This window comes from Citrobacter sp. Cpo069 (assembly GCF_030332785.1).
Taxonomy (GTDB): domain Bacteria; phylum Pseudomonadota; class Gammaproteobacteria; order Enterobacterales; family Enterobacteriaceae; genus Citrobacter; species Citrobacter portucalensis.
Genome location: NZ_JAOWHD010000062.1, coordinates 1 through 86,888 on the forward strand (window position 1 = coordinate 1; position 86,888 = coordinate 86,888).

The 86,888-nt window shown below is 53.1% G+C and carries 79 protein-coding genes and 5 tRNA genes; 21 read left to right on the top strand and 63 right to left on the bottom strand.

Annotated features, from left to right (window positions below):
* Positions 1–112: 112 nt before the first annotated feature.
* The 4 genes from hemG to pepQ are packed head-to-tail and all read right to left on the bottom strand — an operon-like array spanning position 113 to position 4,105.
* Positions 113–658: a menaquinone-dependent protoporphyrinogen IX dehydrogenase gene (hemG, locus tag OGY08_RS21810; RefSeq protein WP_032945724.1), complete on the bottom strand. Its 546-nt coding sequence runs from the start codon at positions 656–658 to the stop codon at positions 113–115.
* Positions 659–669: 11 nt separating this feature from the next.
* Positions 670–2,121, bottom strand: coding sequence for a Trk system potassium transporter TrkH (gene trkH, locus OGY08_RS21815; protein WP_003017848.1), 1,452 nt, complete (start codon positions 2,119–2,121; stop codon positions 670–672).
* Between the two features lie 38 nt (positions 2,122–2,159).
* Entirely contained in the window at positions 2,160–2,774 is a 615-nt protein-coding gene (locus OGY08_RS21820) for an IMPACT family protein (RefSeq protein WP_003017851.1), read from the bottom strand.
* On the bottom strand, positions 2,774–4,105 hold the full coding sequence (pepQ, locus tag OGY08_RS21825; protein ID WP_103285947.1) for a Xaa-Pro dipeptidase: 1,332 nt from the start codon (positions 4,103–4,105) through the stop codon (positions 2,774–2,776). Before pepQ ends, OGY08_RS21820 begins: the two co-directional genes overlap by 1 nt.
* 188 nt (positions 4,106–4,293) lie before the next feature.
* On the opposite strand from pepQ, the gene fadB reads away from it, so the two are divergent.
* On the top strand, positions 4,294–6,483 hold the full coding sequence (fadB, locus tag OGY08_RS21830) for a fatty acid oxidation complex subunit alpha FadB (RefSeq protein ID WP_125363373.1): 2,190 nt from the start codon (positions 4,294–4,296) through the stop codon (positions 6,481–6,483).
* A 9-nt stretch (positions 6,484–6,492) separates the two neighbouring features.
* On the top strand, positions 6,493–7,656 hold the full coding sequence (gene fadA, locus OGY08_RS21835; RefSeq protein ID WP_057067477.1) for an acetyl-CoA C-acyltransferase FadA: 1,164 nt from the start codon (positions 6,493–6,495) through the stop codon (positions 7,654–7,656).
* 154 nt (positions 7,657–7,810) lie between these two features.
* Here the strand turns inward: fadA and OGY08_RS21840 are convergent, their stop codons facing one another.
* The 4 genes from OGY08_RS21840 to ubiD form a co-directional block, all read right to left on the bottom strand.
* The gene (locus tag OGY08_RS21840) at positions 7,811–8,791 is read right to left on the bottom strand and encodes a LacI family DNA-binding transcriptional regulator (protein WP_032945721.1); all 981 of its coding nucleotides are present in this window, start codon (positions 8,789–8,791) and stop codon (positions 7,811–7,813) included.
* Positions 8,788–9,714 carry an ROK family protein gene (locus tag OGY08_RS21845; RefSeq protein ID WP_125363372.1) on the bottom strand — a complete coding sequence of 309 codons (927 nt, stop codon included), beginning with the start codon at positions 9,712–9,714 and terminating at the stop codon, positions 8,788–8,790. Before OGY08_RS21845 ends, OGY08_RS21840 begins: the two co-directional genes overlap by 4 nt.
* 228 nt (positions 9,715–9,942) lie before the next feature.
* On the bottom strand, positions 9,943–10,644 hold the full coding sequence (gene fre / locus OGY08_RS21850; protein ID WP_003828903.1) for an NAD(P)H-flavin reductase: 702 nt from the start codon (positions 10,642–10,644) through the stop codon (positions 9,943–9,945).
* Positions 10,645–10,684: 40 nt separating this feature from the next.
* Entirely contained in the window at positions 10,685–12,178 is a 1,494-nt protein-coding gene (ubiD, locus tag OGY08_RS21855) for a 4-hydroxy-3-polyprenylbenzoate decarboxylase (RefSeq protein WP_125363371.1), read from the bottom strand.
* Between the two features lie 204 nt (positions 12,179–12,382).
* Here ubiD and rfaH point away from each other — a divergent pair, with 204 nt between their 5' ends.
* The gene (gene rfaH / locus OGY08_RS21860) at positions 12,383–12,871 is read left to right on the top strand and encodes a transcription/translation regulatory transformer protein RfaH (protein ID WP_003017881.1); all 489 of its coding nucleotides are present in this window, start codon (positions 12,383–12,385) and stop codon (positions 12,869–12,871) included.
* Between the two features lie 5 nt (positions 12,872–12,876).
* Here rfaH and tatD read toward each other — a convergent pair whose 3' ends face one another.
* From tatD to udp, 9 genes are all read right to left on the bottom strand, one after another.
* The gene (gene tatD / locus OGY08_RS21865) at positions 12,877–13,659 is read right to left on the bottom strand and encodes a 3'-5' ssDNA/RNA exonuclease TatD (protein ID WP_125363370.1); all 783 of its coding nucleotides are present in this window, start codon (positions 13,657–13,659) and stop codon (positions 12,877–12,879) included.
* A 41-nt stretch (positions 13,660–13,700) separates the two neighbouring features.
* A complete protein-coding gene (gene tatC / locus OGY08_RS21870; protein ID WP_003828911.1) occupies positions 13,701–14,492 on the bottom strand; it encodes a Sec-independent protein translocase subunit TatC in 792 nt (263 codons plus the stop codon).
* Positions 14,493–14,494: 2 nt separating this feature from the next.
* Complete coding sequence (tatB, locus tag OGY08_RS21875; RefSeq protein ID WP_048227528.1) at positions 14,495–15,043, bottom strand: Sec-independent protein translocase protein TatB; 549 nt, start codon at positions 15,041–15,043, stop codon at positions 14,495–14,497.
* A gap of 3 nt (positions 15,044–15,046) precedes the next feature.
* Positions 15,047–15,301 carry a Sec-independent protein translocase subunit TatA gene (gene tatA / locus OGY08_RS21880; protein WP_003017888.1) on the bottom strand — a complete coding sequence of 85 codons (255 nt, stop codon included), beginning with the start codon at positions 15,299–15,301 and terminating at the stop codon, positions 15,047–15,049.
* 78 nt (positions 15,302–15,379) lie between these two features.
* Complete coding sequence (ubiB, locus tag OGY08_RS21885) at positions 15,380–17,020, bottom strand: ubiquinone biosynthesis regulatory protein kinase UbiB (RefSeq protein WP_286566591.1); 1,641 nt, start codon at positions 17,018–17,020, stop codon at positions 15,380–15,382.
* Positions 17,017–17,622, bottom strand: coding sequence for a ubiquinone biosynthesis protein UbiJ (gene ubiJ / locus OGY08_RS21890; RefSeq protein WP_003828918.1), 606 nt, complete (start codon positions 17,620–17,622; stop codon positions 17,017–17,019). The genes ubiB and ubiJ overlap by 4 nt, the downstream gene beginning before the upstream one ends.
* A 13-nt stretch (positions 17,623–17,635) precedes the next feature.
* Entirely contained in the window at positions 17,636–18,391 is a 756-nt protein-coding gene (gene ubiE, locus OGY08_RS21895) for a bifunctional demethylmenaquinone methyltransferase/2-methoxy-6-polyprenyl-1,4-benzoquinol methylase UbiE (protein ID WP_003017897.1), read from the bottom strand.
* A 94-nt stretch (positions 18,392–18,485) separates the two neighbouring features.
* Positions 18,486–19,916: a DNA recombination protein RmuC gene (gene rmuC, locus OGY08_RS21900; protein WP_125363369.1), complete on the bottom strand. Its 1,431-nt coding sequence runs from the start codon at positions 19,914–19,916 to the stop codon at positions 18,486–18,488.
* A 140-nt stretch (positions 19,917–20,056) separates the two neighbouring features.
* Positions 20,057–20,818: a uridine phosphorylase gene (gene udp / locus OGY08_RS21905; protein WP_003828923.1), complete on the bottom strand. Its 762-nt coding sequence runs from the start codon at positions 20,816–20,818 to the stop codon at positions 20,057–20,059.
* Between the two features lie 265 nt (positions 20,819–21,083).
* Here udp and OGY08_RS21910 point away from each other — a divergent pair, with 265 nt between their 5' ends.
* Entirely contained in the window at positions 21,084–21,890 is an 807-nt protein-coding gene (locus OGY08_RS21910; protein ID WP_003828924.1) for a dienelactone hydrolase family protein, read from the top strand.
* A 96-nt stretch (positions 21,891–21,986) separates the two neighbouring features.
* Here the strand turns inward: OGY08_RS21910 and metE are convergent, their stop codons facing one another.
* Complete coding sequence (metE, locus tag OGY08_RS21915; RefSeq protein ID WP_125363368.1) at positions 21,987–24,248, bottom strand: 5-methyltetrahydropteroyltriglutamate--homocysteine S-methyltransferase; 2,262 nt, start codon at positions 24,246–24,248, stop codon at positions 21,987–21,989.
* Positions 24,249–24,483: 235 nt separating this feature from the next.
* Between metE and metR the strand changes: the two genes are divergently transcribed.
* On the top strand, positions 24,484–25,437 hold the full coding sequence (metR, locus tag OGY08_RS21920; protein WP_003017908.1) for an HTH-type transcriptional regulator MetR: 954 nt from the start codon (positions 24,484–24,486) through the stop codon (positions 25,435–25,437).
* Here the strand turns inward: metR and OGY08_RS21925 are convergent.
* The 3 genes from OGY08_RS21925 to pldB form a co-directional block, all read right to left on the bottom strand.
* Positions 25,325–26,224, bottom strand: coding sequence for a carboxylate/amino acid/amine transporter (locus OGY08_RS21925; RefSeq protein ID WP_003828930.1), 900 nt, complete (start codon positions 26,222–26,224; stop codon positions 25,325–25,327). The two genes, metR and OGY08_RS21925, sit on opposite strands and share 113 nt — an antisense overlap.
* Positions 26,225–26,303: 79 nt before the next feature.
* Positions 26,304–27,104, bottom strand: a complete 801-nt coding sequence (gene yigL / locus OGY08_RS21930) for a sugar/pyridoxal phosphate phosphatase YigL (RefSeq protein WP_008787091.1) — start codon at positions 27,102–27,104, stop codon at positions 26,304–26,306.
* A 15-nt stretch (positions 27,105–27,119) separates the two neighbouring features.
* Positions 27,120–28,136, bottom strand: a complete 1,017-nt coding sequence (gene pldB / locus OGY08_RS21935) for a lysophospholipase L2 (protein WP_003017911.1) — start codon at positions 28,134–28,136, stop codon at positions 27,120–27,122.
* Between the two features lie 110 nt (positions 28,137–28,246).
* Here pldB and rhtB point away from each other — a divergent pair, with 110 nt between their 5' ends.
* Positions 28,247–28,867 (top strand): homoserine/homoserine lactone efflux protein, encoded by a 621-nt coding sequence (gene rhtB, locus OGY08_RS21940; RefSeq protein WP_003828938.1) that lies wholly within the window; start codon positions 28,247–28,249, stop codon positions 28,865–28,867.
* Between the two features lie 162 nt (positions 28,868–29,029).
* Positions 29,030–29,914 carry an Rpn family recombination-promoting nuclease/putative transposase gene (locus tag OGY08_RS21945; RefSeq protein WP_008787090.1) on the top strand — a complete coding sequence of 295 codons (885 nt, stop codon included), beginning with the start codon at positions 29,030–29,032 and terminating at the stop codon, positions 29,912–29,914.
* Between the two features lie 38 nt (positions 29,915–29,952).
* Here the strand turns inward: OGY08_RS21945 and rhtC are convergent, their stop codons facing one another.
* The 3 genes from rhtC to pldA all read right to left on the bottom strand — a co-directional run bounded on the left by rhtC (position 29,953) and on the right by pldA (position 33,424).
* Entirely contained in the window at positions 29,953–30,573 is a 621-nt protein-coding gene (rhtC, locus tag OGY08_RS21950) for a threonine export protein RhtC (RefSeq protein ID WP_003828942.1), read from the bottom strand.
* Positions 30,574–30,636: 63 nt separating this feature from the next.
* A complete protein-coding gene (recQ, locus tag OGY08_RS21955) occupies positions 30,637–32,466 on the bottom strand; it encodes an ATP-dependent DNA helicase RecQ (protein ID WP_008787089.1) in 1,830 nt (609 codons plus the stop codon).
* An 88-nt stretch (positions 32,467–32,554) separates the two neighbouring features.
* Positions 32,555–33,424: a phospholipase A gene (gene pldA / locus OGY08_RS21960; protein ID WP_003828947.1), complete on the bottom strand. Its 870-nt coding sequence runs from the start codon at positions 33,422–33,424 to the stop codon at positions 32,555–32,557.
* A 165-nt stretch (positions 33,425–33,589) separates the two neighbouring features.
* On the opposite strand from pldA, the gene yigI reads away from it, so the two are divergent.
* Both yigI and rarD read left to right on the top strand, forming a co-directional pair.
* Positions 33,590–34,057: an acyl-CoA thioesterase YigI gene (yigI, locus tag OGY08_RS21965; protein WP_003017917.1), complete on the top strand. Its 468-nt coding sequence runs from the start codon at positions 33,590–33,592 to the stop codon at positions 34,055–34,057.
* Positions 34,058–34,108: 51 nt separating this feature from the next.
* Entirely contained in the window at positions 34,109–35,002 is an 894-nt protein-coding gene (rarD, locus tag OGY08_RS21970; protein ID WP_125363365.1) for an EamA family transporter RarD, read from the top strand.
* A gap of 73 nt (positions 35,003–35,075) precedes the next feature.
* Here the strand turns inward: rarD and corA are convergent, their stop codons facing one another.
* The 8 genes from corA to lptM form a co-directional block, all read right to left on the bottom strand.
* Positions 35,076–36,026 (bottom strand): magnesium/cobalt transporter CorA, encoded by a 951-nt coding sequence (gene corA / locus OGY08_RS21975; protein ID WP_003017920.1) that lies wholly within the window; start codon positions 36,024–36,026, stop codon positions 35,076–35,078.
* Positions 36,027–36,180: 154 nt separating this feature from the next.
* Positions 36,181–36,237 (bottom strand): YsgD/CorL family protein, encoded by a 57-nt coding sequence (gene ysgD, locus OGY08_RS21980; protein ID WP_212723238.1) that lies wholly within the window; start codon positions 36,235–36,237, stop codon positions 36,181–36,183.
* 247 nt (positions 36,238–36,484) lie between these two features.
* Positions 36,485–38,647, bottom strand: coding sequence for a DNA helicase II (gene uvrD / locus OGY08_RS21985; RefSeq protein ID WP_045449113.1), 2,163 nt, complete (start codon positions 38,645–38,647; stop codon positions 36,485–36,487).
* Positions 38,648–38,735: 88 nt separating this feature from the next.
* Complete coding sequence (gene yigB / locus OGY08_RS21990; protein ID WP_125363364.1) at positions 38,736–39,452, bottom strand: 5-amino-6-(5-phospho-D-ribitylamino)uracil phosphatase YigB; 717 nt, start codon at positions 39,450–39,452, stop codon at positions 38,736–38,738.
* The gene (gene xerC, locus OGY08_RS21995) at positions 39,452–40,354 is read right to left on the bottom strand and encodes a tyrosine recombinase XerC (RefSeq protein ID WP_032945700.1); all 903 of its coding nucleotides are present in this window, start codon (positions 40,352–40,354) and stop codon (positions 39,452–39,454) included. The genes yigB and xerC overlap by 1 nt, the downstream gene beginning before the upstream one ends.
* Positions 40,351–41,058, bottom strand: a complete 708-nt coding sequence (locus OGY08_RS22000) for a DUF484 domain-containing protein (RefSeq protein WP_125363363.1) — start codon at positions 41,056–41,058, stop codon at positions 40,351–40,353. Before OGY08_RS22000 ends, xerC begins: the two co-directional genes overlap by 4 nt.
* Positions 41,055–41,879, bottom strand: a complete 825-nt coding sequence (dapF, locus tag OGY08_RS22005) for a diaminopimelate epimerase (RefSeq protein ID WP_003017933.1) — start codon at positions 41,877–41,879, stop codon at positions 41,055–41,057. The genes OGY08_RS22000 and dapF overlap by 4 nt, the downstream gene beginning before the upstream one ends.
* 49 nt (positions 41,880–41,928) lie before the next feature.
* Positions 41,929–42,132, bottom strand: a complete 204-nt coding sequence (gene lptM, locus OGY08_RS22010) for an LPS translocon maturation chaperone LptM (RefSeq protein WP_003017937.1) — start codon at positions 42,130–42,132, stop codon at positions 41,929–41,931.
* A 138-nt stretch (positions 42,133–42,270) separates the two neighbouring features.
* On the opposite strand from lptM, the gene cyaY reads away from it, so the two are divergent.
* On the top strand, positions 42,271–42,591 hold the full coding sequence (gene cyaY / locus OGY08_RS22015) for an iron donor protein CyaY (protein WP_003828967.1): 321 nt from the start codon (positions 42,271–42,273) through the stop codon (positions 42,589–42,591).
* Between the two features lie 75 nt (positions 42,592–42,666).
* Here the strand turns inward: cyaY and cyaA are convergent, their stop codons facing one another.
* On the bottom strand, positions 42,667–45,213 hold the full coding sequence (gene cyaA, locus OGY08_RS22020; protein ID WP_125363375.1) for a class I adenylate cyclase: 2,547 nt from the start codon (positions 45,211–45,213) through the stop codon (positions 42,667–42,669).
* Between the two features lie 394 nt (positions 45,214–45,607).
* Here cyaA and hemC point away from each other — a divergent pair, with 394 nt between their 5' ends.
* Genes hemC through hemY form a run of 4 tightly spaced genes read left to right on the top strand, consistent with a single transcriptional unit; the run spans position 45,608 to position 49,685 of the window.
* Positions 45,608–46,549 carry a hydroxymethylbilane synthase gene (gene hemC / locus OGY08_RS22025; protein ID WP_003841203.1) on the top strand — a complete coding sequence of 314 codons (942 nt, stop codon included), beginning with the start codon at positions 45,608–45,610 and terminating at the stop codon, positions 46,547–46,549.
* The gene (gene hemD / locus OGY08_RS22030) at positions 46,546–47,286 is read left to right on the top strand and encodes a uroporphyrinogen-III synthase (protein WP_125363362.1); all 741 of its coding nucleotides are present in this window, start codon (positions 46,546–46,548) and stop codon (positions 47,284–47,286) included. The genes hemC and hemD overlap by 4 nt, the downstream gene beginning before the upstream one ends.
* A gap of 21 nt (positions 47,287–47,307) precedes the next feature.
* Positions 47,308–48,483: a uroporphyrinogen-III C-methyltransferase gene (gene hemX / locus OGY08_RS22035; protein WP_125363361.1), complete on the top strand. Its 1,176-nt coding sequence runs from the start codon at positions 47,308–47,310 to the stop codon at positions 48,481–48,483.
* A gap of 2 nt (positions 48,484–48,485) precedes the next feature.
* A complete protein-coding gene (gene hemY, locus OGY08_RS22040) occupies positions 48,486–49,685 on the top strand; it encodes a protoheme IX biogenesis protein HemY (protein ID WP_125363374.1) in 1,200 nt (399 codons plus the stop codon).
* Between the two features lie 455 nt (positions 49,686–50,140).
* Here hemY and OGY08_RS22045 read toward each other — a convergent pair.
* The 20 genes from OGY08_RS22045 to trxA all read right to left on the bottom strand — a co-directional run bounded on the left by OGY08_RS22045 (position 50,141) and on the right by trxA (position 67,304).
* Positions 50,141–50,217, bottom strand: a tRNA-Pro gene (locus tag OGY08_RS22045).
* Positions 50,218–50,258: 41 nt separating this feature from the next.
* Positions 50,259–50,344, bottom strand: a tRNA-Leu gene (locus OGY08_RS22050).
* Positions 50,345–50,364: 20 nt separating this feature from the next.
* A tRNA-His gene (locus tag OGY08_RS22055) sits at positions 50,365–50,440 on the bottom strand.
* Positions 50,441–50,496: 56 nt separating this feature from the next.
* Positions 50,497–50,573: transfer RNA gene (locus OGY08_RS22060), tRNA-Arg, on the bottom strand.
* Positions 50,574–50,675: 102 nt separating this feature from the next.
* Positions 50,676–52,061: a bifunctional threonine/serine APC transporter ThrP gene (gene thrP, locus OGY08_RS22065; protein WP_003828980.1), complete on the bottom strand. Its 1,386-nt coding sequence runs from the start codon at positions 52,059–52,061 to the stop codon at positions 50,676–50,678.
* A 278-nt stretch (positions 52,062–52,339) separates the two neighbouring features.
* Entirely contained in the window at positions 52,340–53,080 is a 741-nt protein-coding gene (gene wecG, locus OGY08_RS22070) for a lipopolysaccharide N-acetylmannosaminouronosyltransferase (RefSeq protein WP_003017964.1), read from the bottom strand.
* The gene (wzyE, locus tag OGY08_RS22075; RefSeq protein WP_286566599.1) at positions 53,080–54,435 is read right to left on the bottom strand and encodes an ECA oligosaccharide polymerase; all 1,356 of its coding nucleotides are present in this window, start codon (positions 54,433–54,435) and stop codon (positions 53,080–53,082) included. Before wzyE ends, wecG begins: the two co-directional genes overlap by 1 nt.
* Complete coding sequence (locus tag OGY08_RS22080; protein WP_125363360.1) at positions 54,432–55,511, bottom strand: TDP-N-acetylfucosamine:lipid II N-acetylfucosaminyltransferase; 1,080 nt, start codon at positions 55,509–55,511, stop codon at positions 54,432–54,434. Before OGY08_RS22080 ends, wzyE begins: the two co-directional genes overlap by 4 nt.
* Positions 55,508–56,758 carry a lipid III flippase WzxE gene (gene wzxE, locus OGY08_RS22085; RefSeq protein ID WP_100271711.1) on the bottom strand — a complete coding sequence of 417 codons (1,251 nt, stop codon included), beginning with the start codon at positions 56,756–56,758 and terminating at the stop codon, positions 55,508–55,510. Before wzxE ends, OGY08_RS22080 begins: the two co-directional genes overlap by 4 nt.
* A 1-nt stretch (position 56,759) precedes the next feature.
* Positions 56,760–57,890 (bottom strand): dTDP-4-amino-4,6-dideoxygalactose transaminase, encoded by a 1,131-nt coding sequence (gene rffA, locus OGY08_RS22090; RefSeq protein ID WP_125363359.1) that lies wholly within the window; start codon positions 57,888–57,890, stop codon positions 56,760–56,762.
* Between the two features lie 4 nt (positions 57,891–57,894).
* Entirely contained in the window at positions 57,895–58,572 is a 678-nt protein-coding gene (gene rffC / locus OGY08_RS22095) for a dTDP-4-amino-4,6-dideoxy-D-galactose acyltransferase (protein WP_125363358.1), read from the bottom strand.
* On the bottom strand, positions 58,550–59,431 hold the full coding sequence (gene rfbA, locus OGY08_RS22100) for a glucose-1-phosphate thymidylyltransferase RfbA (RefSeq protein WP_032945685.1): 882 nt from the start codon (positions 59,429–59,431) through the stop codon (positions 58,550–58,552). The genes rffC and rfbA overlap by 23 nt, the downstream gene beginning before the upstream one ends.
* 33 nt (positions 59,432–59,464) lie before the next feature.
* Positions 59,465–60,532 carry a dTDP-glucose 4,6-dehydratase gene (gene rffG, locus OGY08_RS22105; RefSeq protein ID WP_032945684.1) on the bottom strand — a complete coding sequence of 356 codons (1,068 nt, stop codon included), beginning with the start codon at positions 60,530–60,532 and terminating at the stop codon, positions 59,465–59,467.
* Entirely contained in the window at positions 60,532–61,794 is a 1,263-nt protein-coding gene (wecC, locus tag OGY08_RS22110; RefSeq protein WP_125363357.1) for a UDP-N-acetyl-D-mannosamine dehydrogenase, read from the bottom strand. Before wecC ends, rffG begins: the two co-directional genes overlap by 1 nt.
* Positions 61,791–62,921 (bottom strand): non-hydrolyzing UDP-N-acetylglucosamine 2-epimerase, encoded by a 1,131-nt coding sequence (gene wecB / locus OGY08_RS22115; protein WP_048227517.1) that lies wholly within the window; start codon positions 62,919–62,921, stop codon positions 61,791–61,793. The genes wecC and wecB overlap by 4 nt, the downstream gene beginning before the upstream one ends.
* A gap of 55 nt (positions 62,922–62,976) precedes the next feature.
* The gene (gene wzzE, locus OGY08_RS22120) at positions 62,977–64,023 is read right to left on the bottom strand and encodes an ECA polysaccharide chain length modulation protein (protein WP_003829003.1); all 1,047 of its coding nucleotides are present in this window, start codon (positions 64,021–64,023) and stop codon (positions 62,977–62,979) included.
* A gap of 12 nt (positions 64,024–64,035) precedes the next feature.
* Positions 64,036–65,139, bottom strand: coding sequence for a UDP-N-acetylglucosamine--undecaprenyl-phosphate N-acetylglucosaminephosphotransferase (gene wecA, locus OGY08_RS22125; protein ID WP_032945680.1), 1,104 nt, complete (start codon positions 65,137–65,139; stop codon positions 64,036–64,038).
* A gap of 238 nt (positions 65,140–65,377) precedes the next feature.
* Positions 65,378–66,637, bottom strand: a complete 1,260-nt coding sequence (gene rho, locus OGY08_RS22130; RefSeq protein ID WP_002437993.1) for a transcription termination factor Rho — start codon at positions 66,635–66,637, stop codon at positions 65,378–65,380.
* Between the two features lie 87 nt (positions 66,638–66,724).
* Complete coding sequence (locus tag OGY08_RS22135) at positions 66,725–66,844, bottom strand: rho operon leader peptide (protein ID WP_049259789.1); 120 nt, start codon at positions 66,842–66,844, stop codon at positions 66,725–66,727.
* Between the two features lie 130 nt (positions 66,845–66,974).
* Positions 66,975–67,304, bottom strand: a complete 330-nt coding sequence (gene trxA / locus OGY08_RS22140; protein WP_001280776.1) for a thioredoxin TrxA — start codon at positions 67,302–67,304, stop codon at positions 66,975–66,977.
* A 143-nt stretch (positions 67,305–67,447) separates the two neighbouring features.
* On the opposite strand from trxA, the gene rhlB reads away from it, so the two are divergent.
* Positions 67,448–68,716 carry an ATP-dependent RNA helicase RhlB gene (gene rhlB / locus OGY08_RS22145; RefSeq protein WP_125363356.1) on the top strand — a complete coding sequence of 423 codons (1,269 nt, stop codon included), beginning with the start codon at positions 67,448–67,450 and terminating at the stop codon, positions 68,714–68,716.
* A 136-nt stretch (positions 68,717–68,852) separates the two neighbouring features.
* Entirely contained in the window at positions 68,853–70,334 is a 1,482-nt protein-coding gene (gene gppA, locus OGY08_RS22150; protein ID WP_003829016.1) for a guanosine-5'-triphosphate,3'-diphosphate diphosphatase, read from the top strand.
* 51 nt (positions 70,335–70,385) lie between these two features.
* Here gppA and rep read toward each other — a convergent pair whose 3' ends face one another.
* Positions 70,386–72,407: a DNA helicase Rep gene (gene rep, locus OGY08_RS22155; protein ID WP_057067462.1), complete on the bottom strand. Its 2,022-nt coding sequence runs from the start codon at positions 72,405–72,407 to the stop codon at positions 70,386–70,388.
* An 84-nt stretch (positions 72,408–72,491) separates the two neighbouring features.
* On the opposite strand from rep, the gene ppiC reads away from it, so the two are divergent.
* The gene (gene ppiC / locus OGY08_RS22160; RefSeq protein ID WP_003017999.1) at positions 72,492–72,773 is read left to right on the top strand and encodes a peptidylprolyl isomerase PpiC; all 282 of its coding nucleotides are present in this window, start codon (positions 72,492–72,494) and stop codon (positions 72,771–72,773) included.
* 100 nt (positions 72,774–72,873) lie between these two features.
* On the opposite strand, the gene ilvC is transcribed toward ppiC, so the two are convergent.
* Positions 72,874–74,349: a ketol-acid reductoisomerase gene (gene ilvC / locus OGY08_RS22165; RefSeq protein ID WP_003829020.1), complete on the bottom strand. Its 1,476-nt coding sequence runs from the start codon at positions 74,347–74,349 to the stop codon at positions 72,874–72,876.
* Positions 74,350–74,513: 164 nt separating this feature from the next.
* On the opposite strand from ilvC, the gene ilvY reads away from it, so the two are divergent.
* On the top strand, positions 74,514–75,416 hold the full coding sequence (gene ilvY / locus OGY08_RS22170) for an HTH-type transcriptional activator IlvY (protein WP_003829023.1): 903 nt from the start codon (positions 74,514–74,516) through the stop codon (positions 75,414–75,416).
* Positions 75,417–75,588: 172 nt separating this feature from the next.
* On the top strand, positions 75,589–76,782 hold the full coding sequence (fabV, locus tag OGY08_RS22175) for an enoyl-ACP reductase FabV (protein WP_008787067.1): 1,194 nt from the start codon (positions 75,589–75,591) through the stop codon (positions 76,780–76,782).
* Positions 76,783–76,845: 63 nt separating this feature from the next.
* Here fabV and ilvA read toward each other — a convergent pair whose 3' ends face one another.
* The 6 genes from ilvA to ilvL all read right to left on the bottom strand — a co-directional run bounded on the left by ilvA (position 76,846) and on the right by ilvL (position 83,398).
* Positions 76,846–78,390 (bottom strand): threonine ammonia-lyase, biosynthetic, encoded by a 1,545-nt coding sequence (gene ilvA / locus OGY08_RS22180; protein WP_003018007.1) that lies wholly within the window; start codon positions 78,388–78,390, stop codon positions 76,846–76,848.
* Positions 78,391–78,395: 5 nt separating this feature from the next.
* Positions 78,396–80,246 (bottom strand): dihydroxy-acid dehydratase, encoded by a 1,851-nt coding sequence (gene ilvD, locus OGY08_RS22185; protein ID WP_008787065.1) that lies wholly within the window; start codon positions 80,244–80,246, stop codon positions 78,396–78,398.
* A gap of 60 nt (positions 80,247–80,306) precedes the next feature.
* Positions 80,307–81,236 carry a branched-chain amino acid transaminase gene (locus OGY08_RS22190; protein ID WP_125363355.1) on the bottom strand — a complete coding sequence of 310 codons (930 nt, stop codon included), beginning with the start codon at positions 81,234–81,236 and terminating at the stop codon, positions 80,307–80,309.
* Between the two features lie 17 nt (positions 81,237–81,253).
* Positions 81,254–81,517: an acetolactate synthase 2 small subunit gene (gene ilvM, locus OGY08_RS22195; RefSeq protein ID WP_003018017.1), complete on the bottom strand. Its 264-nt coding sequence runs from the start codon at positions 81,515–81,517 to the stop codon at positions 81,254–81,256.
* On the bottom strand, positions 81,514–83,160 hold the full coding sequence (gene ilvG / locus OGY08_RS22200) for an acetolactate synthase 2 catalytic subunit (RefSeq protein WP_125363354.1): 1,647 nt from the start codon (positions 83,158–83,160) through the stop codon (positions 81,514–81,516). Before ilvG ends, ilvM begins: the two co-directional genes overlap by 4 nt.
* 139 nt (positions 83,161–83,299) lie before the next feature.
* Complete coding sequence (gene ilvL, locus OGY08_RS22205; RefSeq protein WP_001311244.1) at positions 83,300–83,398, bottom strand: ilv operon leader peptide; 99 nt, start codon at positions 83,396–83,398, stop codon at positions 83,300–83,302.
* Positions 83,399–83,750: 352 nt separating this feature from the next.
* Here ilvL and OGY08_RS22210 point away from each other — a divergent pair, with 352 nt between their 5' ends.
* Positions 83,751–85,271: a YifB family Mg chelatase-like AAA ATPase gene (locus tag OGY08_RS22210; RefSeq protein WP_286566605.1), complete on the top strand. Its 1,521-nt coding sequence runs from the start codon at positions 83,751–83,753 to the stop codon at positions 85,269–85,271.
* 24 nt (positions 85,272–85,295) lie between these two features.
* Here the strand turns inward: OGY08_RS22210 and maoP are convergent, their stop codons facing one another.
* Positions 85,296–85,634, bottom strand: a complete 339-nt coding sequence (maoP, locus tag OGY08_RS22215; RefSeq protein WP_003018025.1) for a macrodomain Ori organization protein MaoP — start codon at positions 85,632–85,634, stop codon at positions 85,296–85,298.
* A 106-nt stretch (positions 85,635–85,740) separates the two neighbouring features.
* Here maoP and hdfR point away from each other — a divergent pair, with 106 nt between their 5' ends.
* Entirely contained in the window at positions 85,741–86,586 is an 846-nt protein-coding gene (hdfR, locus tag OGY08_RS22220; protein ID WP_008787063.1) for an HTH-type transcriptional regulator HdfR, read from the top strand.
* Positions 86,587–86,687: 101 nt separating this feature from the next.
* Here hdfR and OGY08_RS22225 read toward each other — a convergent pair.
* Positions 86,688–86,763 (bottom strand) — tRNA-Trp (locus tag OGY08_RS22225).
* Positions 86,764–86,888: the final 125 nt, after the last annotated feature.

Here is an 86,888-nt window from a genome sequence, read left to right on the forward strand (position 1 = left end):
GCTTGTAATCCGTTGTTCCGTGTCAGTGGAGGCGCATTATAGGGAGTTATTTCAGGCTGACAAGGGGAAATTTAAAATAATCTTCCGAGTGCGTATTTTTTATTCTTTGCGCTTATTTTAACAACGCTTTGTTGGTTAATTGGGCTATTTCTCGCGCGAATCTCGCAACCTGTTCCCAATCGGTATACACCACTTCTTTATTCGTATCCGTTTCACCGCCTGACATCTTCATTATCAGTTGGATCATAACGCGGTCATACCAGCGATAGCGTGGATACAGCAAAGCACCCGCAATGACTGCGCTGTGGTCTGGTCGCCACGGCGAACTCATCAGGAACTTACGCGCATAGCTGTTGGTTTGCGGCGTACGTTTCTCCGGTTTACGGGCAACCAGGTTTACGGAGTAGAACGCGCTCGGCATCGAATTCAGCCGTGTGGCATGCTTTTTCACAAACTCCTGAAAAGCAGCATGGTAATGACCGTAGCGAATCGAGGCGCCAATTACCACGCTGTCATAATTTTGCCAGTCCGGCTCCGCGGTACGATGCAAATTAACAACATCTGCCCAAACGCCCAGCTCTTTGAGTTCAGAAGCCAGATACTCAGCGATTTCACGCGTTTGTCCGTCCCGGGAAGAAAAAAGAATCAGTGTTTTCACGTGTTACTCCATTATTCACGCCAGAAGGTAGGGGTAAAGAGCACCAGCAGAGTAAAGACCTCCAGACGACCAAACAGCATATTGGCAATCAGGATCCACTTCGCCACAGGGTTCATACTGGCAAAGTTGTCGGCGACAACCCCCAGTCCAGGCCCCAGGTTATTCAACGTTGCCACAACAGAGGCAAACGCGGAGAAGTCATCAACACCGGTCGCAATAATCGCCAGCATACTGATAATAAAGACCAGCGCATAGGCAGAGAAGAATCCCCATACGGCTTCAAGAATTCGCTCCGGCAACGCACGGTTACCCAGTTTGATACTGTAAACCGCATTCGGATGGACCAGTCGTTTCAATTCGCGGTTACCCTGCTTAAACAGCAGCAGGATACGAATCACCTTCAAGCCACCGCCCGTCGACCCGGCACAGCCGCCGATAAAAGCAGAACACAGCAACAGCACTGGCAGGAACAGGGGCCAGCGGGCAATACTGTCCGTGGTAAATCCGGCGGTCGTAGCCATCGATACCACCTGGAAAAAGGCCTGGTTGATCGTCGTGAGCGCCGAGCCATAGGTATTGTGTATCCATAGCACCAGCGTACAGACTGCCACCAGCGTCAACTGCACACCGATAAACATGCGGAATTCCGGATCCCGCCAGTAGACCTTCAGACTACGCCCACTTAATAAAGAGAAGTGCAGACCATAGTTACAACCGGAGATCAGCAAGAAGATAGCAATGATGGTGTTAATCGTGGGACTGTCGAAATACCCCACGCTGGCATCGTGTGTGGAAAAACCACCGATGGCGATTGTGGCAAAACTGTGCCCAATGGCGTCAAACGCGGGCATCCCGGCAAACCATAGCGCCAGCGCGCACGCCACCGTCAGTAATACATAGATTAGCCACAGCGTTTTCGCCGTTTCGGCAATACGCGGGCGCATTTTATTATCTTTCAGCGGCCCCGGCATTTCTGCACGATAGAGCTGCATCCCACCAACACCAAGAATAGGCAGGATAGCCACCGCCAGCACGATGATCCCCATCCCACCGAACCATTGCAGCATCTGGCGATAAAAGAGAATCGCGTGTGGCAATGAATCCAGCCCCACCAGCGTCGTCGCACCTGTAGTGGTTAATCCGGAAAAGGATTCAAAAAAAGCGTCGGTTATCGTCAGGTTAGGGCTTTCAGCAAAGATGAACGGTAGCGCACCCACACTGCCCAGAACGGTCCAGAACAAAACGACAATCAGAAATCCTTCACGCGATTTCAGCTCACCCTTCTCTTTACGGTTTGGCCACCACAGCATGGAGCCGATCGCCAGAGCAACGAAGAAAGTTTGGGTGAATGCACGCCCAGCCCCATCGCGGTAGATGAGCGCTACCAGTCCGGGGATAATCATTGTCCCCGAGAATAAGATGACCAGTAGTCCAACGATTCGGGTGATGGCGCGAAAATGCATCTCTGCCGCTTCCTTAGTTCTTTAAAATGAGGTGGGGATTATTCTTCAATCGCTAACAATTGCAATGAACCACGACTAAAATCCGCCAGTTTTGCCGAAAACTCATCCACTTTGGCAAAAGGAAGCGCCACCCTGAGCCGAACAAAAGCCTGGTAATCACTGGCAACGACTTTACCGTCAAACTGCCCCAGCAAGGCTTCAATGCCTGCCAGCTGACCGTACTCACACTGCAAAGTATATTCGGTTAATGGCGTCTTGCGCTGTGTCGTTAACTGGCGCAACGCCTGATTCACACCACCACCGTAGGCTTTTACCAACCCTCCAGTACCGAGAAGGATACCGCCGTAGTAGCGCACGACTACAGCGGTAATCTCGCCGACACCGCTCCCCATCAGCTGCGCGAGCATCGGTTTACCTGCCGTACCCGCCGGTTCGCCATCGTCTGAAAACCCTAGCTGCTGCGAGTCATTGGGCGCACCCGCCACCCACGCCACACAATGGTGGCGGGCGTCCGGGTGTTCCGCTTTGACTGACTCAACAAACGCCTTTGCCGCTTCTACGCCGTCCGTATGGGCGAGCAGCGTAATGAAGCGGCTTTTTTTGATCTCTTCGACGACGCTAACCGGCGCCGCAGGGATTAACCAACTGTCCATTACGCCAGTTTCAAATCCCGCGTCATGTTTTCGATATTGTTTTCGTGGACCACCACGTTGTCTTCAATACGAATACCGCCGAACGGTTTCAGTGCTTCAATTTTCTGCCAGTTGAAGTGCTTGCTGAACTGCCCTTCACGCCACGGCGCCAGCAGAGATTCAATGAAGTAAATGCCCGGTTCGATGGTCAGAACCATGCCCGGTTGCAGTACGCGGGTGCAACGCAGGTAAGGATATTTCGACGGTGCGGCCAGATGAGTACCGCTGTCGTCCTGCATAAAGCCAGCGACATCATGTACCTGCAGACCCAGCGGGTGACCGATACCGTGCGGCATAAACGGCCCGGTAAGATCGTTTTCCACCATCGCCTCTTCACTCATATCGGTGATGATTTGATGCTTACGCAGCAGCTTCGCGATGCGCTGATGGAACTGAATGTGATAATCCACGTAGCTGGTGCCTGCTTTCATGGTGGCAATCAGCGCCAGCTCTTCGTCGTTAACGTCTTTCACCAGATGCGCATAGTCATTGTCGCTTTTCGCCGACCAGGTACGCGTCAGATCTGCCGCATAACCGTTGTATTCCGCACCAGCATCGAGCAGGAAGCTGCGGATTTCAGACGGTGCCTGATGATCCAGCTTGGTGTAATGAAGAACCGAAGCATGCTCGTTAAGCGCCACGATGTTGCTGTATGGCACGTCGGTGTCGCGGTGACCGGTGGCAGTCAGGTAAGCGAGGTTGATGTCAAACTCGCTCATTCCGGAACGGAACGCTTCTTCTGCGGCACGGTGTCCATTTACCGCCATTTTCTGCGCTTCGCGCATACAGGCCAGTTCGTATTCCGTTTTATAGGCGCGGTAATAATGCAGGTAGTCGATCACCCCTTTCGGGTTGATGTTGCTGGCCGCGATGTCCAGTTGCAGCGCACGTTCCGGAACCGGGCCGATGTAACCGATATTGCCGCGAGCAGCAGGCAGTTGGCTACCGATACCATCCGCTTTCGGCAGCGCGATGATCTCGATTTCTTCCGTCCAGAAAGAGGTTGGTAGCGGCTCAACGTTGTGCCAGTAATCGACCGGCAGGTAGAACCACAGTTTCGGCTTGTTTACGCCATCCACCAGCAACCAGCAGTTAGGAACCTGTGTTACAGGCACCCAGGCTTTAAATTGTGGATTGACCTTAAACGGATATGGATGATCGTCGAGAAAGACGTTAACAAGTTCGCCAGAGTGAATCAGTAACGCATCCAGTTTGAAGCGTTCCAGCGCGTCGCGCGTCCGTTCCTGTAAGGTAACGATATGATTTTTATAGAGTGCGGCCAGCGATTCCATTTTCTATCCTTCTGTTTTTTGACCTCAAGTCTCCGCATCTTAGCACATCGCTTTGTGAGTGCGTGATTTCTGCCGAGCGTGATCGAATCGTCATTTCTTTAATCATTTATTTGCATTTTATTAACATAAAACACACACTTCGATTCATCTGGTATGACCAGATCACCTTGCGGATTCAGGAGACTGACATGCTTTACAAAGGCGACACCCTGTACCTCGACTGGCTAGAAGATGGCATCGCCGAACTGGTGTTCGATGCCCCTGGTTCGGTCAATAAACTCGACACGGCCACCGTTGCCAGCCTGGGCCATGCGCTTGATGTGCTGGAAAAACAACCGAATTTAAAAGGACTGCTGCTGCGTTCTAACAAATCAGCCTTTATTGTTGGTGCCGATATCACCGAATTCCTTTCACTGTTCCTCGTGCCTGAAGAACAACTGAGCCAGTGGCTGCATTTTGCCAACAGCGTCTTTAATCGCCTCGAAGATCTGCCTGTTCCGACCCTTTCAGCGGTAAACGGCTACGCGCTGGGTGGCGGCTGCGAGTGTGTTCTGGCAACCGATTATCGTCTGGCAACGCCGGACCTGCGCATTGGCCTGCCGGAAACCAAGCTGGGCATTATGCCGGGCTTTGGCGGCTCTGTGCGTATGCCACGTATGCTGGGTGCGGACAGCGCGCTGGAAATTATTGCGGCAGGTAAGGATGTTGGTGCTGAGCAGGCGCTAAAAATCGGCCTGGTCGATGGCGTAGTGAAGCAAGACAAACTGCTTGATGGCGCGATAGCGGTATTACGTCAGGCGATTAACGGCGACCTCGACTGGAAGGCCAAACGTCAGCCGAAGCTGGAGCCGTTGAAACTCAGCAAAATTGAAGCGGCTATGAGCTTTACCATCGCTAAAGGCATGGTGGCACAGACGGCAGGGAAGCATTATCCCGCGCCGATTACCGCGGTAAAAACCATTGAAGCAGCGGCCCGTTTTGGCCGTGAAGAAGCGCTGAATCTGGAAAATAAAAGCTTTGTTCCACTGGCGCACACCAGTGAAGCTCGCGCGCTGGTTGGGATCTTCCTTAACGATCAGTTCGTCAAAGCCAAAGCCAAAAAACTCACCAAAAATATTGAAGCACCGAAGCAAGCTGCGGTGCTGGGCGCGGGCATTATGGGCGGCGGCATCGCTTACCAGTCAGCCTGGAAAGGCGTGCCGGTTGTCATGAAAGATATCAATGACAAATCATTAACGCTGGGCATGACCGAAGCGGCCAAGCTGCTGAACAAACAGCTTGAGCGCGGCAAAATTGACGGTCTGAAAATGGCGGGCGTGATTTCCACTATTCATCCAACCCTCGACTATAGCGGTTTTGAGCGTGTGGACGTGGTGGTTGAAGCTGTCGTGGAAAACCCGAAAGTGAAAAAAGCGGTACTGGCAGAAACCGAAGATCAGGTACGCCCGGACACCGTACTGGCTTCAAATACCTCCACCATCCCAATCAACGAGCTGGCCAGCGCGCTCAAGCGCCCGGAAAACTTCTGTGGGATGCACTTCTTTAACCCAGTACACCGCATGCCACTGGTTGAGATCATTCGCGGCGAGAAAAGCTCGGATGAAACCATCGCCAAAGTTGTCGCCTGGGCAAGCCAGATGGGCAAAACCCCAATTGTGGTCAACGACTGCCCCGGTTTCTTCGTGAACCGCGTGCTGTTCCCGTATTTTGCCGGTTTCAGCCAGCTGCTGCGCGATGGGGCGGATTTCCGCAAAGTCGACAAAGTCATGGAAAAACAGTTTGGCTGGCCGATGGGCCCGGCCTATCTGCTGGACGTGGTGGGAATTGATACCGCACATCACGCGCAGGCAGTGATGTCCGCAGGCTTCCCTCAGCGTATGCAGAAAGATTATCGCGACGCGATAGACGCCCTGTTTGATGCGAACCGTTTCGGACAGAAAAACGGTCTTGGATTCTGGCGTTATAAAGAAGACAACAAGGGCAAGCCGAAGAAAGAAGAGGATGCCACCGTTGACGATCTGCTGGCAGAAGTCAGCCAGCCGAAACGCGACTTCAGTGATGAAGAGATTATCGCTCGCATGATGATCCCAATGGTCAACGAAGTGGTGCGTTGTCTGGAAGAAGGCATTATCGCCAGCCCGGCAGAGGCCGATATGGCGCTGGTTTATGGCCTGGGCTTCCCTCCGTTCCATGGTGGCGCGTTCCGCTGGCTGGATACGCTCGGCAGCGCGAAGTATCTCGATATGGCCCAGCAGTATCAGCACCTCGGAGCGCTGTATGAAGTTCCGGCTGGTCTGCGTGATAAGGCGCGCCATAACGAACCGTATTATCCCCAGGTTGAGCCTGCCCGCCCGGTTGGCAGCCTGAAAACGGCTTAAGGAGTCACAATGGAACAGGTTGTAATTGTTGATGCGATCCGTACCCCGATGGGCCGTTCGAAAGGGGGCGCGTTTCGTCACGTGCGGGCAGAAGATCTCTCCGCACACTTAATGCGTAGCCTGCTGGCGCGAAATCCTGCGCTGGAGCCATCCGCGCTTGATGATATTTACTGGGGCTGTGTGCAGCAAACGCTGGAGCAGGGTTTCAACATCGCCCGTAACGCCGCGCTGCTGGCGGAAGTTCCGCACTCCGTTCCAGCCGTCACGGTCAACCGCCTGTGCGGTTCGTCCATGCAGGCGCTGCACGATGCGGCACGCATGATCATGACCGGCGATGCTCAGGCGTGCCTGATTGGCGGCGTGGAGCATATGGGCCATGTGCCAATGAGTCACGGCGTTGATTTCCACCCGGGCATGAGCCGCAACGTGGCAAAAGCCGCGGGAATGATGGGTCTGACCGCGGAAATGCTCTCTCGTATGCACGGCATCAGCCGTGAAATGCAGGATGCTTTCGCCGCACGTTCACATGCTCGCGCCTGGGCTGCAACACAGTCTGGCGCATTTAAAAACGAAATCATCCCGACCGGCGGCCATGATGCCGACGGCGTACTGAAGCAGTTTAACTACGATGAGGTTATCCGTCCGGAGACAACCGTTGAAGCGCTCTCCACCCTGCGCCCGGCGTTCGATCCGGTTAGCGGAACGGTCACTGCCGGTACCTCCTCCGCGCTCTCCGACGGCGCAGCGGCGATGCTGGTCATGAGCGAAAGCCGCGCCCGTGAGCTGGGTCTGACGCCGCGTGCCCGAATCCGTTCGATGGCTGTTGTTGGCTGTGACCCGTCAATTATGGGTTATGGTCCGGTTCCGGCCTCAAAACTAGCGCTGAAAAAAGCGGGACTCTCCACCAGCGATATCGGTTTGTTTGAGATGAACGAAGCCTTTGCCGCTCAGATCTTGCCGTGCATTAAAGATCTGGGGCTGATGGAGCAGATCGATGAGAAGATCAACCTCAACGGCGGGGCGATCGCTTTGGGCCATCCGTTGGGTTGCTCTGGGGCGCGTATCAGCACCACCCTGCTCAATCTGATGGAACGCAAAGACGTACAGTTTGGCCTGGCGACGATGTGTATCGGTTTAGGCCAGGGCATCGCGACGGTATTTGAGCGAGTTTAATCAAAGCATGTGACTTATTGTAGGCCGGGCAAGCGAAGCGCCCCCGGCGACTATGCCGGATGGCGACGCTGATGCGTCTTATCCGGCCTACAACACAAATGCCATTGTATAACAATTTAGTTGCCGTTCTTCCCGCCTGTCAGGGGCGGGTTTTTTATTTCTCTGAACTACCACGTACCACTAACTGCACCGGCAACAGCAGATTCTCTTCCTGATTTTCTTCCAGCAATAAACGCAGCGCTTCACGCCCCAATTGTTGTTTATCAACCGCAATGGTGGTGAGTGGTGGATGTGACCAGGCCGCAGCATCGATATCATCAAACCCAACCAGCGCAAGATCTTCCGGGATACGTATACCCTGCTGCGCACACACCCGTTGAACGACCAGCGCTGCCGCATCGTTATAGGCAAAAATAGCGTCGGGCGGCTCTGGCAGACTGAGCAATTCATTCACCGCCTCCACCAAAGATTGCTCGGTATCCAGCAGCGGCGGCGCAATGGCTTCATACTCTGGCGGCATCAGCAAACGGGCCTCATACAATGCCTGACGGTAACCCTTCTCGCGCTGACGGATGCTGTAGTGCGCAAGCGTGCTGGCAAGAAAAGCAATACGGCTGCGACCTTGTGCAATCAAATGTTGTGTAGCCAGATAACCGCCCTGGGTGTTGTCCGGATTCACGCAAGGCAGGCCCGGCGCCCAGAGATCCACCAGCACCAACGGCAGCTTCATCTGTTGCAGCAAGCCAAGTAATTCAGGCTCAAAAAATCCGGCACAGATCAGTGCATCAGGCTGGTGCAGCAGCACCTGCTCACTCACTGCATCGCCTGGGCCAATGGAGAGAAAGCTCAGCGCAATACCATGGTCACGACAGTTATCTTCTATGCCCAGCAGCAGTTGAGAGTAAAACGGCAATGCCCGGCTGATATTGTGCTGGCGGTGAAGCAAAAACAGGACGCGTTTGATCTTGTCAGTGCGCAGACGGGAAAAATCATAACCCTGCTGCTGCGCCACAGAAATAATGCGCAGCCGGGTGTCTTCACGCAGCCCCGGCTGCCCTTTTAGGGCGCGGGAAACTGCACCAACTGAAACACCACAAGCTTCGGCAATATCTCTGATACGTACAGGTTTTGTCATTTCACTCTCATTGATTCTACTATGGCTTGTTGCGCCCCCAGCCAGGCCGCACCGCGTACGCCGCTGCTGTCGCCGTGACGGGCCCGAACGATCGGTGTGCGGCACTGCTTACCAAATACGTACTGCGCCACTCGCGCCTGCAAACCCGAATACAGTAAATCGATATTGGATACCCCACCACCAAGCACGATAACATCGGGATCGAGCGTATTCACCACGCCCGCCAACGCACGCGCCAGTTGATCGCAATAACGTTCCCATACAAAGCAGGCATCCGCATCACCCGATTCTACCTGTTGCATAATTTGTGGCACACCCACATGCTGCGCGGTGTGATTCAGGTACTGGCGTTCCAGACCGCTGCCGGAAATAAAGCTCTCAATACAGTTCAACTGTCCGCAATAGCATCTCACTCCAGCCCCGTCCTGAGATTCGTGGTAGCGCGGCAATGCATTATGCCCCCACTCTCCTGCGCAGGCGTTAGGTCCAGAGATCAAGCGGTTATCGATGCATAGTCCACCGCCGCAACCGGTACCGAGGATCACGCCAAATACCACGCTATACCCGTGTCCGCTACCGTCCATCGCTTCCGACAAGGTAAAGCAGTTGGCATCATTAGTAACCGGCACTGGCATTCCTGATGCTCGCTCAAGGTCTTGCGCAAAGGCCTGTTGATTGAGCACCAGGATGTTCGAATTCTTAATCAAACCTTCGCTATCCACCGCGCCTGGCACCCCAACGCCAACCGATAAAGGCTGATTAACGGCCAGTCTGGCCTTAGCAATCATCTCCGTCACGGCCTGGAAAAAATCACCGTAACTCTGCTTTGGTGTCGCGCATCGCTCGCGGTAAACAATTTCACCCGCGTTATCAATCACCACCGCTTCGATTTTAGTCCCGCCAATATCCAGTCCGAGTCTCATGGTCTTCCTCGTTTGCGCCTCGCAATTTGATTGTGTCTAGTTTGCCAATTTTGTTTACTAAACAAAAAGAGACCTGTCACAAAAGCTAAGTTTTGTGATTAATAGATAGGAAAAACATGTTTACTAAAAAACGTGGTGAAAAAGAGAAACAACGAGACCGGGCTTGCACCCTGTTAGAAGAAGTAAGGTTGGTGATGAATGCGCCGGAAGGGCTCCGGCGCACAGCGCTTAAATGAACGCGAAAGCGTCGCCAAACAGGCGATCTTCACGCGCACTGCGCTCATTACAGAAGAGATCGCGCGCGATTTTGGCCATTTCAAAACGCCCGGCAATGTAGATATCATGCTCCGCCAGGGTACCGTAATCCTGCAATACTGCCGTTAACACGGTTCCCGTACGACCACGCCAGCCGTCTTCAGGCTGTTCCACCACTGGCTCAACGCGCAGATTCGGGTGGTTCACAGACAGCGCTTCCAGCTCGGAGAGATCGTAGAGATGCTTCTCCTCGCGACCGCCCCAGTAAATGGTGATATCGCGGTTTGGGTTGCGCGCGAGCGCGGTAAGCAGAATAGAACGCACGTAAGAGAACCCTGTACCACCGGCAATCAGGATCAGCGGGCGCTCGTCTTCGTCACGCAGCCAGGCTTCGCCATGCGGAATGTCGACCTTGATTTCCCGGTCTTTCAGAATACGGTCCATCACGGCCATGGCGTAAAGATTTAGCTCAGAGGCGCCAACGTGCAGCTCAATGAATCCTTGCTCGTCCGGCGTTGATGCCATGGAGAACGGACGCTTATCCCTTTCATCCATCACGACCATTAAATACTGGCCAGCACGAAAGGAAAACGCCGCGTCTGGCACTAAACGAACGCGATATACGGTGTCAGTGATAGCTTCTACCGAGGTCACTTTACAGCTTAAGGTTGTCATGCGCTCTCTCTGTCGGATCAATAGGCAAAACGATCGCGCCTCAGGCGCTTTTGCCGTCATTAAAGATGGCTAGTTCATCCCAAATTGCGTCAATGCGCGCAGTCACTTGAGGATCTTTTTTAATCGGACGTCCCCATTCACGTTGGGTTTCGCCCGGCCATTTATTTGTGGCATCCAGCCCCATTTTTGAACCAAGGCCGGAAACCGGCGAGGCAAAGTCCAGGTAATCAATTGGCGTATTCTCTACCAGTACCGTATCCCGGGCCGGGTCCATACGGGTAGTAATTGCCCAAATCACATCATTCCAGTCGCGTGCGTTGACGTCATCATCGCAAACAATAACAAATTTGGTGTACATAAACTGACGCAAAAACGACCAAACACCCATCATGACGCGTTTGGCATGGCCAGCGTACTGTTTTTTCATCGTCACGACGGCCAGGCGATATGAACAGCCTTCCGGAGGTAGATAAAAATCGACGATTTCCGGGAACTGCTTTTGCAGAATAGGCACGAAGACTTCGTTCAGCGCCACGCCGAGCACCGCGGGTTCATCTGGCGGGCGTCCGGTATAGGTAGAGTGATAAATTGCATCTTCACGCTGGGTAATGTGCGTGACGGTAAAGACCGGGAAGCTATCTACTTCGTTGTAGTAGCCGGTATGATCACCATACGGCCCTTCCGGAGCCAGCTCGCCCGGTTCAATGTACCCTTCCAGCACGATTTCTGCGCTGGCAGGCACTTCCAGGTCGTTGGAAATACATTTAACCACTTCGGTCTTGGTTCCGCGCAACAGCCCGGCAAATGCGTACTCGGATAATGTATCAGGGACCGGCGTCACGGCCCCCAGAATGGTCGCAGGATCTGCTCCTAACGCCACAGAAACCGGGAAGCGTTCACCCGGATGCGCTGCGCACCACTCCTGGTAATCAAGCGCGCCGCCGCGATGGGACAGCCAGCGCATAATGAGCTTGTTTTTGCCAATCAGCTGCTGACGATAGATGCCCAGATTCTGCCGCTCTTTATGCGGACCACGCGTTACGGTGAGCCCCCAGGTAATCAGCGGCGCGGCATCTTCCGGCCAGCAGGTCATAATCGGAATGCGGTTTAAATCAACGTCATCGCCTGAGTAGATTTTTTGCTGACAAGGTGCACCGCGCAACCGCTTAGTCGGCATGTTCAACACCTGCTTAAACTGCGGCAGCTTATCAAACAGATCGCGGAATCCTTTCGGTGGCTCTGGCTCTTTCAAAAACGCCAACAGTTTACCGACTTCTCGTAGCGCCGAGACATCTTCTTGTCCCATCCCCATCGCAACACGCTTTGGTGTGCCAAACAGGTTACACAGCACCGGCATTGAATAGCCTTTCGGATTCTCAAACAGTAACGCAGGCCCACCGGCACGCAGAGTGCGATCGGCAATTTCAGTAATTTCCAGGTGGGGATCCACCTCAAGCGAAATGCGTTTGAGCTCACCCTGCTGTTCAAGCAGCGTCAGGAAGTCGCGTAAATCGTGATATTTCATGGCGTCCATTGTGGCCTCTTCGTAAGCGCTTCATTATACGGCGTTCATCATTGTGATGCTGTATTTTTGTTAAATTAGCGTGAACTCTGGCGATACATATAAGCCCCGGGCGTATATACCCATTGGGTTTCAGCCTGCGTTGAGGTGGGTATAATTAACTTAACGCATGGCTTTTGCTATGCTTGCGCTCAGAACAAGCGGATAAGAGTTATTATGCAATCCTGGTATTTACTGTACTGCAAACGTGGGCAACTTCAGAGAGCCCAGGAACACCTGGAAAGACAGGCGGTGAACTGCCTGACGCCTATGATCACCCTGGAAAAAATAGTGCGCGGTAAACGTACCACAGTCAGTGAACCACTATTCCCTAATTACATGTTTGTCGAGTTCGACCCGGAAGTGATCCACACCACCACTATCAATGCCACGCGTGGTGTCAGCCATTTCGTCCGTTTTGGCGCGACGCCTGCGACCGTCCCTTCTCCCGTTATTCACCAGCTTTCTATCTACAAGCCTGAAGGTATTGTGGACCCGCAAACTCCTCAGCCAGGGGACAGCGTGATTATTACTGAAGGGGCATTTGAGGGGCTAAAAGCGATCTTCACCGAACCGGATGGCGAAGCGCGTTCCATGCTACTGCTTAACCTGTTGAATAAAGAAGTTAAGCAGAGCGTGAAAAATACCGGTTTTAGAAAAATTTAAGCCGTTTAGAAGGTCACTTCAAACAACGTTCGGACGTTAGCATCAATGGTTGCTGACAGCCATTGAGGATCTTCTCCGCGCCAGTGGGCAATACGCTCAAGAATATGTGGCAGGTGCGCCGGTTCATTGCGCCGTGACGTCGGTTTAGGCGTTAAGTCGCGAGGAAGTAGGTAAGGCGCATCGGTTTCGATCAGTAGTCTTTCTACCGGAATAAACGGCAGCAGTTCCCGCAGTTCCATCCCCCGACGCTCATCACAGACCCAGCCGGTAATACCAATATAAAGCCCTCGGTCCACACAGTCCTGCATCTCCTGCCGCGTTCCGGTAAAACAGTGCAGCACCGCGCCCGGGAGACTATCCAGCCACGGCTCCAGCAACGTCAGAAAACGCTCATGGGCATCCCGACAATGCATGAAAACCGGCATCTGCAGTTCAGCGGCAATGTGCAGTTGTGCCTCAAAAGCACGTTCCTGCTCCTGTGGCGTGGAGAAATTGCGATTGAAATCCAGACCGCACTCGCCAATAGCGACCACCTCAGACTGGTTTGCCAGCGCGATAATCTCGTCTTCCGTTGAGGATTGCCATTGGCTACTGTCATGCGGGTGCACGCCAGCCGTGGACCAGCAATGCGGATAATGTTGCGCCAACTTCAGCGCCTGCTGGCTTTCGTGCAGGTTTGTTCCGGTCAGAAGCATACCGTTTACGCCCGCAGCAAAGGCGCGCGCCACAACATCATCCCTGTCTTTCGCAAATTGTGAACTGGTTAAATTAACGCCAATATCAAACATGCTACCTCCCATATGACAACCGCCCTGACGGGCGGTTGAATTTACTCTTCTGTTTTCTCGGTGGCTTCGGCTTCTTTTGCTTCTTCAGCCTCGTTGTCCTCATCTCGCGTACGTCGCTTACCGACATAGAAACGAGAGAAGAAAACGCCCACTTCAAACAGGCAGTACATCGGTATCGCCAACAACGTTTGCGAGAAGACATCTGGCGGGGTCAGTAACATCCCGACGACGAATGCCCCCACCACAACGTAAGGTCGTTTCTTACGTAAATCTTCAGGTGTCGTAATGCCCATCCAGCATAGCAGCACAATGGCGACAGGGACCTCAAAAGAGACACCGAAAGCCATAAATAGCGCCATTACGAAGCTGAGATAGCTGGCAATGTCCGTCGATACCTGCACGCCTTGCGGAGCCGTGTTAGCCAGAAAACCAAACGCCAACGGGAAGACGACAAAATAGGCGAATGCCATGCCGATGTAGAACAACAACGAGCTGGAGACCAGCAGCGGCACAACCAGGCGACGTTCATGTTTGTACAAAGCAGGCGCAATAAATGCCCATACCTGGTAGAGGATCACTGGCGCTGACAGGATCAGCGACACCATGAAGGTTAACTTTATAGGGGTAAAGAACGGTGAGGCCACATCGGTGGCGATCATCGTTGCACCCTGCGGCATCTGTTTAATCAGCGGTGCCGCAACCATATGGTAAATGTCGTTGGCAAAGTAAACCAACGCCAGAAAGATCACGATAACCGCAATAATGCAGTTCAGGAGTCGCTTACGCAGCTCGATAAGATGCGTAATGAGCGGTTGGGTATCTTCTACAGCCATGTTTACGGTTTATCACTCGACGAGGGGGAGGATTCGACAACAGGTGCGGCAGCTTTCTTTTCTGCATCCATCAACGTGGCGGAAGTGTTTTCCGTCTGCTCTGGCGTTTTAGCACCCGTGGATTCCGGTTTTTGCTCCGGCGAACTGGCCTGGTTTTCAGCGGCGGCAGGGGTTACCCCTTCTCGCTGCGCTTCACCTTCTTTCACCACCGGATTATGGATAGTGTGCGCTTCATCGCTCGCTTTCTCAGGATCGTGCACGCTGTAAGAACGCTTCATCGATTCCGCCGCTTCACGCAGCTCATCCATTGACGCTTTCAGCTCCGGGGTCAGATTTGTCAGGCTTGCTTTCTCTACTTTCTTCAGGCTGTCCTGAAACTCCTGAAGCTTAAGCTCCTGGGTCAGTTCATTCTGAACAGTAGTTGCAAGGGAACGCAAAGCGCGAACCCAGCCAGCAACCGTTTTTACCGCTACAGGTAATCGTTGCGGCCCCAGAACAATGAGGCCGATCACGAACACCAATAACAGTTCGCTAAAACCGATATCAAACACGGATTATACCTGCTCTTTATCTTGGCTTTTGGCGTCTTCCTTTTTCACTTCACCCTGCTTATCGGTGATGGATTTAGCAGTAAAATCAGCGTCCTGGCTGGTTTTATCTTGCTTAGGCTCATCATCACCCATCGCTTTTTTGAAGCCTTTGATCGACGCGCCAAGATCGGAACCGATGGAGCCGAGTTTCTTGGTGCCAAATAGCAGTACAACGATGACGGCAATGATCAACAACTGCCAAATACTGATACCACCCATACATGTTCCTCTGTCATAGATGATGAATTAATAAGGCCGTAGTATACGTTACACGACCTGCCTTGGGCGATGAAAAATTCAGCGCATTTTGCGCCAGCCGATCAACCAGGCTATGACGCCTCCCGCCATTAACCAGCCCGGCATAAGCCTCCACTCAGGGCGGCTTACCAGCAGGAATGTTCCACTTAGCAACAATGTTGCGCCAATGCCCAATAAATAACGGGATTGTCCCTGGCGTACATGATTCGCGTGAAGCTCGCGGGCAATCTTATCAACACTGTGCTGTAAATATTTGCCCTGGCGCAAACTGTCATACACCAGTTCAGGTATTTCTGGCATTTTTTCGACCCAGAACGGTGCTTTTTCTTTAAATGCCCTAACGAGCGCCGGAATACCGACCTGATCTTTAATCCAGGATTCGAGGAATGGCTTAGCCGTTTTCCACAAATCTAACTGAGGGTAGAGTTGTCGTCCGACACCTTCAACGTACAGTAGCGTCTTCTGGAGCAATACCAGTTGAGGCTGAACTTCCATATTGAAGCGGCGCGCAGTGTTGAACAGATTCAACAGCACGTGACCAAAGGAAATCTCCGCCAGCGGCTTTTCAAAAATCGGCTCGCACACGGTACGAATGGCAAATTCAAACTCTTCTACATTGGTATCCGGCGGAACCCAACCAGAATCCACGTGCAGTTCAGCAACTTTGCGGTAATCGCGGTTAAAGAACGCAATGAAGTTTTCAGCCAGGTAGCGCTTATCTTCTTTGTTTAAAGAGCCCACAATCCCACAATCAATACCAATGTATTTCGGGTTTTCAGGGTGCTCATAACTGACAAAAATGTTCCCGGGGTGCATATCCGCATGGAAAAAGCTGTCGCGGAATACCTGAGTAAAGAAGACCTGAACACCACGCTCGGCCAACAGTTTCATATTGGTGCCGTTCTTCTCAAGCGTGGTGACATCTGAAACCGGGATACCGTAAATGCGCTCCATCACCATCATGTTCTGACTGCAATAGTCGGAATACACTTCCGGGATGTACAGCATCGGACTATCTTCAAAATTACGTCGTAGCTGAATGGCGTTCGCCGATTCGCGCAGCAGATTCAGTTCATCGATCAACGTTTTTTCATATTCACGGACGACTTCTGTTGGTCGCAGGCGACGTCCATCTGGCAGCAGACGAGGAACCCAACGAGCCAGGCGGTAGATCAGTTTTAAATCCGCTTTGATGACCGGGAGTATGTCCGGGCGAATAACTTTGATCACCACCTCTTTGCCATTCGATTTCAATCGCGCAGTGTGGACCTGAGCAACAGACGCAGATGCCAGTGGCGTGATTTCAAAATCATCAAACCATTCCTCAACGGGCAGCCCGCCCATGGCCTCTTCGATTTGTTTTTTCGCTCTAAGCCCATCGAACGGGGCAACCCGATCCTGCAATAGCGCAAGCTGATCGGCGATGTGCGGAGGGAAAAGGTCACGACGGGTAGAGAGCATTTGCCCAAATTTGATCCACACCGGGCCGAGTTCCTGTAAAGCCAGTCTCAGCCTTTCTCCCAGCGGTTTGTCTTTATGTCGGTTGGGCATCCAGAACAACGAGTAACGCCACAACCGAAGCGGCAGCGTGATTCGCATTTTGGGGATGAGTTCATCAAGACCGTAGCTTAAAAAAGTGCGAATGATGAAATAAAGGCGCCGTACTTCACCTGGCGTCATTTGGCCTCCAGTTTTTCCAGCCGTTTGGCCAGAGATTCAACCGCGCGCTCAACGGCTGCCGTTTCTTCAGCAAACCATGCAACCTCTAGTGGACCAGGAGCCATGCGCCACTCTTCAGTGATCGCTTCGGCGACATAGCGCTGCTGGCGCTGAAAGTTATGGCACAGGAACTTCGCTCCACCACGCAAGACTTTGCTGACCCCTTCCGCGACGATATCGCCGGTATAGGGTGCTAACAGTTCTGCAGGATCCAACTCCGCCAGATCGGCCAGCGCAACAAAGTTCTGTACTACCTGGATATCGCCCTGGACTTCCAGCTCACCGCTGCGGATAAGCGTGGTGAGTTGCTGTCGATCACGCAATTTCGGTAACACACTGGCATATGTGATTACGGTGCAATCGGCTTCGCCTTCCCATGCCCCCAGCACATCGACCTGGCGCTCGCTAAATACCAGGACTAACGGTGTTGAAAATCCTTTGAGATCAACACGCAGCACCTTACCCTGTAAACGCGTTCGGGCTGACTTCAGCGCAGGAGAACGGTACAGAAAGGTGTTGAGCAGATTTTCAACGCCTGCGGTTACTAAGGGTTTTAAAGGCATCCCCACTCTCCTGTCAGAACTTGTAACCACGATGCAGCGCAACGACACCTGCTGTCAGGTTGTAGTAATCAACGCTTTCGAACCCGGCATCTTGCATCATTGCTTTTAAGGTGTCCTGATCGGGATGCATACGGATAGACTCCGCCAAATAACGGTAGCTGTCCGCATCGCTTGCTACCATTGAACCTATGCGCGGCAGAACATGGAAAGAGTATGCGTCGTAGGCTTTGCTCAACGGTTCGATGATGGGTTTGGAGAATTCCAGCACCAGTAGACGTCCGCCTGGCTTCAATACGCGGTACATGGAGCGTAATGCTTTGTCTTTATCCGTTACGTTGCGCAGACCGAAAGAGATGGTGATGCAGTCAAACGTGTTGTCAGGGAAAGGTAATGCTTCCGCATTCGCCTGAACGTACTCAACGTTACCTACCACGCCAATATTACGCAGCTTTTCGCGACCCATTTTGAGCATTGAGTCATTGATATCCGCCAGCACAACTTTGCCGGTTTCACCAACCATGCGAGAGAATTTCGCCGTCAGATCGCCGGTACCGCCTGCTAAATCGAGAACGGTTTGCCCGCGACGCACGCCACTGCAATCAATGGTGAAGCGCTTCCACAAACGATGAATGCCAAATGACATTAAGTCATTCATAACGTCATATTTAGACGCCACAGAATGAAAAACGTGGGCCACCATGTCAGCTTTCTGCTCTTTAGCGACGGTCTGAAAGCCAAAGTGCGTCGTTTCTTGTGAATTATCCACCATCTCAGTGCCTGCTCATCCAAAAAATGTTCGAGAAGTGTAACAGATTGGGCCAATTTGCCCTACCCTTCTGCCGGGTTCAACTACCCCAAATGGACTAGTTTGATTGCTGATTTACCGCTTCATCCTCGGGGTAAGGCGCATCTTGTTGCGTCTCAGGGACCGAGCGCAAGCGGTATTCCTCATCCTGTGTAGTCGCTTGTTCAGCCAGCTCAGGATTAATCTCGCGCTTAATTTCCACGCCTAAATTACGAAAAGCTTCTGCCTGCGACAGGACGTTTCCACGACCGGAAGAGAGTTTTTTCATCGCCTGTCGGTAGTTGTCCTGGGCCTTGTCCAGGCTTTGACCTATTGCCGACATATCATCCACAAACAACCGCATCTTGTCATAAAGTTTGCTGGCCCGATCGGCAATTTGTTGCGCATTACGACTCTGATGCTCGTAGCGCCACAGGTTGGCGATCGTGCGCAATGCCACCAACAGCGTGGTAGGGCTCACCAGCATAATGTTATTTCTAAGCGCTTCGGTAATCAGTTCGGGCTGTCTGTCGAGCGCCAGCAAAAAAGCGGGCTCAACGGGGATAAACATCAGCACGTAGTCAAGCGTACGCAGCCCAGGAAGCTGCTGATAATCTTTGCGCCCCAGCAGTCGAATATGGTTACGCACCGAGGCGATGTGCTCCTGCAATGCACTTTCGCGGGTGTATTCGTCTTCTGCGTTAAAATAGCGCTCATAGGCGACCAGCGTCATTTTCGCATCGATCACCACATCTTTACCCTGCGGTAGCCGAACGATGACATCAGGCTGCATTCGCGAACGGGCGTCGTTTTCGATGCTGACCTGGGTTTCATATTCATAACCCTCACGCAGACCAGAGGCTTCGAGTACCCGCGTGAGTACGACCTCTCCCCAATTACCCTGCGTTTTGTTATCGCCTTTTAATGCCCGCGTCAGGTTTACCGCTTCCTGCGCCATCTGCGCATTCAGTTGTTGGAGATTACGAATTTCGTGTGCCAGGGTATGGCGTTCTTGTGCCTCTTTACCAAAGCTATCCTGAACCTGGCGACGAAAACCGTCCAGTTGTTCACGAAGCGGCGCAAGCAGGCTGTTCAGACTTTGGCGATTTTGCTCATCAACACGGCGGTTGCTGTGCTCAAAAATACGATTCGCCAGATTTTCAAACTGTTCGCTCAGACGCTGTTCGCTGTTGATCATCTGGCGGATTTTATCTTCCGCATGCTGTTGCGTTGCTTCCAGCCGGGTAGTGACTTCACGGAGATCGGCTTCCAGAGAGGTGTTGATACTGTGCAGACTGCGTAATTCGTTATTGAGTAGTTCGCACTCATCACGCCAGTGAGCTTCCTGCGAGAGCTGCTGGCGAGCGGCGCTTAGCGCAATATCCAGTTCACGTCGCTCTTCGATGAGGTCGGCACGGATTTGATCGGCGCGTGCTTTTGTCGCCAGCCACCCTACCAGTAGCCCTGCGGCTAACGCCAACACGGCACTCATCATAATTGAAATATCCACAACGCCCCCTTACAGCAACGACTTGCCCGCACAAAATAGAATTGTGCTGTATAAACGTCCAGTTTAAAAGGAATTTCCTGCGAGGCACTACGCAAAATAAAAAGGCCGAACGCGTCGGCCTTTTTGAATAGAAGGGAGAATTACAGTAAACGACGCGCGGCTTCTACCACGATTTTCACCGCGTGGCTTTCCGTTTGTTTCATCGTTTCCGCATTAGGGATCTCTTGCTGAGTACGGTTCACGATAACACCTGCGACCATACCGGCACGCAGACCCTGGCTTGCGCACATGGTCAGCAGCGTAGCAGATTCCATTTCGTAGTTCATGACGCCCATAGACTGCCACTCTTCCATTGAGCCTTTGAAACGGCTCACGACGCGACCAGAGAAGGTGTCATAACGCTCCTGGCCCGGGTAGAAGGTGTCAGAAGACGCAGTAACACCCACGTGAGTGGTGGCGCCGATAGATTTCGCCGCTTCCACCAGCGCGGTGGTGCACTCGAAGTCCGCAACGGCCGGGAATTCCATTGGTGCGAAGTGTAGGCTTGCACCGTCCAGACGAACAGATGCAGTGGTAACCAGTACATCACCCACGTTGATATGCGGCTGGATAGCGCCAGTCGTACCGATACGCAGGAAGGTACGAATGCCCAGCTGTGCCAGTTCTTCTACGGCAATAGAGGTGGACGGGCCGCCGATACCGGTAGAGCAAACGATCACGGCTTTACCATCCAGCTCAGCACGCCAGGTGGTGAACTCGCGATGAGATGCCAGCTTAACCGGCTTATCCATCAGCGCGGCGATCTTTTCCACACGCTCCGGGTCGCCAGGGACGATAGCAAGCGTAGCCCCTTGTAAATCGTTCTTAGTGAGGCCGAGATGAAAAACATCAGACTTAGACATAAAAACTCCTCTGTGAATCGGTTTTGTCAGAAGAAGCAAAAACACACTTTACCGAAGGCATAAACATATTTTCGTGACAGTCATCACTATGATGTAAATCAATTGCATTCTATTACCATTAAATAGTGATCTTTATCACATAAATGATGCGATATAAGTAAGCCCTGCACAAAAGATAGACCGTTTAAGGCAATGTGGTTCGTTGCATGTGTCTATAGTTAACAATGCGCTTTTTTGCTGAATATTTAAGGGTACGGAGAATACCATGACAACACGACAATCTGGCTTTGCACCTGCTGTATCTCCACCGACGTCTACCACGGTTCACACCCCGGATAATGCAATTATCGCCGGTGTAACGTCCATACCTTCACAAGGCGATGATATGCCAGCGTATCACGCACGACCAAAACAGACTGATGGCCTGCTGCCCGTAGTCATTGTCGTGCAGGAGATTTTTGGTATTCATGAGCACATTCGTGACGTTTGCCGTCGTCTGGCTCTGGAAGGGTATCTGGCTATCGCACCAGAACTCTATTTTCGCGAAGGCGATCCCAATGACTTTGCCGATATCCCTACGCTGCTTAGTGGCCTTGTCGCCAAAGTGCCTGACTCTCAGGTACTGGCCGATCTGGACCACGTCGCCAGCTGGGCCTCCCGCAACGGAGGAGATGCGCACCAGTTGATGATCACCGGATTTTGCTGGGGTGGACGCATCACCTGGCTGTATGCCGCACATAATCCGCAGTTAAAAGCGGCCGTGGCGTGGTATGGCAAACTGGTGGGTGACAAAACCCTCAACTCGCCAAAACATCCCGTTGATATCGCAACCGATCTTAACGCCCCCGTTTTGGGGCTTTATGGCGGCCAGGACACCAGCATTCCGCAAGATACCGTTGAAACAATGCGCCAGGCGCTACGCGCCGCCAATGCTAAAGCGGAAATCGTGGTCTATCCCGATGCCGGACATGCGTTCAACGCCGATTATCGCCCGAGCTATCACGAAGAGTCCGCGAAAGACGGTTGGCAGAGAATGCTGGAGTGGTTCGTGCAATACGGTGGGAAGAAATAAACGTTAATTGCCCGGTGGCAGCGACGCCTGACCGGGCCTACAACTATTGCGATTTCCTGTAACCCGGGTAAGCACCAGCGCTTCCCGGGCACCGAATTACGCCTGACGCAGATTCTGCGCCGCTTTGACCATGTTCGCCAGCGCGGCACGGGTTTCCGGCCAGCCGCGGGTTTTCAGGCCGCAGTCCGGGTTCACCCACAGACGTTCTGCTGGAATGCGCTGCTCGGCTTTCTTCAACAGGGCTTCAATCCACTCCACGCTCGGAACGTTCGGCGAGTGAATATCGTATACGCCCGGCCCGATTTCGTTCGGATAGTCGAACTCTTCAAACGATTCCAGCAACTCCATATCAGAGCGCGAGGTTTCGATGGTGATCACGTCCGCATCCAGCGCCGCAATGGAGTCCATGATGTCGTTGAACTCGCAATAACACATGTGGGTGTGGATCTGGGTTTCATCCTTCGCTACCGCCGCGTTAATGCGGAAGGCTTCCACGCCCCACTCCAGATACGCCGCCCAGTCGCTGCGACGTAGTGGTAAACCTTCGCGCAGTGCCGGTTCATCAATCTGGATGATGCCGATACCCGCCGCTTCCAGATCCGCCACTTCATCACGCAGCGCCAGCGCGATCTGCTTCGCGATGGTTTCACGCGTCACGTCTTCACGCGGGAATGACCAGCAGAGAATGGTCACCGGACCGGTCAGCATGCCTTTTACCGGTTTGTCGGTCAGCGACTGGGCATATTTCGCCCACTCCACGGTGATCGCTTCCGGGCGGCTGACGTCGCCAATCACCACCGGCGGCTTCACGCAGCGAGAGCCGTAGCTCTGCACCCAACCGTTCTGGGTAAAGACGAAACCGTCCAGATGCTCGCCAAAGTATTCAACCATGTCATTACGCTCGGCTTCACCGTGTACCAGCACGTCGAGACCCAGACGTTCCTGTTCAACAATCGCCTGTTTAATATGTTCCGCAATTCCGGTGCGATAGTTACCGGCATCCAGGTTGCCCTTTTTGAAATCCAGGCGCAGGCCGCGAATTTCTGTGGTTTGCGGGAATGAACCGATAGTCGTAGTCGGCCATGCCGGCAGATTAAAGCGGGCACGTTGCGCCTCGGCACGAACCGGGTAAGCGTTAGCGCGCTGGCTGTCCTGGGCGGTGATTGCCGCCAGACGTTTTTCCACTGCGGCGTTGTGTACGCGGGTAGAGTGACGACGAGCCTGAATAGGTGCGCTCCACTCGACAATTGCTGCCGTATCACCGCTATTCAACGCATCGCGCAGCAGCGCCAGCTCGCCGCACTTTTGCAGGGCGAAGGCAAACCAGCTCTTCACTTCTGCATCAAGGCGGGTTTCCACACTGAGATCGATTGGGCTATGCAGCAGGGAGCAGGAAGAAGCCACCCACAGGTTACGTTTCCCGACGATATCTTTGATTTGTGCGTATTTTTCGCTGAGATCGGCACGCCAGACGTTGCGGCCGTTCACCAGCCCCGCTGACAGCAGCCAGTCGGCTGGCAGACGCGTGTGCAGCTCGGCTACATCATCTTTGCCGTGCACGAAGTCAACGTGCAGCCCCTGTACCGGCAGCGCGGTAATGGTATCCAGGTTTGGCGTTACGCCTTCGAAGTAGGTGGTCAGTAGCAGCTTCACCTGACCCGTCAGCGCGTCATAAGCAGGTTTGAAGGCGTCCAGCCACGCTTGCGGCAGCTCCAGTACCAGCGCGGGTTCATCAATTTGCACCCACTCAATACCGCGTTTCGCCAGCTCGCCCAGCACCTGCTGGTAAACCGGCAGAATGTCGTTCAACAGGCTCAGGCGGTCAAACTGTTCCCCTTTCACTTTACCCAACCACAGGTAGGTTACCGGCCCCAGCAGCACAGGCTTCACCTTGTGGCCGAGCGCCAGCGCTTCGTCTACTTCATCCAGCAGTTGGGTCCAGGTCAGTTTGAACTGCTGACCTTTAGTGAACTCTGGCACCATGTAGTGATAGTTGGTGTTAAACCATTTGGTCATTTCTGCCGCCGCCGCGGGTTCACCCGTTGGTGCGCGGCCACGGCCAATGCGGAATAAGGTATCGATATCGACCGAGCCGTCTTTATTTTGATGGCGAGCCGGAACGTTGCCGAGCAGCAGGCTGGTGGTCAGCACGTGATCGTACCAGGCAAAATCACCCACCGGCAGTAGGTCAACGCCCGCCTGCTTCTGCTGATCCCAGTGGCGGGCACGCAGCTCTCGGCCAACGGTCAGCAAATCTTCACGGGAAGAATTTCCCGCCCAGTAGCTTTCTTGCGCTTTCTTCAACTCGCGACGCAGGCCAACGCGAGGGAAACCGAGGGTGTGATTCAATATTGTCATTTTTCTTCCTCTAATTATATGTAAATCCTATGGATTTTGAATTTAGGGAAGGCGGCAAGTTTACTCATCCCCAGGAGCTTACTGAAGTAAGTGACTGGGGTGGGGAAACGAAGCCAACGCACCATAAATTTAAAAGACGAAGGATTTTAGCCGTCCAGATGTTTACACATCCATAATTGGCGGTTACTGTATATTCCTCAAGCGCAATTTGTTCATGCCGAAGTGAAGGACTTTCATGATCGAGATTAAACACCTGAAAACGCTCCAGGCGTTGCGGAATAGTGGTTCTCTGGCAGCCGCAGCGGCGACGTTGCATCAGACCCAATCCGCCCTTTCTCACCAGTTCAGCGATCTGGAGCAGCGCCTTGGCTTTCGACTTTTTATCCGTAAAAGCCAGCCTCTGCGCTTTACGCCGCAGGGAGAAATCCTGCTGCAGTTAGCCAATCAGGTGTTGCCGCAAATTGGTCGTGCGCTGCAGGCCTGCAACGAACCGCAGCAAACCCGGCTGCGAATTGCGATTGAATGTCACAGTTGTATTCAATGGCTGACGCCCGCGCTGGAGAATTTTCGTGCCAACTGGCCGCAGGTGGAGATGGACTTTAAATCCGGCGTGACGTTCGATCCGCAACCAGCGCTTCAGCAGGATGAGCTGGATCTGGTGTTAACCTCCGACATCCTGCCGCGCAGCGGATTGCACTACTCACCGATGTTTGATTTTGAAGTCCGCCTGGTACTGGCGCCTGACCATCCGTTGGCCAGCAAAACACAAATCACACCGGAAGATTTGGCCAGCGAGACACTGCTGATTTACCCGGTACAGCGGAGTCGACTGGATGTATGGCGGCATTTTCTGCAGCCTGCAGGCGTTAGTCCGTCGCTGAAAAGCGTGGATAACACCTTGCTGCTGATTCAGATGGTTGCAGCCAGAATGGGTATCGCGGCATTACCGCACTGGGTGGTGGAGAGTTTTGAACGCCAGGGCCTGGTAGTGACCAAAACCCTGGGTGATGGGTTGTGGAGCCGACTGTACGCCGCCGTGCGTGATGGCGAGCAGCGACAGCCGGTCACAGAAGCGTTTATTCGCTCAGCGCGGAATCACGCCTGCGATCACCTGCCGTTTGTACGGAGTGCGGAACGACCCACTTTCGATGTACCCACAGTGAAGCCACTATCACAGCCGCACCAATGATGAAGCTTGGCCAGTGAGGTTGTTGATGCCAGATAGCCAGGTTAACCAGCAGTCCGGCAGGGACATGCATATTGTTCATGATGCCCAGCGTGCCCGCATCCACCTGGGTCGCGCCGTAGTTCCACATAAAGTAACCAATGCCGGACGCCGCCACGCCAAGAAAGACCAGAATTCCCCACTGTAGCGTGGTTGCAGGCATTTTCTGCGCATTGCCCAGCATGAACCAGGCCACGACAGCCACCATAAAGGCGCCCATATAAAACCAGGCAAAGGCGTTGTGCTGCGGCATTGGCCGCGTCTCCATCAGACGTTTATAGCCCACCATACCAATGGCAAAGCTGATATTGGACAACTGCACCAACAGCAGACCGGTCCAGAAGTGGCTGGTCACCTGATCGTAACGAATGATCCCCGCGCCAATCACCGCCAGTAACGCACTAAAGGCGTAACTCCAGCGCAGACGACGTCCGCTCATCAGATCATAAATCAGCGTAATGTAGAGCGGCGTCAGCACGGTAAAGAGCAGCAGTTCTGAAACCGTCAGGTACAGATAGGCGTGAAAACTCAGCATGTACATAATGCCAAGCTGCATGGCACCCACCAGCATATACAGCCCGATCGTTTTTACGCTGTGCCCACGAGTACGTAGAAACGGCAGGAACACCAGCGCCGCCAGCCCAACGCGCACCAGCACCGCAAAATAGCTATCGACATGACCGGCAAGGTACTCGCCAAACAGGCTAAAGGAAAAGGCCCACAGAATTGTGGTAATGATGAGTAACGCCACAATGGATGTCTCTTAACAAAAGGTACACCCATTGTAGCGAAGTTTTTAGTTGACAACTGGTCAACTAACGAACAGAAGGTTACTGCAAAAACAGTTCACGCAGATAGTGTGGCACGGCATCGTCGGCATTAAGACCAATGACTTCCAGTTCCGGGTGCAGATCCTTCAGGCGCTGGTGGGCGTTGCCCATGATGCAGCCTTTACCTGCCATGGAGAGCATTTCCGCATCGTTCATCCCGTCGCCAAAGGCGATGCAGTCTTTCAGACTGTAGCCCATCGCTTTTGCTACCGCTTCCAGCGCATGACCTTTCGATACGCCGCCAGCCATGACTTCCAGACAGGTAAGCGTAGAGAAGCTGACGTTGACGCGATCGCCCCAGCGGGCGTTAATCGCCTGCTCCAGCGGCAGTAGCCTTTCGTGAGAGTCGGTGGTGAAGAACACTTTGCTGACGCCCTCAGGCTCCAGTAATGCAGGTTCAAACAGTGAATAGTTAAACACCGCTTCTTTGAAGAAACGCATTTCGTCCGGACGATGGCGATTCATAAACCACTCATCATCACGATATACGTTGGTCACGATGTCCGGGTTTGCATTCACTACGCCAAACAGGTCGCTGGCAATATCGCGATCCAGGTTATGGGAAAACACCAGATTCCCGTCAGAATCATGCACGCGCGCGCCGTTGGACGTGATCATGTAGGTTTTAATGCCGAGGTTATCGCGAATTTGCCCCACATCAACATGATGACGGCCAGTCGCAAACACGAAGTTAACGCCGCGAGCGGTCAATAACTTCAGCGTCTCTTTGGCATAAGGGGACAGAGTATGGTCGGGAGAAAGCAGCGTACCGTCTAAATCAGACGCAACAACCTGATACATAAGAAAATTCAACCTCTAGGCAAAGCGGGTTCCGCTGGATGAGTTATGCTTGTCGAAAAATTCGACAATAGCGTTAAGCGCGACTGAGCGCATGGCGTCCTTTTCAAAAAGGATCTCATGGTACGCGCCTTTGATGACAAGCGGCTGCCCCCCTTCTACAGGATGGCCCGCTGCAGCGCGGAGTTCACAAAAACGATCGTGCATGCGGTTATCTACCACACGCTCTTCTTCAGCCTGAATCAGCAGAGTCGGCGTCGCATCATCCCCGGCGCCAGCCAAAACCTGTTCGCCAGCCAGAATCCCTTCACGTACCCAGTGATAGGTGGGACCGCCAACGCGCAACCGCGGCTCATCAGCATAAAAGCGTAGATTGCGCCGATAGCGCTGTCGACTATGGGTTAACGCATTCATACCGAACGGCAGCGCCCGCCAGCGCCCGGTTCCCATCGCATAGCCTTCGCGGATCCGCGGATGCCCTTCGGCCCAGTCCAGTATATGGCGCACCATCCAGTCGGGAAAGCGCATCACAATACCAAACATCGGTGCGCAAAGCGCGATGGCATCACACTGATTCGGGTGGCGTTGCAGGAATAACGTCGCAATCGCCCCGCCCATTGAATGCGCCAGGATATAGCGTTTTCTCCATGGGCCGGGTAGCACTTCCTGCTGCCAGAAGGCGGTTAGATCGTCGACATAATCATTAAAGTTATCGACATGACCGCGATGCGGATCCGAAAGCATACGCCCGGAACGCCCCTGGCCACGGTGATCGATAATGAGAACGTCAAAACCAGAATGAAACAGGTCATACGCCAGTTCAGCGTATTTCACGTAGCTTTCAATGCGTCCAGGACAGACGACGATGACGCGATCGTTTTTTTCTGCATGAAAACGAACAAAATGTACGGGAATATCATCCACGCCCGTAAATTCCGCTTCTTCCCGCTGACGCCAGAAATCTGTCAGTGGCCCCATGGAAAAAGCAGCAAACGCGTTTTCTCTTGTTTCCCAGTCTTTTTGCTGCTGAAACATCGGGTATCCAGCCTCGCTGACCAAGTAAAATCGTTTTTTTCGCCGTCACTGACACAACCTAACGGCAGTAGCGTATTGTGGCATAAAAATAGACAATCCGGGAGTTTCTCATGACCTTTGAATGGTGGTTCGCCTACCTGCTGACCTCTATTATTTTGAGCTTGTCCCCAGGCTCTGGCGCAATCAATACCATGACCACCGCCATCAGCCACGGATATCGCGGTGCCAGCGCGTCGATTGCAGGTTTGCAGACCGGGTTGGGTATTCATATCGTTCTGGTTGGCGTAGGACTGGGAACGCTATTTTCACGTTCGGTGATCGCATTTGAGGTGCTGAAGTGGGCGGGAGCGGCCTATCTGATTTGGCTGGGTATTCAACAATGGCGGGCGGCGGGTGCTATCGATCTGAATACCATGGCGAATACGCAATCGCGCAGCCGGCTGTTCAAACGCGCGGTCTTTGTTAATCTGACCAATCCTAAGAGCATAGTTTTCCTTGCCGCTCTGTTCCCGCAGTTCATCCTGCCGCAGGAACCGCAGTTGATGCAGTACGTGGTGCTTGGCGTCACGACCATCGTGGTCGATATCATTGTGATGATCGGTTACGCGACGTTGGCCACGCGCATTGCTGGCTGGATTAAAGGGCCAAAGCAAATGAAGGCGCTCAACAAAGTGTTTGGTTCGCTATTTATGCTGATAGGCGCCCTGCTGGCATCGGCAAGGCATGCCTAGCAAATGGAACGGCACTCGCAAAGAAATGCTATCGGTAAGAGCCTCTGAACATGGCTTTTCGTACTTCGCCGCAAAGGGAGAAAAGCCTTTTATCCTGTACTGTTAGACGTTGATTGCTAATGCCAGAATGCTGCCATATTCACCACTCACGGATGATTAACGATGGCGGAAGTAACAACACCACATGACGCAGTATTTAAAACCTTCCTCTCCCGCGTGGAAACCGCGCGGGACTTTATCGAACTTCATCTTCCTCCCTCGTTAATCAAAATATGCAAACTGGAAACGCTCCGTCTGGAATCAGGCAGTTTTGTGGAGGACGATCTGCGCCCCTATTTCAGCGATATTCTCTACTCACTGGAAACCACCAGCGGACATGGCTATGTACATGTGCTCATTGAGCATCAAAGCTCACCGGATAAGCACATGTCATTTCGCCTGATGCGCTACGCTATCGCAGCGATGCAGCGTCATCTTGAGGCTGGAAACGACACTCTGCCGCTGGTTATTCCAGTGCTCTTTTACCATGGCAAGCAAAGCCCATGGCAAGGCTCAATGAACTGGCTGGATCACTTTGAGGATTCTGGAACCGCCCTTCAACTTTACAGCACACCATTTCCGTTGGTGGATGTGACGGTTATTCCAGATGATGAGATCATGCAGCATCGCAGTATGGCAGCGCTGACATTAGTACAAAAACACATTCGCCAGCGCGACATGGCGCAGTTGCTGGATAAACTTACCCGCCTGTTTATGCTGGAGAAGATGAGCGGACAACAAATAACCGTGCTGGTAAACTACATGGTGCAAGCAGGGAATACACAAGATGTTCAGACATTATTGTATAAGCTGGCACAGCGGGTGCCGCAGCATGGAGAAAAACTGATGACAATGGCGGATCAACTAAAGCAGATAGGCCGTGAAGAAGGGAGGCGCATTGCCCTTACTGATGTAGCAAAAGCGATGCTCAAGCGAGGTCTTGATACCGACGCGATTATGGAAATGACCGGCCTTTCGAAGGATGAGCTACAGAAGCTTGCGCAATAAGCCGCATACCGCCTGGGACTCCCAGGCGGGCAACAAACTTAGCGCGAAATAATCAGATGGATACCGAAGCCTGCGAACAGCGCACCGGCAAAACCATCAATCCACTTCGCCAGACGCTGATAGCCACGACGCATTTTCGGGAGCGCAAACAGGCTGGCGACCACGGTAAACCACGCCAGTGTTTCCACGATAATCAGAGCAAAGATCCCCCAACGCGCGCCCGTTCCCACGTTGTCGCCAACGAACAATGAGAAGACGGAGCCAAAATAGATAATGGCTTTAGGGTTCGCCAGGTTGGTCAGCAGACCTTTCAAAAAGCTGCGTCCGCTCTGCGCCAGCTCCACCTGCGGAGTGGGCGCTGCAACATCCTGTTTTTTAAACGCGCCGCGCAGCATCTGATAACCCATCCAGCACAGATACAGCCCCCCGCCGACCATAATAATGGTATGCAACCAGGCCATTTTTTCGATAATCAGATGCAGGCCGAGCAGTGCCACGCCAGCCCAGACCATGACGCCGCAGGTAATGCCCAGCACGCCCATCATAGCTTCTTTGCGCGAACGGCTAACCGCAGTTTGAGAAACAAAAAAGAAATCGGGACCGGGGCTCATCAGCGCAACGATATGCACCAACGCAACGGTGAAAAATAGCGTTAACATAAAAATGACTCGCGGGGGAATAGTTCAGTGAGTCACCATCCTGGCACTTTTTTGCCCGGCTGACTACTCTTCGTCGTCACCATCAACGTGTGCGCGAATAAGCGCCATAAACTCTTTACCGAAACGCTCCAGTTTACGCATCCCCACACCGTTTACGCTTAGCATTTCACTCGGTGAAACCGGCATCTGCTCTGCCATTTCAATCAGCGTGGCGTCGTTGAACACCACGTACGGCGGAATGTTCTCTTCGTCGGCAATGGCTTTACGCAGCTTACGCAATTTGGCGAACAGTTTGCGGTCGTAGTTACCACCGAAGGATTTCTGCATCGCACGCGGTTTCAGCGCCACAATACGCGGTACAGCAAGCTGTAACGCAACGTCACCGCGCAACACCGGACGCGCGGCTTCGGTTAGCTGTAACGCGGAGTGATGAGCAATATTCTGCGTCACCAGGCCCAGGTGAATAAGCTGGCGAATAACGCTCACCCAGTGTTCGTGGCTTTGCTCGCGACCAATGCCATAGACCGGCAGTTTGTCATGAGCCAGTTCGCGAATACGCTGGTTATTCGCTCCGCGCAGCACTTCCACGACGTATCCCATGCCGAAGCGTTGGTTAACACGGTAAATCGTCGACAGCGCTTTGCGCGCATCCATAAGTCCGTCGTACTGTTTTGGCGGGTCGAGACAGATATCGCAGTTGCCACACGGCTCCTGGCGCCCTTCGCCAAAATAGTTCAGCAACACCAGACGACGACAGGTCTGCGCCTCGGCAAACGCCCCCATCGCATTGAGCTTATGACGCTCGATATCCAGCAGTTGCCCGGCGGGTTTCTCTTCGAGGCAACGGCGTAGCCATGCCATATCAGCCGGATCGTAAAACAGCATCGCTTCCGCCGGCAGGCCATCACGCCCGGCGCGGCCGGTTTCCTGGTAATAGGATTCGATGTTACGCGGAATATCGAAATGCACCACGAAGCGTACGTTAGGTTTGTTGATCCCCATACCGAACGCCACGGTCGCCACTACGATTTGCAGGTCATCACGCTGGAATTTCTCCTGCACCTCGGCGCGTACGGCATTTTCCAGCCCGGCATGATAAGCCCCGGCGCTGATGCCACGGCTTTGCAGACGCGCGGCGGTGTCTTCGACTTTGGCGCGACTGTTACAATAGATAATGCCAGACTTACCGCGCTGCTCTTGCACGTAGCGCATCAGCTGATCGAGCGGCTTAAACTTCTCCATCAGCATGTAGCGAATGTTCGGGCGGTCAAAGCTGCTGATCTGAATTAACGGATCGTTGAGTCCCAGCAGACGCACAATGTCCAGCCTGGTTGTCTCATCCGCGGTCGCGGTCAGCGCCACAAACGGTAGCGTCGGGAAACGCTGACGCAGCTGGCCCAGCGCAGCGTACTCGGGGCGGAAATCATGCCCCCACTGCGAAATACAGTGCGCTTCATCAACCGCCAGCAGCACCGGATTCCAGTGCGCCAGATGCTCAAGGAAGTTATCCAGCATCAGGCGTTCGGGCGCAATATACAGTAAGCGAATCTGCCCGCTGCGACAGCCCGCCATCACCTCAAGCTGTTGTTCACGACTTTGAGTAGAATTCAGGCACGCCGCCGCCACGCCGTTGGCCAGCAGTTGATCGACCTGATCTTTCATCAGGGAAATCAGCGGGGAAACAACAACAGTGAGTCCGTTTAGCAATAATGCGGGAATTTGATAGCACAGGGATTTACCGCCGCCGGTCGGCATAACGACCAGGCAGTCGCGACCAGAGAGCACGGTATCAATGATTTCTTCCTGACCGGGGCGAAACTGTTGGTAGCCAAAGGTTTCCTGCAAAACCTGTTTAGCGCCCATTTCCAGATTCAACACTTCCGCCTGCGCCACATTAACCCCATTCGCCCGAAATAAAAACAGGCGCTATTTTCAGCGCCTGAGAGAGAAACTGCAATGATTAAAATACTCTCAATACTTATCAGAAGATATCGTTGAGCATCACGCCCACACCAACACGCGTCTGATTGAAGTTGTAGTCAATCAGCGATTCGCCGTAACCACTGTAGACCTGAGTGTATAGACGCACATGCTTCGTGATGGGATAACTGGCCCCCAGCTCTGCGCCGCCGTAGCCGGTATTCCAGTTGTACTGGCCTTTCACGCTGATAACCGCGTCACCCAGGTGATACCCCATTTTCAGCTGATAGTAGCCCATGTATTTAGTGATATCAGGGTTATCGTCGGTGCTACCAATCACGTACCACGGCTTAACTTCCACCAGCCAGTTACCATTTTCAGCCATCAGACGGGTATAAAGACGGTTCCAGCTACGTGACGTGGGATCGGATCGGCCGTTGGAGTCATGGTTATAACCCATTTCGACATCACGAAGCGTCCAACCGGCAAAGCGATAGTCGGTAGCGAAACCGAGGAATAATTGCGGTTCGTAGTTGGTTTCGCGAAACGGTGAAGACTCTTCACTGTTCGAAAGCTGCCACCAGGACTTCTGGGTATAGGAACCGCCAAGTACCGAGTTTGGGCCTAATATCCCGCGCCAGAGCGGAAACGCCAGGCTTAACTGAAACTTAACCTCATCTTTGCGCGCATTTTCGGACCAGCTATAACTGCTGATCGCCTCTTTGTTCATGTCGCTGGTATTGGTGTAAATAAGATAGTTGGTGTCATAAGGATAAAGCGTGAAAGGGTTGTCATGTTCCTGCAGCATATTGGCGATAATACTGCCACGAACCGCCGGTGCATCATGAATCTCTTTCACTGTCGCTTCCTGCGCATACGCGGTCAACGGCAGCATAATTGCTGGTAGTAACCATCCCAGAATCGCCCGCATCGGTAATGTTCTCCTGAACCAAAATATTGATGAATTGTATAATTATCTGGCAAGTATTCTACATACTTAGCTAGTTACTCGTTAGTTATCCCGTCCTAAAGTAGAAAACAACAAATAATAAGCATAATATCAACATTTCATTAACCACCGAGATGTAGGGATCGTATGTCTGCCGTACTTACTGCTGAGGAAGCGCTGAAGTTAGTGGGTGAAATGTTTGTCTATCATATGCCGTTTAACCGGGCGCTGGGACTGGAGCTCGAACGCTATGAGAAAGAATTTGCTCAATTAGCCTTTAATAACCAACCGATGATGGTCGGCAACTGGGCGCAAAGCATTCTGCATGGCGGCGTGATCGCCTCGGCGCTGGACGTCGCCGCCGGGCTGGTATGCGTTGGGAGTACGCTGACCCGCCATGAAACGATCAGCGAGGACGAACTACGTCAGCGGATGTCACGCATGGGTACAATCGATTTGCGTGTTGATTATCTGCGCCCCGGAAGAGGGAATCGCTTTACCGCCACCAGTAGCCTGCTGCGGGCGGGTAATAAAGTCGCTGTTGCGCGCGTGGAATTGCATAACGAAGAACAGCTTTATATTGCCAGCGCAACCGCCACTTATATGGTGGGGTAAGTGCCTAAAAAAAGGTAAACTGCTGTTACATTTCTGCAATGAGTTTTCCCGATGGATGCTAAACAATCGCGGCAGGGCGTGCTACTCGCTCTTGCTGCTTATTTTATTTGGGGTATCGCTCCCGCCTACTTCAAGCTGATTTACTATGTCCCGGCGGATGAGATCCTGACGCACCGCGTCATCTGGTCATTTTTCTTTATGGTGGTACTGATGAGCATCAGCCGCCAGTGGTCAGGCGTCAAAACGCTGCTACAAACGCCAAAGAAGATCTTCCTGCTGGCGCTCTCTGCAGTGCTCATCGGCGGAAACTGGCTGCTGTTCATTTGGGCGGTCAATAATCACCATATGCTGGAAGCCAGCCTCGGCTATTTTATTAACCCACTTGTGAATATTGTGCTGGGAATGCTATTCCTCGGTGAGCGCTTTCGTCGCATGCAGTGGCTGGCAGTACTGTTAGCCGCCTGCGGCGTGCTGGTACAGCTGTGGACCTTCGGATCGCTGCCAATAATCGCGCTGGGACTGGCGTTCAGCTTTGCGTTCTATGGGCTGGTGCGCAAAAAGATTGCCGTCGAAGCACAAACCGGCATGCTGATCGAAACCCTGTGGCTTTTACCTGTCGCCGCCATCTATCTGTTTGGCATTGCGGACAGCTCAACCAGCCATATGGGGCAAAACCCCATGTCGCTCAACCTGCTGCTGATTGCCGCGGGTGTCGTGACCACCATTCCGCTGCTGTGCTTTACCGGCGCGGCAACCCGCCTGCGTCTGTCCACGCTGGGATTCTTCCAGTATATCGGGCCTACGCTGATGTTCCTGCTGGCCGTCACCTTCTACGGTGAAGTCCCGGGAACGGATAAAATGGTCACGTTTGCGTTTATCTGGGTGGCGCTGGCGATTTTCGTGATGGATGCGATTTATACGCAACGACGGGTTCGTCGGAGCTAGGGGAGTGCCGGATGGCGCTTCGCTTATCCGGCCTACAAAAGCACATCGCCGTAGGCCGGATAAAGTACAGTGATTACAGCCAGTTCTTGCGCTTAAAGTACAGATACGGCGCCAGCCCCGCGAGCATCATAAAGACAATCGCGCCCGGGTAACCGAAGCTCCAGTGCAATTCCGGCATAAACTCAAAGTTCATCCCGTAGCTGGAAGCCACCAGCGTCGGCGGCAGGAATACCACAGAAACCACCGAGAAGATCTTGATGATGCGGTTCTGCTCGATGTTGATAAAGCCCATAGCCGCCTGCATCAGGAAGTTAACCTTCTGGAACAGCGATTCATTATGAGGCAGCAGGGATTCGATATCGCGCAGGATCTCACGCGCCTGCTCCAGCTGACTGCCCGGCAAACGCGCTTTACGTACCAGGAAGTTCAGTGCGCGCTGGGTATCCATCAGACACAAACGTACTTTCCAGCCGATATCTTCCAGTTCCGCCAACGTCGACAGCGCTTCGTCATACTCATCGCCCTGACGCCCTTCCATGATCACACGGCTGAGTTTTTCCAGGTCGCTGTAGATGTTTTCGATCTCATCCGCCAGCTGTTCAATTTTGGTTTCGAACAGGTCGAGCAACAGCTCGTAAGCGTTACCATCCACCATCGCCTGGTTACGCGCACGCATGCGGTACAGGCGGAAGGCCGGCAGTTCGCGCTCGCGCAGAGTAAACAGGCGGCCTTCGCGAATGGTAAATGCGACGGTTGAGTTACCCGCGTGATCGTCGGCGTCTTCGTAAAAGAAGAAGGAGTGGATGTGCAGACCGTCTTCGTCTTCAAAAAAACGTGCGGATGCTTCGATGTCTTCCAGTTCAGGGCGCGTAGCCAGATTCTGGCCCAAGTCCTTTTGCACACGGTTTCGTTCTTCGTCATCCGGCTCGACTAAATCGACCCAAACCGAACTGGCCAGGTGCTCGATCTCGTCTGCCTCAAGGCGAGTTAAACGATTGTTTTCCAGTTGAAATGCGCTCAGCATGACCGGGACTCCCAATGCAAAAAATTATCGGACAGTTCGGAGGGCACACAGAAACAAATTGGGTTTCAGACCATTAAACAGCCTGACTCAGCGCGACGGGAAAAAACAGAAGGTCGCTGACAACCGCGAAGGCTATCAGCAAAAAGGGATAGCCTTAGGAGTTGATCCTGGATGACAGGATAATGAGCCAGTATCTACTGGGTGTGTCCAAGGCGAATGTCCTCTTAGCGTAATCGTGCGCGCATGTTACGCCAGCAAAATTTTGACGTCAACACGCAACGGATGGCGAAAAAGTAATAATTTCCCCTTATACAGAAAGGTTAGCAGAGGGGAATTATTTATCTATGATTTCAGAATATTAACCGACAGATAGCCGGATGGCGGCTTCGCCTTATCCGGCCTACAAATCAAAATATTACGTTCCGCGTAGGCCTGATAAGCGCAGCGACATCAGGCGATCATACCGTTTCCAGTCTGGCGTAGGCGGCAACCAGCCATTTGATCCCCTGCCCCTGGAACGCGACCTGCAAACGACTGTGTTCGCCGCTTCCTTCCAGGTTGACGATAGTGCCCTCGCCAAATTTAGCGTGGCGCACTCGCTGGCCGAGCTTATAGCCGGTATCATTTTCCGCCATTGGCGTACCCATCCGCTGATGGCTCACCGGTCGGCTGACAGTGGCGCGCAGGCGAACCTCTTCAACGCACGCTTCCGGCAGTTCGCCGATAAAGCGCGACGGACGATGGTAAACCTCTTTGCCGTACAGACGACGCGTTTCGGCGTAGGTCAGCGTCAGCTTTTGCATTGCGCGGGTCACGCCTACGTAAGCCAGGCGGCGCTCTTCTTCGAGGCGACCGCCTTCGTCCAGCGACATCTGGCTGGGGAACATGCCTTCTTCCATCCCGACGATAAACACCTGCGGGAACTCCAGACCTTTCGCCGAGTGCAGCGTCATCAGTTGTACCGCGTCCTGCCAGGTATCCGCCTGCCCTTCGCCCGCTTCCAGCGCGGCGTGAGACAGGAACGCCTGCAGCGGCATTAAGTCTTCGTCTTCTTCGTTGTAGCTGAACTGGCGCGTTGCCGTCACCAGTTCGTCTAAGTTTTCGATACGCGTCTGGCCTTTCTCGCCTTTTTCCTGCTCGTACATCATGCGCAGGCCGGAGTCTTTAACCACCCGGTCAGTCTGCACGTGCAGCGGCATATCGGCGGTCTCCTGCGCCAGTGCGTCAATCAGCTCCATAAAGCGCTGTAAGGCGCTGGCGGCGCGACCCGCGAGGGCTTTTTCCTGCAACAGCTCACGACAGGCCTGCCACAACGTTAGCTGGCGGTCACGGGAGGTCTGACGCACCACATCCAAAGTACGATCGCCAATCCCGCGGGTGGGCGTATTCACCACGCGCTCAAACGCGGCGTCGTCATTGCGGTTGGCGATCAGACGCAGGTAGGAAAGCGCATCTTTGATTTCCTGGCGTTCGAAGAAGCGCATCCCGCCATAAATCCGATACGGCATGCTGGCCTGTAACAACGCCTCTTCCAGTACGCGCGACTGGGCGTTGCTGCGATAAAGAATAGCGCATTGCTCCAGCGCACCACCGTTGTCCTGCCAGGTCTTGATACGATTGACCACAAAGCGCGCTTCATCGAGTTCGTTGAACGCGCAGTACAGCGAGATCGGTTCGCCGTCGACGCCATCGGTCCACAGCTTTTTACCCAGACGCCCATTATTGTTTTCAATCAGGGCGTTAGCCGCGCTGAGGATATTGTTGGTCGAACGGTAGTTCTGCTCCAGACGAATGGTTTCTGCGCCGGGGAAATCCGTGAGAAAGCGCTGGATGTTCTCCACCTGCGCTCCGCGCCAGCCGTAGATTGACTGATCGTCATCACCGACGATCATTACCTTGCCGGTATCGCCCGCCAGCAGGCGGATCCACGCGTACTGAATGTTGTTGGTATCCTGAAATTCGTCCACCAGGATATTGGTAAAACGTTCGCGGTAGTGCTGCAGGATATGCGGTTTGTTGAGCCACAGCTCGTGGGCGCGCAGCAGCAGCTCGGCGAAATCCACCAGCCCCGCGCGGTCACACGCTTCCTGGTAAGCCTGATACACTTTCTGCCAGGTTTGCTCAACCGGGTTGCCGTAGCTTTGCAGATGATGCGGACGCAGCCCTTCGTCTTTCTGGCTGTTGATGAACCACATCGCCTGACGCGGCGGCCACTGCTTCTCATCAAGGTTCATCGCCTTGATCAGACGCTTGAGCAAACGCAGTTGGTCTTCGCTGTCGAGGATCTGAAAATCCTGCGGCAGGTTCGCATCCATATGGTGCGCGCGCAGCAGACGGTGGGCCAGACCGTGGAATGTACCTACCCACATACCGCCCTGGCTGGTTCCCATTATCTGGCCGATACGGTGGCGCATTTCCGCCGCCGCTTTGTTGGTAAAGGTCACCGCCATAATGGAGTACGGCGAGTTGTTCTCAACCGTCAGTAACCAGGCGATACGGTGCACCAGCACGCGCGTTTTACCACTCCCCGCGCCTGCCAGAACCAGCATGTTGCTGCGTGGCGCGGCCACCGCTTCACGCTGTTTATCATTAAGGCTGTCGAGCAGGTAAGAAACGTCCATTGGCACCGCCGCGTAAAAGTAGGTAAGGCGGATAAGCGTAGCGCCATCCGCCAAAAAGCTGGGTATATATACAGAGTTCTGCTGGTGATTATATCAGCGAGGTTAGAGATGCCAACTGTGAAATTTCGATATGCGGAAGCAAACGACTGTCTGCGGTTTGCATCAGGTCGGCATTTTCCGGTTTAATCCAGCAGGCCTGCATACCACAACGGATGGCGCCCGCGACGTCCGTCGTCAGGTCATCACCCACGTGCAGAATCTCACCCACAGGCATTTTCAGTTTTTCCGCCGCCAGCGCGTACATGTCGCTGAACGGTTTTGAGCGCCCGTCGGGACCGGCGCGCAGCACAAACTCAAAATAATCGCCCAGGCCAAACAGTTCCGGCTGCGCATTACCGTTGGTAATCGCCACCAGCGGCCATTTGCGAGCCAGCGCCTTCAGCGTGTCATGCGTCGTCTGCGGGACTTCAATGCGGCTACGCCATTTGGCAAAATTCATCATCGCCGCATTCGCCCCCATTCTGGCTTCTGCCGCTGACAACCCAGCTTCCAGCATAGCGCGTTCTACGGCCCGGTGACGCCATTGGGTAACATCGTGGTAGATTTCCGGCTCGGCGTCGCGAACGGCCTGACGTAAGCGCTGTAGGTCGCTATTTTGCAGCGAATTCAACGCCGGATGGTAATTCTGTACAAACGCGAGCGCTTCCTGCTCGGTGCGTGTGATAACAGGACGGTTATCGTAAAGGGTGTCATCAAGGTCAAAGGTGAGCGCAGAAATGCGCCCCAAAGGCCGGTAAAAACGCATTATTTCCCCCGTTTGGCGCGCGGATGCGCCGCATCGTACACTGAAGCCAGGTGTTGAAAATCAAGATGGGTATAGATTTGAGTCGTGGAGAGATTGGCATGACCCAATAACTCCTGCACTCCGCGCAGATCGCCGCTCGACTCCAGCATATGCGTCGCAAAGGAGTGACGCAATTTGTGGGGATGTACGTGGCTGTTCAGCCCCTGCTTGATACCCCATTCAGCAAAGCGTTTCTGCACATTACGCGCCGAGATGCGTTTGCCCAGTTTGGACAGAAATAGCGCATCGTCATCGCTACCAAATAGCCCGCGTAGATCCAGCCAGTGCTCAATCCACGCCACCGCGTTGCGGCCAATCGGCAGGCGACGCTCTTTACTGCCCTTACCCATCACCCACACTTCGCCGGTGTCGAGGTCGAGATGTTTAATATCCAGCCCAACCAACTCAGATAAACGCAGACCCGCGCCGTACATCACTTCCAGCATTGCTCTATCGCGCACGGCAAGGGGATCGTTGAGATCGATATCCAGCAGACGATTAACATCGTCGACATCGATATTTTTAGGGAGATGACGCGGTGCTTTCGGCGCGGAAACGCTTTTTGCCGGATTAGCTTTCAGCTCGCCCTGATTAACCAGCCAGTCGAAGAAACTGCGTAACGCGGAGAGACGCAGCGCCAGACTCGCCGGCCCCAGTCCTTTACGACGGCTGCGAACAGCAAAACTACGTACCATCGCAGCATCACATTGTTGCCAGCTTTGCAGACCGGTCTCTCCGGCTAACGCAATGATGGCATCAAGCTGACGCTGATAATTAAGCAATGTGATCGGGCTAAGCTGACGCTCAACGCCCAGATAGCGCAAAAAGCGCGCCACATCCTGAGAAAGGGGTGAATCGGTCATACGCGTTCAATCCAGCGCTCCAGCAGCTCCGGCAACATCAGCGAGATTTCCTGCAGCAATTGCGTGCCTTGCCCCTGCTGGTAATGATTAACGTCACGGCTGCTAAACAGCATCACGCCCAGAGAGCCATCTTGCCCGAGCATCGACATCGCCACCGAGCCTATGGCTTTCGCCTCCGGCATCATGACCAGCAATTCCGGACCATTGAGCGGCCCAAGATAGTGCTGTGACTGACCCAGACGCTGGATACGCAGCGGTTCAAAAGCCTGACGGCTTAATGCCAGATGGGTGAATTTTGATGGCGCGCTAAGTCGCCAGCGATCCGGGAACAGACGAACCGTCGCTCCGGCCAGCCCTAACTCACGCGCCCAGCGATGAAATCGCATCAGCATGTCGTCAAGACTGCTGGCCGACACCAGCCGCCCTTGCAGATTTAACAGACGATAGAACAGGCTTTCATTGGCGTTGGCTTGTTCCATCAACAACGCCATGTTCTCTTCCAGCACGTTAATATGATTACGTGCCCGCGCCATATGCCATTCCACTAAAGAGACCGTGCCCCGCACTGGGTGCGGAACTCGCATCGCTTCAACGGCCTGGGCATTACGGATAAAAAACTCAGGATTACGTTGCAGGTAATCGACGACCGCCCGGTCGTCCAGCTCCATGAGCGTTTCCTGTAGTTCTTCCCCTGGTTGCTTCATAAGTGAATAAATCCGTCGTAGACATGTGCCGCCGGGCCAGTCATATACAGCGGATGACCCGGACCTTTCCAGGCGATATCAAGTCGACCGCCCGGTAATTCCACCCTCACTTCTTCTGCCAGCAGACCCTGCTGGATACCGACCGCAACGGCAGCGCACGCACCGCTGCCGCAGGCCTGCGTTTCACCCGCGCCGCGCTCATAGACGCGCAGTCGGATATGCTCGCGTTTTACCACCTGCATAAATCCGATGTTGGCGCGTTCAGGGAAGCGTTCGTGGCTTTCCAGAACCGGTCCCAGTGTTTCTACCGTGGCCGTATCAACATCATCAACCTGAATCACGCAGTGCGGGTTCCCCATTGAAACCACGCCGCACAATACTGTCTGTTCGGCCGCGCGCATAATATAGGTCTTCTCTGCTTTGTTAGCGCGAAAAGGAACCTGCGAGGGTTCAAAATTGGGTTCGCCCATATTCACCCGCACCAGCTCGTCGTCGGTGACGGTTAATACCATACGACCATTCGCGGTACTGACGCGAATATCACGTTTATTGGTCAGCCCTTTCAGACGAACAAAACGGGCAAAACAGCGGGCGCCATTGCCACACTGTGACACTTCACTGCCGTCGGCATTAAAAATACGGTAGTGGAAATCCAGCTCCGGATCATACGGAGGCTCAACCACCAGCAGCTGATCAAATCCAACGCCGAGATGTCTGTCGGCCAGGCGGCGGATCAGCTCTGGTGAGAAAAAGACATTCTGCGTTACCGCGTCGACGACCATAAAATCGTTGCCAAGGCCATGCATTTTAGAGAATTGCATCATTCACTCCGTTCACGCGGGTACAGAAATGTAAAATCTATTCCTGCCGTTAGTAATTCACCTGAGAAGGCCCATCACTAATCCCACGATCGTTTTTCTCAGGCGTGGTGGATTGCGATTGCGGCTGAACGCTCTTGGTCGGAGGCGGCGCGGTTTTATCAGCTGGCGGGAAATAGAGCGGGCCTTTTAGCCCACAGCCCGTAAGGCTGAACAGAGTAAAAATGACAGCGAGTGGCTTTAACACGTTTTTCATTATGGATTGCCTGTAAAGTTCATGCTTTCTGTTTTCTATCATCGCAGGAGAAGGCGTAAAAGCAAGAGTTTGGCTAAAAACTGCATCGCGATTTATTCCACGTTATACTGCGGGCATCACGAAAAATAGGATAAGAAAATGAACGACAGTGAATTTCATCGCCTTGCTGACACCCTGTGGATGACCATTGAAGAACGTCTGGATGACTGGGATGGCGACAGCGATATCGATTGTGAGATCAACGGCGGCGTGCTGACCATCAGCTTCGAAAACGGCAGCAAAATTATCATTAACCGTCAGGAGCCGCTCCACCAGGTGTGGCTGGCGACCAAACAGGGCGGCTACCACTTTGACCTGAAAGGCGACGAATGGATCTGCGACCGAAGCGGCGAAACGTTCTGGGATCTGTTGGAACAAGCGGCAACGCAGCAGGCGGGTGAAGAGGTGAGCTTCCGCTAAGCTTTAGTGCCGGATGCGCTTTGCTTATCCGGCCTACTTTAGCCCGGTAAGCGTCGCGCCACCGGGCAAGTTAACTCACGAGAAATACTGCTGTAACAGCGGCGTGTCGTTGTCCTGACTGGCTGGCGGAACAGCGCTAATCGGCTGGGTGCGGAACGGAATCACCTGCGCGCGCCCGTCGGTTTTCACAATCTGATAGAACTGCGGCAGGTTAAAGTTGATGAAGCTGGAGCCGTAGGTAAAGCGATCGTGCGACGATGAGTAGAAACGGCTGACGTCGCGTACCAACTCCTCTTTGCTACCTTCGCAGTGGTGATACACCTCGGCCCGATTGCTTTCGTCCAGAATGTAGATATTAAAGCCCTGCTCATCACCCGTTTCTTCGAAAAAGAACTGAATAATCCCTTCACTGGCAAAACCGTCGACCACCGACGGCAGTTTCACATGGTTGGTCTCAACCTGGACGGAAAGCCCGTGCAGTTTGTTATGTGAAATCGCGCCATAGAATTCAATTGCGTTTTCCAGCTTCTGTACCGAAACGTTCAGGCGCTCGAAGAACAATCCCCACGTCTGGCCGGAAACGCGCAGCGCTTTGAAACGTCCGGTTTCCTGACGGGTGCTGGAGAGGCGTAATTCGATGCACTCAGACACCAGTTGCTGGACGCGGGTGCGAATTAAACCGCGCAGATGCTGGCTATAGCAGAAGACCTCGACGCTATCCGGCGGCGCGGCATCCTGGTGCATTTTGCCCAGAATCGTTTTTAACGCTTCAATCATCGCCTGCTCGCCGTTGAAGTGCAGCGTACGCACTTCATTCCACGAGTTGCGGTACAGCAGGTCTACGCTACCCACCAGGCATTTTTGCTCTTCACCAAAACTGAAGACGTCCAGCTTACGGAAATCAAAATGCACCACCTGATTGCGAAACGCTGCCGTCGGGTCATATTCGAGGTTAACGATAATCGCCAGGTGGCGAATTTCGCATGGGCTATAGAGCGCTTTCGGCGTTGGTGCAGGCAGTCGCAGCGGGAAGTGGTGCGACACGTCGGCGACCATTTCCTGCAGCTTCGGCAAATCAACAATGCCGTTGCCCTTAATAAACAAATGCGTACGCGAGGTCAGCAGGCCATTGAACCAGGCCCACGCCACCAGCTTATTTAGATAGCGGTTATATTCCAGCGGCTGATGGCTGATGATCGAGTCCATGTTCGGCGCGCGGTTGTAGAGATACCAACCTGAACGGTTGGCACGACCCGGCGGTACATGGATAAAGGTCAGATTCGGTTCCGAGAGATCCGGAGATATCTGTGGGTTCACCAGCGTGACTTTACCCGGCAACGCTTCAAACGCGGCATACAGCTTACGGGTCAGCACGCCGATATCCTGCGGGCTGGCGCTGACGCTGAGGTTATTGCGCCGCGCAAAGCGGATCAGATTACGATAGCTCTGCATCATCGCATCGAGCAGTTCGTTATGCGCTTCGCGTACCTGGTCAATCTTCCAGTTAGCGCGGTTATCCAGCATGGTCAGACGGGCGTCATCCCAGCCCCACTCTTTCACTAACTGACTTAATACTTCACGACGCCAACCCACGCAGGCGCGCTCACGGCTCAGTTTCTCACACACTTTTAAGTAGAAACATCGACGCACTAAATCCAGGCGCGTCGGATCTTCGATCGCCGTGAGGTACTCGGTAACGCGCTCCAGCATCATGCAGTAAGGGTCGAGACCAAAAGAGACGATCTCGCCATCGTGCAGGCGCTGTTTTATATCTTTCGCCAACAGGCGCGGATTGGGGTATTCCCAGGAATAGGCTTCCAGCAGCAGCGTTTTCAGCACCGCCTTGTAAGGGGAGTCGATACTCTTGTACAGCTGCCACAGGCTGGCGCCAAAGTATTCTTCGGCGGAGAGCGAACTGAGTCCGCCGAGATCCAGCCATTCATTTGGCGTTAACACACCCTGAGCGTAGAGCGTCATGACGTAATCGTCGTAATGCTCTTCTTCATCTCCCGGCACCATATTCCACAGAATACGTTTACCCGCGAGGCGCACAGCGGTGCGATAGAATTCATCAAGCAACAGGATATGCTGCGTCGAGCCACAGTCTTCGCCACCGAGACTGCCGCTTTCATTGTGACGGAAACGGTTTTCATCAATCAGGAAGAAGCTGACTTCCACGCCCAACGAGGCGGCCCAGCTTTCGAGCAGACTACATTTACGCTGCAGTAGCTGGCGCTCTTCGCTATCCAGCCAGGATTGATGGCAGACCCAGATATCAAGGTCAGAGGAACAGCTTTGCCCTACCGAAGAGGTGCTGCCCATTGAGTAAACGCCAGTGATCGGCAGCTCGCCCTTGGGAGGATCCTGCGGCGACATACCGCGGTACAGTTCCAGTTCGTTCAGGTAGTGGCGTTGGGTTTCATCAGGCGTGTAAAGACATATGCCTTTGGGAACGTTACCATCGAGGTAACCCGGCATCAGCGGATGGTGGTAGTGCAATAATGTCGGCAGCAGACTGTATACCTGCTGGAAGGCAGGTCCCATGGCAGCAAGCGCGCGATCCACACGCAGTTGATTTATGGCATCCAGTCTCTGTTTCAGAGTCTCAATATAGAGGTACAAGACGTATCGCCTGATGTTGCTATCCGTCATGTTGTCGATTGCCGCGGCGCAAGCGCTCACAATAATCGCCATCAATTCGGATAAACCGTATGTCAAAAATAACCGTTACCTGTTTTTCGGCCATATTTTTTTATGCTGTACAGCCGAAAAAATGGTCTAAAACGTGATCAATTTAACACCTTGCTCATTGACCGTAAAGAAAGATGCGCTACATACAAGTGTAGCACCGTTCGTTACGTGTAAATTCCTTCATACGGTCGGGAGGTTTCTCGTCATTATTCACTGCCAGTGATGATGCAGCGCCTTTTCCTCTCACTTACGTTTGAGCGTAACGCTGACATCCCTTTGATAAGGATGTTAGGATGGTCAATGATTGATAATGACGGTAACAAGCATGTTAGACAATGTTTTGAGAATTGCCACACGCCAAAGCCCCCTTGCGCTCTGGCAGGCACATTATGTCAAAGACGCCTTAATGGCAAACCACCCCGGTCTGATCGTGGAACTGGTTCCTATGGTAACCCGTGGCGATGTGATCCTTGATACCCCACTGGCGAAGGTCGGGGGGAAAGGGTTGTTTGTTAAAGAGCTGGAAGTCGCGCTGCTGGAAAAACGCGCCGATATCGCCGTGCATTCCATGAAGGATGTGCCGGTTGAATTCCCTGACGGTCTTGGGCTGGTCACCATTTGTGAGCGAGAGGATCCGCGCGATGCTTTCGTCTCAAATAAGTACAACACGTTGGATGAACTCCCCGCAGGCAGCATCGTCGGGACATCCAGTTTGCGTCGCCAGTGCCAGTTGGCGAAGCGTCGCCCGGATCTCGTCATCCGTTCGCTGCGCGGCAACGTAGGCACGCGCCTCAGCAAACTGGATAACGGCGATTATGACGCCATTATTCTGGCGGTCGCCGGATTAAAACGTTTAGGTCTTGAGTCGCGAGTCCGCACCGCTCTGCCGCCGGAAGTCTCCCTGCCCGCTGTTGGGCAAGGCGCAGTAGGCATAGAATGTCGACTGGATGATATGCGCACTCAGGCGCTGTTAGCGCCGCTCAACCATGAAGAGACCGCGCTACGCGTCAAAGCAGAACGCGCCATGAACACCCGCCTGGAAGGGGGATGTCAGGTACCTATTGGTAGCTATGCCGAAATCATCGACGGTGAGATTTGGCTACGTGCGCTGGTCGGCGCGCCTGACGGTTCACAGATGGTATGCGGAGAACGTCGCGGCGCCACACAGGATGCCGAACAGATGGGTATCTCTCTGGCAGAAGAACTGCTGGAGAACGGTGCGCGCGCCATTCTGGCGGAAGTTTATAACGGAGAAGCCCCCGCATGAGTATTCTGGTCACCCGCCCGTCTCCCGCAGGGGAAGAGTTAGTGAGCCGACTGCGCACACTGGGGCAGGTGGCCTGGAGTTTTCCGCTCATCGAGTTTTCACCTGGTCGGGAACTGGCAACGGTTGCTTCCCGACTGTCGGCGCTGACGGAGAACGATCTGGTCTTCGCCCTCTCGCAGCACGCCGTTACCTTTGCAGATGCCGAACTTCGCCAGCAAGAGAAAAGCTGGCCATCTCTTCCACGTTATTTTGCCATTGGCCGTACAACGGCGCTGGCGCTGCATACTGTTAGCGGCTTCAATATTCACTACCCTCTGGATCGGGAAATTAGCGAAGTCTTGCTACAATTACCTGAATTACAAAATATTGCGGGAAAACGCGCGCTTATATTACGCGGCAACGGTGGCCGGGAGCTGATAGGTGAAACCCTGACGGCACGCGGAGCCGATGTCGATTTTTGTGAATGTTATCAACGCAGTGCAAAACATTACGATGGTGCGGAAGAAGCGATGCGCTGGCAATCCCGTGGCGTAACCACGGTGGTTGTCACCAGCGGAGAGATGCTACAACAGCTCTGGTCGCTCATTCCGCAGTGGTATCGTGAGCACTGGTTACTACGCTGTCGGCTGTTGGTCGTCAGTGAGCGTCTGGCGAACCTCGCCCGGGAACTGGGCTGGCAAGATATTAAGGTCGCTGATAACGCCGACAACGATGCGCTACTACGCGCATTACAATAACTCTCATAATGGGATGCCATAATGACGGAACAAGAAAAATCCTCCGCCGTGGTTGAAGAGACCAGGGAGGCCGTGGAAACCACGTCACAGCCAGTTAATACTGAAAAAAAGAGTAAGAACAGCACGGCGCTGATTCTGAGCGCTGTGGCGATTGCTATTGCGCTGGCTGCAGGCGTTGGGCTGTACGGCTGGGGGAAACAACAGGCAACAACACAAACGGCAACCAGCGATGCGCTGGCGAACCAGCTGACGGCGCTGCAAAAAGCGCAGGAAAGCCAAAAAGCTGAGCTGGAAGGCATTATTAAACATCAGGCAATGCAGCTGGATGAAGCCTCACGTCAGCAGGCTGCGCTGGTCAAACAGCTTGATGAAGTCCAGCAAAAAGTCGCCACCATCTCCGGCAGCGATGCTGGCACATGGCTGCTGGCGCAGGCTGATTTTCTGGTGAAACTGGCCGGTCGTAAATTATGGAGCGATCAGGACGTCACCACCGCCGCTGCGCTGTTGAAAAGCGCCGACGCCAGTCTGGCGGATATGAACGACCCGAGCTTAATTACCGCGCGACGTGCGATTACTGACGACATCGCGAGCCTGTCCGCGGTGACTCAGGTCGACTATGACGGCATTATCCTGAAAGTGAATCAGCTCTCTAATCAGATTGATAATCTGCGTCTGGCCGACAACGACACCGACGATTCTCCAATGGACTCCGACAGCAGCGAGCTTTCCAGCTCGATTAGCGAATGGCGCGTCAATCTGCAAAAAAGCTGGCAGAACTTTATGGACAGCTTCATCACTATTCGCCGTCGTGATGAAACCGCCGTCCCGCTGCTGGCACCGAACCAGGACGTTTACTTACGTGAGAACATCCGTTCTCGTCTGTTAGTGGCCGCACAGGCCGTGCCGCGTCACCAGGAAGAGACATACCGCCAGGCGCTGGAAAATGTCTCCACATGGGTGCGTGCTTACTACGACACCGACGATGCAGCGACCAAAGCGTTCCTTGAAGAAGTAGACCAACTGAGCCAGCAAAGCATCAGTATGGATGTTCCGGAAACGCTGCAGAGCCAGGCTATTCTCGACAAGTTAATGCAGACCCGCGTACGTAATTTACTGGCGCAGCCTGCCACAGCACCGGTAGCAGCAGCGCCAGCGCCTTCGACAGACGCTCCGGCAACCGCGCCGCAAGGAGAATAATGATGCTAAAAGTATTGTTGCTCTTTGTGCTGTTGATCGCCGGGATCGTCGTCGGTCCGATGATAGCCGGTCATCAGGGTTACGTGCTGATCCAGACGGATAACTACAATATCGAAACCAGCGTGACGGGCCTGGTGATCATCCTGATCGTCGCCATGGTCGTCCTGTTTGCGATTGAATGGCTGTTGCGCCGAATTTTCCGCACCGGCGCACATACCCGTGGGTGGTTTGTGGGTCGTAAGCGCCGTCGCGCCCGTAAGCAGACCGAACAGGCCCTACTCAAACTGGCAGAAGGTGACTATCAGCAGGTTGAGAAGCTGATGTCGAAAAATGCCGATCATGCAGAACAGCCGGTAGTGAATTACCTGCTGGCGGCAGAAGCGGCTCAGCAGCGCGGTGACGAAGCGCGCGCCAACCAACACCTTGAGCGTGCTGCCGAACTGGCCGGAAATGATACGATCCCGGTAGAAATCGCTCGCGTTCGCCTGCAACTGGCGCGTAATGAAAATCACGCTGCACGCCACAGCGTAGACAAACTGCTGGAAGTGACGCCGCGCCATCCGGAAGTGCTGCGTCTGGCTGAGCAGGCCTACATACGCACCGGCGCATGGAGTTCCTTGCTGGATATCATCCCATCCATGGCAAAAGTGCATGTGGGTGATGATGAGCACCGCGCCATGCTGGAACAACAGGCATGGGTTGGCTTGATGGATCAAGTCCGCGCCGATCAGGGCAGCGAGGGGCTGCGTGCATGGTGGAAAAACCAGAGCCGTAAAACCCGTCATCAGGTTGCTTTGCAGGTAGCAATGGCTGAACATCTGATTGAGTGTGACGATCACGATACGGCGCAGCAGGTCATCATTGATGGTTTGAAACGTCAGTACGATAACCGCCTGGTGCTGCCGATCCCGCGTCTGAAAACCAATAATCCGGAACAGATAGAAAAAGTGCTGCGCCAGCAGATTAAAGCCGTGGGCGATCGCCCGTTGCTGTGGAGTACGCTGGGTCAGTCGTTAATGAAGCATGGGGAATGGCAGGAAGCTACGCTCGCCTTCCGTGCCGCTCTCAAACAGCGCCCGGATGCCTATGACTACGCCTGGCTTGCTGACGCGCTGGACAGACTGCACCAGCCGGAAGAAGCCGCCACCATGCGCCGTGATGGCCTGATGTTGACGCTGCAGAACAACAATCCCCCGCAGTAACTCCTGAATGCCCGGTGGCGCTTTCGCTTACCGGGCCTACATATTTTTCAATCGTATAAACAAAATCCTTCGAGAAGTCGCTCGAAGGATTTTGTTTATGCATAAAAAAACGCCCGCTCGGTAAGGAGCAGGCGTTAAACAGGTCTGTATGACAACATAAATGGGTGCTTCACTCAACGTTATGTCCATGGTGTTTGATGAGGCCTGAGCGACATCTGTCTGTGGACGATAAGCACCGTAAACGGCTCTGCATCATTCCTGAGTTTATGAGGCCAGATGGCGAACATAAGAGATGGAATGAGCATCTACCCGCATATTATTGCACAACGCATGCCACGATTGCACTGCAAAAACCAGGTATTCGGACTTTTTAAGACTTCAGGAAATTCGCAGATGCGCAGGCTAAGAAGGGAAAATCTGAAAACAAAAAACCCCGCCGAAGCGGGGTTCAAAATTGGTCGGCGAGAGAGGATTCGAACCTCCGACCCACTGGTCCCAAACCAGTTGCGCTACCAAGCTGCGCTACTCGCCGTTTTACTGCTTTTTGAATTTTTAGTTCAATTCTTTAAGTCGTGGTGCGAGGGGGGGGACTCGAACCCCCACATCCTAAGGACACTAACACCTGAAGCTAGCGCGTCTACCAATTCCGCCACCTTCGCATTTCACAACTTTAAATTAATGGGGTGGCTAATGGGATTCGAACCCACGACAACTGGAATCACAATCCAGGGCTCTACCAACTGAGCTATAGCCACCACTGCAAATCTTTTACGCGGTATTAAAACCACCGCAGCTCTGGCACCCTACTAAATGGTGCGCCCGACAGGATTCGAACCTGAGACCTCTGCCTCCGGAGGGCAGCGCTCTATCCAGCTGAGCTACGGGCGCTTAGCGCCGTTGCGGGGCTGGATATTACGGAGGTCTCGGTCTTCTGTCTAGTGCTTTTTTAAAATAAATTATCGTTTGGTCATGGTTTGTGCGTTTTGTCGCTTATTCCCGCAATTTATGGGCTGTGCCATGACGATTCAGACCAAAAACCTTATAAATGAGCGTCACGGCCAGTAAGAAACCCATGCCAACAAAAAGCGACATTCGGGTATCTTCATTAAAGTACATGCCAATTAATACGCAAATCAGGAACGCCATCGTCAAATAATTCGCCCACGGGAACAGAATGGAGCGGAATGGATGACTGGCAATCGCCGCTTTATGCGCCTGACGGAAACGCAACTGGCTTATCAGGATCACAAACCACGGCACCATCCCCGGCAACACGCTGGCACTATAGACATAAACAAACACGCGCTGCGGGTTAGGAATGATGTAGTTCAGGCATGAGCCAATCAGCAGGATCGCGATAGAAATAGCCACTCCGGCAACCGGCACGCCATGGCGTGATACTTTTCCAACAACGGCAGGAAGCTGGCGATTCTTTGCCAGCGCGTAGAGCATACGCCCACAGCTGTACATGCCGCTGTTACAGCCAGACAGCGCCGCCGTCAGCACCACAAAGTTAATAATCCCTGCCGCAGCAGTAATACCAATCTTGGCAAAGGTGAGAACAAACGGGCTGCCGTTGCTGCCAATCTCATTCCACGGGAAAATAGTGACGATGACAAAAATCGCACCAACGTAGAAAATCAGAATGCGCCACAACACTTTACCCACCGCGCTACGCAGCGTGACCTGTGGATTCTTCGCTTCCCCTGCAGTGATGCCGATCAGCTCCACGCCCTGGTAAGACGCCACAACAATACACAATGCCGTCAGGAAGCCCTTCCAGCCCCCAGCAAAGAAGCCACCGTGCTCGGTCAGGTTGCCAAAACCAATCGCCTGGCCACCATTGCCAAAGCCGAAGAAAATCACCCCAACCCCAATGACTATCATCACAATGATGGTGGTCACTTTGATCATGGCAAACCAGAACTCAATTTCACCATACAGGCGAACCGCAGCGAGGTTTGCCAACGCAACCAGTCCGACCGCGATCAGTGCGGGTATCCATTGCGCCATTTCCGGAAACCAGAACTGCACATACACCCCGATGGCGGTAATCTCTGAGATCCCCACCGCCATCCACATAAACCAGTATGACCAGGCGGTGAGATAGCCAAAGAAGGGGCTCATATAACGGTGAGCGTAAACAGCGAATGAACCTGCAACCGGCTCGAGGAATAACATCTCCCCCATAGAACGCATAATGAAAAACACGAACAGCCCGGCGACGATATACGCCAGCAGAACCGAAGGTCCCGCCCATTTAAGGGTACTGGCGGCCCCCATAAATAGCCCAACGCCAATAGTGCCCCCAAGGGCAATTAATTCGATGTGACGAGCCTCCAGCCCACGCTGTAGCTCAGGTTTGTTCTCAGCCATAAATCCTCTTGATGTGTTTGCATGCTGTCCGGTATTACCGGTTCTCGTTATGGGTACATCTTGTTATGCCATAACAGGCCATGCGGCACCGACCGCTTTACGGTTGGCGCCAAAAACACCACGGCACTGCAATGATTGTTGCGAATGGTTTCCTAAAATCGCTTAAATGGCAATTAAAGCATTCAAAAAATGAATAGATTGTGCGAGAAAGCAGCGATTATGTTGTGAATAAGTAGCGTAATTAGCAGATCACGCTACTTATCAGAGGAGAGAGGGCGTCAGAGGTTGCCGGTATAGTGCCAGCGGAGATAGCGTAATAAGCGAAGTTGCCGAGTAATACGGCTCGGCTGCGACAATAAGCGATACAGCCACTCCAGCCCCAGATTTTGCCAGATTTTAGGCGCACGCTTAACGTGACCGGTAAAGACGTCGTAGGTGCCCCCTACGCCCATATACAGCGCGTCAGGGTGAGTCTTGCGGCAATCACGCATAAAGATCTCTTGTTTTGGCGAGCCCATCGCCACCGTCACAATTTGCGCACCGCTGGCGTGAATACGCTCAAACAACGCCTGACGCTGCTCTGGGGTAAAATAACCGTCCTGACTACCCACAATGTTCACGCGCCACTGCGCACGTAGTTTTGCTTCTGTTTGTGCCAGAACTTCAGGCTTGCCACCAACCAGGAAAACAGGCGTTCCGTTTTGCCCAGCTCGCGCCATCAGTGCTTCCCAAAGGTCAGCTCCGGCCACGCGTGAAACCTGCGCCTGTGGGAATTTTTTGCGCACCGAACGCACCACGCTAATCCCATCCGCATACTTGAACTCCGCGGCATTGATCAGCTCCCTCACTTCAGGATTATCTTCTGCTGTCAGCATCTTCTCAGCGTTAATAGCCACCAGCGTTCCTGACCTGAGGTGTCCTTCGGCAAACAGGTAATTCAGCGCATGTTGCATATCTCGCCAGCCAATCAGTTGTAATCCGCGCAGCGAATACAGCGGCGCAGTTGTGTTATCTGTCATTACGATCCTTCAATCTGTGTCCGGGGCAGCGATTTGATTCGTTTATGAATGAGTCCCGCGCTATCAAACAGCCAGAACAACAATTTTGCCACCAGTAGGCAAACGCCGAAAATCACGAGGAAAAAGACCACTCGTGAGACAAACGAATCCAGCCCTTCACGTGCCAAAACGATCATATTGAAAATGGCGCCAAAACAGAAACTGTGCAAAATCGCCGCCTTATAGCGATTGGTTTCGCGATTGCCAAGCTCATACAGCCAGTCGAACCACTTGATAATGAGCCCAACAACAATCGCGCCTAATGGTATAAACAGCGCCCCGCCCATCACCACCAGTGAACCAATTAACGTCGGCGAAATCGCCAGTCCTGAGTGGTTGTTCAACACTTCCCAGGTAAAGTAGTTCGCTGAGTTGAGTACAATACTCGGCCGCCCAGGCCACAGCCAGGAGGGAATAAAGACGTAGAAGTCACGGACGATCGGCGCCAGCCCCTGGAACTCAATATTGTGGTAATTCTGCAGCAATAGCGCCAGGTTCTCCCACGGTGAGAAGGTGTCGCGCGTAAGGTACAGGAACGTATAGAACGCCTCATCGCCGCTAACGCTCATTCCGTAGCGCTTCAACGCCAGCCAGAACATCCCGACAATGCCCAACACGCCTGCAGCGGCCAACATCCACAGCGAAATCCAGCCGCGAATAATGCCGATAAACAAGAAGATGGCAAACGCGATAATGATATTGGCGCGCGTCCCACCCACAATCATATAGGTCAGCAAACCAAACGCGACGGTACTCACGAGGAAGAACACCCACGCTTTGCTGTCCTGACGCAGGAAATAAACCACCAGCATTGCCGGAATGAAGAAGTAGAAGAAACGCTTCAGAGCGACGCCAGAGACTTCACTGGAAAAAATCTGGCTATAGGATTGCAGTCTGAACAGCAGGAATCCGTTGTGCATAAAGAAGATGCCCACGCTCACCAGCGCAATCGCCATCAGGATAACCCAGGTCAAATGGGCTTCAACGCGATTGATGGTAAACAGCGGCCTGCGCGGCTTATCATCTACTCGTTTGCGCAAGCGCGTTTTATACGTCACGTAGTAGACGGCATAGAAACAGGCGGCTGACAGCAAGGCCTGCAGCAGGATCTCCGGCGGAGCCACTGCCACATCAAAGCGGAACACCAGGATGCTGGTTAACGGGAATCCGAAGAAGAACGTCAGCAAGAACAACAATGAGAAGAAAACATTGAAGTTAAAACGCACGCGGCGGAACTCAAACCAGGTCAGCGTGGCGATAAACAAGGTGGAGAGCAGCCAGACCACCAGAAGACTGCTGAATTGCATCAGGCTCATACGGTTTCTCCTGAAGCAATGCGCAGCGCATTGTGCCACGGCTGCAGATAATTCGGGCTAAAGAAGGTAATAGTATTTTTATCTACCGATGCCAACTGGCGCTGCGCTTCACGTACGACGCCTTCATTGAGATCATCAGTGGTAAATAACACCGGAAGATTTTGTTCCACCATATCCTGCCAGAAGGGATTTTCACGGTTGAGCACGCATGGGATACCCGCCTGGATCAGCAAACACAGGGTACCGATTCCCTGTTGACGGGCAAAAATAAAGTAACCCAAATCACACTGCCGCAATAATGTTAGATAGGCATCAAATTCCAGCTTTTCACTCAAAATTTGCAGATTATCTGCGCTAAATAACGCCAGGCCAGCCTGGCGAACCTCGTCGATATAGGCCGCATTATTGGCGGGATAACCCATCGGCACAATCACATTCACCGTGTCGCCAAACTGCTGATGGACGGCGCGAAGCGCGGCAACATGCTCATTGCTGCGATCGCCAGAGTTGCCAACCAGCACCGTCATCTTGCCGCTGCGCTGGCAATCATTGCTCATGTTATTGAGTGACGGATCCATTCGCGTTGGGAAATAGAGCAACTCACCCCGCACACGGGAATGTTGCTCGGCGAAATAACGTAAATCGCCCCGTGTGGCAAACACGCAGCCCACACGATTCTGCGCCATGCGGCGAATCGGGTAAAACAGGCGGAATTTCAGCCCACTGGAGACTTCGTATAAATCAGCGCCCCAGATATGCCAGTAAAACTGCGCCGGTTTAATCCCGCCACTCAGCAGCGCCAGCCACAGGCTGGTGTTGAACTGGCCGTGGAAGAAGAAACGCTGTTGGCGATCCGCTTTTGCTTTCGCGATCACAGCGTCAGCAAGCGCCTTTTTCCCGCTGTAGAAGCTTAGCGATAACGCCGGGCAGCTCTCACTGAGTCCCGCATCCTGACCGGCAACCATAAACGTGCGCGCATGCTCGCTCGTCGCGGCCAGCGAGTCGTTGAAAAACCGCAACACGGTTTGGTTATGGTGAGGGATATCCGATCCCAGAACGTGAATCAGTACAGTCATGCCCGCCTACGCCAGAGTAAAAACACGCCACAACAAAGAGAAAAATAGACGATGTACGTTGCCATATAAGCCTGTGCCGCTCCCAGCGCACCGTGTGCAGGGATCAGCCAGTGAGCAAACACCGTCAATAACATGAACTGGCTGATTTCAGCCAAAATATAAAACCGCAGCGATGCTTTCGCGATCACCAGATACCCAAAGACATACGCCCCAACTTTCAGTACATCGCCGACCAGTTGCCAGGCAAACAGATCGCGCATGGCGGTGAATTTTGCGGAGAAAAGCAGCCAGATCGCAAAATCACGCAGCAACCAAACAGTAAAGCTCGCAGCGGCAACCGCCGGTAACACGAACTTCAGCGACTTAATCACCTCGCGCGTAATGTCGCGCTTTTCGGTCAGTCGCGACAACGTCGGAAGCAAGTAAACGCTGAATGAGGCGGTAATGAATTGCAGATAAGCATCAGAGATACTGCTTACTCCCTGCCAAATCCCTACATCATCCCAACTGTACTGCGCCGCCAGCAGGTTTCGCATCATCACGTATGCCACAGGCAGCGTTACGGAGGTAATCAGCGCCATCAGGGTAAACTTGCTTAGCTGTCCAGCCAGACCGTTATCCCACGAGGGTTTCAGGTAATGCAGGGGAATCGCCCCACGCTTAATCAGCATAATAGCGGCGGGGATAACGACCAACGCGGGCACTAACGCCAGACCCAGCAAAGCACCTTCATACCCTCCCAGGCGATAACAGCCATAATAAGCCACCACGCCCACCAGGCTACCCACAATCAGCGACAGCGCGTTACCCGCCGCATCGCGAAAGCCCTTCATCAACGCCAGCAGCAGGTTCGCCCAGGCAATACCCATTTGCACCAGCGCAACCAGTCTTACCAGCCCCTGATAATGAGTATGGCCAAACAATCCCTGACTGATTGGCGCGGCCGCCAGCAGAAAAATCACCGCCATCAGCGTAGAGAATCCCAGCACCATCGCGGAAGATGTACCGACTACCTTACGGAGCCGGGTCGGATCGTCATGGTGCTGCGCAACATATTTCGTGACGCCGTTGAAAATGCCGGCCCCCGCCAGAACACCAAGCACGGTGACCATCTGGCGGAAGTTACCCGCCTGCCCCACGCCTGCCGGGCCAAACGACACCGCCAGCAGCTTCACGACCAGCAAACCTGCACCAATTTTTACCAGCGTACTGGCTGCCGTCCATAAGGACGCTTTAGCAAGCGACATATCAGGCGAAGTAGTTGAGTAAGGTCGAAATGACCGTTCGCTGGTTTATTTGCGACAGGTTGTAAAACAGCGGCAAGCGCAGCAGACGCTCGCTCTCTTTAGTGGTGAAACGATCAACACCGGCAAATACGCCGAATTTATCGCCAGCCGGACAATCATGTAGCGGGATATAGTGGAACACCGCCATAATTTCAGCTTCTTTCAAGAAGTTAATCAACGCCGTGCGATCGTCGATATCGCGCAGCTTGATATAAAACATATGGGCATTCTGCACGCAGTTTTCCGGGACAGAAGGCAGATCAATGCGTCCGGCACGCGCCAGCGGTTCGAGAGCATCATAGTAGTTCTGCCACAGCGCCAGACGCTGCTGGTTAATACGGTCAGCCGCTTCCAGTTGTGCCCACAGATAGGCAGCCTGCAGATCGGACATCAGATAGCTGGAACCAATATCACGCCAGGTATACTTATCCACCTGACCGCGGAAAAACTGGCTGCGGTTAGTTCCTTTTTCACGGATGATCTCTGCACGTTCGACTAATTTTTTATCATTAATCAGCGTCGCACCACCTTCACCGCCTGCGGTATAATTTTTGGTCTCATGGAAGCTAAAGCAACCGATGTGACCAATCGTCCCCAGCGCCCGACCTTTGTAAGTCGACATGACGCCCTGGGCCGCATCTTCCACGACAAACAGGTTATGTTTGGTCGCCAGCGCCATGATGGTATCCATTTCACAGGCTACGCCCGCGTAATGCACCGGCACGATAGCGCGGGTCTTGTCGGTGATCGCCGCTTCAATCAGCGTTTCGTCAATGTTCATGGTATCCGGGCGGATATCAACAAAGACAATTTTCGCACCGCGCAGCACGAAAGCATTGGCCGTGGAGACAAACGTATAGCTCGGCATAATGACTTCATCGCCAGGCTGGATATCCAGCAGCAATGCCGCCATCTCAAGCGATGCGGTGCAGGAAGGCGTCAGCAATACTTTCTCGCTGCCAAAATGCTGTTCCAGCCACTGTTGGCAGCGACGGGTAAAACCACCGTCGCCACACAGTTTGCCGCTGTTCATCGCAGACTGCATGTAATCGAGTTCAGTGCCCACCACCGGCGGTGCGTTAAATGGAATCATCGTGTCACCTGTATAACCAATACGCGGTGCTTTCCACATTCGCACCACTGTGTATATAACGTTTAAGCGCGGCGGTATTGCCCATTTGGGTCGCCACGCGCAATGTTGCTTTACCGCGAGCCTGCGCCCAGCAAAGGGCAGCCTGCATCAGTTCTGCTCCCGCCCCACGCCCGGCCAGCAGGCCAATTCGCGCATCGGTCGCATTCAGTTCACGCAGCGAGACATAGCCACGAATATCACCTGCCGGTGTACGAAAAACGAGGCATTGATGATCGAACGTCCCCAGCACCGCATTTTCAATCCACTGCGCATAAAAACGCGTACTGGCATCTGCGGCATACCACGGGGCACGAAAACGACTTTGCGCGAACGCCTGCCCTGCCAGTTGGCGTAATGCAGGGATATCCGTAGTTTGCGCGACCTGCGCACCGGGGTCGCCATGCGCACACGTCACCGGCAGCACAAAATCCACTTCACCTTCAACCAGTGAGAAGCCCAACTGTTGCAGGGAATCTAATTCATGAGTATTGGCGGCAGGTATTTTTGCCTGTACCCGCGACCAGGGCTGCAACACATCCGCAGTCAGAACCGGCGCGTGTTGGTCAAAACGCACAATGGCGCTATTCACGCCAAAGAACGTATTTTCCCAGCTAAGCGGCTCAATACTGGCGCGGACGAGCACGGAGCAGCTCCAGCAGGTATTGACCATAACCCGTTTTGGCCAGTGAACTGGCAGCACGCTTCACGCCTTCGTCATCCAGCCAACCGTTACGCCAGGCGATTTCTTCCAGACAGGCTATTTTAAAGCCCTGACGTTTTTCCACCGTCTGCACAAAAGTACTCGCTTCGATAAGACTGTCGTGCGTACCGGTATCCAGCCAGGCAAAGCCACGCCCGAGCAATTCTACCGTCAGATGTCCGTCATCAAGATACATCTGGTTGATAGACGTAATCTCCAGCTCCCCACGCTCAGAAGGTTTTACGCGTTTTGCATATTCCACCACCTTGCTGTCATAGAAATAGAGACCAGTCACTGCCCAGTTGGATTTTGGAGCTTTCGGTTTCTCTTCCAGCGAGATAGCTCGAAAATTGTCGTCAAACTCCACGACACCAAAACGTTCAGGATCCATCACCTGGTAACCAAACACCGTCGCGCCTTGCGTTCTGGCGGCTACGTGACGCAGTTTTGGACTGAATCCCTGACCAAAGAAGATATTGTCGCCTAACACCAGACATGATGGTTCACCGTTAAGGAACGTTTCACCAATGATAAACGCCTGTGCTAATCCATCCGGACTAGGTTGCTCAGCATAGTGCAATTCAATGCCGAACTCAGATCCATCGCCCAGTAAGCGCTGGAAATAGCCTTTATCTTCCGGTGTAGTGATAATCAGGATTTCGCGAATTCCCGCCAGCATCAATACTGATAACGGGTAGTAAATCATCGGCTTATCGTAAATAGGTAATAGCTGCTTCGATACGCCACGCGTAATGGGATACAGGCGAGTACCTGAGCCACCCGCCAGAATGATACCTTTCATGCGTTGTCTCCTCCGGGAGCCAAAACCAGGCTGTTAGCCCTTCAGACCTAAACGTTCGCCCTGGTAACTGCCGTCCTGCACGGGTTTCCACCATGCCTGATTAGCCAGATACCATTGCACGGTTTTGCGCATTCCGCTTTCAAACGTTTCTTGCGGCATCCAGCCTAGTTCACGCGCTATTTTCGACGCGTCAATGGCATAACGCAAATCATGACCCGGGCGATCGTCCACAAAAGCGATCAAGTCGCGGTACTGCGCGATACCCTGCGGCTTTTGCGGTGCCAGCTCTTCCAACAGGCTGCAAACCGTTTCGACAACTTCCAGGTTTTTACGCTCGTTATGGCCACCGATATTATAGGTTTCTCCCACCGCGCCCGTTGTCGCCACACAATAGAGCGCCCTGGCGTGATCTTCTACATACAACCAATCACGGATCTGTTGCCCATTGCCGTAAACCGGCAACGGCTTCCCCGCCAATGCGTTGAGGATCATCAGCGGAATCAGTTTTTCCGGGAAATGGTACGGACCATAGTTGTTAGAACAGTTGGTTATCAGCGTTGGCAGACCGTAGGTACGCAGCCAGGCGCGAACCAGATGATCGCTGCTGGCTTTCGACGCGGAATAAGGGCTGCTCGGTGCATACGGTGTGGTTTCAGTGAAGAAATCATCCGTAGAATGCAGGTCGCCATACACCTCGTCAGTCGAGATATGGTGGAAACGAAACGCTGATTTTTTCTCGCTGGTTAAATCACTCCAGTAAGCGCGCGCCGCTTCCAACAGCGTGTAGGTTCCCACGATGTTAGTTTCGATAAAGGCGGCCGGACCATCAATTGAGCGATCGACGTGGCTTTCTGCCGCCAGATGCATCACGCAGTCCGGCTGATAGTGTTGAAACACCCTATCGAGCGAAGCTCGATCGCAGATATCGACTTTCTCAAAGGTAAAACGAGGATTCTGTGCAACCGGCTCCAGCGACATCAGGTTTCCGGCATAGGTCAGCTTATCGACCACAATTGCCGCATCCTGAGTCTCCTGAATGATATGCCGTACAACCGCCGAGCCGATGAATCCCGCTCCACCGGTAACCAGAATTCGTTTCATTAGCGCCAGACCCCTTTGGTATCAACGATATATTGCTGGTGAACCGCATCGCCTTTAATGGCTTTAAATTCATTATGGTCGACCAGCAAGACCAGCACATCGGCGCTAGCCAGGGCATCGTCCAGCGCTGCCAGTTGGCACAGACCGTCCAGTTTTTTCGGCAGTTGATGGATGTTCGGTTCCACCACCAATGTTTCGCCTTTGTGCCATTGCGCGATGCTTTGCGCAATTCCCATCGCCGGGCTTTCACGTAAGTCATCAATATTCGGTTTAAATGCCAGACCAAAACAGGCAATTTTCACTTCGCTGGCCCGTTTATTGGTATCCGCCAGACAGTCGGCCACGGCAGCTTTTACCTGATCAACCACCCAATGAGGCTTACCGTCGTTTACCTCACGCGCGGTGCGAATCAATTTCGCCTGCTGCGGGTTCTGCGCCACGATAAACCACGGATCAACCGCGATACAGTGCCCGCCAACCCCCGGACCCGGTTGCAAAATATTCACGCGCGGATGGCGATTTGCCAGTCGAATCAGTTCCCAGACGTTGATCCCCTGATCGGCGCAAATCAGCGACAGCTCATTGGCGAAGGCGATATTGACGTCGCGGAAGCTATTTTCAGTCAGTTTGCACATTTCCGCGGTGCGGGCGTTGGTTACGACACATTCGCCCTCCAGGAAAATGTTGTACAGTTCGCTAGCACGCGCGGAACAGACGGAGGTCATTCCCCCAATCACGCGGTCGTTTTTAATCAGTTCAACCATCACCTGGCCCGGCAGCACGCGCTCTGGGCAATAAGCAATGTTAACATCCGCGTGTTCACCGACTTGCTGCGGGAAAGTCAGGTCAGGACGCATTTCAGCCAGCCATGTGGCCATCTGTTCAGTGGCCCCGACAGGCGACGTCGATTCAAGGATCACCAACGCGCCTTTTTTCAGCACCGGTGCAAGAGATTTAGCCGCGGCTTCCACATAAACCATATCGGGTTCGTGCTCCCCCTTAAACGGAGTAGGCACAGCAATCAAATAGGCATCCGCATCTACAGGGGTTGTGGTCGCACGCAGAAATCCATTTTCGACCGCCGTTTTCACCACTGCGCCCAAATCTGGCTCAACGATATGAATTTCACCGCGATTAATGGTATCCACCGCGTGTTGATTTACATCTACGCCAATCACATGCTTTTGACGGGAAGCAAAGGCAGCCGCCGTCGGCAGTCCGATATAACCCAGCCCAATGACAGAAATGGTCGTAAAACTCATAGCGATATCCGATTATTTTTTAACGCGTGTAAAATGCGGCCACATGCCTGCCCGTCACCATACGGATTATGGGCGCGGCTCATGGTCTGATATTCATTGTCGTCATGCAGCAAACGCGTGACTTCTTCGACAATACGCTGCGGGTCGGTCCCTACCAGACGTACTGTGCCTGCAGTAATCGCTTCCGGACGTTCCGTCGTTTCGCGCATCACCAGTACCGGTTTCCCCAGAGATGGGGCTTCTTCCTGAATCCCGCCAGAGTCGGTAAGGATCAGCCAGGCGTGATTCATCAGCCAGACAAACGGCATGTAATCCTGCGGTTCAATCAGGATGACGTTTTCAACGTGACCCAGAATGCGATTAACCGGTTCGCTGACGTTAGGATTCAGGTGCACCGGATAGACAATCTGTACGTTCTGATTGGCCGCGGCAATTTCCGCCAGCGCATGACAAATGTGTTCAAAACCACGACCGAAGCTTTCCCGACGATGACCGGTCACCAGTATCATCTTTTTATCCGAGCTCAGGAATGGATAATGCTCTGCCAGTTCAGCTCGTAATGCATCGCTCGCCAGTACGCGATCGCGTACCCAAATCAACGCATCAATAACCGTATTACCTGTAACGAAGATGCGGTTATCAGAAATGTTTTCCCGTAACAGGTTTTGGCGCGAGTTTTCTGTTGGTGCAAAATGATACATCGCCAAATGCCCGGTCAGCGTACGGTTCGCCTCTTCCGGCCAGGGAGAGTAGAGATCGCCTGTACGTAAGCCTGCCTCCACATGCCCTACCGGGATGCGCTGATAGAACGCGGCCAGGCTAGTAGCAATGGTGGTTGTGGTATCGCCGTGAACTAACACAACGTCAGGTTTAAAATCAGCCAGAATTGGCTTTAATCCTTCCAGTATTCGGCAGGTAATTTCTGTTAGTCCCTGACCTGGCTGCATAATATTGAGATCGTAGTCAGGTACAATGGAAAAGAGGTTCAACACCTGATCGAGCATCTCCCGATGCTGCGCCGTGACGCAAACTTTTGCCTCAAAATCAGGATCTTTTGCCAGCGCATGAACCAGAGGTGCCATTTTTATGGCCTCCGGTCGCGTGCCAAATACAGTCAGTACTTTCACATCGATTCTCTTCGGATTGGCAGTGAGGGCCCAGCCCCTCACTGCAACGATATTGCTAAATCGTGCGGCGACGGGTTAACGCGACACCAGCACCGATCAGAGCCCCAACGATGCCCCACATAATCATCAGGAAGGCACGACGAGGGCTGTCACGTTTTACCGGTTCCTCCGGCGTACGCAAATAACGATAGGTCTGAAAACGCGGATCCAGAGTTGGCCCAACGTTCAGTGTGTTAAGCATGGCTCGGTTTTGGAAGTAGTCCAGATCGAAATCGGGACCAACAGATTGCAGGTTTTCGAGTCGCGCCTGCAGCATAGGACGTCCAAGCAAAAACAGTTCAGAATCGGGTAGCTCTTCAGCCGGAACGTCAGTGGAAGTACGCGAAATATTATGCTGTTCAGCAATTTTGAGAGCCTGCTCAATGTTGTGAACTCGGCGAGAGAAAATCGATTTCGCCACTTCTTCCTGGCGTTTAACCTGCGCCTTCATCTGCACAGTGCGCGCAGCCCAGGCTCCCTTTAACTCGTCGTTCAGATGACGCGCCGCACGCTGACTGGCAAACGCGACGTACTGACGCAACAGATTGTTGGCATCAGGTGCCGTTTCGGCAATCAGCTTCACGCTGTCATTGGTATTACGAACCGCATCGCCGGGCATAAACTGAATGTTATTAATCAGTTCATCCAGCATCGCCGCATCGGCTTTACTGTTCCCCACCATACGTTGCTTGTAATAATCAGTCTGCTGCCAGAATTCACGGCGCGTATCCCATGAGGCAAGCTGCATGATAAATTCTTTATAGGCCTCATCCATCACTGACGGCTGATCCGCAGATGCAAGACTGGCCTTGATGTCCAGGTTACGTAAGAACTGCTGCTGAGAGTAATAGCCGCCCAACATATTAACCGTTGGCCTGTCTGAAATCGCCGTCGCGCTCCACTCCTGACGAGCAAAAAACGTATAGGCGAGAGCGACTAACGCGAAGGCGAGAGCCATACCGACGATCCACACCTTCCCTGTCCACAAAGTACGAAACAACCCACGGATGTCCAGTTCATTTTCAGCGCTCATGGCATGTTCCCCCGGTAATGGTTGTGTCATCGTACCCTCAATTTATTTGGTTAAGTTTGGTTTACTGTCACGGTTTCTACGCAACTTGCGCTTCCAGCGTTTGATAAATCTCGCTACCTTCCAGGCACGTTTAATACAATAGTCGTACAAGACAAATGCCAGTAAAAAGAGCACCAGCATCACCCATTCCGGAACGACCCGAGAATATTCAGCCAACACGCCGATAGAAGCCAGGATCGCAGCAGCCAGCGTAATCAGGACAAAAGCCTGTCGGGAGGTAAACCCGGCGCGCATAATTAAATGATGAATATGTTGGCGGTCCGGGGAGAAAGGGCTCATACCTTTACGTAAACGACGATACATGATCGCCACCATATCCATTAACGGAATGGCAATAATCCACAGTGCGGTGACCGGGCTAATAGGATGCGTTTTACCTTGAGTGGTCTCCAGCAGGATCCAGATGACCGTAAAGCCAATCAGCGTACTCCCCGCATCACCCATAAAGACCTTATAGCGACGTCCGAGAATACCCAGGTTCAGCATGATGTAAGGCAGAATGGCGGCGATCATGGCAAAACACCAGATAGCCAGGCTTGTCTGGCCGTCAAACCACAAGATAAGCCCCATTGCGGCGAATGATACGCTGGATAGCCCGCCTAACAGACCATCAATCCCATCCACCATGTTAAAGGCGTTAATTGCAGCCCAAACGGCGAAAAGGGTAAGGAAATAGCCAAAAGGACCGAGCACCATTTCCCAAGGGCCAAAAATGAACCCAAGGCTCAACAGATAGAGCTTACCTACCGCCATCATAATGATGCCGATGATAGCCTGGATGGTCGCACGGATTTTTACACTGATATCAAAGCGGTCGTCCAGCGCACCGATAAACACCAGTACACCGGCACAAGCCAGGTAGAGAGTTGCATGCGGGATATAATAATCGGCGATGAGGAACGTAAAGCAAATGCCTGCGTAAACCGAAATCCCCCCAACCAACGGAATCAGTCCCTGATGACGTTTGCGGAAGTTGGGTTTATCCACCAATCCTATCTTTTTCGCAACCTTACGGGCAAAGAAAAGAAACAGCGTTGTGAATAAAAAAATACTGATGAGATCAGTACTTGCTGTCAGTAAATTCACTATACATACTCTCAAAGAATATCAATATATGAAGTATAACCATCCAGGCGATTATTCAGAAGAGAAACCCGATTCCATATCAGGTGGTTCTGTATGATTATTAACCACAAAATACGAATTACAACCCTTCATCGCCAGGCGGTATGTCATACCGGATTATTATTATTGTGTCGTTAAGATTACATCCACAAAAGCAAAACGCCACGTAAAAACGTGGCGTTTTCAGATGATGCCCGAATCAGGAACGCTTCATCATATCGAAGAAATCGTCGTTGGTCTTGGTCATCGCCAGTTTGTTAATGAGGAATTCCATTGCGTCGATTTCACCCATCGGATGGATGATTTTGCGCAGGATCCACATTTTCTGCAGCTCTTCCTGGGTAGTGAGCAGCTCTTCTTTACGGGTACCGGAACGGTTGTAGTCGATAGCCGGGAAGACGCGTTTTTCAGCAATCTTACGAGAGAGATGCAGTTCCATGTTGCCGGTACCTTTAAACTCTTCGTAGATAACTTCATCCATTTTAGAGCCGGTATCAATCAGCGCAGTAGCGATGATGGTCAGGCTACCGCCCTCTTCCACGTTACGTGCAGCACCAAAGAAACGCTTCGGACGATGCAGGGCGTTGGCGTCCACACCACCGGTCAGTACTTTACCGGAAGCCGGAACCACGGTGTTATATGCACGCGCCAGACGGGTGATGGAGTCAAGCAGAATGATAACGTCTTTCTTGTGTTCAACCAGACGTTTCGCCTTCTCGATAACCATTTCCGCAACCTGAACGTGGCGGGAGGCTGGTTCGTCAAAGGTAGAGGCAACCACTTCACCTTTCACCAGACGCTGCATCTCGGTAACTTCTTCCGGACGTTCGTCAATCAGCAGTACCATCAGCACGCAGTCAGGATGATTGTATGCAATGCTCTGCGCGATGTTCTGCAGCAGCATGGTTTTACCCGCTTTCGGCGGAGCAACAATCAGACCACGTTGGCCACGACCGATCGGCGATGCCAGATCCAGTACACGCGCCGTTAAGTCTTCAGTAGAACCGTTACCACGTTCCATACGCAGACGAGAGTTTGCGTGCAGAGGCGTTAAGTTCTCAAAGAGGATTTTGTTACGGGCGTTTTCTGGTTTGTCGTAGTTAACTTCGTTAACTTTCAACAGCGCAAAGTAGCGTTCACCTTCTTTCGGCGGGCGAATCTTACCAGAAATGGTATCACCAGTGCGGAGGTTGAAACGGCGGATTTGGCTGGGAGAAACGTAGATGTCATCAGGACCGGCGAGGTAGGAGCTGTCTGCAGAGCGGAGGAAACCAAATCCATCCTGCAATATCTCCAGCACACCGTCACCAAAGATATCTTCGCCACTCTTTGCGTGCTGCTTCAGGATGGCAAAAATAATGTCCTGCTTGCGCATACGAGCCAGGTTTTCAAGGCCCATATTTTCGCCGAGAGTGATCAGCTCAGAAACCGGCGTATTCTTTAATTCGGTAAGATTCATAATGGTGTGAGTTCTTAAACTTGGGGTAAATCTCGAACTTAATGTTGTGAATGGTATGGCAGGGTCATCCATGCCTGTTTACGGCCATCAACTCATGTCTGTTCGCTGTCTGGTCACAGGAAAGTACGCAGAACTGAAACGACAAGACGGATTGAGTGACAAGCCAGGAATCTGTCCACTTCTCGCGCGAGAAACAACGGGAAGTATTGGATATAACTAGATTCAAACTTAATAAGGTATGTTTAATACGAAGTCAACACTAACTTAGCACGACTCAAGTCGGGCGTCCAGTCATCCGAATCATTTCGAAGTAGGGTCGCCCGATCATGAGACTTCCTTACGCTAAATTAGCGTCGAGGAATTCTTTCAACTGACCTTTGGACAGCGCGCCGACTTTCGTCGCCGCAACTTCGCCGTTTTTAAACAGCAGCAGGGTCGGGATGCCACGGATACCATACTTCGGCGCGGTGCCTGGGTTTTGGTCAATGTTCAGTTTAGCAACCGTCAGTTTGCCCTGATATTCGTCAGCGATTTCATCCAGAATCGGAGCGATCATTTTGCACGGACCGCACCACTCTGCCCAGAAATCAACGAGGATTGCTCCGTCCGCTTTGAGTACATCCGTGTCAAAACTGTCGTCAGTCAGGTGAATAATTTTATCGCTCATAATAACTCCACAGGAATAAGCCTGGTGCATTGGTGTAGCATTAATCAACGACGTGTTGATGTAGCATTAACCAACTAAAGGTTGACTTTATTTCACCGGATACGCTTTCGTAAAGCAATAGTAAGCTGATATTCTACCACACTATGAGCAAAACACATTTAACAGAACAGAAGTTTTCCGACTTCGCCCTGCACCCAAAGGTGATAGAAGCCCTTGAAAATAAAGGCTTTCATAACTGTACGCCCATTCAGGCCCTCGCGCTGCCGCTAACGCTGGCTGGTCGTGATGTTGCCGGGCAGGCGCAAACCGGTACCGGAAAAACGATGGCGTTCCTGACGTCAACGTTTCATTATCTTCTCTCTCATCCCGCGATTGCCGATCGCAAGGTGAACCAACCGCGTGCGTTAATTATGGCGCCAACGCGTGAGTTAGCCGTGCAGATCCACGCCGATGCCGAGCCGCTGGCACAGACCACTGGTCTGAAATTAGGCCTGGCGTATGGCGGCGACGGTTACGATAAACAGCTGAAAGTGCTGGAAAGCGGCGTCGATATTCTTATCGGCACGACCGGTCGTCTCATCGACTATGCAAAACAGAACCACATTAATCTGGGCGCGATTCAGGTCGTGGTGCTGGATGAAGCCGATCGTATGTACGATCTGGGCTTTATTAAAGATATCCGTTGGCTGTTCCGTCGTATGCCGCCAACCACCCAACGTCTGAACATGCTGTTTTCTGCAACCCTCTCTTACCGCGTTCGCGAACTGGCGTTCGAACAGATGAATAACGCTGAGTACGTTGAAGTCGAACCGGAACAGAAAACTGGCCACCGCATTAAAGAAGAGCTCTTCTACCCTTCCAACGAAGAGAAAATGCGTTTGCTGCAAACGCTGATTGAAGAAGAGTGGCCAGATCGCGCCATTGTTTTTGCTAACACCAAGCATCGTTGTGAAGATATCTGGGGCAGCCTTGCTGCGGACGGTCATCGCGTCGGTCTGCTGACCGGTGACGTAGCACAGAAAAAACGTCTGCGTATTCTTGATGAGTTCACCCGTGGCGATCTCGACATTCTCGTTGCGACGGATGTCGCTGCGCGTGGCCTGCATATCCCAGCAGTAACGCACGTATTTAACTATGACCTGCCGGATGACTGTGAAGATTACGTTCACCGAATCGGTCGTACCGGACGTGCTGGCGCAAGCGGTCACTCTATCAGCCTGGCCTGTGAAGAGTACGCGCTGAATTTACCCGCAATCGAGACCTATATCGGCCACTCGATTCCGGTCAGCAAATATAACCCGGATGCGCTGATGACCGATCTGCCGAAACCGTTGCGCTTAACGCGCCCGCGTACAGGCAATGGCCCACGCCGTACCGGTGGTGCTCAGCGTAATCGTCGTCGTTCAGGTTAAGAAAAGTTATGCCATACACAAAATCATTCAGCCTGTATCAAGGCGGCAAGAAAACGAATCCCGATGAGCTTATTTTAGTAGGTGATTCGGGTGAGAGAACGCAGCCAACACAGATACAGGTTGAAGGATGAAGTGTATGAATTCTACTTCGCTGTATGCAGCAATCGATCTCGGCTCGAATAGTTTTCATATGCTGGTTGTACGCGAGGTGGCAGGAAGCATCCAGACGCTCACGCGTATCAAACGCAAAGTGCGTCTGGCCGCTGGACTCAACGGTGACAACGAGCTCTCTGTTGAAGCGATGGAGCGCGGCTGGCAATGTTTGCGCCTGTTTGCTGAACGTCTGCAGGATATTCCGCATCCACAAATCCGGGTGGTCGCCACGGCAACATTACGCATCGCCGTAAATGCCGATGTGTTTATTGCCAAAGCGCAAGAGATCCTTGGCTGCCCTGTCCAGGTGATTAGCGGTGAAGAAGAAGCGCGACTGATTTATCAAGGTGTGGCCCACACAACCGGCGGTGCCGATCAGCGTCTGGTTGTGGATATTGGTGGCGCCAGCACTGAATTAGTCACCGGTTCCGGCGCACAAACCACCTCTCTGTTCAGCCTGTCGATGGGCTGCGTCACCTGGCTCGAACGCTATTTTACCGATCGTAATCTGGCACAGGAAAACTTTGACGAGGCAGAGAAGGCCGCACGTGAAGTTCTGCGCCCGGTCGCCGACAAACTGCGTTTTCATGGCTGGAAAGTTTGCGTTGGTGCCTCTGGTACCGTCCAGGCGTTGCAGGAAATCATGATGGCGCAGGGTATGGATGAGCGTATTACGTTGGCCAAACTGCAGCAGCTTAAGCAGCGCGCCATTCACTGCGGTCGTCTGGAAGAGCTGGAAATCGAAGGGTTAACGCTGGAACGTGCGCTGGTTTTCCCCAGCGGGCTGGCCATTCTGATTGCTATTTTCACCGAACTGAACATTCAATGCATGACCTTGGCCGGCGGCGCATTACGTGAAGGTCTGGTCTACGGCATGCTGCATCTGGCGGTGGATCAGGATATTCGTAGCCGCACATTACGCAATATCCAGCGTCGCTTTATGGTCGATACAGAGCAAGCACATCGCGTTGCCAATTTAGCGACTAAATTTCTCGATCAGGTAGAAAAAAAGTGGCATCTTGAACCGATTAGCCGCGAACTACTGATTAGTGCCTGTCAGCTGCATGAAATTGGCCTGAGCGTTGATTTTAAACAGGCGCCACAGCATGCCGCTTATCTGGTGCGCAATCTCGATCTTCCGGGTTTTACCCCTGCGCAAAAGAAACTGCTAGCAACGCTGTTACTCAACCAGACCAATCCCGTCGACCTCTCTTCGCTCCACCAGCAAAACGCAGTGCCACCGCGCATCGCGGAGCATCTTTGCCGTTTGCTACGTTTGGCGATCATCTTCGCCAGCCGCCGCCGTGACGATCTTGTGCCGGAAATTCAAATGGATGCAAGAAACGAGCACCTGACGGTCACGCTACCAGAAGGCTGGCTGGAACATCATCCGCTGGGTAAAGAGTTAATCGATCAGGAAAGTCAGTGGCAAAGCTATGTCCACTGGCCACTGGACGTTCATTAGATATTGGTTGCCGGATAGCGCGCGTTTACACGTATCCGGCCTACAAAATACCTACTTCGCTTTGGCTTTCGCCATCATTGCCCGAATATTAGCGATGCTGGCCTGCCCTTTTTGCATCCGCTCCTCAGCGCTCACCACTTTACGCTCTTGTTCCCAGATAACGTCATCCTGTGGCAGCTCCAGCAGGAAACGACTCGGTTCCGGACGCACCAGCTCACCGTACTGACGACGCTCTTTACACAGCGTGAAGATGAGTTCTTTCTGTGCACGCGTAATCCCTACGTAAGCCAGACGACGTTCTTCGTCGATATTGTCTTCATCGATACTGCTCTGGTGCGGCAAAAATCCTTCTTCCATTCCCACCATAAACACGTAAGGGAACTCCAGCCCTTTTGATGCATGCAGCGTCATCAACTGCACCTGATCCAGCTCTTCTTCGCTCTCTCCACGCTCCATCATGTCGCGCAGGGTAAAGCGGGTAACGACCTGGGTCAGGGTCATCGGCTCTTCCAGCTCACTGCCTTCCAGCATCTCCGTCATCCAGCTGAACAGCGTATTGACGTTTTTCATACGCATTTCAGCCGCTTTCGGGCTCGGCGAGGTTTCATACAGCCAGGATTCGTAATCAATACCGTGAATCAGATCGCGTACAGCGGCAACCGGTTCGCGCTCCGCCAGGCGCTGAATTTCACCCAGCCAGTGCGTAAAGCGGGTCAGAGAATCATACCCGCGCCCGGTCAGTGTCTGGCTAAGCCCCATATCAAAGCTGGCGGTAAACAGGCTTTTATTACGCGTCATCGCCCATTCACCCAACTTTTGCAGCGTGGCCGGACCGATTTCACGCTTTGGCGTGTTTACGATGCGCAAAAATGCGCTGTCGTCATCCGGGTTGCTCAGCACACGCAGGTAGGCCAGCAAATCTTTAATCTCCGGACGCGAGAAGAACGATGTTCCGCCGGAAATTTTGTACGGGATACGGTTCTGCATCAGAAACTTTTCGAACACGCGCGACTGATGATTACCGCGATAAAGGATGGCGTAGTCTTTATATTGCGTCTTGTTCACAAAGTGATGGGCAATTAATTCCCCGGTCACACGTTCGGCTTCATGCTCTTCATTATTTGCGCTCAGCACCTTCAGCTCAGCGCCGTAGCCCAGCTCAGAAAAGAGCCGCTTTTCAAAGACGTGTGGATTGTTCGCAATGAGGATGTTCGCCGCCTTAAGGATGCGACCTGATGAACGGTAGTTTTGCTCCAGCTTCACCACCTGTAAAGCCGGAAAATCTTTGCTCAACAGTACCAGGTTCTGCGGACGGGCGCCGCGCCAGGAGTAGATCGACTGATCGTCATCGCCCACGACGGTAAAGCGCGCACGTTTCCCTACCAGCAACTTCACCAGCTCATACTGGCTGGTGTTGGTATCCTGATATTCATCCACCAGCAGGTAGCGGATTCTGTTTTGCCAGCGCTCACGCACTTCTTCATTGCGCTGTAGCAGCAGAGTAGGAAGCAGGATAAGATCGTCAAAATCGAGGACGTTACACGCCTTCATATGCGCGTCATACAGACCATAGCAGTGGGCAAAAATACGATCGCGCTCGCCCTTTGCGCTGGCTGCCGCCTGCGCCGGAGTCATCAGATCGTTTTTCCAGTTGGAGATCGTCGAGATCAGCTGCTGGAGAATAAGCTTATCGTCTTCAATTAGCCCTTCGGTCAGTTCCTTAAGCAGGGCCACCTGGTCGGTATCGTCAAACAGCGAGAAGTTCGACTTCATCCCCAGCGCCGCATATTCGCGCTTAATGACATCCAGTCCCAGTGTGTGGAAAGTGGAGATCATCAACCCACGCGCCTCTTTACGACCCAGCGTTTGCGCCACGCGCTCTTTCATCTCGCGCGCAGCCTTATTGGTAAAGGTCACTGCCGCAATATGTCGTGCCTGATAGCCACATTCACGGATCAGATGGGCTATTTTGTTGGTGATAACACGCGTCTTGCCGGAACCCGCTCCCGCCAGCACCAGGCAAGGTCCGGTGACGAATTCGACGGCTTGTTGTTGTCCGGGGTTCAAACGCATAAAGGGTCACTCATGAAAGTCGGGAGGGGAGAATAACAGCGTGGTAGTATAGCCAGCCTTAACCACCCCACTCAAGGCACGATCATGGCAAAAACAGCAGCAGCAGTGCATATCCTTGTTAAAGAAGAGAAACTGGCATTGGATCTTCTGGAACAGATTAAAAACGGCGCCGACTTCGGCAAACTGGCGAAGAAACACTCCATCTGCCCATCAGGCAAACGCGGCGGTGATTTAGGCGAATTCCGTCAGGGCCAGATGGTTCCGGCGTTCGATAAAGTGGTCTTTTCCTGCCCTGTGCTGGAGCCAACCGGCCCGCTGCACACTCAGTTCGGTTACCACATCATTAAAGTGCTGTACCGTAACTAATAGAAAGCCCGGTGTTTAAACACCGGGCTTTTTTTGCCGGATAGCGCTTCGCTTATCCGGCCTACGAAGCGCTGTTGATATGCCATTCCTCTATGAGGAATTATCCTGCGACCGCAATGCGCTTCATATCGGTCATGTAGCCACGCAGTTTCTGGCCCACTTTCTCGATAGCATGGCCGCGAATCGCATCGTTCACGTCACGCAGCTGCGCGTTGTCTACCGCGCCTTCAGCAATCGCTTTGCCCAGGTCGCCGGTCTGCAGGGTGGTCATGAACTCTTTCAGCAGCGGTACGCAAGCGTAAGAGAACAGGTAGTTGCCGTATTCTGCGGTATCAGAGATAACCACGTTCATTTCGTACAGACGCTTACGGGCAATGGTGTTGGCGATCAGCGGCAGTTCGTGCAGTGATTCGTAGTAAGCAGATTCTTCGATGATGCCGGAATCCACCATGGTTTCGAACGCCAGCTCAACGCCCGCTTTCACCATCGCAATCATCAGAACGCCTTTATCAAAGTATTCCTGCTCGCCGATTTTACCGTCGAACTGGGCAGCGGTTTCGAACGCGGTTTTGCCGGTCTCTTCACGCCAGGTCAGCAGTTTCTTATCGTCGTTGGCCCAGTCAGCCATCATGCCGGAAGAGAATTCACCGGAGATGATGTCATCCATGTGTTTCTGGAACAGCGGTGCCATGATCTCTTTCAGCTGTTCGGACAGCGCGTAAGCACGCAGTTTCGCCGGGTTAGAAAGACGGTCCATCATCAGAGTGATGCCGCCCTGCTTCAGCGCTTCGGTGATGGTTTCCCAGCCGAACTGAATCAGTTTTTCAGCATATGCCGGGTCAGTACCCTCTTCCACCAGCTTATCGAAGCACAGCAGAGAACCGGCCTGCAGCATACCGCACAGGATAGTCTGCTCACCCATCAGGTCAGATTTCACTTCCGCAACGAAGGAGGACTCCAGTACGCCAGCACGGTGACCGCCGGTGGCCGCAGCCCAGGCTTTAGCAATCGCCATGCCTTCGCCTTTCGGATCATTTTCCGGGTGAACGGCGATCAGCGTAGGTACGCCGAAACCACGTTTGTACTCTTCACGAACTTCAGTACCCGGGCATTTCGGTGCCACCATCACAACGGTGATGTCTTTACGGATCTGCTCGCCCACTTCCACGATGTTGAAGCCGTGGGAGTAACCCAGCGCCGCGCCGTCTTTCATCAGCGGCTGTACAGAACGCACAACGTCGGAGTGCTGCTTGTCCGGCGTCAGGTTAACCACCAGATCAGCCTGCGGGATCAGCTCTTCGTAGGTACCCACTTTGAAGCCGTTTTCGGTCGCTTTACGCCAGGAAGCACGCTTCTCAGCAATGGCTTCTTTACGCAGTGCGTAGGAGATATCCAGACCGGAGTCACGCATGTTCAGGCCCTGGTTCAGACCCTGGGCGCCACAGCCGACGATGACCACTTTTTTACCCTGAAGGTAGCTCGCACCATCGGCGAATTCGTCGCGACCCATAAAGCGACATTTACCCAGCTGTGCCAGCTGCTGGCGCAGGTTCAGTGTATTAAAGTAGTTAGCCATGATGGTGTACTCCGTGATGTTGTGTTGTGGTGCTTATTATTCGGTTCGCAGATTTGTATTTGCGAGATTGAATCCACATTACAACAGGAAATTTATTGCGGAAATTGATATATTCACAACGTCACATTGCAATTTATGCAACGTAGAAAATCGGAGGCTCGTCTGTGGATTTACGCGATCTGAAAATGTTCCTGCATTTGGCTGAAAGTCGTCACTTTGGCCGCAGCGCGCGGGCAATGCACGTCAGCCCATCCACGCTTTCCCGGCAGATTCAGCGCCTCGAAGAAGACCTCGGCCAGCCGCTGTTTGTGCGCGATAACCGCACGGTTACGCTGACCGAAGCCGGTGAAGAGCTGCGCGTGTTTGCCCAACAGACGCTGTTGCAGTACCAGCAGTTACGCCACACTCTCGATCAACAAGGGCCGTCGCTGTCAGGCGAACTGCATATTTTCTGTTCGGTAACTGCCGCCTACAGCCATCTGCCGCCAATCCTTGACCGTTTCCGCGCCGAGCATCCGTCAGTGGAAATTAAGCTCACCACCGGCGACGCCGCCGATGCGATGGATAAAGTGGTCACTGGTGAAGCCGATCTGGCGATTGCCGGTAAGCCCGAAACACTGCCTGGCGCGGTGGCGTTCTCGATGCTGGAGAATCTGACGGTTGTGTTGATCGCTCCGGCGTTGCCCTGCCCGGTGCGTAATCAGGTATCGGTCGATAAGCCGGACTGGTCGACGGTGCCGTTTATCATGGCCGATCAGGGTCCAGTACGCCGCCGTATCGAGCTGTGGTTCCGCCGTCACAAAATCAGCAACCCATCAATTTACGCCACGGTGGGTGGCCACGAAGCGATGGTCTCAATGGTGGCGCTGGGCTGCGGCGTGGCGCTGCTGCCGGAAGTGGTGCTAGAAAACAGCCCGGAGCCGGTGCGTAATCGCGTGATGATTTTAGAGCGAAGTGACGAAAAAACACCGTTCGAGCTTGGCGTCTGCGCGCCGAAAAAGCGGCTGCATGAACCACTGATCGACGCGTTTTGGAAGATTGTTCTGGAACGTAAATCCGCAGAGTAGCACCAGCGTCAGGTCTAAAATCAGTGGTAGATTCAGTATTGGCGCTCCTTTTCTGTATAATGTCGTGATCCATTGTAGTGGGGGGCTTGTTAACCATCGCGTTAAGCAGGCCAGAACAGACGGTGTCATTGCGCACTTGACAGCGAAAATACAAACTTAATTAGCCATCATTATGATAATCAAACCAAAAATTCGTGGATTCATCTGTACAACGACCCATCCGACTGGCTGCAAAGTCAACGTGGAAAAGCAGATCGAGTATGTTAAGCAGAACGGGAAAATCGAGAACGGCCCGTCTCGCGTGCTGGTGATCGGTGCTTCCACCGGTTACGGTCTGGCTTCCAGAATTTCCGCCGCCTTTGGCAGCGGTGCCGCCACTATCGGCGTATTTTTCGAAAAACCGGGCACGGATACCAAACCAGGTTCCGCAGGCTGGTATAACTCTGCAGCTTTCGACGAAGCGGCCAAGCGTGAAGGTCTGTACTCCAAAAGCATCAACGGCGATGCGTTCTCTGACGAATGCCGTGATGAAGTGATCAAACTGATCAAAGAAGACCTGGGTCAGATTGACCTGGTGGTTTACTCACTGGCTTCCCCAGTGCGTAAAATGCCGAAAACCGGTGAAATCGTCCGTTCAGCGCTGAAGCCAATCGGTGAGGTTTACACCTCTAAAGCGATCGATACCAACAAAGATCAGATCATCACCGCCAGCATTGAGCCGGCAACCGAAGAAGAAGTTCAGAACACCGTCACCGTCATGGGCGGCGAAGACTGGGAACTGTGGATGGGCGCGCTGAGCGAAGCGGGCGTGCTGGCTGATGGCGTGAAAACCGTAGCCTACTCCTACATCGGTACCGACCTGACCTGGCCAATCTACTGGCACGGCGCGCTGGGCAAAGCGAAAGAAGACCTCGATCGCGCGGCGGGAGAACTGCGTAACCAGCTGGCACCGCTGAACGGTTCCGCTAACGTTGCCGTACTGAAGTCCGTCATCACCCAGGCATCTTCTGCGATTCCGGTAATGCCACTGTACATCTCCATGGTCTTCAAGCTGATGAAAGCGCAAGGGATTCACGAAGGTTGTATTGAGCAGATCAACCGTCTGATGACCACCAGCCTGTACGGCGATAAAGTGGCGCTTGATGACAACCAGCGTATCCGTATGGATGACTGGGAACTGCGTGACGACATTCAGCAGGCATGTCGCGATCTGTGGCCGCTGATCACTACCGAAAACCTGGCGCAAGAAACTGACTATGCAGGATACAAGCAGGAATTCCTGAACCTGTTCGGTTTTGCCCTCGACGGTGTGGATTACGATGCTGACGTGAATACCGAAGTCGAATTCGACGTTATCACTCTGTAATCTGCTGATACAGTAGCAAAAAGGGTTCATGTTTTTACATGAACCCTTTTTTAATGGCTGTCGTTAACCCGCCAGGAAGAACCTGAACGCCGGGTTATGTGTTTCATCATGACAGTCATAACCCAGTTCATTCAGCCGCGTTTCGAAATCAGGCTCGTGTTCACCCAACTCAAACGCCGCCAGCACACGACCATAGTCAGTGCCGTGACTGCGATAGTGGAACAATGAAATATTCCAGTGCGTCCCCAGGGTATGCAGGAATTTGAGCAACGCCCCCGGCGACTCCGGAAATTCGAAGCTATAAAGACGTTCCTGTAAGGGTTTCGACGGACGTCCACCGACCATATAGCGCACGTGTAGCTTCGCCATCTCGTCATCAGACAGATCCACCACGCTATAGCCGCCCTCATTGAGCAGTTGCAGGATTTCCTTACGCTCTTCCAGCCCACGGCTCAGACGTACGCCGACAAAAATGCAGGCGTCTTTCGCATCAGCAAAGCGGTAGTTAAACTCGGTCACCGAGCGCCCGCCCAGCAGTTGGCAAAACTTCAGGAAGCTGCCCTTTTCTTCCGGGATGGTCACGGCCAGCAAGGCTTCGCGCTGTTCCCCCAGCTCGCAACGTTCGGAAACGTAGCGCAGGCCGTGGAAGTTAACGTTAGCGCCGGAAAGAACATGCGCCAGACGCTCACCGCGAATATTATGCTGGGCGATGTATTTTTTCATCCCCGCCAGCGCCAGCGCCCCGGAAGGCTCCGCCACCGCACGTACATCCTCGAACAGGTCTTTCATTGCCGCGCAAATAGCATCGCTATCCACGGTAATAATATCGTCGAGGTATTCCTGGCACAGACGGAAGGTTTCATCGCCAATACGTTTGACCGCCACGCCTTCGGCAAAGAGACCCACTCGCGGCAGATCCACCGGATGACCGGCATCCAGCGCCGCTTTCAGACAGGCCGAATCTTCGGCTTCCACGGCAATCACTTTGATTTGCGGCATCAGCTGTTTAATTAGCACCGCAACACCTGCCGCCAGACCACCGCCGCCAACTGGCACAAAGACGCGATCGAGATGCGCGTCCTGCTGGAGCAGCTCCAGCGCCAGCGTGCCCTGCCCGGCAATCACCATCGGATGATCGAACGGCGGCACCCAGGTAAACCCCTGCTGCTGCGACAATTCAATCGCTTTGGCTTTGGCTTCATCAAAGTTCGCGCCGTGCAGCAGCACTTCTCCGCCGAAGCCGCGAACGGCGTCGACTTTGATATCGGCGGTAGCCGTTGGCATGACAATCAGCGCCTTCACGCCTAATCGCGCAGAAGAGAAAGCGACGCCCTGAGCATGATTACCAGCCGATGCGGTAATGACGCCATGCGCTTTTTGCTCTTCGGTCAAGCCCGCCATCATGGCATAGGCACCGCGTAGCTTGAAGCTGTGAACAGGTTGACGGTCTTCGCGCTTCACCAGAATGACATTGTCGAGGCGCGAAGAGAGTTTTTCCATTTTCTGTAGCGGCGTTACCTGTGCCGCTTCGTATACCGGCGCACGCAGTACCGCTCTGAGATACTCGGCGCCCTCAGGAGCGCCGGATAGAGGTTGTGAATCCGCCATGGTCATTATCCCCCGAGCTTCGACTTATCGCGCACCGCACCTTTGTCGGCACTGGTTGCCAGGCTGGCGTAAGCGCGCAGTGCAAAGGAGACCTGACGCTGACGATCCTTTGGCGTCCAGGCTTTGTCACCGCGAGCTTCCTGCGCTTCACGGCGCGCAGCGATTTCCGCATCACTCAGTTGAAGTTGAATACCACGATTCGGGATATCGATGGCAATCATGTCACCATCTTCGATAATCGCGATATTACCGCCGCTGGCCGCTTCCGGAGAAACGTGACCAATGGAAAGCCCCGAAGTACCGCCGGAGAAACGACCGTCGGTAATCAGCGCGCAAGCCTTACCGAGGCCCATCGATTTCAGGAAGGTGGTGGGGTAGAGCATTTCCTGCATGCCAGGCCCGCCTTTCGGCCCTTCGTAGCGAATGACAACCACGTCGCCAGCCACCACTTTACCGCCGAGGATGGCTTCAACCGCATCGTCCTGGCTTTCATACACTTTTGCCGGGCCGGTGAATTTCAGGATGCTGTCATCCACGCCTGCGGTTTTTACAATACAGCCGTTTTCCGCGAAGTTACCGTACAGAACTGCCAGACCGCCGTCTTTGCTGTAAGCATGCTCCAGCGAGCGAATGCAGCCTTCAGCGCGGTCGTCATCCAGCGTATCCCAACGGCAGTCCTGTGAGAACGCCTGGGTAGTACGAATGCCGGCCGGGCCTGCACGGAACATTTTTTTCACCGCGTCGTCTTTGGTCAACATCACGTCATACCGATCGAGCGTTTGCGGCAGAGTCAGCCCCAGCACGTTTTTCACGTCGCGGTTCAGCAGTCCAGCACGATCCAGTTCGCCTAAAATACCCAGTACGCCGCCTGCGCGGTGCACGTCTTCCATATGGTATTTCTGCGTACTCGGCGCCACTTTACACAGCTGCGGGACTTTGCGGGACAGCTTGTCGATATCACTCATGGTGAAGTCGATTTCCGCTTCCTGCGCGGCCGCCAGTAGGTGCAGAACGGTATTGGTGGAGCCGCCCATGGCGATATCCAGCGTCATGGCGTTCTCAAACGCTGCCTTGCTGGCAATGTTGCGCGGCAGCGCGGAAGCATCGTCCTGCTCATAATAACGTTTGGTCAGCTCGACGATGCGCTGGCCTGCGGTGAGGAAAAGTTCTTTACGGTCGGCGTGAGTCGCCAGCAGCGAACCGTTACCCGGCTGCGACAAGCCCAGCGCTTCGGTCAGGCAGTTCATCGAGTTAGCGGTGAACATACCGGAACAGGAGCCGCAGGTTGGGCAAGCGGAACGTTCAACCTGCTCGCTTTGTGAGTCGGAAACTTTCGGGTCAGCGCCCTGAATCATCGCATCAACCAGATCCAATTTGATGATTTGGTCAGAGAGCTTGGTTTTCCCGGCTTCCATCGGGCCGCCGGAAACGAAGATAACCGGGATGTTCAGGCGCAGAGAGGCCATTAACATCCCGGGGGTGATTTTGTCGCAGTTGGAGATACAGACCATCGCATCGGCGCAGTGGGCATTAACCATGTACTCAACGGAGTCAGCGATCAGCTCACGCGACGGCAGTGAATACAGCATGCCGCCATGACCCATGGCGATACCATCATCCACAGCAATGGTGTTGAACTCTTTCGCCACGCCGCCTGAGGCTTCGATTTGTTCGGCAACCAGCTTACCGAGATCGCGCAGGTGGACGTGACCCGGCACAAACTGGGTAAAGGAGTTCACCACAGCGATAATCGGTTTACCGAAGTCATCATCGGTCATCCCGGTGGCGCGCCACAATGCGCGGGCACCCGCCATATTGCGGCCGTGGGTGGTGGTAGCAGAACGATACTTAGGCATGCTTGATTAACTCCCGTCTGTCTAATAATTGGGACGGTGCGTGCCGTCCCAAATTTATGTTTATTGATTAACCTGATCCAACCAGCCGTATTTATCTTCCGTTTCACCGGTGAAGAGGCCAAAGAAGGCCTGCTGGATGCGTTTGGTGACCGGACCGCAGCGGCCTTCGCCCACCTGGATACCATCGACACTGCGTACTGGGGTGATTTCGGCCGCGGTACCGGACATGAACACTTCATCGGCCAGGTACAGTGATTCACGGGACAGCACCTGCTCACGCACTTCGATATCGAGATCTTTCGCCAGCTTAATGATCGCATCACGAGTGATACCCGGCAGCGCGGAAGAGGTAAACGGCGGGGTAAACAGAATGCCGTCTTTTACTTCAAACAGGTTTTCGCCCGCACCTTCGGAGATGTAGCCATTCACGTCCAGCGCAATGCCTTCCTGATAGCCATGACGACGCGCTTCGCTACCCACCAGCAGCGAAGACAGATAGTTACCGCCAGCTTTAGCAGCAGTAGGGATGGTGTTCGGCGCAACGCGGTTCCAGGAAGAAACCATCGCGTCGATCCCCTGCTCCAGCGCTTCTGCACCAAGGTAAGAACCCCACGGGAACGCGGCGATGATCACGTCAGTGGTGTATCCCGCTGGCGGGTTAACGCCCATCCCCACGTCGCCAACAAACACTAGCGGACGGATATAGGCGCTGGTCAGATTGTTTTTACGAATCACCTCGCGGCAAGCTTCCATCAGCTCATCAACGCTCTGAGAAACCGGAAAACGATAGATCTTGGCTGAATCACGCAGACGCTGCATATGCTCGCGATGACGGAACACCACCGGCCCTTTGTGAGAATCGTAGCAACGGATGCCTTCGAATACTGAAGTACCGTAGTGCAGCGCGTGGGACATCACGTGAACCTTCGCGTCTTCCCAACGAATCATCTCGCCATTAGACCAAATGTAATCAGCTTTTTTCGTCGTCATTTTTCTTCCTTTTGCGCTCAGGCGCGGATTTGTTGTGATGTGGTTGTGCTCTGGCAGATAGCAACATGTGCAACGTCTACCAGTTTACTTAACTGACTAAACAGTAAGTCGACCGACCGGGGGCTGGCAACGGTCAATTCGATATTTATATTTTGCGCATCGCTGGCGGCTTCCATATTCATGGAGCACACCTGAAAACCACGATGGCGTACCACGCGTAAAACACGTTCTAACGTTTCCGGATTGAAACGAGCCTCAACGGCGACCTGATGTTGCATCATGATAATTTCTCCAGCATTTCTGAGTTACTGGCACCTGGCGGTACCAGAGGCCAGACATTCTCAAGTTCGTCGATTGAGACATGAAGCAGGTATGGCCCCTCGCTGTTCAGCATGGTGTCGAGTGCCGCTTCAACCTGGTCTTTACGGGTGATGTGTTGACCTGGTATGCCGAAGGCGCTGGCCAACATGAGGAAATCGGGGTTATCGGTAAGGGTGGTTTCGCTATAACGTTCCTGGAAAAACAGCTGCTGCCATTGTCGCACCATGCCTAACCGCTGGTTGTCGAGTAAGACTATTTTCAGCGGCAACTGCTTGCGTTTTACGGTGCCCAGCTCCTGTACATTCATCATGAAGGAACCGTCACCGGAGATACAGATTACCGTATCGTTCGGGCGAGCAACCTGCGCGCCAACCGCTGCTGGCAGGCCAAAGCCCATCGTACCCAGGCCGCTCGAGGTGATGAAGTTTTCCGGGCGGGTGTAGGTCATATGCTGCGCCGACCACATCTGATGCTGACCAACATCCGTTGTCACTACGCTGTCTGCGGGTTTGCGATCGGACAACTGCTTCAACAACAGTGGCGCGTAGATAGCCTCACCGGGATGATCATAGCGCCAGGTATGCTCTGTGCGCAGTTCAGCGCTATGCTGACGCCATGCGTCAATCTTCAGAGATTGCTGCAATGCCGGCAGCAGAGAATTTAAATCACCCTGCAGGGCGACGTGCGCCTGGCGCAGCTTGTTCATTTCCGCAGGGTCGATATCCATGTGGATCACGCTGGCGTTCGGCGCGAAGGTATTCAGCTTGCCGGTCACCCGGTCATCAAAACGCGCGCCCACGGCAATCAGTAAATCACATTCTTGCACCGCGAAATTTGCCGCTTTAGTGCCATGCATTCCCAACATACCCAAATAGTATGGGTAGTCAGCTTCTACTGCGCCCAGACCTTTCAGCGTGCAGGCGACCGGCATTTGGGTTACCGCGATAAATTCACGCAGGGCCGGGACCGCCTGCGCCATACCAACGCCGCCACCGACGTACAGGATCGGTTTTTGCGCCTGCGCCAGCATTTTACGCGCCTGCTCAACGTCAGCGTGCGGGAAAACCTCTACGCTTTCGACGGTCGTAAAATACGGCTCCAGCGTACCGCTGGCCAGCTGGATGTCTTTCGGGATATCAACCAGAACCGGACCCGGACGACCGGAGTTCGCCACAGCGAAAGCCTCTGCCATGATGCGCGGCAGCTCTTCCAGTGACTGCACCAGGAAACTGTGTTTGGTGCAGGACAAAGACATACCCAGAACGTCCACTTCCTGGAACGCATCCGTTCCAATGAAAGGTGAGGCCACCTGGCCGGTGATCGCCACCACCGGAACAGAATCTAACAGCGCATCGGCGAGTCCGGTGATCAGGTTGGTAGCGCCAGGACCTGAAGTGGCGATACACACACCGGTTTTACCGGTCGCACGGGCATAGCCAATTGCCGCCATTGCCGCACCCTGCTCGTGTCGGCACAACAGGTGTTCTACGCCGCCGTCATACAACGCATCGTAAACCGGCATAATTGCGCCACCAGGATAACCAAAGACGGTTTGAACCCCTTGTGCACGCAACGCATGTACCACCCACTGTGCCCCATTCATAGTTACATCCCCGCCGTAAATCTTGAGAAACAGAATTTTATGCTACCGTTCACTTTCTGCTCCTCATGTATGTTTTTAAGGTCAAAAAAAACCCCCGGACCTTTCGGTGCGGGGGTCTTAGTTCGTTAAGGCTTGTTTTCTAAGCCTTTCCTCGTCCAAGTGCAGCCCCGCACGGTGGGATAATAATCACCACCACGCTAATCACGACCAGGCTAATCACTCGTAGAAGGGCTGTCATTTTTGTATTTTCTTGCATCTTGTTCGAAGGAATACCTAAAGAGTTACCATAGAATTTGCAAATGACACAAGATATTTTTTTATTCGTTTTTCTGACGCCGTTAACGGATTAGATAAATATCGTTGTTTTTTATACAAAAAATCAAAAGTGAAAATATTTCACGTTTCAGGTGATTCTCGGCAACCCGTTTCCTACTAAAAACGTTATTCAAAAGCGTTTGCGAGCGCTATTCCAGGCTTTATGCAAGCAGTATTGAGCTACATAAAAACACAGGAATAAGCCTCTAAAAACCGTAATTATGTGAAATCTTGCCGCGATGTATTGCGACATAATGCTTTCATCAGGAGGGCTTATGTCACTATCGATTGTTCACACACGCGCTGCGCTGGGCGTGAATGCGCCAGCCATTACCATCGAGGTACATATCAGCAATGGTTTGCCTGGTTTAACCATGGTGGGATTACCCGAAACAACGGTAAAAGAGGCTCGCGATCGAGTTCGCAGTGCGATTATTAATAGCGGTTATGAATTCCCGGCAAAGAAGATAACCATAAACCTCGCTCCGGCCGATCTCCCGAAAGAAGGGGGACGATATGATTTACCTATCGCAGTTGCGCTTCTGGCAGCGTCTGAGCAGCTTACAACCCATAACCTCGATACATATGAGCTGGTAGGCGAATTAGCGCTTACAGGCGCGTTACGCGGCGTTCCCGGTGCGATATCAAGTGCAACTGAAGCTATTCGCGCAGGCAGGAGAATTATTGTCGCAAAAGAGAATGCAGCTGAAGTGGGACTGATACACGGTGAAGGGTGCCTGATAGCCGATCATCTACAGGCCGTATGCGCATTTCTCGAAGGTAAGCATGATTTAGACAGACCATCATCGGCAGATTTTACCCCCTGCGCATTAGCAGATGATCTGAGCGATGTTATCGGCCAGGAACAGGGTAAACGCGGACTGGAACTTACCGCAGCTGGCGGTCATAACCTCTTACTCATCGGGCCGCCGGGAACGGGTAAGACCATGCTGGCCAGTCGCCTGAGAGGATTGCTTCCGCCACTAAGCAATGATGAAGCACTGGAAAGCGCCGCGATTCTAAGTCTGGTCAATTCCGACACGCTACAAAAACAGTGGAAACAACGCCCTTTTCGTTCGCCGCATCACAGTGCTTCATTAACTGCCATGGTCGGTGGCGGCTCTATTCCTGCGCCAGGCGAGATATCTCTGGCGCATAACGGCATACTGTTTCTGGATGAACTTCCCGAGTTTGAGCGGCGCACGCTGGATGCACTGCGAGAGCCCATTGAGTCCGGGCAGATTCATTTATCCCGCACTCGGGCAAAAATAACTTACCCCGCGCGTTTTCAGCTTATTGCTGCCATGAATCCCAGCCCAACAGGACATTATCAGGGGAACCATAACCGCTGTACCCCAGAGCAGACGCTACGCTACCTCAATCGATTATCAGGTCCATTTCTTGACCGCTTCGATCTCTCCCTCGAAATCCCCTTACCGCCGCCCGGCATACTCAGCCAGAGCCAGGTAAAAGGGGAAGATAGCGCAACGGTGAAGCAACGCGTTATGGCAGCACGAGAGCGTCAGTATCGGCGGCAGAATAAGTTAAATGCGCACCTGGACAGTCAGGATATCCATAAATACTGTCCATTGCGTAGCGACGATGCGCAGTGGCTTGAAGAAACGCTCACGCATCTCGGATTATCCATCCGCGCCTGGTTACGCCTGATAAAGGTCGCTCGAACGATCGCGGATATAGAACAATCTGACCATATCTCTCGCCAGCACTTACAGGAGGCTGTTGGGTATCGGGCGATAGACAGATTACTCATTCATTTGCAGAAACTACTGGCATAAAAAAAGGGCTTTCGCCCTTTTTTATTAATCATCAGATTCGGTGTAGTCTTCCGCACCTTCCACCTGAGGTTTCCCGCCAGACAGCGTGTGGAAGCGTTTTGGACGCTTAATGCGCGTCATGTATTTGGACCACACACGTTCAGCTTCGGTAACCGGTTCGCGCTCACCACGGCATACCGCAACAAACAGTTTTTCTTCTTCCGTTACCGGCTCACGCTTGCCCAGATCCAGCTCGTTGAAAGCATAACCGTGACGCTCAAGCAGTTGTGCTTCTTTAATGGTGAAATCACCATGACGGGAGAATCCGCGGGGATAATATTTATTATCGAAATATCGATTAGTCGTCGTAAAGCTTTCCGCCATCCTGCACGCTCCTAATTCTTTGGCCGAGCTATTTATGGCGCGGAGTATTAGTTACGCTTGACAGAGCGTCAAACAAAAGATTTAAATCATAACGACAAATAATTTTATGGAGCGAGTTGTGGATACGGAATTGTTAAAAACTTTCCTGGAAGTTAGCCGGACACGCCACTTTGGCAGGGCTGCTGAAGCGCTCTATCTGACCCAATCAGCGGTTAGTTTTCGGATCAGACAACTGGAAAATCAATTGGGTGTAAACCTGTTCACCCGACACAGAAACAATATCCGTTTAACCGCTGCAGGTGAAAAATTATTACCTTACGCTGAAACGCTGATGAATACGTGGCAAGCAGCACGTAAGGAGGTTGCGAATACCTCGCGGCATAACGAGTTTTCTATTGGTGCCAGCGCATCCCTCTGGGAATGCATGCTTAATGGCTGGCTGGGGCGTTTGTACCAATCCCAGGAGCCACAATCCAGCCTGCAATTTGAAGCGAGGATCGCGCAGCGACAGTCGTTAGTAAAACAGCTTCATGAACGACAGCTTGATCTATTGATTACTACCGAAACGCCCAAAATGGACGAATTTAGCAGCCAACTGTTGGGATATTTCACGCTGGCGCTGTATTGCAGTTCTCCTTCACAAACCAAAGATGAACTGAATTATCTGCGTCTGGAATGGGGACCTGACTTTCAGCAACACGAGGCTGGATTGATTGCGGGAGATGAAGTGCCGGTACTTACCACCAGTTCGGCAGAATTAGCCAGGCAGCAACTTTCAGTCCTCAAAGGTTTTAGCTGGCTACCGGTCAGCTGGGCTAAAGGTAAAAGCGATCTCCATACGGTTACCGACAGTACAACGCTTTCACGCCCGTTATATGCAGTTTGGCTGCAAAATAGCGATAAACATGCGCTGATTTGTGATCTGCTGAGAACGAATATTCTGGAAGATTAAGGAAAACGCTGGCAAGGATGCCGGGAGTAAAATAGAAAGAAGGAAAAACTCAAATTACAGGTAAAAAAAAAATCCTTAGCAATAATGCTAAGGATTGTTTCTGGCAGGGGCGGAGAGACTCGAACTCGCGACACCCGGTTTTGGAGACCGGTGCTCTACCAACTGAGCTACGCCCCTAAATCTTCTTATCATTAAGCCTGCTTAGTAGCAGGCTTAATTTTCTAATAAGTGGCGGAACGGACGGGACTCGAACCCGCGACCCCCTGCGTGACAGGCAGGTATTCTAACCAACTGAACTACCG

Bases quoted from the DNA above. Each gene is read 5' to 3' on its own strand.
- trkH (WP_003017848.1), bottom strand. From the start codon at position 2,121: ATGCATTTTCGCGCCATCACCCGAATCGTTGGACTACTGGTCATCTTA.
- OGY08_RS21820 (WP_003017851.1), bottom strand. From the start codon at position 2,774: ATGGACAGTTGGTTAATCCCTGCGGCGCCGGTTAGCGTCGTCGAAGAG.
- pepQ (WP_103285947.1), bottom strand. From the start codon at position 4,105: ATGGAATCGCTGGCCGCACTCTATAAAAATCATATCGTTACCTTACAG.
- fadB (WP_125363373.1), top strand. From the start codon at position 4,294: ATGCTTTACAAAGGCGACACCCTGTACCTCGACTGGCTAGAAGATGGC.
- fadA (WP_057067477.1), top strand. From the start codon at position 6,493: ATGGAACAGGTTGTAATTGTTGATGCGATCCGTACCCCGATGGGCCGT.
- OGY08_RS21840 (WP_032945721.1), bottom strand. From the start codon at position 8,791: ATGACAAAACCTGTACGTATCAGAGATATTGCCGAAGCTTGTGGTGTT.
- OGY08_RS21845 (WP_125363372.1), bottom strand. From the start codon at position 9,714: ATGAGACTCGGACTGGATATTGGCGGGACTAAAATCGAAGCGGTGGTG.
- fre (WP_003828903.1), bottom strand. From the start codon at position 10,644: ATGACAACCTTAAGCTGTAAAGTGACCTCGGTAGAAGCTATCACTGAC.
- ubiD (WP_125363371.1), bottom strand. From the start codon at position 12,178: ATGGACGCCATGAAATATCACGATTTACGCGACTTCCTGACGCTGCTT.
- rfaH (WP_003017881.1), top strand. From the start codon at position 12,383: ATGCAATCCTGGTATTTACTGTACTGCAAACGTGGGCAACTTCAGAGA.
- tatD (WP_125363370.1), bottom strand. From the start codon at position 13,659: ATGTTTGATATTGGCGTTAATTTAACCAGTTCACAATTTGCGAAAGAC.
- tatC (WP_003828911.1), bottom strand. From the start codon at position 14,492: ATGGCTGTAGAAGATACCCAACCGCTCATTACGCATCTTATCGAGCTG.
- tatA (WP_003017888.1), bottom strand. From the start codon at position 15,301: ATGGGTGGTATCAGTATTTGGCAGTTGTTGATCATTGCCGTCATCGTT.
- ubiB (WP_286566591.1), bottom strand. From the start codon at position 17,020: ATGACGCCAGGTGAAGTACGGCGCCTTTATTTCATCATTCGCACTTTT.
- ubiJ (WP_003828918.1), bottom strand. From the start codon at position 17,622: ATGCCTTTAAAACCCTTAGTAACCGCAGGCGTTGAAAATCTGCTCAAC.
- ubiE (WP_003017897.1), bottom strand. From the start codon at position 18,391: ATGGTGGATAATTCACAAGAAACGACGCACTTTGGCTTTCAGACCGTC.
- udp (WP_003828923.1), bottom strand. From the start codon at position 20,818: ATGTCTAAGTCTGATGTTTTTCATCTCGGCCTCACTAAGAACGATTTA.
- OGY08_RS21910 (WP_003828924.1), top strand. From the start codon at position 21,084: ATGACAACACGACAATCTGGCTTTGCACCTGCTGTATCTCCACCGACG.
- metE (WP_125363368.1), bottom strand. From the start codon at position 24,248: ATGACAATATTGAATCACACCCTCGGTTTCCCTCGCGTTGGCCTGCGT.
- metR (WP_003017908.1), top strand. From the start codon at position 24,484: ATGATCGAGATTAAACACCTGAAAACGCTCCAGGCGTTGCGGAATAGT.
- yigL (WP_008787091.1), bottom strand. From the start codon at position 27,104: ATGTATCAGGTTGTTGCGTCTGATTTAGACGGTACGCTGCTTTCTCCC.
- pldB (WP_003017911.1), bottom strand. From the start codon at position 28,136: ATGTTTCAGCAGCAAAAAGACTGGGAAACAAGAGAAAACGCGTTTGCT.
- rhtB (WP_003828938.1), top strand. From the start codon at position 28,247: ATGACCTTTGAATGGTGGTTCGCCTACCTGCTGACCTCTATTATTTTG.
- OGY08_RS21945 (WP_008787090.1), top strand. From the start codon at position 29,030: ATGGCGGAAGTAACAACACCACATGACGCAGTATTTAAAACCTTCCTC.
- rhtC (WP_003828942.1), bottom strand. From the start codon at position 30,573: ATGTTAACGCTATTTTTCACCGTTGCGTTGGTGCATATCGTTGCGCTG.
- pldA (WP_003828947.1), bottom strand. From the start codon at position 33,424: ATGCGGGCGATTCTGGGATGGTTACTACCAGCAATTATGCTGCCGTTG.
- yigI (WP_003017917.1), top strand. From the start codon at position 33,590: ATGTCTGCCGTACTTACTGCTGAGGAAGCGCTGAAGTTAGTGGGTGAA.
- rarD (WP_125363365.1), top strand. From the start codon at position 34,109: ATGGATGCTAAACAATCGCGGCAGGGCGTGCTACTCGCTCTTGCTGCT.
- corA (WP_003017920.1), bottom strand. From the start codon at position 36,026: ATGCTGAGCGCATTTCAACTGGAAAACAATCGTTTAACTCGCCTTGAG.
- uvrD (WP_045449113.1), bottom strand. From the start codon at position 38,647: ATGGACGTTTCTTACCTGCTCGACAGCCTTAATGATAAACAGCGTGAA.
- yigB (WP_125363364.1), bottom strand. From the start codon at position 39,452: ATGCGTTTTTACCGGCCTTTGGGGCGCATTTCTGCGCTCACCTTTGAC.
- xerC (WP_032945700.1), bottom strand. From the start codon at position 40,354: ATGACCGATTCACCCCTTTCTCAGGATGTGGCGCGCTTTTTGCGCTAT.
- OGY08_RS22000 (WP_125363363.1), bottom strand. From the start codon at position 41,058: ATGAAGCAACCAGGGGAAGAACTACAGGAAACGCTCATGGAGCTGGAC.
- dapF (WP_003017933.1), bottom strand. From the start codon at position 41,879: ATGCAATTCTCTAAAATGCATGGCCTTGGCAACGATTTTATGGTCGTC.
- lptM (WP_003017937.1), bottom strand. From the start codon at position 42,132: ATGAAAAACGTGTTAAAGCCACTCGCTGTCATTTTTACTCTGTTCAGC.
- cyaY (WP_003828967.1), top strand. From the start codon at position 42,271: ATGAACGACAGTGAATTTCATCGCCTTGCTGACACCCTGTGGATGACC.
- hemC (WP_003841203.1), top strand. From the start codon at position 45,608: ATGTTAGACAATGTTTTGAGAATTGCCACACGCCAAAGCCCCCTTGCG.
- hemD (WP_125363362.1), top strand. From the start codon at position 46,546: ATGAGTATTCTGGTCACCCGCCCGTCTCCCGCAGGGGAAGAGTTAGTG.
- hemX (WP_125363361.1), top strand. From the start codon at position 47,308: ATGACGGAACAAGAAAAATCCTCCGCCGTGGTTGAAGAGACCAGGGAG.
- hemY (WP_125363374.1), top strand. From the start codon at position 48,486: ATGCTAAAAGTATTGTTGCTCTTTGTGCTGTTGATCGCCGGGATCGTC.
- thrP (WP_003828980.1), bottom strand. From the start codon at position 52,061: ATGGCTGAGAACAAACCTGAGCTACAGCGTGGGCTGGAGGCTCGTCAC.
- wecG (WP_003017964.1), bottom strand. From the start codon at position 53,080: ATGACAGATAACACAACTGCGCCGCTGTATTCGCTGCGCGGATTACAA.
- wzyE (WP_286566599.1), bottom strand. From the start codon at position 54,435: ATGAGCCTGATGCAATTCAGCAGTCTTCTGGTGGTCTGGCTGCTCTCC.
- OGY08_RS22080 (WP_125363360.1), bottom strand. From the start codon at position 55,511: ATGACTGTACTGATTCACGTTCTGGGATCGGATATCCCTCACCATAAC.
- wzxE (WP_100271711.1), bottom strand. From the start codon at position 56,758: ATGTCGCTTGCTAAAGCGTCCTTATGGACGGCAGCCAGTACGCTGGTA.
- rffA (WP_125363359.1), bottom strand. From the start codon at position 57,890: ATGATTCCATTTAACGCACCGCCGGTGGTGGGCACTGAACTCGATTAC.
- rfbA (WP_032945685.1), bottom strand. From the start codon at position 59,431: ATGAAAGGTATCATTCTGGCGGGTGGCTCAGGTACTCGCCTGTATCCC.
- rffG (WP_032945684.1), bottom strand. From the start codon at position 60,532: ATGAAACGAATTCTGGTTACCGGTGGAGCGGGATTCATCGGCTCGGCG.
- wecC (WP_125363357.1), bottom strand. From the start codon at position 61,794: ATGAGTTTTACGACCATTTCTGTCATTGGGCTGGGTTATATCGGACTG.
- wzzE (WP_003829003.1), bottom strand. From the start codon at position 64,023: ATGACACAACCATTACCGGGGGAACATGCCATGAGCGCTGAAAATGAA.
- rho (WP_002437993.1), bottom strand. From the start codon at position 66,637: ATGAATCTTACCGAATTAAAGAATACGCCGGTTTCTGAGCTGATCACT.
- trxA (WP_001280776.1), bottom strand. From the start codon at position 67,304: ATGAGCGATAAAATTATTCACCTGACTGACGACAGTTTTGACACGGAT.
- rhlB (WP_125363356.1), top strand. From the start codon at position 67,448: ATGAGCAAAACACATTTAACAGAACAGAAGTTTTCCGACTTCGCCCTG.
- gppA (WP_003829016.1), top strand. From the start codon at position 68,853: ATGAATTCTACTTCGCTGTATGCAGCAATCGATCTCGGCTCGAATAGT.
- rep (WP_057067462.1), bottom strand. From the start codon at position 72,407: ATGCGTTTGAACCCCGGACAACAACAAGCCGTCGAATTCGTCACCGGA.
- ppiC (WP_003017999.1), top strand. From the start codon at position 72,492: ATGGCAAAAACAGCAGCAGCAGTGCATATCCTTGTTAAAGAAGAGAAA.
- ilvC (WP_003829020.1), bottom strand. From the start codon at position 74,349: ATGGCTAACTACTTTAATACACTGAACCTGCGCCAGCAGCTGGCACAG.
- fabV (WP_008787067.1), top strand. From the start codon at position 75,589: ATGATAATCAAACCAAAAATTCGTGGATTCATCTGTACAACGACCCAT.
- ilvA (WP_003018007.1), bottom strand. From the start codon at position 78,390: ATGGCGGATTCACAACCTCTATCCGGCGCTCCTGAGGGCGCCGAGTAT.
- ilvD (WP_008787065.1), bottom strand. From the start codon at position 80,246: ATGCCTAAGTATCGTTCTGCTACCACCACCCACGGCCGCAATATGGCG.
- OGY08_RS22190 (WP_125363355.1), bottom strand. From the start codon at position 81,236: ATGACGACGAAAAAAGCTGATTACATTTGGTCTAATGGCGAGATGATT.
- ilvM (WP_003018017.1), bottom strand. From the start codon at position 81,517: ATGATGCAACATCAGGTCGCCGTTGAGGCTCGTTTCAATCCGGAAACG.
- ilvG (WP_125363354.1), bottom strand. From the start codon at position 83,160: ATGAATGGGGCACAGTGGGTGGTACATGCGTTGCGTGCACAAGGGGTT.
- ilvL (WP_001311244.1), bottom strand. From the start codon at position 83,398: ATGACAGCCCTTCTACGAGTGATTAGCCTGGTCGTGATTAGCGTGGTG.
- OGY08_RS22210 (WP_286566605.1), top strand. From the start codon at position 83,751: ATGTCACTATCGATTGTTCACACACGCGCTGCGCTGGGCGTGAATGCG.
- maoP (WP_003018025.1), bottom strand. From the start codon at position 85,634: ATGGCGGAAAGCTTTACGACGACTAATCGATATTTCGATAATAAATAT.
- hdfR (WP_008787063.1), top strand. From the start codon at position 85,741: ATGGAGCGAGTTGTGGATACGGAATTGTTAAAAACTTTCCTGGAAGTT.